A 90,089-nucleotide genomic window follows, 5' to 3' on the forward strand; every position below is an offset into this window, starting at 1 on the left:
GCCTGTGGTGTGTCTGCTTTGTTTTCTCGTGGTGGTGGTGGGCTCGCTCTCCGTCCCCCGCAGGTACGCTCCCCCCCCCCCCCCAGGCCCTAGCAGCGGTTGAGCGATTCGTCGGGCGTCGCGTTGAGGTTGTCCATGGAGGTCCAGCCCTTGACGTTGGTGCCTGCGACTCGCCCGTAGACCCACTGGTTGCCGTAGGAGTTGTAGACGTAGCACCAGATGTAGAACCCGTCGTACTCCGACATCTGCGCCACGTTGCCGCACTCGGCGGCGGCGGCCGTCTTGAGGTTCACGGACTTGGTGAAGAAGCCGCTGGCGCTGGAGTTGTTGGTCACAGACCGCTGGTCGCAGGGCCCGGCGGCCTGTGCGGAGGCGGCTCCGGCGGTGAGGCTGAGGCCGGCGAACAGGGCGGTGGCGGCGGCGAGGGTGGCGCCGCGTCGCCCGGTCTTCGTCCTGGCCGTACCGGCGGCGGGCATGCGTGAGCTCGACATGTGGTGTCCCTGGGGTGGGTGCGTGATACGGGGCTTGTCCGCGGTGCCCATGGGCGCGGGGAGCGCGGGGCCACCGGGGCTCAGGCAGTACGGGTGCCGGCCGGAGGTGGGGCGTGCGAAGCCTGCGGGGGTCGTCCGCTCGACCGCAGTCAGTCAGTCAGTCAGTCAGTCCCAGATGAGGCCGAAGAAGCTGAAGAACATGCCGGTTCACTTCCTCTCACGTCCGGTGGGCGGTGTTTTGTTTGCGGTGCTTTGCCCCGGTGTTCTCCGGGTGCAACAGAAGCATCGCCGCTGTCCGCCGCTCCCCGGAAGGTGTTCGGGGTGAGCGCAAGTGGCCCTGAACGCTTCCTGTCACGGACTCGGGTTCCGCGCAGTCGGCCCGACAGCGCTGGCGTGGCACGGCCGGGCCGCGCTCCCCTTCGAGCAGCACCCGCCTTCGGCGTGGAGGGGGACATGCCCAGCCCCGGGTGCGGTTCACCTCCCGGAAGGTCAGGGCCTGTGCCCGCTGCAAGGCCTGGCCGGTGTCGTTGTGGAGGTCGACGTACTCGGCGTCCAGATTGCTGTTGGTCCAGGGCAGATCCGCGCCCGGACCATCGAACTGCAGCGCGCCGAAATGCAGGCCGGCCTGATGCGCAGCGGCACCTGCGGTACCGGCCTGCGAAATGATGAGCATCGGGTGCATGCCGCCGTACCGGCGAACAAAGCCCCCTTCTACACGTGCATCCCCTGCTGTTGCGGCAGTGCGTCGCCACGCCATTGACCAATCCGTCAGCAGCGGGCGACACGGGCACCCCTGCCACCGGGCTCCGGAATGCGGTGCGGTATTCCGCTACAGGTTGGGGACTTCGGCGGCGCCGCCCGCCTGGACGGCTTCGAGACGCGTTGTGGAACGCGGCGAGGCCTTGACGGTGATCCCGTCGTAGACCGAGATCCATATACCCGAGACGGCCTTGCACCCGCTGAAGGTCGCCGCCGTCGTCGACAGACCCGGAAGCTCCCGGACCCGGGCGCACGCTGGGCGGGGCCGGGCGCCGGGCGCTTCGGGTACTCGGCCTGTACTGCGGGGCGGCCTTCACGGCGGCGGCGGTGGCGTCACTGCTTGGCTTCGCTCCGGCGCGGGCAGAGTTGCTCACGGAGTGTCTGGCCGGTGCCCTCCTGTTGGAGCCGTGCGGGGCGGACACGTACCGCTTCCACTCGCTGCTCCGACCCTTCGCGTGCGAACGCATGGAGGTGGAGCAGGAGATGGCCGTTCCGCAGCAGTGCGGACATCGGACCGTGGGGCGCTCCGTCGATCCCGTGGAGGACGGGGTGGTCGCGGGCCAGGGCCGGCGCCGACCCGCCTCGCGGGCGTCAGGGTGCGGGGGTGAGGGCGGCCACGATCTCGTCGTCTTCGTGGTCGCCGGTGGGCTTGAAGCCGAGGGAGTCGTAGAGGCGGGCGGCGGGGGTGTTGTCGGGGTGATAGGAGAGGCGGATCTCCCGGCAGTCCGGGAGTGCGCCGAGGCGGTGGATCAGGGCGCGCATGGTGGCGTGGCCGACGCCCTTTGCCTGCTCGGCGGCGTTGACGATCATGCCGCCGATCCAGTGGGTGCCGTCCTCGTCGTCGAAGGCCCACATGACGTGGCCGACGATCTCGTCGCCGGCACGGACCGCGAGGGAGTTCCAGAGCCCGCCGCGCATGGAGAGCAGCAGATAGCGGGCTCCGAGGGCAGCGACGAAGCGGCGCTGGTCGTCGGCGGGCGCCACGTCGGCGACGTCGCGCCAGTTGTCGTCGGTGATTTCCTCCAGCACCACGCGTCGGTCGGTGCGGTCGGTGATTTCCAGCGTCATGGGAGTCGATCTTCCGTTCGGTGTGGTCATATCCAGCCGCGGCGAACGGCTTCGGCGCCCGCCTGGAACCTGCTCTGTGCGTTGAGTCTCTTCATGAGATCGGCCATGGTGCGGCGCAGCGTGCGGATCGAGACGCCCATCTTCCGGCTGATCCCCTCGTCGGTGAGGCCGTCCTCCAGCATGGTCAGCAGGGCCAGGTCGCGGTCGCTCGGCCCGTCGAGCGAAGGCACCGAGGGGGCGGCCAGCGGGTCGGCGCGGCTCCACACGTGCTCGAACAGCTCGCCGAGGGCCGCGACGATGCTCTGGTAGCGGATGACGAACGCGCCCTGCCCACTCTCGTCGACGTTGACGGGGATGACGGCCGCGGACCGGTCGCAGAGGATCATCCGCATGGGCAGGGACGGCACGGTCCGGGTCTCGCCGCCCCGGGAACCGAGCCAGTCCGCGTACTCCACCGTCGCGCAGTCGTTGCGGACGCTGTCCAGGTAGAGGCTGCGCATCCGCACGCCCCGGGACAAATTCTGCGCGTCCAGGGGCCGGCAGGCCTCCAGCGCGGCGGCGCTGAGGGCGCCGCCCGGCATGAACGAGCGGACCTCGGTCGTGGCCTGCTGCGAGAGTTCCGTGAGTCTGATCCGGACCGCCTCGACGCCGACCAGCCGCTCGATGCCGTCGCCGTCGTGCTGGGGGCCCAGGGTCGCGTACTCGGCGGCCAAGGCCGCCACGGCGGCGCGGTCCCGGGACAGTGAGGCCCGCTGCTCGTCGAGTTCGGCTCCGCGCCGTTCCAGGAGCGGGTAGATGCCTACCTGGGGGTTGGCGGGGATGAAGTGCGAGCTGCCCTCGACACTGTGCAGGAGCGAGAGGTCGGTGAGCTGGTCGAGCGCGCTGCGCGTCTCCTCGACGAGCAGGCCGACCTCTCGTGCGATTCCGTCCAGGTCGCTGTCCGGTTTCAGCAGCAGTGCTCGGTACACGTCGTGCGCCTGCCTGCTCAGCCCAACACTTTCCAGCATCAGCCATCTCCCCCCGACCGCCCGGTCGGCCGATCGAGACGGGTAGTCCGAATTCAGCCAATGGGCGGGAGCGTTTTGCCCTCAGGTCTGGGTGGAGGGCAAGAGCTTGGTCCACATGTTGATCACGGGGAGCATACACGCACGTCAGCCACGGGTGAAGCGTCAAACCGGTGGCCTCAATTCCGCATGGATCGGCCTGAGGAGAGTGAGGGGCACCCCAAGATGCCCCTTCGATTTGAAGAGGCATCTTGAGATTTCTGCATTTATTCAAAGTTGAGCATCACATTTTGTTGAACTTCAAAATTTCTGCATTGACTTGAATGTGGAGACCCGACATCATCTCGGCGTGCCGGCCCGACCCCCGGACCATGGTCAAGGCGCCCGTGGTGAGGCTCCGCCACCGGTCCTCCTCCCCCGGGCCGAGCTCCGACGGGTCGGCCGTGACGAGCACCAGGTCCGCGGCGACGGTCCCCGTGTGGACCAGAGCGTCCCAGTACCGGGTGTAGCGGACACGGCGGGCCGCGGCCATCTCCTGGATCCCGGGGGCGGAAAGCGCCTCCGCGAGCACCGGGTCCAGTTGCCGGAGCCCTTCCTCCATGTGGCGGCGGATCCGGTCGGCCAACGGCTCCTCCTCCGGCCCGTCCCCGCCGACCTCGGCGTCCGTGGAGGGCTCCCCGGTCAGCGGCGCGCTGTCGAACAGCACGATCCGCTCGACCTCGCGGCCCCGCCGCTCCAGTTCGCGGGCCACCTCGAACGCGAGGTTGCCTCCGGCCGAGTAGCCGGCGAGCCGCAGCGGCCCGGCCGGCGCCTCCCGCTCCACCAGGTCCGCGTACAGCCCGATCCGGTGCTCCTCCTCGACGAAGTCGAACGCGTACACGGACTGTTCGGGCAGCAGTTCGGCGAGCGGCAGGTAGACCAGACCCCAGCCCGCGATCGGCGGGAAGAGGAACAGCTTGTCCTCCCGCTCCACCCGGCCCAGCCGGGTCATCACGTGCCGGCCCGGCGCCGTGCCGGCCGTCGTGTCGGCCCGGTCCACCAGCGCGGCGATCTCCCTTACGGTGGGCCCCTGGAAAACTCCTGCCAGGGGCAGCTGTACGTCGGCGCGCTGCTGGATGAGGGCGAGCAGGGTGACGACCTTCAGGGAGTGGCCGCCCAGGGCGAAGAAGTCGGCCGCGGCGTCCACCGGGCCGGCGCCCAGCACCTCCGCGAACAGCTCCGCCACCATCTCCTCGGTGGCGCCGGAGAGCGGGACCTCGCAGGCCCGGGTGTCGGAGGCAGCCGGAGCGGGGAGCGCCTTGCGGTCGATCTTCCCGTTCGGGGTGACCGGGATCCGGTCGAGCGGCACGATCACGGCGGGCACCATGTAGGAGGGGATCCGGCCGGTCAGCCGGTCGCGGACGGCGGCGGCCCACGCGGCCGGGTCGTCTTGCGGGCGGGCCGGCACCGCGTAGGCGACGAGGCGCGGCCCGCTGCCGGTGTCGTCCCGCACGATCACGGCGTTCATCGCCACCTCGGTGTCGGCCGCCAGCGCCTCTTCCACCTCGCCCAGTTCGATGCGGTGGCCGCGGATCTTGACCTGGTGGTCCTTGCGTCCGAGGAACTCCAGGGTGCCGTCGGGCAGCCAGCGGCCGATGTCCCCGGTGCGGTAGAGGCGTCCGCCGACGAACGGGTCCTCGTGGAAGGCGGCGGCGGTTCGCTCGGGGTCGCCGATGTACCCGCGGCCCACGCAGGGGCCGGCCACGCAGATCTCGCCCTGGACGCCCCGCGGCGCGAGGGCCGCGCCGCCCGGGGTGTCGAGCGGGACGGTCGGGTCGACCACGTACAAGCGGGCGTTGCGGATCGGGCGCCCGATGGGGACGGAGCCCGCGCCGGGCGGTGTGGTGAGCAGCTGGTGGGTGATGTCGTCGGAGGCCTCGGTGGGCCCGTAGGCGTTGACCATGACGATGTCGGGGAACCTGGTGAGCCAGCGACGGGCCAGCGAGTGGGGCAGGGCCTCGCCGGTCGGGACGAGAGCGCGCAGTGCGGGCAGCGCGGCGGGCGCCCGGTCCAGCTGGTCCAGCATCACCTCCAGCATCGACGGGACGACCTCCAGGACGGTGGCCCGGCGGTCGGCGACGGTCGCCAGCAGGGCCCGGGGGTCGGCGGCGGTGCCGTCGTCGCAGATGAGGGTGCGGCCTCCGAGGATCAGTGCGCCGAACATCTGCCAGACGGAGATGTCGAAGCACTGCGAGGCGTTCTGCACGAGGACGGTGTCCTCGTCGAGGCCGAGGTCCTCCGCCTTGGCGAGCATGTGGTTGAGCATGCCGCGCTGTTCGACCATGGCGCCCTTGGGGCGGCCGGTGGAGCCGGAGGTGAACAGTACGTAGGCGAGGTCGTCCTGGGTGACGGCGGGGGCGGCGGTGACGGCGGGGACCGCGGAGGCCGGCTCCTGCCCGATGCCCGGGGCGGACCCGGTCAGCGGCAGCACGGTTCCGTCGAAACCGTCGCGGAGTTCGTCGGTGAGCAGGTGGGGTTCGGCGAGGAGGACGCGGCATCCTGCATCGGCGAGGATGCCCAGACTGCGGGCGGCCGGGTGGCGGGGGTCGAGCGGGATGTAGGCGCCGCCCGCCTTCCACGTGCCGAGGACGGCCTCGACGAGGAGGGGTCCGCGGTCGGCGAGGATGCCGACCAGCTGCTCGCGGTCGAGCCCTGCCGCGCCGGTCAGGGTGGCGGCGACGGCGCCGGCGGCGGCATCGAGTTCGCCGTAGGTCCGGCCGTCGGCGCCGCTCTCCAGCGCGGTCCGGTCGGGGGTGGCGGCGGCCACGGCTTCGATCCGCGACAGAACGGTCTGTCCGGCGGGAATCTCTTCCTGGCGGGCTCCGAGGCCGGCGGTCAGCTCGGCGCGCTCGGCGGCGCCGAGTACGTCGATGCGGGCCAGCGGCAGCCGCGGATCGCGGCCGATCTGGTCCAGGACGCCGTGGAACCGGTCGCACAGCGCCCGCGCGGTCTCCTCGCGGAAGAGGCGGGTCGCGAAGTCGAGGCGGCATTCGAGGAGGCCGTCCCGGGGGTGGGCGAACAGTTCCAGGTCGAACAGGCTGCGGCCGGTGTCGGTGTCGATCTGCCGCAGGACGGTCCCGCCGCCCGGGCCGTCCGGGCCGTCCAGTGCGGCCGGGCCGGTTTCGCCGCCGGCCATGTTCTGGAAGGCGAACATCACGTCGAAGAGCGGGTTGCGGCTGGGGTCACGCTCGACCTGGAGGCGGTCGACGAGTTCTTCGAACGGGTAGTCCTGGTGCTGAAGGGCCTCGGACGCGGCCGTCCGGACCCGGTCGAGCAGCGAGGTGAAGTCCTCGCCGGGCTCGACGGCCGCGCGCATCGGCAGGGTGTTGAGGAAGGGGCCGGCCATCGCCTCGGTGCCGGGGACGGTGCGGCCGGCGAAGGGGCTGCCCACGACGAGGTCGGTCTGTCCGGTGTGCCGCCACAGGGTGACGTAGAGCGCCGCCAGCAGTGTCGCGTACAGGGTGGTGCCGGCGTCGCGGGCGACCCGCTCCAGCCGGGCCGTCGTCGCGGGAGGCACGGTGAACCGTACCGAGGCGCCCTCGGTGGACTGGACGGGCGGCCGGGGGAAGTCGGCCGGCAGGTCCAGGTGCGGGGGCAGCTGGGCGAACCGGGACAGCCAGTACGTCTCGTGCTCCGCCAGGACGGCCCGGTACTGCTCGGTGCGCTCGTGGGCGGCCCAGTCGCGGTACTGGCGCGCCGGGGGCAGCTCCCGCCCCGCGTACAGGCCGAGGAACTCCGAGACCAGCAGCGCGAGGCCGACGCCGTCCGCCGCGATGTGGTGGATGTCGAAGACCAGCAGGTGGACCGGGCGGTCCGCGGGGGCGGTGCGGCGGACGACGGACATCCGCATGAGCGGGGCGCGGCCGAGGTCGAAGGGCCGTACGAAGGCGGCCAGGACCTGGTCGGCGGGGCGGTCGTCGGTGGTGAGGGCGATGTCGGCGCTCAGCACGTCCATCGGGTGGACAGCCTGGACCGGTTCGCCGTCCTCCACGTGCAGTGAGGTCCGGAGGATCTCGTGGCGTTCCAGCAGGCCCCGGTAGGCGGCGCGGACCCGGGCGACGTCGAGGTCGCCGGTGATCTCCATGGCGTGCGGGAGGTTGTAGTGGGTGCCGAGGGGGTCGAGTTCGTGCAGGACGAAGAAGCGGCGCTGGGCGGCCGAGGCCGGCTGGACCGGGTCGGCGGAGGCGTGAACGAGGGCGTGCGGTCCGGCGGCGGTGCGCGCGCCAACCGCTGCGGCCAGCGCGGCGGGGGTCGGGTGGTCGAAGACCTCGTGGAGCTCGACGGACAGGCCGGTGGCCTCGCGCAGGCCGGCCAGCAGGGTGACGGCGCGCAGGGAGTGCCCGCCGAGGGCGAAGAAGCTGTCGCGGATGCCTACCTCGGGGATGCCGAGCACGTCGCCGAACGCGGCGCAGATCGCGGCCTCCAGAGGCGTACGGGGGGCCTCGTAGGGCGTGTGGCCGGCGGTGGCCGTGCCCGAGGAGCGGGCGACCGCGGCCAGCAGATCGCGGGCGACGGGCAGGCGCAGGGGGTCGAGGTGTGCATGCGCCGGTCCGTCCGCGGACGGGGCTGGCAGGGCCTCGGGCCAGCGCGGTTCGGGCCGCGGGGTGCCGGGCGCCTGGGCGCCGGCTGGGCCGGTGGCGGGGAGCGGGGCCAGGTAGGACGGTCGTGCGGGGTCCTCGCCGTCGGGACCGGCGATCCGCAGGTGCAGGGGGCGGGGGCCGCCGGCGTCGAGGCGGGCGGCGAGGTCGGTGCCGCGGTGCGGCTGCGCCAGGAGCAGGGGGGCTGAGCCGGGGCGGCGCAGGGTGCGGGTCGCGGCGTCCTGCCCGTCGGGGTCGTGGGCCTCGGGCAGCAGGGGCCGGCCCGGCCGGTAGCCGAGGCGGCCGAAGAAGGCGGTGGCCTTGTCGAGGTCGGCGACGAGCAGGGTGATGCGGGCGGTGTCCTGTTCGGGGCCGGCAGCGGTGGCGGCGGCGGAGGTGGTGGCGGCGGCGGTCTCCAGGAGCTCGATGAGGCCGACGCCGGCGACGGACAGGAACTGCACGCGCCTGCCGCCGAACAGGACGGCGGGGGCGGGTTCTCCGACGGGGTCGAAGGAGATGCCGGCGGCCCGCCAGGCGGCCAGCGTCTCGTCCAGCGAGGGGACGCGGTAGCAGAGGTGGTAGGGGCGCTCGCCGAAGCGTTCCAGGATCGCGTGGCTGGGCGAGGTGGCGTCGACCGGGGCGACGAGTTCGACGGAGGGCCGGGCGGGGTGCGTCAGCATGCGCAGGTGTGAGCGCTGCGCCGGATCGTGGACGGTCTCGCCCGGTGTGTAGCCGAGGGCTGCGAGGGTGTCGGCCGGTGTCTGCGGGTCCGCGACGGCGACGCCGATGTGGTCGAAGGGCGGGTAGGCGGCCGCAGTGGTGTCGGGCACGGACGCGGCGGGTGCGGCCGGCAGTTCGCGGTGCAGGGTGACGAAACGGGGTGTGCGCGGCAGCTGCTCCACGGGCAGTTCCCACCGGGTCGCGCCGGCGTCGGTGGGGCTGAAGCCGTACCGGTCGAGGAAGGCACGGGCGGGTTCGTTGCGCTCCGTGGCGAGGAAGCGGGCGGCCAGGACGGTGGCGCCGTTCTCCTCGCAGACCGTCCGGAGACCGGCGAGGACCGCCTCCTCCACCGTGCGGCCGAGGACGCGGCAGCTGAGCAGGACGTTGTCCAGTTCCAGGACGGTGCCGCGGAGGGTGGACAGGACCACGCCGGTCAGGCCGTGATCGCCGAACCGGTCGCGGACGCGCAGGACGTGTGCGGCGGTCGCGAGGTCTTCCCGGCGTGCGGCGAGCTGGTCCGTGGTGAGCCGCAGTCCGCTCAGGTTGAACTGGTTGGTGCGGCGGGTCAGCTGGGCGGCACGGTCGTGTTCGCCGTCCGCGAGGGGGGTGAGGAACGCCTCCAGTTCCATGCCCGCCAGGAACGCCTCGACGGACGGGGCGGAGCCCTCGTTCTCACGGCGGGCTCGTTCGGCCTGGTAGCGGTCGGCCCGCTGCCGGTCGTCGTCGGTGACGACGGCGGTGTCGAACGCCCAGACGTGGTCGAGGAACAGCTCGTGCTCGTCGCGGTCCTCGGGCAGGTGCAGGGTGAGGACCTGCGGGAGGGCGGCCGTGACCTCGGCGCACTCGGCGCCGCTGTCGTCGAGGAAGACGAAGCTGTCGAGGCCCAGGCTCAGCTCGTCTGCGATGTCCCGCAGGTTCTGCGACTTGGCGGTCCAGTTGGCGCGTACGGCGGCGAAGTGGTGCCAGTCGAGCAGCATGCCGGGGTTGGTGTCGAAGACGGCGCGGGCGTCGGCCTCGGCGTTCTTGCTGACCAGGGCGAGCAGCATGCCTTCGGCGCGCTTGTCCAGCAGGAGCCGCTGGACTGCCGCCGCGGCCTCGTCGACCTCGACGCCGAGGGGGCCGTCCTCGCCGGCGACGCCGCGCCACAGGGTGTTGTCGGCGTCCACGGCGATGACCTTGAAGGGGGGCAGCAGGCCGGCCAGGAGGCGGCGGGCGACCTCGGTCGCGGCGACCGCGAAGAACTCCTCGGTGTAGGGGACGCGGCCGAGTGCGTACGCGGCGGGGTCCGCCCAGCGGGTCAGTCCGAAGCGGTCGGCGGCGGCCTGCAGGTCGACGGCGGTGATGCCCGGGAGCGCCGCGAGGTCGGTGCGCCAGCGTGCGGTCAGCTCGGCGACGGCCGCGGCGACGGGGTCGTCGGCGGGGACGGGAGCGACCGGGGGGACGGCGACGAGGCGGGGCGCGGTGGCGCGGCAGCCGCGGACGGCCGCGACGAGTTCGCTGTAGGTCCGCTCCAGGTGGGCGACGGCCGCGGCGGTGTCCGGGCCGGCGGACGAGCCGGCGGACGGGTCGGCTGCCGTGTCGGTCTTCGTGTCGGCGAGCCAGTCCTCGAAGCGGACGAGCAGCAGAGCGGGGTTGGCGGCCGCGTTCCAGTCGCTGGCGGGGTCCAGCAGGTGCTGGAAGACCTGGCCGTAGCCGGCGAAGCCGACACGGGCGTCGAAGCCGAACCGACGGCACCACCAGCTCAGCGGGCCGAGGAGCGGTTCCGCCGTGTAGGAGGCGACGACGGCGAGGCCGAGGGGGCGGCCGTGGATCCTTTCGCGGCGGGCGCTCAGGTCGTCGGTCTCCTGCGGGGTGGCCGGGGCGAGTTCGGGCAGGGGCGCGGCGGGGCGGGCGCCGGCCGCGGCGCACAGCTCGGTGAACCGGCGGCCGAACAGAGCGACGGTGTCCTCGTCGAACAGGGCGCGGCTTGCCTCGGCCTTGATCTGCAGGCCGCCGTCGGGCGTGGGGAACACGTCGAGCTTGAGATCGAGCTTGGCGGTGCCGTGGCGGACCTCGAGGGGGGTGAAGAGCAGGTTGCCGTGGCGGCCGGGGCCGTCGGCGCCGCGCTCTCCGTGGAAGATGAGCATGGTGTCGAAGAGGGGGTTGCGGCCGGTCCGGGCGGCGGCTCCGGCGAGTTCGACGATCTGCTCGAACGGCAGTTCCTGGTGGTCGTAGTCGGCGAGGACGGTCGTGCGGGTGCGGGTGAGGAGCCTGCGGAAATCGTCCTCGGGGGCGGTCGCGACGCGGACCGGGAGGAAGTTGGCGAACATGCCCACCGTGCGGTCCAGGTCGGGGTGGTGGCGGCCGGCGACGAGGGAGCCGACGACGACCTCGTCCTGGTCGGCCCAGCGGCCCAGGAGGGTGCCGAAGACCGCCAGCAGCGCCATGTTGAGGGTGGCTCCCTCGGCGCGGGCGTGGGCGGCGAGCGCGGCGGTGTCCGCCGGGGAGAGGCCGAAGGCGGTGGTGAAGCCCTCGGCGCCGGCCTGCTCGGAGCGCGGCCGGTCCAGGGGCAGGGTGAGCTGCGGCAGGTTGTCGACGCGGCGGGTCCAGTGCTCGCGCAGGGCGGCGTCGCGGTCGGCACCCCGGGAGATCTGCCAGTGGGCGTAGTCCTTGTACTGGGTGCGGACCGGGGGCAGTTCGGCCTGGTCGAGCAGGGCCATGAACTCCTCGACGAGGATCTGCAGTGAGGTGCCGTCCGCGGCGATGTGGTGGATGTCGAGGAAGAGGACGCCGGTCTCGGGGCCGGTGTGCACCCATCGGGCCCGGACGAGCGGTCCCTCGGCCAGGTCGAAGGGCTGCACGAGGGCGGTGAGCGTGTCGTCGAGCGTGGTCCCGGCGGTGGGGTCGGGGGTGTGCTCGGCGAAGTCGGCGGGCAGCGCGGCGTGGATGCGCTGGCGGACCTCGCCGGATGCGGGGTCGAAGCGGAAGGTGGTCCGCAGCGACTCGTGGCGGTCGACGAGGCGCTGGAGGGCGGTGCGCAGGGCGTCCGGGTCGGCGGGCCCGTCGACGCGCAGGGCCATGGGCATGTTGTAGCCGGTGCCTGCGCCGGACGCGTTCTGGATGAGGTGGATGCGGCGCTGGGCGGGGGACGCGGGATGGTCGTCGCCGGCGGGTGCGGGGTGGATCGCCTCGCCCGCGGTGCGGGCGGCGAGCGGGATCCGGGCGGCCATGGCCGTGAGGGTGGGGTGGGTGAAGATGTCGACGAGGGGCAGCGCGCGGCCCAGGTCGCGTTCTATGCGGGAGGCGAGGACGGTGGCGGTGAGCGAGGTGCCGCCGCGGGCGAAGAAGTCGTCGGTGCGGCCGATCGGTCCGGTGCCCAGGACGTCCTGCCAGAGGCGGGCGAGGGCCTCCTCGTCGGGACCGGCCGGCGGGGCCGACACGGTGGCGGTGGCGGCGGCCGGTGCGGGCAGGGCGCGCCGGTCCACCTTGCCGTTCGCGGTGAGCGGCAGCGCGTCGTGGCGTGTGAAGCCGGCCGGGACCATGTAGGCGGGCAGGCGGGCCGCGAGGTGGGCGACGAGGGCGTCGTCGCCGGTGGTGTCGCGGAGCACCACGTGGGCGCCGAGGCGCTGGTCGCCGCGGCCGTCGGGGTAGGCGACGACGGCGCACTGGGCGACGGACGGGTGGGCGGCGAGGGAGGTTTCGACCTCGCCGAGTTCGACCCTGTTGCCGCGGATCTTGACCTGGCCGTCGATGCGTCCGATGAACTCGAGGGTGCCGTCGGGCCGCCAGCGGACGTGGTCCCCCGTGCGGTACATGCGCTCGCCCGGTTCGGTGGCGTAGGGGTCGGGGACGAACTGGAGGGCGGTCGCGGCGGGCGCACCGAGGTAGCCGAGGCTGACGCCGGTGCCGCCGATGCAGAGTTCGCCGACGGCTCCGTCGGGCAGGAGGCGCAGCCGGTCGTCGAGGACGTACGGGCGGTAGCCGGGCCAGGGGGTGCCGATGGGGATGTCGCCGGTGGCGGGGGCCCGGCCGGCGGTGCCGGCGACGGCGTGGGTGCTGGTGGTCACGGTGGCCTCGGTGGGGCCGTAGGTGTTGACCAGTTCGACCTCGGCGGTGCGGGCGTCGTCCTGCCAGCGGCGCACCGACTCGGGGTTGACGCGCTGGCCGGAGAGGGTGACCAGGCGGACGGCGGGGGCGGGGCCGCTGCCGCTGTCGCGCAGGTGCTCGTACCAGCGCTCCCAGTAGGCGGTCGGCAGGCCGAGCACGGTGATGCCGCGGTCGGTGACGAGGCGGTCGAACCGGGGGAAGGTGTCGATGGCGTCGGCGGGGCGGCACACCACGCGGGCTCCGGCGGCGAGGGCCGGGAAGATCTCCTCCACCGAGGCGTCGAAGCTGGGCGAGGAGAAGTGCAGCACCCGGTCGTGGGGGGTGAGGGCGAAGACCTCGACGCAGCCGAGGTTGTGGTTGACGACGCCGCGGTGGGTGACGCCGATGCCCTTGGGGGTTCCGGTGGAGCCGGAGGTGTAGATCATGTACGCCAGGTCGGACGGGGTCGAGCCGGTGTCCGGGGCGTGCGGCGGCAGGGCCGCGAGCTCCCCGGCGAGTTCGTCCAGGACCAGGGTGGTGGCGCCGGTGGCGGCGGCGCGGACGGCCTGTTCGGGGCCGGCGAGGACGAGGCGGGCGTCCGAGCCCTGGACCATGGCGAGGACCCGGCCGTCCGGGTAGGCGGGGTCGACGGGAACGAAGGCGGCGCCGGCGGTGGTGGTGGCGAGCATGGAGACGACGAGGTCGGCGCCGCGCTCCAGGAGCAGTGCGACGCGGTCGCCGGTGGTCACGCCGCGGGCCCGGAGCAGCCGGGTCAGACGGTTGACCCGGGCCAGGGTCTGGGCGTAGGTCAGTTCGGTGCCGTCGTGGTCGACGAGGGCGACGGCGTCGGGGGTGCGGGCGGCCGATGCCTGGAACAGGCCGTGCAGGGTGGTGGCGGGGCGTCCGCGATCCGGGCCGGTGCGAGCGGTGAGCAGCAGGTCGCGCTCGGCCGGCGGGACGGGATCGATGGTGTGGAGGGGGGCAGCCGGGTCGGCCGTCATCGCCTCGACGGTACGGATGACGTCGGCGGCGATGAGGGCGGCGCCGGCGGAGTCCCAGCGGGCGTGGCGGTGTTCGAGGTAGCCCTCGAAGCCTCCGTCGCGTTCGTAGAGGTACAGGCTGAGGTCGAGCTTCGCCTCCCGCTTGGGCAGGGCGACGGGGGTGACGGTGAGGTCGTGCAGTTCGACGGGCTCGTACGGGTAGTTCTGCAGGGCGAACAGGGCTTGGAAGAGGGGCTGTCCGGGGCCGGCGTGCGGGCGGACGGCCTCGGTGATCTCGGCCAGGGAGACCTCCTGGTGGGCGAGGGCGCCCAGGGTGGCGGAGCGGCAGCGCTGCCAGAGCTCGGCGGTGTCGGCGGCGGCGGTGTCCACGGCGAGCGGGAGGGTGTTCGCGAAGTAGCCGATGACGTCTTCGGTCTCGGGCCGGAGCCGGCCGGCGACGGGGGTGCCGATGACGGGGCGGGCGGTGCCGGTGCGGCGGGCTACGACGAGGGCGAACGCGGCGAGCAGGGCCATGTAGGGAGTGACGCGGTGTGCGCGGCAGGCGGCCTGGAGCCGCTGGGCGAGGGCCGGGGTCAGGGTGACGGGGACGCTGCCGCCCGCGGTGTCGGTGCCGGTGTCGGCGGTGCGCGCCGCGGCGGGCTCGCCGGCCGTCGCGAGGTGGGTCTTCCAGTGGTCGAGCTGGGCGGTGAACCCGCCGGCTGCGTGTCGCGCTGCCTGTTCCCGGACGATCTCGCTCCAGGTGGTGCGCAGGGGCGCCGGCTCGGGGGCGGGGCGGCCCGTGCGGCGGAGGTAAGCGGCGGTGATCTCGCGGACCAGCAGGGACATGGACCAGCCGTCGCCGATGATGTGGTGCATCGAGATCACGAGGACGTGACTGTCCGGCGCTTCAACGAGCAGGTCGAAGCGGAGCAGGGGTCCGGCCGCCAGGTCGAAGGGGCGGGTGAGGACCCGCCCGACGAGGGGGTCGAGGCCGGTGGCGGACGGGTGGACGGTCAGCTCGGGGGCGAGGTCCCGGTGGGTGCGGGTGGCGGGGACGCCGTCCGCGGTGTGGAAGGTGGTGCGCAGCGCCTCGTGGCGCCGGGCGACGTCGGCGGCGGCGGCGCGCAGGGTGTCGGCGTCGAGTGGGCCGGTCAGCCGGACGGCGTCGCAGATGGTGTAGGCGGTGCTGTCCGGGTGGACCTGCTGGTGCATCCACAGGCGCAGTTGGGACGGGGTGGGCCGGTCCGGGCCGGCGCCGGCCGCGGCAGCGGTGGGGGCCGCGGGGGCCGGCGTACGGGGGATGGTGGTGCGGCCTGCCAGCCGCCGGGCGAGGAGCCTGCGGCGGGCCTCGGCGGCGGCCGTCTCGGGAAGGTTCTGCATCTCGGTCATCAGGCGTGGTCCTCGCTGAGCAGGGCGGCGATCTCGTCATCGGTCAGGGCGTCGAGTTCGGCCTGGAGCCGGGCCTCGACGAGTGCGGCCAGGGCCGCGACGGTGGTGGCGTCGAACAAGGCGGCGAGGTCCAGGTCCAGTTCGAACGCCTGGCGGAGGCGGGCCAGGACCTGCGCGGCGGCGAGAGAGTGCCCGCCGACCGCGAAGAAGTCGTCCTCGACACCGAACTCCCGGCCGGGCAGCACCTCGCGCCAGATGGCGTGTACGGCCGCCTCCACGTCGGTGCGGGGGGCGACCGGCGGCGCCGCCGGCTCGGCCTGCGCGCGCAGCGCCGCTTCGTCGACCTTGCCGTTGGCGGTCAGTGGCAGCCGGTCGTGGAAGGTGAACCCGCCGGGGACCAGGTGGTCCGGGAGGGCTTGGCGGCACCAGTCGGCGAGTTCCGCCGCGGTGGGCGGCCCGTCGGGGCCGGGTACGACGTGGGCGTGGGTGGTGTCGGGTCCGGCGGCGACCACGTGGGCGTGGGCGACGCCGGTGTGCTCCGCGAGGCGGGCCTCGGTCTCCCGCGGGTCGACTCGGTGGCCGCGGACCTTGAGCTGCCGGTCGGCGCGGCCCGCGTACTCCACGGTGCCGTCCGGGCGGTGGCGTCCCAGGTCGCCGGTGAGGTAGGCCCGGTCGCCGCCGGGGCCGGGCACGAAGCGTGCCGCCGTGAGTTCCGGATCGTGCGGATAGCCGAGTGCCAGGTAGGGGGTGCGGACGGCGATCTCGCCGAGTTCGCCGAGACCGGCCCGGCGCCCGTCGGGGGCGAGTACGAGCAGCTGCACGCCGGGGATGCCGCGGCCGAGGGGGACGGCGGGTCCGGCGTCCGTGCCGGGGTCGACGTCCTGGACGCCCATGGCCTGCGGGGTCTCGGTGGCGCCGTAGAAGGCCGTGCAGCGCACGCCGGGGGCCCGCAGGGCGAGTTCCCGGCAGTCGGCGGTGGAGAGGGCCTCGCCGCCGAAGAACGCGCGGCGCAGGGCGGGCAGGCGGAGGTCGGGGGCGGCCGCGCCGAGGAGCCGTCCGAGGGAGGGGGTGAGGTGGATGACGGAGATCTCCTGTCCGCCGAGCCAGCGGGCCAGCCGGTCCGGGTCGCGGACGGTGGCGGGGTCGGTCAGCAGGAGCGTTCCGCCGCACCACAGGGGGGTGAACAGGTCACGCAGGAACGGGTCGTGGGAGGGGCCGGACAGGGCGGCGACCCGGTCGCGCCGGCCGAGGCCGTGGTGTCGGGTGTGCCAGTCCAGGAAGTGGGTCAGGGCCCGCTGTGTGCCGGCGACGGCGCGCGGCTGCCCGGTCGATCCGGAGGTGAACGCGAGGTACGCGACGGCGTCGGGGTCCTCGGCGGGGCCGGCTCCGGCGGCCGGCGGCGCGTCGTCCGGGGCGGACGAAGCCGACCGGGCGGACGGGGTGGACGGGAGGGTGAGGACCGTGCAGCGGTCCGGTACGGGGGCGGCGGGGGCGGCCTCCCCGGGAACGAGGACGATCCGGGCGCCGGCCGTCTCCGTCCGCCGGCGCAGTACCTCGGCGGGGTGGTCGGGGTCGAGGAGGAGGAACGCGGCGCCGGTGCGGAGCACGGCGAGCACCGCGGCGGGCAGGGCGGCGCTTCGGTGGGCGAGGACGGCGACCACGTCCCCGGCGCCGACCCCGTGTCGGGTGAGCAGATCGGCGCCGGCTGCCGCGCCGGCGGCGAGGCGGCGGTACGTCCAGCGGGTCGTGCCGTCGTCGGCGGCGACCGCGTCGGGGGTCTGCGCGGCGTGCAGGGAGAGCCGTTCCAGCAGACCGCCGGCCCACTGTGCGGGGAGCGGCTCGGCCGGGTCGGGAAGCGCGGCGTCCAGGCGGGTCGGTGCCGGAGCGAGGCCGGCGAGGGGGCTGTCGGGTGCGGCGGTGGCCGCCTCCAGGAGGGCCGTGAACCGCTCCAGGAGGTCAGAGATCCGGGCGTCGTCGAAGATCAGGCTGTTGTGGACGGCGGTGAGCTCCAGGCCGTCGTCGCCACGGTCGCGGACGTAGAGGCTGAGGTCGAACTTGGCGCCGAAGCGCAGCAGCCGGGCGCCGTACGGCTGCACGTCCAGGCCGTCGGCGGGGTGCCCGGCCAGGGGGTCCTCGGGGTCGAGCATGTTGAACAGGACCTGGAACAGCGGGGTGGTGGAGCGGTCGCGGTCGGGGCAGACCTCGGCGACGATCCGCTCGAACGGCAGGTCCTGGTGGGCGAAGGCGTCCACCGTGGCGGTGCGGACCCGTCCGAGCAGGGTGCTGAAGCCGGCCTCGGGGTCGACGTCGGTACGGATGGGCAGGGTGTTGACGAAGCAACCCACGGTGCGCTGCACGGCGGTGTGGGACCGTCCGTCGACGGGGGTGCCGATGATGACGTCGCGTTCGCCGGTGAGCCGCTGGAGGGTGGCCTGGAAGCCGGCGAGGAGGGTCATGAAGAGGGTGGTTCCGCTGCGCCGGGACAGCTCCCGCAGCCGCCGGGCCTGCGGTGCCGGGACGGTGGCGGCGACGAGGGAGCCCTCGAACGTCTGCTGTGCGGTGCGCGGCCGGTCGGCGGGCAGGGTGAGCACGGGCAGGTCCCCGGCGAGGGCGTCGCGCCAGTAGGCGGCCAGCTCGCGGCCTGCGGGGCCGTCGAGGAGCGTGGACTGGTGGCGTGCCCAGTCCGCGTACCGGGCCCCTCCGGGCTGTTCGACGGCCTCGGCGCCGGCGTAGGCGCGGAGGGTCTCCTCCAGCAGGATGACGACGGATCCGCCGTCGGCGGCGAGGTGGTGGACGGTGACGAACAGCACCCATTCGGCGTCGTCGAGGCGGGCGAGGGCCGTACGCAGCACCGGGCCCGCGGCCAGGTCGAAGACGTGGGTGGATTCGGCGGCGGCGAGGTCGGCGAGGCGCTCCTCGCGGCGGGCGGGCGGCAGGTCCCGCAGGTCGTACAGGGGCAGTTCGACGGGTACGGGGTCGAGGACCCGGGCGTGCGGGGTGCCGTCCTGGGAGGCGTACACGGTGCGCAGGGTGTCGTGGCGGGCGGCGGTGGCGGTCAGCGCCGCGGCGAACCGGGCCGGGTCGAGGGGCCCCCGGATGCGGTAGGCGCCGGACATGTTCAGCACGTGGGTGCCGGGGGTGCGCTGCTCGAAGAACCACATGCGCTGCTGGGCGGAGGACAGTTCCTCCCGCCCGCCGGGTGCAGTGACGGGGAGTTCGGCGGCGGCGGGCGCGGCCGAGAGGGTGCGGACGGCGGCGGCGAAGTCCTCGGCGACGGAGGCGTCGAAGAGGGTGCGCAGAGGGATGTCCTTGCCGAGTTCGGTGCGCAGGGCCGCGACGGCGCGGACCGCGAGGAGGGAGTGGCCGCCGAGGTCGAAGAAGTCGTCGGTGACGCCGATGCCCTGGTGCAGTCCGAGGACGTCGGCCCAGACGCGGGTGACGGCCTCCTCGGTGGCGTCGCGGGGCTCGATCCGGGTGCGGGGGGTGCCGGCCGCCCCCCAGTCGGGGGTGGGAAGGGCCTTGCGGTCCACCTTTCCGTTGGGGTTGAGCGGCAGGGCGTCGAGGGTGACGAAGTGACCGGGGGTCATGTGCTCGCCGAGCAGTGCGGTGAGGTGGCCGCGCAGGTCGCGGGCGGGCGGCAGGTCGTCGCCGACGACGTAGCCGACGAGGCGGAGTTCTCCGGAGGGGTCGGGGCAGGCCGCGGCGGCGCAGTCGCGGACAGCGGGGTGGCGGGCCAGGGCGGCCTCGACCTCGCCGAGTTCCATGCGGTGGCCGCGGATCTTGACCTGGTGGTCGATGCGTCCGAGGAACTCCAGTGCGCCGTCGGCGCGCAGTCGCACCAGGTCGCCGGTGCGGTACAGGCGCGCGCCGGGGCGGGGGCCGAACGGGTCGGGCAGGAACCGCTGGGCGGTCATGGCCGGGTCGTCGAGGTAGCCGCGGCCGACGCCGATGCCGCCGACGTACAGCTCGCCGGGCACGCCAGCGGGGAGGGGCCGGCCGTGGGGGTCACACACGTAGAGGCGCATGTTGGGGACCGGCAGGCCGATCGGTGTGCGGGTCTCGTACGGTGCGGGAGGGGTTGTGAGGGTGGCGTGGGTGACGTCGTCGGAGCACTCGGTGGGCCCGTAGGCGTTGACGACGGGGATGGCGGGGTGGCGGGCGAGCCAGGCGCGGACCAGGACGGGGTCGAGGGCCTCGCCGGTGAGCATCAGCAGCCGCAGGGCCGGGGTCTCGGGCAGGGCCGGGTCGGCGAGGGCGGCGCGGAGCATCGAGGGCACGCTCTCCAGCAGGGTGGCGCCGTGATCGCGGGCGGCCGCCCAGAGCAGCGCCGGGTCGTGGGCCTGCTCGTCGGTGACGATGACGACACGGCCGCCCAGGAGCAGGGGCGCGAGGAACTGCCAGACGGAGATGTCGAAGCAGACGGAGGCGTTCTGGACGAGGGTGTCGCCGTCGGTCATGCCGATGTCGTGGATCTTCGCCCACAGGTGGTTGACCATGCCGGCCTGCTCGACCATGGCGCCCTTGGGGACTCCGGTCGAGCCGGAGGTGAAGATCACGTAGGCGAGGTCGTCGGGGGCGTCCTGGACCGGGGCGGGTGCGGGCCACGGCAGGGGAGCCGCGAGGGCGTCCTCCAGGGCGAGGGTCCGGCCGGCCGGCGCTCCGGCGGCGGTGACGGCGTCGAGCAGGGCGCGGGTGCCCCGGGTGTGGACGGTGAGTGCGGCCCCGCTCCCGGTGAGGATGCGGGCCAGCCGGGCGGTGGGGTACATCGGGTCGAGCGGGACGTAGGCGCCGCCGGCCATGAAGACGCCGAGGACGGCGGTGAGGAAGTGGGTGGAGCGCTCGGCCAGCAGCGCGACCCGCTCGCCGGGGCGCAGTCCGGCGGCGCGCAGCGCGGCGGCGCACCGGGCGGCCCGGTCGTGCAGGGCGGCGTAGGTGACGCTGCCCGAGGCGTCGACGGCGGCGACCGCGTCGGGGATGCGTGCGACCTGGGCGTCGAACAGCTCCCGGAAGGTGCGGTCGACGGGGAACGGGACGTCGGTGGCGCCCGGTCCGGCGGCCATGCGGGCCTCCTCCTCGGCGGCCATGGCGGGCAGTTCGCCCACGGGGCTCGCGGGGCGGGCGAGGGCGCCGCGCAGGAGGGCCTCGTAGCGCTGGGCGAACAGTTCGGCGGTGGCCGCGTCGAAGAGTCCGCTGTCGTACTCCAGGCGCAGGCGCAGGGCGCCGTCGCGGGGTTCGAGGAGGACGGTCAGGTCGAAGCGGGAGGTGCCGGAGTGGACGGGCAGGTCGGTGACGGCGAGGCCGGGCAGGGCGAGTTCGGCGGCGGGGGTGTTCTGCAGGCCGAACATCACCTGGAACAGGGGGGTACGGGTCTGGTCGCGACCTGTGCCGGTTTCCTCCACGAGCCGTTCGAAGGGCACGTCCTGGTGGTCGTAGGCCTCCACGGCCCGCTCCCGCACGTGCCGCAGCAGGGCGTCGAAGGGCAGGTCGCCGGTGACCGAGGCGCGCAGCGGCAGGACGTTGACGAAACAGCCGGCCAGGTCCTCGGTGCTCTGCCGGGTGCGACCGGCGACGGGCGATCCGACGATCACGTCCGTCTGCCCGGTGTGGCGGTGCAGGAAGGCGTGGAAGGCGCTGAGGAGGGTGACGAACGGGGTGACGCCGTGCTCCTTGGAGAAGCGCTCCACGTCCCGGGTGAGGGTGGCGTCCCAGTCGCGCAGCAGCTCGGCGCCGCGGCGCGGGCCGGCCGACCGCGGCCGGTCGGAGGGCAGGTCGAGGAGGGGCAGCGGGCCGGCCAGGCGCTCGCGCCAGTGGGCGAGCTGCCCGTCCAGTGCCCCGCTGTCGAGGGCGTCGCGCAGGTGGCGGGCGTGGTCGGCGTACCGGGAGCGGAGTTCGGGAAGGCGGGCGGGGGTGCCGTCGAGCCGGGACCGGTACAGCTCGGCGAGGTCGCGCAGGAGGACGCCCACCGACCAGCCGTCGGAAATGATGTGGTGGACCGTCACCAGCAGGATGTGGTCCTCGTCGGCGAGGGTGAGCAGCTGCGCCGACCACAGCGGGGGCCGTGCGAGGTCGAAGCGGGTGCGGGCGGCGCGGGCGGCCAGGCGGGCCCACTCCTGCGCGCGGGCGTCGGCTTCGAGGCCGCTCAGGTCGGTGGTGGTCAGCGGGAGTTCGACCTCGGCCGCGGTGCTGGGGCGGCCGGTGCCGTCGGCGTCCGCGGGGAACCCGGTGCGCAGGGCTTCGTGGCGGGTGGTGAGGTCGGCCAGCGCCCCGGTGAGCGCCCCGGTGTCCAGGCGGCCGGTGAGGCGGAGGGCGGCGGGCACGTTGTAGAGCGGGCTGCCCGGGTCGAGCTGGTCCAGGAACCACAACCGCTGCTGCGCGAAGGACAGGACGTCCGGCCGGCCGGCGTCCGCGGCCGGGGCGGCGGCGGTGTCCGGGGCGGCGGTGTCCGGTGCCGCGGCGGGTGCGTCCTCGGTGCGGAGCCGGTCGACGGCCTCGGCGAGCGAGGCGAGGGTGGGGGCCTCGAACAGGGCCCGCAGCGGAAGGTCCACCCCCAGGCGCTCGCGGATGCGCGAGACGACGCCCGTCGCGGTGAGCGAGTGGCCGTCGAGGTCGAAGAAGTTGTCGGCGCGGCCGGGCAGTTCCACGCCCAGCACCTCGGACCAGATGCCGGCCAGGGTCCGCTCGGTGCCCTCGCGGGGCTCCTCGTGGGCGGGGCGGGCGAAGTCGAGGGAGCCGGGCGCAGGCAGCGCGGCCCGGTTCACCTTGCCGTTGCCGGTCAGGGGCAGGGCGGGCAGGACCACGACGGCCGCGGGCACCATGTAGGCGGGCAGCAGTGCGGAGAGCCGGGCACGGACGGCCGCCGGGTCGACGGACGGGGCCTCGTCGGTGGGGACCGCGTACGCCACGAGGCGGGGGCCGGTGCCCTCGTCGGTACGGGCGACGACGCATGCCTCGGAGATGCCGGGGCCGGCCAGCAGAGCGGCCTCTATCTCGCCGGGCTCGATGCGGAAGCCGCGGATCTTGACCTGGTGGTCGAGGCGGCCGAGGTATTCCAGGCTGCCGGCGGGGAGCCGGCGGACCAGGTCGCCCGAGCGGTACATGCGCTCCCCGGCGGCGCCGTACGGGTCGGGCAGGAAGCGCTCGGCGGTCTGCCCGGGGGCGCCGAGGTAGCCCCAGCCGACCTGGCCGCCCGCGATGAACAGTTCGCCGGGCACGCCGTCCGGAACGGGGCGGAGCGCCTCGTCCAGGACGTACAGGCGGGTTCCGGGGACGGGGGTGCCGATGGGGACGGTCACCGCGGACGCGTCTTCGGGGGTGACGGTGTGCACGCAGCAGCCGACGACGGTCTCGGTGGGCCCGTACTCGTTGACGATCCGCACGCCCGGCGCCGTCCGCGCGATCCGCTGGACGAGCGCCGGGGACAGCGCCTCGCCGCCGACCACGAAGGTCCCCGCGGCCTTGGCGAGCAGTTCCGGGGCGAGGGTGCGCTCCAGCAGTTCCAGGTGCGCGGGGGTGATCTTCAGGAGGCTGAAGCCGCTCTGCCGGGACAGCAGGGCGGTCAGCTGCTCGACACCGTCCGCGCTGTCGACGAGGACGGCGGTCCGGCCGGCGGCGAGCGGGGTGAGGAGGCTGGTGAGGGTGAGGTCGAAGCCGAGCGGCGAGTGGACGGGGGCGCCGGAGCCGTCGGCGACGGCGTATTCCGCGGTCGCCCAGCCGACGTAGCGGGCGAGGCCGTCGTGCGGGATCATCACGCCCTTGGGCGCCCCGGTGGAGCCGGACGTGTAGAGGACGTAGGCCAGCCCGTGCGGGTCCAGCGGCGGCAGCGGGGCACGGCCGCCGGCCGGCTCCTCCTCGGCGAGGAGGTCCTCCACGGCGAGGGCGCCCGGTTCGGCGGTTCCGGCGGCGAACCAGGCGCGTCCGGTGAGGACCGCGGCCGCGCCGCAGGCCGCGAGGATCCGCTCCGCCCGCTGCGCGGGCAGGGTCAGGTCCACCGGCACGTAGGCGGCGCCGGCCCGCCAGATGCCGAGCACGGCGGCGACGGTGGTGGCGGACGGCCGGCAGCGCAGGGCCACCAGCTGTCCGGGGCGGACTCCGCGCGCCCGCAGGGCGTGGGCGATCCGGTCGGCGGCCTCGTCGAGCGCGGCGTAGGTGAGCGTGTGCTCCGCGTCCGTGACGGCGGCCCGGGCGGGGTGGGTGCGGGCCCGGTCGGCGACGAGGGCGGCCACGTCGTGTGCCGGGGCGCCGCCGCCGGGCAGGGTCTCCTCGGCGGGGCCGGCCAGGACGGGGCTGCCGCCGGTGCGGGGCAGGCCGGTGACCGGGGTGGCCGGGTCGGCGGAGACGGCCTCCAGCACCTGCCGCCACTGGTCGAGGAGGCGGGCGCCGCCGGCCGCGGCGACGACGTCCGCGTTGGTTTCCAGGACGACGTGCAGGCCGCCGGCGCGCTCCTCCACGAGGAGGCTGACGTCGTACTTGGCGGTGCCGCTGTCGACGTCGAGGAGTTCGGTGTCGAGGCCGGGCAGGGCGACGGGCTCGGCGGAGGCGTTCTGCAGGGCGAACATCGCCTGGAACAGCGGGGATCGGCGCCGGTCGCGGTCCGGGCAGAGTGCCTCGACCATCATGTCGAACGGCAGGTCCTGGTGGGCGAAGGCGTCGAGCGCCGCGGACCTGACGCGGCCGATCAGGTCGGTGAACGCCGGGGCGCCGGCCAGGTCGACGGCGATCGGCAGCACATTGACGAAGTAGCCGATCAGCGCCTCGGTGTCGACGGCCCCGCGGTTGGCGACGGGGGTGCCGAGGACGATGTCCGTCTGGCCGGAGTGCCGGTGCAGCACGGTGGCGTAGGCGGCGGCGAGCACCATGAACAGCGAGACGCCGTGCCGCTGCGCGAGTTCCCGCAGTGCGCCGGTGAGCTCGGGGGTGAGGGTGGCGGCCGCGCGGTTGCCGGCGCCGGTGGGCTCGGCGGGCCGCGGGTGGTCCCAGGGCAGTTCGAGCGGTTCGGCGCGGGCGACCGGGGTGCTGCGCCAGTGGTCGAGGAGCCGGGTGCGTTCCGCGGCGTCGAGGCGGTCGCGGTGCCACACCGCGTAGTCGGCGTACTGCAGGGGCAGGTCGGGGAGGCGGGCCTCGGCGCCGGCGCCGCGGGAGCGGAAGAACTCCCCCAGCTCCCGCAGGATCACGCCCACCGACCAGCCGTCGGCGACGATGTGGTGCAGGGTCAGCAGCAGGACGTGGTGGTCGTCGCCGAGCTTGAGCAGCCGGGCCCGCAGCAGCGGTCCGGCCGTGAGGTCGAAGCCCCGGGCCGCCTCCTGCCGGGCCAGGCGCAGTGCCTGCGCGTCCCGTTTCCCGGGCGGGAGGTCGGTCAGGTCCTGCCGGTCGAGGAGGTCGGCGAGCCGCTCGTGGACGAACTGCACCGGCGCGTGGTCCACCTCCCCGAACGTGGTGCGCAGCGCCTCGTGCCGGTCCACCAGGTCCTGCAGGGCGGCGGCGAGCGCGTCCGCGGCCAGCGGGCCGCGCAGCCGCAGCGCCGCCGGCACGTTGTACGCGGCCGTGCCGGGGCTGAGCCGGTCGGCCAGCCACAGGCCCTCTTGCGCGTACGAGCAGGGGAAGGCGTAGACGGTGTCGGCGGCGGGGCCGTCGGGCGCGGCCTGCGTGGTGTGCGGGAGGGCAGTCATGTGCGTGCTTTCGCTCGGTGGGTGGGCGGGGCGGCCGGCGCCGGGGCGGAGGGCCCCGGCCGGACGGCGGGGGGCGGCGGTGCGGCCGTTCGGGCCGGGGCCGGGCCGGTCCCGTCAGACGAGGGGGCTGAAGAAGTACGTGTCGCGGCGGGTGATCAGGCCGTCGGGCGCGAGCGTGAAGAAGTCGGCGAAGCGCAGGGAGACGGTGCTGCCGTCGCGCAGTTCGCCCTGGAAGCCGCCCTGGACGGCGACGTCGCCGTCGGCCGCGGTCACGGCGGTCACGGTGTGGCGGCCGTGGCTGATCACCCGTTCCCCGCGGTAGAACCGGTCGAGTTCGGCGCGGCCCTCCAGCGGCGGGTAGCCGGGGCGGTGGTAGACGGCGTCCGGGGCGAACAGCGCGGTCAGTCCGTCGATGTCCCCGGCGTCGACGAGCCGGTAGTAGGTGTGGACCTTCTCGACGTCGGCGGAGAGGTGGGCGGCGGTCATGGCGGGTGCGGGTCCTTCCTGGAGGGTGGTGGTGCGGGGGCGGCCGGGGTGGGCGACCGTGATCACGAAGCCGTCGGCCACCCGGAAGCGGCCGTGGACGGGGAACGGGCCCCGGTCCAGTCGGAACGCGCCGCCGGGCAGGTCGAGGGCGAGCTCGACGTCGTGGAAGTCCCAGAAGCGGCCGGTGAGCGGGTAGAGCACCTTGTAGACGCTCTCCTTGGCGCTGAACACGACCTTCGCGAACAGCAGGGCCGAGGCTCCGGGCGGAAGCTGGTGGCGCTCCCCCGGGGTGCACACCAGGTCGAGCACCTCGTGGGGCAGCGGCTGCGCCGGCTCGATGTCGATGCCGATGCCGGCGACGTCGGCCGCCGGGGCGACGGCGGCCGCGCACACTCCCCCGGCGTGGGTGATGCTGCCGACGACTCCCGGCGGCCAGACCGGCGATCCGGCCGCCCCTCTGCGGATCGGCGTAGGGGCGACTCCGAGGCCGCCGAGCGCGAGGCGGGCACTGTGGCGGCCGAGGGCGAACTCCCGTCGGCGGTGGTCCACGGCTGCCCGGACGGCGTGCTCCTCCTCCGGGTAGAGCGGGGGCAGCCGGCCGGTGCCGCTGTCCAGGGCCGCCACGGCGACGCCCTGCGGGGCGAGGGACGCGACGTGGCGGCCGACGGTGGCAGCGCTCACGTCGACCCCCGGGGCACCGCCGCGGGTGCCCCCAGCGCGGCGGCGACCGCGGACAGCACGTCGTCGAGCCGGTCGTGCAGGTAGAAGTGGCCGCCGGGCAGGACGTGGCTGCGGAACGGGCCGGTGGTGAGCTCCGCCCAGGCCGCCAGGTGCTCGGGGCCCACGCCGGGGTCCTCGCTGCCGCCGAACACGGTGACCGGCGTCCGGAGCGGGGGCCGGGCGGTGAACCGGTAGGTCTCGCAGAGCGCGTAGTCCGCCCGGATCACCGGCAGGAGCAGGTCCACGAGTTCCGGATGGGCGAACACCTGCGGCGGGGTGCCTTCCATCCTCCCCAGATGGGCGATGAGTTCCTCGCGGGGCAGCCGGTGGACGTCCTCGGTGGCGCGCGGCAGCGAGGGAGCCCGGTAGGCGGAGGCGAACAGGTGGTCGGGGGTCCGTCCGCGGGCGGTCAGCGCGTGGGCGAGCTCGTGGCCGAGCAGCGCCCCCATGCTGTGGCCGAACAGGGCCAGCCGGGGGTGGTGGGCGGCCCGCTCCAGCATCCGGTCGACGAGTTCGTCCACCAGCTCGGAGGTCCGGGTGGCCGGCGGTTCGCCGAACCGGTTCTCCCGGCCGGGCAGCTGGACGGGGACGACCTCGGCGGCGGTGCCGAGCAGGGCGGGCCAGTGGCGGTACGCGGACGCGCCGGCGCCCGCGTGGGGCAGGCAGAACAGCACGGTCGCGGGCTCCGTTCCGGCCGCGGCCGGAAGCGGCGGCACGGGGAACCAGGGCGTCGGGGCGTACGGGGGGCGGCTGGTCATCGGGTCACCGTGCTTCCCGGCACGTAGGCGCGGCGGGTGAGACGCGCGGGGCCCGGGGCGGCCGGGGCGGGTGCGGCGGTGTGCCCGGCGAGGTGGGTGGCGACGGCCCGGACGGTGGGGTCGCCGAACAGGTCGGCGATGGGCAGTTCCACGCCGTACCGCTCGCGGACCCTGACCAGCAGCTGCATGGCGAGCAGGGAGTGGCCGCCCAGCAGGAAGAAGTTCTGGTCGGCCCCGACCTCCGGGACACCGAGGAGTTCGGCGAACAGCGCGCCGACCTCCCGCTCCAGCGGGGTACGGGCCGGCTCGGTCGGCGCCGTCTGCGTGAGGTCCCGGTGGGGTGCGGGCAGCGCGGCCCGGTCGACCTTGCCGTTGCCGGTGAGCGGCAGGCGGTCCATCCGTACGAACGCGGCGGGCACCAGGTATTCGGGCAGCAGTGCCCTCAGGTGGGCGGCCGCCTCGTCCGGGGCGGGTGCGTCGTCGCCCGCGTAGTAGCAGACCAGCCGCTTGGCGGCGGCCTCGCCGTGGACGACGGTGACGGACTCCGCGACCCGGGGGTGGCGCAGCAGCGCGGCGTCGGCCTCGCCGGGTTCGACGCGGAAGCCGCGGATCTTGACCTGGAAGTCGGCTCGGCCGAGGAAGTCGACGGAGCCGTCGGGCAGTCGGCGGCCGAGGTCTCCCGTGTCGTACATCCGGGCGCCGGGGGTGTCGGCGAACGGGTCCGGGAGGAAGCGCTGCGCCGTCAGCTCCGGGCTGCCGACGTAGCCCCGGCCGAGGCCGTCCCCGCCGACGTGGATCCGGCCGGGCACGCCGACGGGGCAGGGGGCCAGGCGGGCGTCGAGGATGTGGACGGTGGTGTTCTCGATGGGCGTGCCGATCGGGATGCGGGCGCCGGCTGCCGCGGGGTCGGCGGCGACGGTGTGGGCGGTCGCGAAGGTGGTGGACTCCGTGGGCCCGTACCCGTTGATCAGGCGGGGTCCGCGGGCGAGGCCGGTGACCCGGGCCGCTGCGCTTACGTCGAGGACGTCGCCGCCGACGAGCAGTTGGCGCAGGGGCGCGAAGATCTCGGGGTCGTGGGCGGCGAGCTGGTTGAACAGGGAGGTGGTGATCACGGCGGTGTCGACGCGGTGGTCGCGCAGCGCCCGTGCGAGCCGGTCCGGGGTGAGGACGCTGTCGCGGTCGAGGCCGATCAGGGTCCCGCCGTTGAGGAGGGCGCCCCAGATCTCGAACGTGGCGGCGTCGAAGGCGGCGTTGGAGAGCTGGGCGATGCGGTCGCCCTCGGCGAAGGAGGCGTAGCGGGTGCCGAGGACGAGGCGGGCGATGTTGCGGTGGGTGATGCCGATGCCCTTGGGCACTCCGGTGGACCCGGAGGTGTACATCACGTACGCGAGGTCGTCCGGGCCGGCGGCGTCGGCGGCGGACGGCGGAGCGCCGTGCTCGGCGGCCTCCAGGGCCTGCGGGTCGAGCAGCGTGGCCAGTTCCAGTACGGGGACGTTCGCGCCGGCGGCGCCACCGGTCCCTTCGGCGGCGAACGAGTCCTCGCCGTCGGCCGTCAGGACGGCGCGGACGCCAGCCTCGGCCAGCACCTGGCGGCGGCGGTCCACGGGGTGGGCCGGGTCGAGCGGCACGTAGGCCGCACCCGCCTTCACCGCGGCGAGCATGCCGAGGACGACTCCGGGGTGGCGGTCCATGTGCAGGGCTACGCGGTCGCCCACGCCGATGCCCAGCTCGCGCAGCCGTCCGGCGAGCAGGTCCGAGGCGCGGTCCAGGCCGCGGTAGGTGAGGCGGGTCCCGCCGTGTACGAGGGCCGGGGCGTCGGGGGTGCGGTCGGCCCGCCGTGCGAAGAGGGCGGCGAGCGACTCCTCGCGCGGGTAGGGGGAGCCGGTGTCGTTCCACAGCTTCAGCCGGCCGAGTTCCCCGTCCGACAGCAGGCGGGCGTCGCCCACCGGGGTGGCGGGGTCCGCGGCGAACGCGGCGGCGAGGGTGCGGAAGTGGAGGGCGAGCCGCTCCATCGTCCCGGGGTCGAACAGCGCGGCGGCGTAGTCGATCATGCCTTCGACGCCGTCGCCGGTCTCGGTGAGGACCATGTTCAGGTCGACGAGGGACGTGCGGTGGGTCAGCGGCAGGGACACCGCGTCGAGGCTCCCGAGGCGGACGGCCGCGCCGCCGCGGCCGGTCTGGAGCGCGCCGAGCCCGGAATCCCGTCCGCGGTGGGGGCTGGTGAGGCTGAACAGCACCTGGTAGCCGGGGGCGCGGGAGGCGTCGCGGGTCAGCCGCAGCCGCTCGACGAGGGTGGGGAACGGCATGTCCTGGTGGCGCAGGGCGTCCGTGACGGCGTGCGCGGTGGCTCGGACCCGGCCGAGGAAGTCCTGCCCGGCGTCGACCCGGGAGCGGATCAGGACGGGGTTGACGAAGTAGCCGACGGTGTCGTGGGTGGCCGGGTCGGTGCGGCCCGAGGTCGGCACTCCGACGAGGAAGTCCTCGCGGCCGGTGTACCGGTGCACCAAGGCCTGGAAGACGCCCAGCAGCACCGTGAAGAGGGTCGTGCCCTCGCGGGCGGCGAGTTCGCGCAGCGCCGTGACGGTGGGGCCGTCGAGGGTGAAGGGGACGGAGCCGCCCTCGTAGGACTGCCGGGCCGGGCGGGGCCGGTCGGCGGGGAGTTCCAGGACGGGTTCGCAGCCGTCGAGGACGTCGCGCCAGTGTTCCCACAGCTCCTCGGCGTGCCGTGCGCCGGCCGCCGCGTGGCGGCGCATCAGCGTGCCGTGCGCCCGGCGGGGTGCGGGCAGGGCGGTGGCGCCGTCGGCCGCGCACAGGGAGCCGAGTTCCTCGGCGAGCAGGGTCAGCGACCACATGTCGGCGACGATGTGGTGCACGACCAGGCAGAGCACGTCGCCGCCGGGGTGGGTGAGCAGCAGGGCCCGCAGCAGCCGGCCGGACGACAGGCCGAACGCGGTGCCGGCGATCTCGCGGTCGGCGAGGTCACGCAGCCCGGCCTCGTCCAGGGCGGAGGCGTCGGCCACCGTGAAGTCGGCGGCCGTGTCGGCGCTCACCTGCTGGAAGGGCACGCCGTCCGTGGCGCCGAAGGCGGTCCGCAGGGCGGGGTGGCGCTCCACCAGACGGTCCAGGGCTTCGCGCAGGACGTGCGGGGCGAGGGGGCCGCACAGGCGGAGGGCGACGGAGATGTGGGCGGCGGTGCCGGGGTTCTGCTGCTCCAGGTACCACAGGGCGCGCTGACCGCTCGTCAGCGGCAGCGGGGCGTACGGATCGGTGTCGCCTGATCCGGAGCCCGCGGCGGCGGCGGCGTCGGGGGCTGCGTCGGGTGCTGCGTCGGCGTCAGGAGCGGCGTTCGGGGCCTCGGGGCTGCCGAGGCGGGTGTCGCCGAGCTCCCGGATGATCTCGTCGAGGGTGGAGCCGCCGAGCAGGGCCTCCAGCGGGAGGTCGATGCCGAGTTCCTCCGTCACGGCGGCCTTGAACTGCAGGGTGGCGAGCGAGTCCATGCCCTGGCCCACGAGGGCCGCGGCCGGGTCCGCGGGCCGGCCGAGCCGGTCGGAGGCGATGCGCAGGACCGTGGCGCGCAGGTCCTCGCGCTGCTCCGGTGCGTCCGGGGCGGTCTGCTGTCCGCCCTCCCAGTGGTGGACGGTCCGCAGGCCGTCCGCGGCCAGCAGTTCCCGGCAGTGGGAGCGCTGGACCTTGCCGCTGGAGGTGCGGGGCACGCTGCCCGGCCGGACCAGGACGACCGCGCCCGGGGTGAGACCGTGCTCGCTGCCGAGCGCCGCGAGGACGGCGGTGACGGCGTCGGCGTAGTCCTCGCCGTCCTTGGGGCGGGTCGTCTCCAGGACGAGCACGGCTTCCTCCCCCTGTGCCCCGGCCCGGGCGAAGGCCGCTCCGCCGCGGCGGACCAGGGGGTGGGACTCGGCGGCGGTGTACTCCAGGTCGGAGGGGTAGTGGTTGCGTCCGCGGACGACGATGAGGTCCTTGCTGCGGCCGACGACGTGAAGGTCGCCGCCGTACAGGAAGCCGAGGTCGCCGGTGCGCAGCGTGGGAGCGCCGGGTGCGGCGGGGGTGCCGAAGGTGGTGGCGGTGGCGTCGGGGCGGTTCCAGTAGCCGGCGGCGACGCCGGCGCCGCCGACGGCGATCTCGCCGACCTCGCCCGGCACGCAGGGCGCCCCGGTGCCGGGGTCGACGACCGCGACGGACACCCCCTCGGAGGGCGGGCCGCAGCTGACCACCTCGGTGCCGCCGGGCAGCGGCGAAGGCACCCGGCCGGGGGCGAGGCTGTCGGCGTCGAACGCGACGGGGGCGGTGTCCCCGACCGAGCGGCCGGTCACCAGCAGGGTGGCCTCGGCGAGGCCGTAGCAGGGGAAGAACGCCTGCTTGCGGAAGCCGGTCGGCGCCATCCTGGCGGCGAACCGGTCGAGCGTCTCGGCGCGCACGGGCTCGGCACCGTTGAAGGCGACCGTCCAGCGGGACAGGTCGAGGCCCTCCAGGTCCTCGTCCGAGAGCCGGTCGGCGCACAGGTCGTACGCGAAGTTGGGGCCTCCGCTGACCTGGGCGCCTTCCTTTGAGATCAGTTCCAGCCACAGCCGGGGGCTGGTGACGAACGAGAACGGGGACATCAGGGTCGCGCTGCCGCCGGCGTACAGCGGTTGCAGGATGCCGCCGATCAGGCCCATGTCGTGGTACGGCGGCAGCCAGCTGACGGCGTGGCTGTGGGGGCCGGTGCCGAAGGTCCGCTGGATCTCCCGTGAGTTCGCCAGCAGGTTGCCGTGGGTGACCATCACCCCCTTCGGTGATCCGGTGGAGCCGGAGGTGTACTGGAGGAAGGCGACGGTGTCGGCCCCGATCTCCGGGCGGCGCCAGGCATCGGCGTCGGGCATCGGGTCGGTCGGCGAGATCATCTGGGCCGCGCGGTCCCCGGTGAGGTACTCGGCGATGGAAGCGCCGTCCTCGTCGGCGAGCACGGCCGCGGCGCCGGCGTCGGCGAGTACCGCCGCGTGCCGGGCGGAGTGCCGCACGCGCGGCGGCGGGTAGAGCGGTACGGCCGTGGCTCCGGCGTACAGGCAGCCGAGGAACGCGGCGATGTAGTCGAGGCCGGGGCTGAGGAGGACGAGCACGCGCTCGCCGGTGAGGCCGCGGCCTTGGAGGTGTGCGGCGATGGAGCGGGCCTTGGCGTCGAGTCCGGCCCGGGAGAGTTCGTCGCGGCCGCCGTGGCGGCGGACGAAGGAGAAGGCGGTGCGGTCGGGGTCGGCGGCCGCCCGCTCGCGGACGAGGTCGGTGAACGTGCCCGTCGGGGCAGGGGGAAGCAGTGACACGGAAGTCTCCTGGGGTCGGCGGTGCGCGCGGATCAGACCGTGCGCCAGCGCAGCCAGCGGGCCGCTGCGGCGAGACCGGCGGCCGCCATCACGGTGAGGACGAGAAGGTCGATGAGGAGGGCGGGGCCGATGTCGCCCGCGAGGCTGAGGCGCAGGCCCTCGGCGGCGTACGTCGGCGGCAGCAGCATTCCGGCCAGGCGCAGCGGTGCGGGGAGGGACTCCGGCGGCATCAGCACGGGAGAGGCCAGCAAGAGGACGAAGACGAGCAGGTTGGTGACGACGACGGTCAGTTCGACGTCGTCGATGAGCGAGCCGATGGTCATGCCGAGTGCGGCCAGGGCGAGCGCGGACAGCGGCAGGACCAGCAGCAGGGCCGGGGAGAGGACCACGTCCGCGCCGAAGAGGTACTTCGCCGCGAGGACGGGAGTCAGCAGCCCGGGCGCGACCAGGACGAGCCGGGCGCAGACCAGGGCGGCCACGAAGGAGGCCTTGTTGATCGGCAGGGAGGCGTAGTAGAGCATCTGCCCCTGGCTCTTGAGATGCCCGATGCGCTGCGCCAGCGTGGCGATGCCCTCGGTGGCCAGGGCGAACACCGCGGCGCCGCTGACGATGTAGAGCATGCTCTCCGGGCCGGCGGGGGTGGTGCCGATGCGTGACAGCCCGAAGACCATGGCGAGCGGCATGAGGCAGCCGAACATCAGCGTCCACGGCCAGGTGGACCGGACCTCCAGCATCTGTTCGAGCCAGAGGTACGCGAATTCCACGCCCGCGCGGCGCATCCGCTGCCGCAACGTGCCCCGGCCGGGCCGGACCCCGTCCGCTGGGGCAGGGGTCGGGGCCGGGGCCGGGGCCGGGAGGGCCGTCGGCGCGGGGTCCAGGACGGCGACGGCCGGGGAGCCTGCACGGCCCGCCGGCACGGGGGCGGCCGCCTCTGCGGCTTCGGCGATGGCGATGACGTCGGCACCGGCACCGGTGCCCGCCTTGCCGTCCAGGGCGAGGTAGACGTCCTCCAGCGACGGCTGGGCCAGCCGGAAGTCGCCGATGCGGGACATGCCGACGGACTGCACCAACTGCTGCAGCAGCGCCGGGACCTGTTCGGTCGCGGACCGGATGACGTAGCTGCCGTCGCGGCTCCCGGCGGTCACCTCGCCGACGGCGCTCAGCTCCCGCACCTCGGCGTCGCTGAGCACCCCGGAGCCACGGACTAGCAGTTCCAGCCGGGTCCGGTCGCCGATCTGCTGCTTCAGCTCGTCGGGCGTACCGGAGGCCACCACCCGGCCGGCGTTCATCACGGCGACCCGGTGCACTGCGGACTCCGCCTCGAGCACGTTGTGGGTGACGAGCAGCACCGTGGTGCCGTCCTCGGCGTTGCGCCGGGCGACGGCATCCCAGATCACCCGCCGGTTGCGCGGGTCGAGTTCGTTGGTCGGCTCGTCGAGGACAAGGACCTTCGGCCGGCCCATCAGGGCCATGCCGATGTTCACCAGGCGCATCGAGCCGCCGCTGAGCTTGTCCACGTACCGGTCGGCCCGGTCCTCGAGGCCGAACTCCTCGATCAGCTCACGGGTCTGGAGCCTGGCGTCCCGCTCGCTCTGGCCGCGCAGCCGGCCGGTGAAGTAGAGCGCGCGGTGCACCTCCATCCGGCGCATCGGCAGGCCCGCCTGCGGCAGGAAGCCGGTGATGCGCTTGACGGCTTCGGGATCGCGGACCGGGTCCAGGCCCTCGACCCGCAGGGTGCCCGAGGTGGGCCGGGTCAGGCCGAACAACTGGGAGACGAGCGTGGTCTTGCCGGCGCCGTTGGGCCCCAGCAGGCCCAGGACCTGGCCCCGCTCGACGGTCAGCGTCACCCCGTCGTTCGCGCGGACGCGCTTTCCGTCGCGCCCGGTGTACTCCCGGGTCACGTCGTGGATGTGGATGGCGGCGTCACGGGTTGCCTCGGACACGGCTCCTCCTCACAGGGTCGTGACGCTGCGGACCACCGCGGCGTCGGTCGGTGCGTAGCCGTACGGGGAGGCCGCCACTGCGGCGGGTCGGGGTCCGGTGAGTGCCAGCGCCTCCTTCGGCAGCCCGCTGGTCAGGTCGAGGGCGTCGACGCGCAGCGGCCGGCCCGGGTCTGTGTCGCAGCTGAACTCGGCCGTGGCGGTCCCCCACCACTGGAAGACGACGTACGGGCCGTCCTCCTGCGGGAGGGAGGCCGCGTCCAGCCGCTCGCCGCCCACCCGGCACTCCAGGACTGCGCCGCGCTCCAGCCGGACCTGGATCATCCAGGCGTCGCGCCGGGTGGTGACCCGTACGTCGACGGTCCGACGGCCGTCGACCGTCCGCTCGCCGGTTGCGGCGATCTCCGGGGCCGGCAGGCCCAGCGCCGGTGCCTTGGCGGTCAGTGCGGGCGATTCGAAGGGGAAGTAGTGGTCGATGGGTGCACGGCGGGCCCCCTCGCCCAGGACCTTGGAGGTCCAGGCGTCCGGTTCGGGGTCGGGCGACACCCACAGGGACGTGCCCTCGGCGGTGTCCGCGACGTGGATGAGGGCGTCCGGGCGGGGCCGCACGGCGTCGTAGTCGTGCCGCACGGCGGTGGCGACGAGCAGCGCGCAGGCGGTCGCGGCCGCGAGGGGCACCGTGATCCTGCTGCGCGGGGACCCGCCGAAGACGGCGAGCAGCGGCAGCGCTCCGAGGCACAGAAGGGCGAAGGCAATCGCGGCGAGCGGCAGGCCGAGCGCGGTGAGGAGCATGTCCGCGAGCGGGGAGTACAGCACGGCGGCAACGGCGAGCGGTGCCGTCAGCCACACCGCGGCCGTGCCGGGGCGCGGCGCCGTCCCGCTGTCCGGGGCCGCCACCCACAGGGCGGGCAGCAGGGCCAGCAGCGGCCACTGGAAGAGGTAGCCGACGCCCGGGGCGAACAGGGTGGCGGCGGTCAGCAGGACGGCCCAGACGGCGGCCGAGCCGGCGAGCCATTCGGTCGGCCGCAGCCGGCCGCGCGCCGTGCGGGCCGCGGCCAGCAGCAGCGCCAGGACCGCGCACGCCATGGCGGCCACGTACCCGCCGCGGGCGTACGGTTCGTGGAGCGGCAGGGCGCGGGTTTCCGGACTCAGAGCGAGCGCCGCCCACCACAGGCCGGTGACGGTCAGCGCCACGGCGGCCGTCAGCAGCAGTACGGATCCTGCTGCCGCGGCGGCGCGCCGGGGCCGCAGGGCGCCGCGGCGGGCACCGCGGAAGGCGAGGGCGACGAGCGCGAACACGGTGGCCGCGGCCAGTACGGACGCCCACCGCACCGGGTAGTCGACCAGTACGCGGCCGAAGAGGTCGAAGTAGACGGCGGTGTGGCCGCTGCGCAGCGTTCCGGGGGCGTCGGCGAGCAGCCGGGTCAGCGCGAGCATGGTCTCGCCGTGGTGCTGGAGGCTGCCGCGGTCGAGCCGCTCGACGCTGTCCGAGGCGTCGTGGTAGTCCTGGAAGCCCTCGATGAAGGCGAAGTTGAGCCCGGTGGCGCCGGCGTCCCGGAAGGCCGTGAAGTCACTGCCGTTGGGCATGTGGCGGTAGACCTCGTAGGAGAGGGAGTTGGCGAAGGTCACCGCTCCCGTCTCGGACAGGGCACGGACGAGGCGGGCGTTGCCGTCACCGGCCTCGAACATCAGGGAGGGGCCGGAGCTGCCGCGCGCCTCCCAGTTGAGGACCGCGGCCACGTCGCCGACGCCGTGCCGGCGTACGTACGCGCGGGCGCCGAGCGCGCCGAGTTCCTCGCCGTCGGTGAAGAGGAACACCACGTCGCGGTCCGGCCGGTCACCGGTGCCGAGGGCGCGCAGGGTCTCGAGCATGGCGGCTACGGCGGCGCCGTCGTCCGCGGCGCCGGGTGCGCCGGGCGCGGAGTCGTAGTGCGCGACGACCAGCAGCGCGCCGTCCGCGGCCGGGGCGCGGCCCGGCAGGGTTGCCACGATGTTGTGCACGGTGGCCGCCGGGTACGGGCTGCCCCAGGCGCGGGTGGTGGCCTGGTCGGTCTCCACCGCCACCCGGGCGCCCAGCCCCGTCAGCCGGGACACCAGGTGTTCGCGCACCTGGACCTGCCGGGGGCTGCCGAGCGGGTGCGGCTCGGCGGCGACGACCCTGAGGTCCGCCTCGGCCCGGCCCGCGGAGAACTCGGCCGGGTCGGCGTCGGCCGCCAGCGGGGCCGGCGGGGTCACGGCGAGCACGGCCAGGACCGCCAGCACCGCGGGGACCAGCAGCGGGAGACACCGCAGGAGCGTCGCCCGCCATCGGGCCACGGGCGCGGCGGCGCCGCTCGGCGCGGTGTCCGGTGTCGTTGTCGGGGCGCCCACGGGGCGGTCTCCTTCGGTGTCGCCGCCGCCGGGCGAGGAGCCGGGGCGGATCCGGGCGGTGGGGGGAGGGAAGTGGTGGGGGAAGGGGAAAGGAGGGCCGGGAAGGGGGGTGCCGCCTTCCCGGCCTTTCCGGCCGTCCCGGCTGCTACGGGGCGGACGCGGACCCGGCCTCGTGGCGCTCGCGGACACTGCGCGGACGCATGTCGGTCCACACCTCGCCGATGTGGGCGAGGCAGGACTCCCTGGTGCCGGTGTGGCCGGCTTCGTGCCAACCGGCGGGCAGCGGTCGGTCCGCGGCCCAAAGGGAGTACTGCTCCTCGTCGTTGACGACGACGCGGTGGAGGTCTTCGGTCTGCGTGTCGGCCATGTCGGTGGTCACCTCGCTGCGTTCTGGAAGAAGTCGGACACGGTGAGTCCGGCGCCGTCGGCGACGGCGCCGTCGTAGGCCCAGCGGCCGACGGCGAGGTCCAGCACGCCGAGGCCGAAGGGGGAGAAGACGGCGGGCCGCGTGCGGTCGCGTGCGACGCGGCCGTGGAGCAGGTCCGCGAGGGTGCCGTCGATGAAGTCGCGGTTGCCGACCTGTTGCTCGGCCAGGTGGAGGGAGGTCCGCTCGCGTACCGCGTGGTCGATGTCGTCGGTGAAGTTCTGCGACGCCAGGATCAGTTCGGGTGCGAGGTCGCGCAGGGACAGGTGGAGGACGACCGGGTTGTGGGCGAGCAGCCGGGGGTCGTGCAGGTGGGGTTCGCCGGCGACGGTGGTGAGGACGACCAGATCGCAGTCGAGGAACGCTTCCTCCACGGTGTCGACGGCCCGGACGTCCGTGCCTTCGGGGCTGTGGGAGGACAGGCCGGCCGCGAAGCGTTCGGCGTTCTCCCGCTTGAGGTCGAAGACGCGGTAGCCGTCGGCCGCCCAGCCGAGGTCGGTGAGGAAGCGGGTGACGTGGCCGGCGATGAGGCCGCTGCCGACGATGCCGATGCGCCCGGCCGTGCGGGAGCCGATGAGCGTCTCGGCGCCGAGGACCGCGGAGGCGGCGGTGCGGGTGGCGGAGATGATCGACGACTCGATGCAGGCGTACGGGTAGCCGGTCTCGATGTCGTTGAGCAGCAGCACCGCCGAGGCGCGGGCGAGGTCGTGCCGGGTGTTCTCGGGGAAGCTGGCGATCCACTTGATGCCGGCGGTCTCCGTCTCGCCGCCGAGGTAAGCGGGAAGCGAGATGATCCGGGCCGTCGGGCGGTCCGGGAAGCGCAGGAACGCGCTGTGCGGGTTGGCGGTCTCCCCCGCGTCGTGCGCGAGGTAGGCGCGGCGCACGGCGTCCACGCACTCCTCGCGCCGGCCCTCGACACGGCGCAGGATGTCCGGGGCGCCGAGGACGGTGAGGGCGGGGAGCGGGGCGGGGACCGGTACGGCCTGCGGATCGGTCGGGGAATCGGTCGCGAAAGCGGTCACGGGATCGGTCACGAGGTCGGTCATGGGGCTTCCTTTCAGCCGCTGAGGGCCGCGAGGCCGTCGACGGCCGCGGGGGCGTCGTCGGAGAGGGCGGGTCCGGTGGTGGGGACGGCCGCGGCTGCGGGGCTCGCGCCCAGGTGCTCGGCCGTCCAGACGGGGTCGTAGATGGTGTCGGCGTACGCCTGTCCGCGGTCGGCGCAGAGGAAGGCGACGGTGGGCCGCCGGGGAAGGTCGCGCCCCTCGAAGTAGCGGCCGATCGCGGCGTACACGCTGCCGGTGGAGCCCCCGCAGTACAGGCCGTGGCGGCGCAGCAGCTGGTGGCAGCCCTCGGCAGCCTCCGCCTCGGGGACGATGACGACGTCGTCGATCACGGCCTCCCGGACGAGGGGAGGGACCATGCTGGAGCCGAGCCCGGGGATGCGGCGCACGCGGGGCGGGCGGCCGAAGATGGCCGAACCCTCGGCATCGACGGCGACCACTCGGACGTCCGGGTAGGTCTCCTTGACCCGGCGGGAGAGTCCTGCGACGGTGCCGCCGGTGCTGACGCCGACGAAGAGGTAGTCCAACTGCGGGAGGGCGTCGCACAGTTCGCCGCCGGTGAGCGTGCGGTGGGCCTCGACGGCGTCGGCGTTGGCGTACTGGTTGGGCCAGTACGCGCCGGGCGTCGCGGCGACGAGTTCCTGGACGCGGTCGAGTCGGGTGGCGAGGAAGCCGCCGCTGGAGTCCCGCCGGGTGACCTTCTCCACCCGGGCGCAGACCATCCGCAGGTACGTCTCGGTGGACGCGTTCACATTGGGGTCGATGACCGGCACGAACTCGAGGCCGAGGGCCCTGCAGAACGAGGCGAGCGAGATGGCGAAGTTCCCGGAGGAGGACTCCACGACGGTGCTGCCGGCGGTGATGTCGCCGCGCTCGATCGCCCGCTTGAGGATCCAGAACGCCGAGCGGTCCTTGCTGCTGCCGTTCGGGTTGCTGAACTCGAGCTTGGCGAAGAGGTCGAGACGCTCGTCGGCGAGCTGAACCAGCGGGGTCCGTGGCATCGCGGAGCGCAGTGCCGCGATCCGCGCGGCGAGCGCGTCGGCACCGCCCTGGCCGGACGGCCGGGTGTGGTTCACGTCAGTCCATTCCTGTCGGTGAGGAGCGATTCGGTCGTGCGGGACCCCGGATCGGTGGTTCCGGCCGAACCTTCGGGCGGGTACGGCCGGCGGGTGGTTCGCAGGTGAGGGGCCGTGGCGTGCCGCGCGGGCGGCAGGCGCGGCGGCGATCGGAGTCGGGTGGCGGGGGCCGTGCGCCTGATGTCGGCCGGGCGGGCCGGAAGTTGAGTGGTGACGGCAGGCTGCGAGCGGCGGGCGGCCGCTGGGCCCGGTGTGCGCCACGGGGGGCCGTACGGGCGGGCCGCCTCGGATGCCGGGGCACCGAACCGGGCATGCCCGGAGCGGGAGTTCACCGGTCGGTTCACCGGAACGGGGGGGCGCGGCCGGGGGCTGCTGCCGTCGCGGGGAGCGGGAGCGGGAGCGGCAGGGTGGGGTGGGGTGCGCGAGCCTCAGTGCGGAGCACGACGCACGGCGGGGCACGGCGGGGCGAGGCGACGCACGGCGGGGCGGGGCACGGCGCGGCAGAGCGGATCGCGGCGCGGCGGTGCACGCGGTGGCGTGGCCGGAGTGTGCGTGGCGCCTCCCGCCCACGGGCCGGCTGCCCCGGGTCCAGGATTCACCGCGTCCCCGATTGACCGGTTCTCCGATTGACCGGTTCTCCGATTGACCGGTTCTCCGAATCACCGGTTCTCCGAATCACCGGTTCTCCGAATCACCGCGTCGGCGCGCGGCCCCGGACCGGTGTTCGACCGACGGGTTGCCGGCCGGGCTGGTCAGTCCCAGGCCCAGGTGTCCTTACCGCCGGCGGTGCCGCCCTGGCCGGCCGGCGCCTGCTGCGCCTCCGCCACGGAATTGACCGTGCTCTGCGGGGCGGCGGACGCCGTGGCCGAAAGAGATATCCCGGCGACGGCCACAGAAACCGCGACGACGGCCATGCGGACGGAAGTCTTCATACGTGCGGTCATTTCGTTCTCCTCTGAAATATTCGTCGTTCTCTCACCGCGGGCGCTTTCGGTCGCCGGGATGCTTTCCGGGCGCTTTCCGTTCGGCGATGACTCGATCCTGGCCTGTCCGCGGCGCCGTGTCAGCCCTTCCCGCGTGGCCGCTGGAGGCCATGTCACCCCCCTGCCAGGTGGCCGCCCGCTGTCACCATCCGTACGGAGGCTCCGATTCCTCACCTGCGGCGGACACGCCGAGCATGAGGTCCCCGCCGCACTCCACCAGCCGCCAGGAGTCCAGGACTTCACAGGTCAGCCAGTCCATCCAGGCGGACCTGGCGGTGTCCTCGGCGGCCCGCAGACCGGGTGCGGTCACGAAGGTCATCGCGACCACGCAGTGCGGCAGCCGCCGCAGGGTGACGTGCTGGACGTTTCGTCCCGGCCGCGCGGCGAGCAACGCGCCCAACGGGCCGAGGTCTACTCCCCGGAGCGGGTCCGAAACCCCAGGGGGGATCTGGAGAATCACTTTGATTGCGTACACGGAACGCACCTTAGGGGGCGCACCCATTCGGCTTCCCGGCACCGTTCGTGGCCGATTGGAGCCATGGCACCGAACGGCCAGTGCGCGGCCACCGAGCCTAGCTGAAATGGCTCAATAATCGAGGAACTCGACGCTCTTGGAAGCCGTCCGAGCCGTCCGAAGCAATCTCTCTAAGCGAGGTAAGGCACGTGCCGGAACTGTCACCGACCATCGGCCGGAGCGGCCCCGACGAGCCGCACGACGAGCAGCCCTACACGTACCGCCGGGAGCCGCTGTCCGAGCCCGACTGGCGCCGGTTCCCGGCCTGGCGCGACGTCACCGAGGCCGAGTGGAGGGACCCGCAGTGGCAGCGCGTCCACTGCGTGCGCAACGTCCGCCAGCTCCGCGCGGTCGTCGGCGACGCCCTCTCCGACGAGTTCTGCGCAGACCTGACGGACGATCAGGCGCAGTGGGCCACGATGTCGCTGCTGGTGCCGCCCCAGATGCTCAACACGATCGCTCCGCAGGCCGTCCCGCGTGGTCCGGGCAGCCTGACGGACGCCTTCGTCCACGACCCGGTGCGGCGCTACATGCTCCCCCTGCGCAGTGACCGCACCGACCCCGCGCTCGACGGCTGGACCAGCCATCCCTTCGCCTCCCGCGACTCCTTGCACGAGCAGGACATGTGGATCACCGAGGGACTGGTGCACCGCTACCCGACGAAGGTGCTGGCGGAGCTGCTGCCGACCTGCCCGCAGTACTGCGGTCACTGCACCCGGATGGACCTGGTGGGCAATTCGGTGCCCCAGGTCGCGAAGCTCAAGTTCTCCGCCAAGCCCGCGGACCGGCTCGACGCGATGCTCCGCTACCTGGAATCGTCGCCGGGCATCCGGGACGTCGTCGTATCGGGCGGCGACCTCGCCAACATGCCGTGGCCGCGCCTGGAGGCCTTCGTCACCCGGCTGCTGGAGCTGGAGAACATACGGGACATCCGGCTGGCGTCGAAGGCCCTCGTCGGCCTCCCCCAGCACTGGCTGGCCGCGGACGTGCTCGCCGGCCTGGAGCGGCTCGCCTCCCTGGCGCGCTCCCGCGACGTCAGCCTCGCCCTGCACACCCACGCGAACGCGGCGCAGTCCGTCACCCCGCTGGTCGCGGAGGCCTCCCGCGCCGTCCTGGCGACCGGAATCCGGGACGTGCGCAACCAGGGCGTGTTGCTGCGGGGCGTCAACGACTCCCCCGAAGCGCTGCTGGACCTCTGCTTCGCCCTGGCCGACCACGCCGGTGTCACGCCGTACTACTTCTACATGTGCGACATGATCCCCAACGCCGAGCACTGGCGGGTCGCCCTGCACGAGGCGCAGCGACTGCAAACGAGCATCCTGGGCTGGCTTCCCGGCTTCGCCACACCGCGGATCGTCTGCGACGTCCCGCTGGTGGGCAAGCGCTGGGTGCACCAGACCACGGAGTACGACCGCACGCTGGGCATCAGCCACTGGGACAAGAACTACCGGACCCGGCTGGACACCACGGGCGAGGGTCCCGGCGACGGCGCGTACGTCTATTACGACCCGATCCACACCCTCCCGGAGGAGGGACGCACGTGGTGGCGCGAACGCTGGGGCACGCCGGCCCAGGGCGCCACCCCGCTCCCGCCGGCCGGGGCACCCCTCCCGATCGGCTGACCACGGCCCCGTCAGGGCTGCCGGCCGGCAGCCGACCACCGGCACCACGCTGTCGGCGCGGCCTGCAGTTCGAGTACGGCCGGTCGGTCGAGGGGGTCGACGGTCCGGCCGGCGCGGAGGCTGCCGCTGTCGAGCTGGTCGAGTGCGCGCGTGGCCGTCTTGATCACGGCCGGGAGTGCGGCGGCGGCGTCGCGTCCTGCGAACCTAACGGTCCGATATGAGCTTGAATGCGAATGATGTGATGCTCTATCACAACATGAGGTTCCGCATTCTGGTGAAGGGGGCTTCGTTGGCGACCGATCAACGTTCCCGCACGGACAGGGTGGTCTTCGGGGTCACTGCGGTCCTGACACTCGCCTTCGTCCTGTGGGGCGCAGTGGCGACGGACTCGCTGGAGAGCGTGTCGAGCAGCCTGCTCGAAGGGCTCATCCACAACGGCGGCTGGGCTTTCATGCTCGCTGCCAGCGCTTTCGTTGTCTTTGCCCTCTGGTTGGCGATCAGCCGCTATGGACGGATCTGCCTCGGCCGCGAGGGCGAGCCGCCGGAGTTCCGCACCGTCTCCTGGGTCGCCATGATGTTCAGCGCCGGCATGGGCATCGGGCTCATGTTCTACGGTGTGAGCGAACCCCTGGCGCACTACGGGAAGCCTCCGCCCGGCACTCACCCCGTCGACTCCGCCGAGCGGATGCAGACCTCCATGGCCACCACTCTGTTCCACTGGACGCTCCACCCCTGGGCGATCTACGCGGTCGTCGGCCTCGCCATTGCCTACAGCACGTTCCGTCGCAACCGCCGCCAGACGATCAGTGCGGTGTTCGAGCCGCTGATCGGCGCCCGACACGCACACGGCGGCATCGGCCGTGTCATCGACATCGTGGCCATCTTCGCCACCCTCTTCGGCTCCGCGGCCTCGCTGGGCCTCGGGGCCCTCCAGATCGGCAGCGGCTTTCGTGAACTGGGCTGGATGGAGTCGGTCAGCACCGCGCTCCTCGTCGCCATCATCGCCGTCCTGACCGTCGCCTTCGTCGCCTCCGCCGTCTCCGGCGTGGAACGTGGCATCCAGTGGCTTTCGAACATCAACATGGTGCTCGCCCTCCTCCTCGTCGTGTTCGTGTTCATCGCCGGGCCGACCATCATCGTGCTCGACCTCCTGCCCACCTCCCTCGGCGCCTACCTCGGCGACCTCCCCCAGCTCATCGGCCGCACCGAGGCCACCGGCGCCGGCGAGGTCGCCGAATGGCTGGGCAGCTGGACGGTCTTCTACTGGGCCTGGTGGATCTCCTGGACGCCGTTCGTCGGCATGTTCATCGCCCGGATCAGCCGCGGACGCACCATCCGGCAGTTCGTCGGCGGCGTCATTCTCGTACCGAGCACAGTCAGCCTGCTCTGGTTCGCCGTCTTCGGCGGCACGGCCATGAAGCTCCGGGAGAGCGGCGGCCTCGAGGAGGAGAGCACCCCCGAGGGACAGCTCTTCGGACTGCTCCAGCAGTTCCCCATCGCCACCGCGATGAGCCTGCTGGTCATGGTCCTCGTTGCCATTTTCTTCGTCTCCGGCGCCGACGCCGCCTCCATCGTGATGGGCACGCTCTCACAGAAGGGCGTCCTGGAACCGTCCCGGCTGGTGGTCGTCTTCTGGGGCGTGGTCACCGGCGCCGTCGCGGCCGTCATGCTGCTCATCGGCAACGGCAAGGGCGACGCACTCGCCGGACTGCAGAACCTGACGATCCTCGTGGCAGCGCCGTTCACCCTGGTCATGATCGGCATGTGCGTGGCACTCGTACGGGACCTGCGCCAGGACCCGCTCATCGTCCAGGGCGAACAGGGTGAGGAAGCCGTCGCCGTCGCCGTGGCCGCCGGCCACGAGGAGTTCGGCGGCGACTTCGAGATCCGCATCGGCCCGGCCGGCGACCGAGAAGCGGACACCGGGCAGCCCCCTGAGGCACCTCAGCCCCCGAATCCGTAGGACAGCCGAGCGCCTGGCGCTCCCCTCTCGATTACGGTCGGCGCCCCCTGTTGCGACAGCCGTGGCTCCGGCGCCGCGGCCTTGAGTGGGGCACGCCCGACCTGGTGCGCGCCCGGCCTGTGGAGCTTGCGGCGTACCCGCTCTCCGCACAAAGGCTCCTGCGCGCTCTCGACGGCGGCCAAAGCCCAGGAGCCGGGGCCGGCGGCCCAGGTGCGGGCCACCTTCCCCTCCGGCTCGGCGAGCTGTCGCGGCACGACGCCGGCCCGATGGTCTTGGAACTCGCCGTCCACGAGGAGTGCCGCGTGGCACCGCCGGTCGGTTACCAGGTCGGCAAGTGTGAGGCTGTGAGGCCGTCGCCGACAGGTCGGCTCAGCTGGGTGACGCGTTCGCCTGGGTGCGGTGTTCCACAGCGGCGGCAACTGGTGGTGAACTTCGCCGGTCTCCTGGCGCAGAAGATGCCCAAGCGCCAGGTCCGGCCGTGGGGTAGCACCTTCGCCTTCGCCTGGGTGCGCCTCTACGAGCACCTGGGGCCGCCGCCAGTACGTGAAGGGATTCCTCCGCGTCTACGACCCTGCCGGTAACGAGACACCCGGGGTCATCACCTGCACGGCCTCGGGTAGAGACCGGGAGGGCCGCGCGGTCGAGGCGGCCTACATCACTGCCTGGCCTGCTGCCAGAACGGCAGCAGGCCAGGCAGATGCCCGTCCCGCCCCCTTCACCCATGTCTCCGAATTGGCCGTTATCAGCTGTCCACGGTGGTTCTGCGGCTCCCGCGGAGCAGGAAGACGGCCACGACCGAGAAGGCGATCATGATGATCGTGACCGCCGAGGCGAGGACGGACCAACCCCCGGTCTGGTCCGTGACCGTCTTGTCAACGCCGCCGCCGGCGAGGGATGTCGTCGGGTCGGTGAGGGCGTGGAGGGCGATCGCGGCCCAGACCGTGCCGGTGACGCGCATGGTGAGGTACACGCAGACGCCGAAACCGAAGGTGTAGATCACCGTGAGGAACACCGTGCTCCACTTCATCCCGGACAGCACGTTCGTGACGTGCATGAGGGCGAACAGCAGCGAGGACACCACCATCACGAACCGCTCGGAGTGACCGGCGCCGCGCAGCGTCTGGACCACGAGGCCGCGTGTCGCCAGTTCCTCGGCGAGTCCCACGCAGACACCGAGGACAGCGATGAGAACGACCTGTTCCGGCTGCCAGATGCTCCAGTCAGTGGACGCGGCATGACAGACGATCGCGGTGACCACGAGCGCGGGGCCGATCCACATCCAGCCCCGGCCGCGAACCGTCTGCCGGCCGAAGACGGAGCGGAGCCATCCGATGGAGGCCGTGAAGCCGAGAAGCGTCACCGCACCTATCGCGATCGGCAGCACCAGGCCGAAGAAGATGCTGGCACCGGTCGCCAGCACGTTGTCCTTGCTCATTTAAGACCATCGAATAATAGAGCATCAGAATACCGCTAACCGGACACATGGATGCATGGATGCGCGAGGCGGCTGAAAGCCCAGCGCAGCAGGTCGCGGTCCGGGCGCGGGCGCCCGGTGCGCTCCAGGGCAGTGCACATGGGGGCGGCCTGTTCGTCGGCGAAGGTGATGTCGGACGGGGCGGCGTCTTCCCAGACGGGGTGGAAGAGCGGGACGAAGTCGAGGACCCTTCGGGCGTGACGCGGGTGAACTGCTGCCAGATGAAGATCCGGGAGGACAGCATCGGTTGGGGGCACAGGACAGTACGGCCGCCGGCTCAGCCGACGAAGACGATCACGACCCGCAGGCCGTGGTCACCGCCGTGACCGGCAACCCCAAGCTGGACTGCACCGACAACCTCGCCGAATCCGTCCACGGAGCCGAGCCTTCGCGCATCGCCGGCTGTTCCGTCCACCAGCTCGGACGCCCCGGAGAGTTGAGCCACTCCCCCAGGAGAAACCCTCCCCCCGCATCACTGCCCCCAGCCCTGGAGGGTGCCCGCCCATGGCCAGTCACGACGTTCTGCTCCGTCGCGCCGCTGACTCCGACGCACGTCCCACGGCCGACGTCTGACTGCGTTCCCTCACCGCCGCACTGCCCACCGTGCGCTGCGCCCACGACGAAAGCCGACGCACACGACTGGTTCGCCCGCGTCCTCGTATCGGCGCACCAGTTCTACGAGCCCCACGGCTTCAGCCCGGTCCAGCGCACGGATGGGCTGCGCAACGACGTGCGCGAGCCGGACGTCCGAGGCATCTGGCAGCCCCACCGGCACGCTGACGTTGAAGGCGGTCACCCCGGACTCCGGGGTGACCGCCTTCAACGTCGTGGAGCCCGGTCTACGGAGTGGCAACGACAGCTCTGATCGTCGGTGGCAGCGGCTCCCCCGGGACCGAGTTGGTCCGGCAGGTGAGAGAGCAGCAGGGCACACCACCGTCGCGGCCTATGCGGCCAAGCCCGGCGCCGCCTTCACCGGCCGGGTGTCGATCGACGCCGCCCTCTTCCGAGCCGCACGCGGCTCAGAACTTCGGGTCCGGGAACTGTGCCGCGCACAGCTCCGCGGCCTCTTCCTGGGTCTCGACGGAGGGAGGGGAACCGTCGAGCGGTTGGCGCGCGGTCTCCTTCATGCAGGCCACGGCGATGATGCCGACCAGCGCCGCCCCCATCGAGTAGTAGGCGGGCATCAGGTTCGAGCCGCTCCAGCTGATCAGGGCGGTGACCACCAGCGGGGTCGTCCCGCCGAAGAGCGAGGTCGACAGGTTGTAGCCGACCGACAGGGAGCCGTACCGGACCTGCGTCGGGAACAGAGCGGGCAGGGCGGCGGACATCGTCGCGAGCAGGCAGACGAGCGACAGCCCCAGCGCGAGCATGCCGAGCCCGACCGTGAGGACGCTGCCCTGGCCGATCAGGAGGAACGCGGGCAGGGAGAGCAGGAAGAACCCCGCCATGCCCGTCATCAGCACCGGCTTGCGGCCGAAGCGGTCGGAGAGCCTGCCGACCCGGCTGATCACCAGCATCAGGAAGAGCATCATGCCCAGCAGGACGAGCAGGCCGTGCGTCTCGCTGTAGCCCAGCTCGTCGGACAAGTAGGTCGGCAGGTACGACAGCACCAGGTAGACGTTGATGTTGTACGCGCCGACCAGGCAGACGCACAGGACCAGCGTCGGCCAGTAAAGACGGAAGATCGTCGCGAGGTCGCCCTTGGTGGTGGAATCCACGGCGTCGCCGGCGTCCGCGGCGTCCGCGGTCTCCGTGGCGAGCGCCTTGCCGCCCTCCAGCTTCTGGAAGGCGGGCGTCTCGTCCAGGCGCAGCCGCAGATAGAGGCCGACCAGGCCCAGCGGCCCGGCGACGAGGAAGGGGACGCGCCAGCCCCAGGCCTCCATCTGGCCGTCGTCGAGCACGGCGTACAGCGTGGTGACGAGGCCGGCCGCGCCGACGTATCCGGCCAGAGTGCCGAACTCCAGGAAGCTGCCGAAGAAGCCACGGCGCTTGTCGGGCGCGTACTCGGCGATGAAGGTGGAGGCGCCGCCGTACTCACCGCCGGTCGAGAAGCCCTGCACCATGCGGAAGAGGATCAGCAGGGCGGGGGCCCACAGGCCGATCGCGGCGTGCGAAGGGATGAGTCCGATCGCGAACGTGCCCACCGCCATCATGATCATGGTGAGTGCCAGGACCCGTTTGCGGCCGAGGCGGTCGCCCATCGGGCCGAAGAACATCCCGCCCAGCGGCCGTACCAGGAAGGCCACGGCGAAGGTGGCGAACGAGGACAGCAGCTGGGTGGTGGCGTTCCCGGACGGGAAGAAGACGTGTCCGAGGGTGACGGCCAGATAGGAGTAGATGCCGAAGTCGAACCACTCCATGGCGTTGCCGAGCGAGGCCGCCTTGACGGCGCGCTTGACCGTCGCCTCGTCCGTGACGGTGATGTCTGTCCTGCGGAGTCTGGGGTTTCTGCGCTGCCTGACGGCACGGAAGAGGATGGGATGGCGCTTCACCGCTTCGGGATCGGCCACCTGCGGGGGATTGGGGGCCACCATGGGCCGGTCCTTTCCTCGGTGGGTGTTCCAGCCATCCCGTCTGCGCGGTCATCGTGCTCGCAAACGGTCCGGGCGACCGAATGCGATGTGGATCACACCGCTCCGCAGCCGAGCGGTGGGCGCGGGTGGTCCTTCTGCTTCATGTCCCACCCGCCCACTCCAGCGACGAACTGATCGGCCGCAGCGTGCGCTGAGATGCCGCGCGCCCGCTACTTCAACGAGAGCCACATGTCGACGCTCTCGATCCCCCGTTCGCGAAAGACTCCGGCCGGCCTGAATCCCGCCTTTTCGTAGGCGCGGATCGCCTGGGCATTGGAGGTTCGGGTGCCGCCGAAGAGGATGACGTGGCGGCATCCGCGCTGACGCAGGATGCCGAGCGCCCCTTTGAGCAGCTCGGTTCCGAGACCGTTGCCCTGCAAATGATCGGCAACGACGGGGGCGATGCGGCAGTCCTCGCCGTCCTCGATGGTCCACCCGAGATTCCGGTAACGCGCTTTCTCGCCCTCCGGGATTGCGAACTGGGCCAGCAGATAGGCCACCACGCGATCGTCATGGGCATCCGCCAGCACGAAACGCAGGGCGGTCAGGTCGTCGTCAAGAGCGGCACAGATCCGCTCCGCTTCAGTCCGGTCGAGCGGATGTGGGCGGTATCGCTCTCTGGTCTCCGCCGAGAGTGCTTCGAGGAACTCCCCAAAGCTGGAGGCGTCTCCACTCTTCAGAGCACGCAGGGTGGCGACAGCGCCGTTGATCCCGGTGACCGGCCTCGCGAGGAACGGGGGCGCCGTGGATTCGTCCATGCCGGGCAGCGTAACCGACCTGTACGGCGCTATCCATGACGGCTCCGACGCCGTGATCACAGCCCCCACATGCAGATCATCTCCGTCGTGGGCCCTGGGATCCGCCAGCCGGCCACAACGTCCTGTCGGGCTCGCGTGACATGCTCCAGACCGGCCCACTCGGTCAGCTGGGCGTACGTCGCCATCGAACGATCCTCTTCCGTCGCCTGTGGCCCTGCCCCTCCCTGACCCTATCGAGCCGGTCTCAGGTCAAGGCACGGCCGCACTTGCGGGACAACAACCTTTAGGGCCGGCTGGTATTCACGAAATGGTGCGGGGGGCCTCAGCCCCGCCGCCTGCTTGGACGGATCGGACGGTGCGTTCGTGGAAGGCGGCGAGGCCATCCGGTGGGAGGAGGGCCGGGCTACCGGTGAGGGTGTACCACTCCTCCGCCCCGGTGTACCGGATGCGGACGTGGACGGTGTCGTGGGGGCCGCGGGTGGTGGTCAGGGTGACGTCGCCCGTGATGACGCCGACCTCGTCCGTCATCGCGCCGCCGGGCCCCGCCTTGACGTGGGCGGTCAACGAAACCGATGACCCTTCCTGACCGGCGTGGTGGTAGGGGTGCGGTTGGGTGGTCATCGGCACGTCTCCAGCGTCTCGGTGAGCTTGGTCTTCTCTGTCTGGGCGATGGCAGGTGGTGGGTGCTCTGCACGTTCGTTCGTGGCGTCGGAGGGCTGCAGTCGTCGGGGCCCTGGCCGCCCTTTGCCCGGTTCGTCGCCGCCGATACCGCGCGGAGCTGTGGGTGGGGCAGGCCATTCGCGAACTCCTTGCGGCGCTCCGTAGTCCACCATCCGACTCCCGAGCGCCGGGCGTTCGCCAGGGGGACCATGTGCTCGGTGTCCGGCTCCCACCTGTTGAACCCCGTCATCAGCTGCCGGCCCGCGACCTTCAGGCCGGCGAGCTGACCGCAGGCCACCATCGTCGTCGACATGCCCGGCAGCGCCCGCACCCCAGGCGCACCCCCCGTTCCCCCGCCGTCCCTGGCCCGGGGACGGACGGTTTGGCGTCACCACACCGGCGCGCAGCTGAATCTGACGTGCCATAACCGCCCCAAACCCCATGAGAGAGAACCTCCGCTGACCCTGCCCACCGCGTCTACCCCGAAAGGCCACCAGGGCACCCCTGGCAGACGCCCGCACGAATCCACCCGGCCCGACTCGGAGGTACGCAGACACCGAGGGTGGATTCGGCCCGACGAGAGAAGGAGGACCGGCCGATGGCTGGGGTGGGCTCGCGGGCCATGGGCAGGCCTGGGGTCCGTTCCGTCTTCGGAGCACGCAGTGCGCCTCAGGTCCGCGTCGGTGCACGGGGGTTGATTTTCACACCCATGCGCGGCCTGTTCGGGAGCCCGTCCGTCCTCAGTTCCCCGCAGGGAGCGGGGTCGGGGGGACAGGGAAGGTCGGTAGGGCGTCCGTGGGGGGTGGGGAGGGGGCGGGGGTGAGGGTGGGGCAGACGCGGCGGAAGGGGACGCCCGGGGCCATCCGTTCCCATTCGGCGCGCGTGGGGTTGGCCGCGGCAAGGCGGCAGGCGCGGGTGGTCCCGGCCCCCGCTCACGGCGAACGGTCCGACGCAGAACGGAGCGCGTCAGCGGGCCGGCGCGGCCGCCCTCCGGGAGTCCAGTCCCGGCCAGGGCCCCGCACCGGCCCACCCGCCGATCAGCCGATCAGCCGATCAGGGGGCGTCGACGAGTACCCGCCCGTCGGTCGGCACGGTTGCCGTGAGCCCGTTCGCGTACGCGTTCTGCACGCGGGACCGCTCCGTCGCGTTGGGCACGGCGTTCGTGCAGGCCGTCCCGGCGCTGGACCCGGACATCAGCTGGGAGCACGGCCCCGGCTTGGTGTCCGGGAGGCCCAGGCTGTGGCCGAGCTCGTGCGCGGCGATGCGCGTCTTGTCGTACCCCTGGCTCACGGCCTGCGCGCCGAGTTCGACCCGCACCTGTCGCCCAGGACGGACCGGACCGAGGGTCGCCTGCGGCCAGCCGGTGGTGGCCACGATGACGATCTCGGCCCGGACCCCGGGCGCGGCCTCAACCAGCCGGACGTTGCTGACGTTCGCGTTCCAGGAAGCGACCCCGGCCGCGATGGCCGCTTCCCAGCCGCCCGCCCTGCTGTCATCGTAACGGAGCGTCACCACCGCTGCGGAGGCGTCCGATACGGGCGCGGGTGCCGCGGTAGCGGTCGCGGTGGGTGCCGCCGCGAGAACCATTGCGGCGGCGGATATGCCGACTTTCAGCCAGGTGCCCAGAGACATGGTCGTCTTCCTTCATGCATGGGGGGACCCGGCCCCTCGGTGGAGCCGGGGCACTGGAGACGCCGCCACCGCCCGCCTGTGGCCGCAACGTTCGGACAGCCGCCCCTCCGGAGCCCTAAGAAAATAGCCCCGCACCCCACCAACCCGTCATGCACCTGTCAGCCAATTCCGGCAGGCACTCCAGCCGGTGCCCGGTCAGCGGGCGCCACCGTCCAGGGGCCCTCTCGGCCGCGCTCGGCGAGCGGGTGCGCGCGGATCGGTTACGCACGCGCCTCTGGCGGCAGCAAGCCCGAGCAGGGGGCGAGAGGGAAGGGCAGGCCGAAGCAACTCACAACGCACGACCGGTGTGTCCCGAAAAGGGTAGATATTGATCTGATGTAAACAATGATCGAATCACCCCCGGCGCCTCCCCCGAAGAAGGAGTCAGACAATGAGGCCACTGCGTCGCCCCCGCCAGGCCGCCACCTTGCTCGCCGCGCCTGCATTCGCTCTCACTCTCGCCGGCCTGGCCGCCACCCCCGCTCACGCCGCCACCATCAACGTGCCCTGCTCCCCCGCCGCCCTCATCCAGGCCATCACCACCGCCAACAGCACCCCCACCACCTCCGACACCCTCAACCTTGCCCGCGACTGCACGTACGCCTACACCGAGCAGATCGCCGGCCCCGGCCAGGCCGCGCTCCCCCAGATCACCAGCCTCATCACCATCAACGGACGCAACGCCACCATCACGCGCGACGAGAGCGCCGGCAACGAATTCCGGTTCTTCAGCCTCCCCCCGACCTCGCGCGCGAACCTGACGCTCCGGGACCTCGCCCTCACCAACGCCAGAGCCGGAGGAGGCGCCCAGGGCGGGGCCATCCAGCTGGGATTCGGCACCGTTGCTTCCCTTGCCAACATCCGCCTCACCGGCAACACCTCCGGCAACGGAGGCGGCGCCATCAACAACAACAACGGAACCCTCCGCGTCGTGGGTTCCTACTTCAAGGGCAACAGCACCGAAGCCGGCCACGGCGGTGCCATCCTGAGCAGCGGCACCACACGCGTGGACCTCAGTGTCTTCACCTACAACTCCACCAGCCCGGTCAGCGGTGGCAACGGCGGAGCCATCGCGCACACCACCGCCTCTGCGCCCTTCGCCCTGACCGCGAGCATCCTCACCGGCAACGAGGCGAAGGTCCTGGGCGGCGCCGTCCACAACAACAGCTCCTCCGCGACCATCTCCGACTGCCAGATCCGCAGCAACGACGCCAGAACCGGCGGGGGCATCGCCAACTTCGGCACGCTCACCATCAACATGCTCACCGCCATCCGTGGCAACACGGCAAGCTTCTCCGGTGGCGGCATCTACAACTTCGGAACGCTCACGACCCGCAACACCACCATCGACAGGAACGCGGTCACCCAGGGAACCGGCGGCGGCATTCACAACCAGGGTGACGCAACGCTCAACGACTCCCGTGTCACGGGCAATACGGCGGCCTACGCTCCCGCCGGCATCCACAGCGAAGGCGGGAGCGTCACTCTGAACCACACCACCGTCGCGAACAACAACCCCGGCAACTGCGATCCCTCAAACCCCGCTGTCACCGGCTGCGCTCTGTAAGGTTCCCCCGGGGCGGGTGCACCGAGCCGGAAGAAGACCCGGTTCCTCGGCGGAGCCGGGATCCGCGCAAGATCCCCGTACGGATGCGCGGACCTGTTCGCACGCCGAGGGTCTGGCGTCCCGGACCCGCCCGGATTCCGGGGCTCAGCTGCCGTGCTCAGGCGACACGGGGCTGCTCATCGGCCAGGCGGTCGAGGTGGGCGTCGCGGGCAGTTTCCCACAGCACGCCGGTCTCGGGCGAGGGATAGCCGTGCGTGGCGATGTCCTCCAGCACGGAGGCGAGGACGTCGACCTTGGCGCGCTGTTCGGCCGCGTACGCGAGGACGGATGCGGCAGCGTGCTCGTCGAGGGGCTGACGGTCGGGCGCGGTGGCCGGCTGCTGGCTCATCCGGGGCTCCTGGGCTGTCATCTGGCGTGTGCCCCCACGATATCGCCGCTGTGGGGCCTGGGCGTCCGCTACGGGGAAACCATGTGCGGGAAGGGGGATCCTGCATGTGGCCCGGCCAGAACTGGACGAGGTGGCGCTCCGCTCCGACACCGGAGCCTTCAATGAGCCCTCAGCTCGGCATCAGGCCGCTCTGGTACGAGATCGCCACCGCTTGGGCTCGGTCGCGGGCGTCGAGCTTGGCCAGGATCCGCTTCACGTGCGTTTTGACGGTGGATTCCGCGAGGGAGAGCAGCTCGGCGATTTCCGTGTTGGACAGGCCTTGGGCGACCTGCCGCAGCACTTCGCGTTCGCGGGCGGTGAGCCGCTCCAGGCGGGCGTCGGCCGGTGCCCGCAGGCTCTCCGGGCGCGTGGGTGCGGGCTGGGCCGCAAGCCGGGTCAGGACGTCGCGGGTGACGGCCGGATCCAGCACGGCCTGGCCGGCCGCGACGGTCCGTACGGCGTCGATGAGGCGTTCGGGGGAGGCGCGTTTGAGGAGGAAACCGCTCGCGCCGGCCCGGATCGCACTCCATACGTATTCATCGTGGTGGAACGTCGTCAGGACCAGCACCCGGGTCGGCAGACCGGCGGCCACGATCCGCCGGGTCGCCTCGACCCCGTCGATGCCGGGCATCCGTACGTCCATCAGGATGACGTCGGGGACGAGTTCGTGGCACAGGCGGACGGCCTGGATGCCGTCCGCCGCCAGCCCGGCCACCTCCAGGCCGTCCTCGGTCCCGAGGATCAGTTCGAGGCCGGCCCGGAGCAGGGCGTCGTCGTCGGCCACCACGACCTTGATCCGGCGCTCGTCGCCGGCCGGTCCGACGGCGTGCCAGGTCATCGCACCGGGAGCGAGACGTGCAGGCGGAAACCGCCCTGCTCGCCCTGCCCGTGTTCGAGCCTGCCGCCCAGGATCGACACGCGTTCGGCGATGCCGAGCAGACCCCGTCCGGGCTCGTAGCCGTTGCCTGCGCCCTGGCCGTCGTCGCTGACCTCGATGTCGAGGCGGTCCCCCACCCGGCGGACGGTCACGTCGGCGGATCCGGCGCGGGCGTGCTTGACCGTGTTGGTGAGCGCCTCCTGCACGATCCGGTACGCCGACATGTCGATGCTGCTGGGGAGTTCGTCCCGGCCCGGATCCACCTGTGCCGCCACGCTGATACCGGCCTGCGCCATGCGATCCGTGAGTCGGCTCAGGTCGCCGAGCCTCGGCTGGGATCCGGCCGGTGCGGTGCGGCGCAACAGGCCCAGGACCCGGTCGAGTTCCTCCAGTGCCTCGCGGCCGGAGTCTTCCAGTTGTCCGAGCACCTCGCGGGCGCGTTCCGGGTCACGGTCGAGCAGTCGCCGGGTGGCGCCGGCCTGAACCAGCATCACGTTGACGGTGTGGCCGACGAGGTCGTGCAGCTCGCGCGCCATCCGGGCGCGCTCCCCCGCGATCACCTCCTCGCGAAGCCTGAGCTGGGTCGCGTCCCGTTCCTCCAGGCGCCGCGCGGCGCCGAAGCCGATGGCCCAGACGAGGAGCCACAGGAAGAGCACCCCGGCCGGCACCACGGACCAGACGTCGCGTTCCTGCTGTCCGGTGAAGTAGGCGATCATGCCGAGGAACGCGGCGAACGGACCGGCCCAGGCCCGGGTGCGGCTCGCGTGCAGGCCGAGGGAGTACAGGCCGATCAGGTTCGCGTACGGGGAGAGCGGGTTCTCCAGACCCCACAGCGCTTCGACGGACAGGGCCGCGGTACCCACCAGGTACGAGGCCAGCGGCGCGGTCCTGCGGCAGGCCAGCGGTCCCGCGACCGCCGCGCCGAACACGACGGCGCGCGCCGTGCCCGTGTCCGCCCCTGCGGCCGGCCCCAACTGTTCGACGAGCATGACGGCGAAGAAGGCCGCGGCGAGTACGACGTCCGCGGCGACGGGGCGGGCGAGCAGCAGCCGGTCCGTCGGCATCCGCCACGTGCGGGGCGGCCACCACGTGCTCAGGTGGTTCGCGGGTCGGCGCATCGCTGCCAGGTCCTTCCAGCCGGGGGGGGCGGGCTCCGGAAGCCGGCTGTCCCCTGTTGCCCTGTTGCCCGCACGTTAGCCGGGGACCGCGGGGTGCGCATCGTCCCTGTGGGGTACGCGGCCCCGGACGGCCACCCTCCCGGGGGCTGCCGGGTGCCCCCGGCAGGGGACGCGGCCGAGGCGGATCCGTTCCTAGCGTGGCGAGCACGAACCGCACCCGCTCCTGGAGGACCCGTGAACCGCTCGCCGGCAGCATCAGCGTCACCATGGCATCGCCCACTCATGCTGAACTCCGCTCTGATGTTTGCCATTTCGCTGCTCTGCGCCGTCGCCGCGCTGCTCGACGACCGTCAACTTCTGGGTGATTCGCTCTGGTTCAAACCGATGAAGTTCGGTGTGGCCTTCGGTATCTATGGAGTCACGCTCGCCTGGCTCCTGAGCCGGCTCAACAAGGGGAAGCGGCTGGGCTGGTGGACCGGCAGCATCATCGCGGTGGCCGGAGTGATCGACGTCTGCGCCGTCGTCTACGCCGCCGCCCACGGCACCTTCAGCCACTTCAACGAGAGCCCCGGCGCCGTCGCCCGGAACGTCTCCGCGGCCTTCTCGATCGGTGTCATGCCGCTCCTCCTGGCAACCCTGGTCATCGCGACGCTGGTGCTGTTCCAGTCCGGCACCGATCGGGCACTCACCGTCGCCCTGGGCGCGGGGCTCACGCTCGCTGCCGCCGGCATGGCCGTGGCCGCCTGGCTCAGCACCTTCTCCAGTGAGCCCCGTACCGTCCTGGACGCGGCCGGGAACCCGGTCGTGCTGAACGGTGCTCACGGGATCGGCGATCCCGACGGGCGGGGTATGCCGCTCACCGGCTGGAGCCTGACCGGCGGAGACCTCCGCGTACCCCACCTCGTCAGCATGCACGCCATCCACGTTCTCCTGCTGCTCATCGCCGTGATGCACCTGTACGGGACCCTCTTGCGCCGGCGGCTCGACGTCGGGGTCAGGACCCTGGTCGTCGGTGCGTTCGCGTGCTGGTACACGGGGTTGTTCGCCGTACTCACCTGGCAGGCACGACGCGGCCAGTCCGTGGCACACCCGGACCGGCAGACGCTGATCGCCCTCACCGCGGTGACGCTACTGACCCTCGCCCTCACCGCCCTTGGCCACTTCCTCACCACGCGGCGTACGCGGCATGCCTGATCCGCCGGTCGGCGGGCGCCTACGCCGATGCCGTCTGGGTGGCCTCGGTAGACAGCTGACTGTGGACCGGTACTGCCCTGCGGCCTCGGTCGACCATGCGGGCAGAGACCATGAGCAGCAGCGATGGGGCGGTGATGATGATCAGTGGCCACATCTCCACCACGATGGCGCCCATGAGCCGAATAGTCGGGGCTACCAGTCGAGCTCCCACAGCTTCAGGGTGCCGTCCGAGCTTCCCGAGAGCAGGTAGCGGTCGTCCGGGGTGAGGGCGATGCCGTAGACCTCGTCGGTGTGGTTTTCCAGGGTTCGTACGCAGCGGCCGGTCGTCGTGTCCCAGATGCGTATCCGGCCGTCGTCCTCGCCCGAGACGGCGAAGAGCCCATCGGAGGTGAACCGGGACGTCAGGACCTCGGTGGAACGGTCCCCGGGATCCGCGACCGAGCGGGGGTCCCGTACGTCCTCGAAGGCGCGTACGAGGTCACCCGTGCCGGCGTCGAGGAGCCAGAGGGTGCGGTCCCCGTGGTGGCCGGCCGCGAGCACGAGGCGGCCGTCGGGGCTCAGGCACACCGAGGAGACCCACGAGCCCGGGTGCGGGAACGCCGCGCACTCACCGCTGTCCACGTCCCATATTCGGATCTCGGCGTCGGAGCCGGCCGACACCGCTCGGCGTGCGTCCGGGGCGAGCCACACCGCGGTCGGCCAGACCGGGTGTCCCGTGAGCGTCCGCGTGCACGTGCCGTCGGCGAGGTCCCACATCCGCAGGGTCCGGTCCACGCAGATGCCCAGGGCGAAGCGGCCGGTGGAGCTGAAGGCGACCGCGCCCCGGTCGCCGCTGACGCCCGTGCTGCGATCGTGGTGCGGGCCCCTGGCCAACGGGCGCTGGCCGAGGGTGTTGAAGGTGTCGAACCGGCTCACCCGGCCGGTCACCGTGCACCGCATGAACTTCCCGTTGCCGCTCGCCAGCACCCACTGCCCCGGGACTGCGACCCCGGCCGAGCCCGAGCCGTCTGCCCCGAGGTCCCGCAGGAGTGTCCCGGTGGCGAGTTCCCACAGCCGGACCGGTTCGTTCCCGCCTCCGCACAGGCCTAGGCGACCGTCCGGGGAAATCGCCACCGTGCCCGGCCCGAACGACCCCGGCAGGGTACGGACCGTGGTCACTGCGCGGAGGCCGCCCGGCGGCGAAGCGCCCACCCGCCGGTCGTCCGCGTCGCCGCTGTCGTCCTCGCCACCCATCGTCCCCACCCCTCAGCCCCGGTCGAACGGTCGGGCCACAGTGTGCCCGAGCCAGGTGACGGGCCGGGGGCGGGACGGGTGCCGGACGGGTGCGGGGTGTCAGCGGCGCAGGTAATCCTGGCGGAGGGCCTCCAGGATGTCGGCGGCCTCGGTGAGACCGGCCTGGCTGCAGCGGGCGGCCGCCGTGCTGAGGCGGGCGACGGCCCCCTGGAAGTGGCCGAGGCCCTTGCCCTCGATCAGGGCGGCCATCCGTACCGCTTCGGCGCGCGGCACCTCGCCGTGCTCGCCGCCCTCCTCGTGGGCGGCGATGGCCGCCTCCGCCTCGGGCAGGGCCTCCTCGTAGCGCTCGACCTCCGCCAGGACACAGGCCCGGCGGTAGTGCACGGTGCCGCGCTCGAACCAGGGGGCGAAGTCCTCGGCGTCCTGCGGCACTCCGGCGCGGACCGCGTCCGCCCGCGCGAGGTGCTCCAGCGCCGCGTCCAGGCCTTCGGCCTCCCTGGCCGACACGGTGAGCCGCGCGAACTGGCACATCATGTGGATGAGCAGGGACGGGTTCGGCGCCTCGGCGTGCGAGGCGACCGCGCGCTCGTACGCCGCGGCCGCCGCGTCCCACCGGTCGGCCATCGCCAGCGTGACGGCCGCCTCCGCCGCCACCATGGTGTGGACCTCGCGGTCGTCCTCCCATGCGGCGACGGTGTCCGCCAGCCGCAGGAACTCCTCCGCCGCGGGCAGGTACTCACCGAGCTCGCGCAGTCCGCGGCCCAGGGACAGGCGCGCCTGGGCGAAGGCCCGTTCGTTGTCCGGGGCGGGAGTCTCGTCCCCCAGGAGGGATTCCAGGACCGCGACCGCGTCCTCCGGCCGGCCGCCGCGCCCCAGGACGTCCGCGAGCTGGAGGCGTACGTCGGTGGCTTCGGCCTGGTCCCCGTCCTGGTCGAACAGCGCGGCCGCCTCGGAGAGATGGCGTACGGCGCCACCCAGGTCCCCGAGGTGCGAGGCCGCGTGCCCGAGCAGGGAGTACGTGGGGGCCAGGGCGAAGTCCGTGTCGTCGTACCGGGCCGCGTCGGCGAGCGCGCGGTGCAGGAGCTCCGCCGCCTCCTCCGGCTCGCCCTTGGCGAGCAGGAACTGCGCGAGCAGGGCGCGCGGGCGCGTACCCCGCCAGGGCCGTGCGGAGGCGTCCACGGCGTCGAGGGCCGCGCGCAGCAGTTCCTCGGCCGCGTCCGTGTCACCCCCGCGGCCGGACAGGTCCGCGGTGAGCTGCAGGGCGTTGGCCACGTGGTGGGGTACGGACAGCCGCTCCGCTTCGGCGCGCAGGGTCCGGGCCCGCTCCTGGAACCGCTCCGCGGCGGCCCCCTCGGTCTCCGGCAGGTCCCGCAGCGCCTCCTGGTAGGCGGCGAAGGCATCGGAGTAGCGCACGGTGAGGTACTGCAGCGCGGTCTCCGTCGTCAGCGGAGCCTCGGCCGCGAGACGCTCGGCTTCGGCCACGACCTCGCCGAGGCCCGCGCGGGTCGCGTCGTGGTCCGCCTCGTCGGAGTTGTTCCGCCAGGCCAGGGAGCGGGCACGCGCCGACAGCGCGTGCCAGGGCATCCCCAGGCCCTCGTACAGCTCGGCCGCCCGCTTCAGCTCGACGACGCTCTCCTCGTCGCTCTCCTTCCTGGCGAGCTTATAAGCCCGTTGGTCGGCGAGTTCTGCCAGCAGGAGCTCCCGCGGGCCGAGCTCTTCGCCGGGGGCGGCGCTGCCGTCGGACAGGCGTTCCTCGACGCGGTCCCAGAGCCGGTTCTCCCCGGGGTGCCCCGCGGCGGCCAGCCGGCGTGCCTCGCGGACCAGCGTGGCGAAGTCCTGGGAAAGGTCCGCTCCGGCGGTGGGCGTCACGGCGACGGCTGCCGCCGCGCCGGCGTCCGCGGAAGGGCGGGGGGTCCGAGCGCGCAGGCCGAGCGACAGCGGCTCGTCGAGGATCGGGCGCCCCGCGAGACGGGTCCGCAGCCGGTCCCCCACGGCACTGGTGGCGTTGCGCGCGTCGAACGCGGCCGCGATCCGGCCGGCTTCGGAGCGTACGTGCGCGAGGAGCGCGTCGGCGCTCCAGTCGCGCCCGGGCGGCCCGGCAACCGCGGTGGCGGCGTGCCCGTCCTCGACGAGGCGGGTGAGCAGCACCCCCGCTCCGGTGAGGAAGCCGAGATGGGCCAGTGGCGCGCCGGTCGCCTCGAACAGCGGGCGGTTCTCCGCGAGGATCTCCAGCCCCCGCCCCTCGTTGCGGGACAGGGCGCAGAACTCCAGGTGGAGGCCCACTTCTTCCTGCGTTCCGGTGTTCCCCCGGACCCGGCGGTAGCCGCTGAGGTGGTGGGAGCGGGCCTCGTCCACGCGGCCCGAGCGCAGCAGGGGCAGCAGCGAGCGCGAGCGGCTCAGCTGCGGCTCCTCGGTGCAGCCGGTCTCCCCGTCGAGGACCGGACCCCAGATCTCCAGCGCCCCGGCCAAGTCACCGGAGTCCACCCGGTGCTGGGCGAGGTGCCGTATTTCGCAGGCCTCGCAGTCGCTCAACTCGGTGCGGGGACGCGTGGCCCACAGGTCGTAGGCGTCGGCGAGGCCGGTGCCCGTGTGGTGCGCGATGTGGTAGCGCATCGCCGCGACCGGCTGCATGCCGTGGTCGGCCGCCGCGTAGCGGCCGCGCATCGTCTCGAGCCATCCGTGGATGGCGGCCAGGGGTACTTCGGGCACCTGCAGCAGGGAGGTCGTCACCCACTTGAAGCGCCAGAAGACCTGATGGGCCTCCCACTGGCTGAAGGTGCCGGGGGCGGTGTCCCACAGCTTGAGCAGCCGTGCGAAGACCACGGGCGACTTGCGGTGCTCGCCGGTGAACTCGTACGAGGACATCAGCTCCAGCAGCGCCGTGACGAGGGTGTCGGGCTCGTCGAGGAGCTCGGCCGCGTCGACGATCTCCTCTGCGGTCACGGTGCGGTGCAGGCCGTGCGGCCGGTCGTGGTTCTCGCGGAGCGCCTCGATCACGGCCTCGGGGGTGTCCAGCATCTACAGTTCCTTCCGGGGCTCGGAGCCGGGTGCCGCCGTACCGTTGTGGTGCATGGCGTGGGTGAGCAGGCCGATGAAGGCCCGGTTCAACAGGGCGCTCTCGCCGGCCCGGAGCGGGCGGCGGCTGAGCAGCAGCGCCTGGCCGTAGAGGGCTTCGGCGGTCGTGACGGCCAGTCCGCGCTCGGCAATGGTGATCGCCTGGCGCACCAGCGGGTTGAGGTGGTTCAGGACGAGCTGGGCCCGCGGGGTCTCGTTGCGCAGGGAGCCGAGGATGTCGGCCCACACACCGTCGCTGTCGGCGGCCAGGCTCGACCTGGTCCGCTCGTGGCGGGCCTCCCGGTTGTCGAGGAGCAGGGCGGAGGCCGTGACGGGCTGGAAGTCGCGCAGGACGACGTCGCAGTCGTGGACGCCGACGGTCTCCCGGGCGATGGCGAGGAAGGCGGCGGCGCGCAGCTCGGCGGCGGGGTCGACGGCGTCGAGGTGGGCGGTGACGGTGGCCGGATCGAGGTCGGTGACGGACGTGCCGGGCCGGATCTCCGGCAGGCGCAGCACGAGGTCACGGTCGTAGGTGTAGCCGCCGTTGACGACGCCCAGGCCGGCCGCCGAGGCGATAGGCGCGACCTGGCGGAACTCCTCGACGCTGCGCGTGACCAGGAGGGTCGGGTGGGTGCGCGCGAACTCCTCGAGCGTGACGTTGCCGTCGGTGGTCTCGAAGGGCAGCCACGGCAGCACGATGCGCAGCAGCTCGTCGTCGTAGCGGGCGAGGGCCTTCACGGCGAGGTGGTGCGTTTCGATGAAACGGTGCAGGAGGGAGGGGTCGCTGGCGGCGAGCCCGGTGAGCCATTCGCGGATCCGTTCGCCCAGGGCGTCCCGGACGGCGGACAGCGTGCCGTCCTCGTACAGGGACTCCCGCGAGGCGGTCGGCCGCAGACTGGTGGTGTCGACGACGCAGCGGACGAAGAACGCCCACTCCGGGAGCAGTTCAGGCGCCTGGTCCGTGAGCAGCATGCCCTTGAGGTGGACGCGGTGGCCGGCCCGCTGCGCCGGGCTCATCGCCGTGGGCAGGACGTACGCGACGCCGCGCAGCCCGGCGGCCGGCAGGTCGAGGTCGATGGTGTCGAGCGGGGTGAAATCGAACAGGTTCCGGCAGTACGCGCTCATCGCCTCGCGGCGGGCCAGCGGGGAGCGGTGGGCCTGCTCCCAGGGGGGTGTCTCGTTGACCGTGTGGGTCTCGCCGCGCGGTCCGACGACGGTGACCTCGTGGCGCAGGAGGCCGCCGTAGTGCCTGGCCAGGGAGACGACCTGCTGGGGGCTGGTCCACTCGGCGGTGTCGGCCCGCGGGGTGAGGCGCACCGTGGTGCCCGGCTCCGGCACGGCCGAGGCGGGCAGGGTGCGGATGGTGTAGCGGCCGTCGGAGTGGCCGCGCCATTCGACGGCGGGCGCCGAGGGGTCGTCCGCCGTACGGCTGAGCACCGTGATCTCGTCGGCGACGACGAAGCAGGCGAGCAGACCGATGCCGAACTGGCCGATGAAGTCCCCGCGCGCCGCGTCGAGTCCCGCACCGTCCAGGGCCCCGTCGGGGGTCCGCTTCGAGCTTCGGCCGATGGTCGCGAGGAACCGGTGCACGTCGGCCTCGGTCAGGCCGATGCCGGTGTCCGTGACCGTGAGGGTCTCGCCGGTGCGCACCGTGATGGTGGCCGGGGAGCCGGGCGCGACGGCCTGGCGCGCGGTGATGGCGTCCACGGCGTTCTGCAGCAGCTCGCGCAGGTAGACGCGGGGGCTGGAGTAGAGGTGGTGGGAGAGCAGGTCGACGAGGCCGCGAAGATCGACCTGGAAGGTGTGGGACGTCTCGGAATCGGGCACCTGGCGGAATCTTTCGGTGGGGCCCCGTCCGCGTCGTGGGCGACGCGGACGGGAAGGGCGGGAAGGGGGGCGCGGCGCTGCCGTGCGGGACCGGTCGTCCGGCACCGGGAACAGCACCGGCAGCGGCAGCGGCAGCGCGGGTCAGGACCGGGAGCACGGTCCGTCAGAGCGCGGGGTCGGGGCCCGGAACGCGGGCCGTCAGCGCATGGGGGTCGCCGCGCGGTCGCGGCTCGGCCGCGGCGCGGAGCCGGGAGTGACCCGTACCGGCCTTCGGGCGTACGGCGGCGGCCGACGGCTCGGCGCGCTCAACCTCCGGTCGAGGAACGATGCTTCCGGTAGGCCACGGCGGGGTCGGAGCCGTTGATGTAGTACCAGGGAAACTCGGTGACCCGACCGTCGGTGGCGCGGAAACACTCCGCTGCCCCCTCGCGGTCCCCCGCGATCGAGAACGCCATCGCGAAGGTGTTGAGGATCTGCGCCCACCCGGCCCGGCGGACGAAGTCCGGGTGCCGGAAGGAATGGTCGGCGGCCTCCCGCAGGGACGCCGCGACCCCGGGCCCGCGCATGTACGCGTCGTCCGGGCCGGAGTCGAGGGAGAGCCACTGCTCGATGTGCGCGATGGCGACGAGCTGGCCCAGCTGTGTTCCGGCGGGTGCGCCGAACGCGGTGTCCCGGGCGAAGGCGTGCATCTCCTCGTGCGAGCCGCCCCACTTCTCGCAGACCTGCTGCAACTGCTGCTGGTGCGCTCCCAGGTGCTGCGGGTCACGGCGTACGGTCGCCTCGAAACGGCGGCGTGCGACGGTCGCCCCGACCTGGAGGCCGCGACCGGTGACCTGGAGGCCGTACCAGGGCGAGGTCCACAGCGGTTCGCGCTCGGCCACCTCGTACAGCCACTGCTCGGCGGTGCGCAGCCGCTCGTGGAACACCTCGAACTGCTTGCTCGAGACCTGCGAGGCCCGGGCTCCGGTCCGGGCTTCCCATCCCCAGCTGATGTGACGGATCCCCGCCACGAGCCGGGCCAGCGATGCGTTCTGGTCCGCTTCGAGGACCGGGACGATCCACCGCTCCACCCCGGCGGTATCGCCGACGGCCCACAGCAGTTCGGTCCGGTCGTCGCTCTCGGAACGTGCTTCGAGCACCTCGCTCACGGCGGTCCAGTCCGCGGCCGCGGCGGCCTCGCGCACTCGCCGCACGTCTGGATCGCCGGAGTCCTCCTGGACCCGCGCGACGGGCTTTCCGGCCCATTTCCCCAGCGTAAGCCCCCATTGACGGAGCAACGCCATGTCCCCACCCCTTGCCGTGTCCAAACGGGGAGAGCCTGGATCACCCTCCATGAGAGAAGTGACTATCACGCTCGCCCGACAATCGCACATTTGTTTACGCGAACACCCGGCCGCCGGCCGGACGCCGATCCTTCACACCGCCCGTCAGCGCGCCATGCCGAAATCCTTCGCCGCCGAGGCCGGACGACTTCGGGACAGCCTCACGGCCCGGCCCCGGGCCGCGTCGAAGGCCACGGCCGGGTTTCCCGCCTTGCGCCAGGGTTCGGCTCCGCACCATGGTCCGATCTCGCGGAACTGCCGGAGGGCGGGCGCGTACATCATCGACTGGAGCATGTAGTGCGCCAGCAGGTGGCGCAGTAGCGGCAGTCGCTCGTCGTCGGGCGCTACCTGGTCGAACGACGCGGCGGTCCGCTTCAGCAGGCTCCTCGTCATGGGTGTGACGGGCAGCGCGACGGCTGCGGACCGGTCGGCGCGTTCGCTCAGTGCGTGCAGGTAGATCCCGGCGAGCGGGCTGCCGGCCGGGGCCTTGCGAACCGCCTGCCGGGCGAACCGCATCATCCGCCGGTTGCTGCCGTACCACTTGGCGCACCAGTACTGGAGGGCCTGCCAGTGCCCCTCGTAGTGGTGGGGCGCGCGGGCGACGAGCTCCTTCCAGAGCGGCTTGAACTGTGAGTGGCCGTACTGGGCCCCCCGCGCCGCCGTGATCATCACGACCCAGGGGCCGGGGTTCGCGGGGTCGAGCAGCGCCGCCTTGCGGGCCTCCTCGATCGCCGCCGGAAGCATGGCGCGGAAGCGCTTCATGTCCTCGGCCGGGACCGCGTGGGCGAAGGCACCGCCCCGGATCTCCCAGGCGCGATTGATCGTGAGCCTCGCGTGGAGGGTTGCCGCGTCACAGTCCCCCGGCTCGGCGTCCAGCCAGGTGTCGAGCCAGGCGCCGTCCTTCTGCGCGACGTGCAGCAGGAGTTCCAGCCGGTCCCAGCGCTCGTCCCAGTCGTCTCCCGCGGCACGGATGTACCGCTCGGCCGCCTTCCAGTCCCCTTCCCACGCGGCGTCGGCGACGGTCTGCCTCTCCTGCGTTCGGTGCGCCGGCGTGGGCGGACCGGGCCGACGGTTGTCGAGCGCTTCACGAGGCGGAAGGCCGTAGGCGGACGCCACAAAGTGCTTTTCGGCCCAGCGGTCGGCGGCGCCGGGGGCGATGGAGAGGAGGAGCCCGATGAGAAACACGCCGAGCGCGACGGCGAGGAAGATGGTCACGGCGGGGAATAATTCCCGAAGCGATCACTCTCCGCAATACCTCAGGCCATCGATAAGGCGAGGTCAGGGGGGCAGAGCGGGCGTAGCGGCACAACACCCGACACGGGTCCCGGCGCAACGACGTCGGGCTCCGATGGGCCGCCGGTCGGCCGTGGACGCGGCCCCGAACTCACCCGGCATTCCTCACCCGTCTACCGGGTCCGTGGGAGCGCTGCGGCATCGCGCCACCGCCCGGCCGCCGAGGCGTCGGCGGGTACGGCAGGCCCCAGGTACAGCTGGGCGTGGCCGTTCTCGGGCTTCGCCCAGGAGTTGGTGGCGAACACGTACGTCTCGCCGACGCTGTAGGCGCGGCGGCTGTCGTAGACGTCGACGGCTTCGGTCACCGTGACTTCGCCGTTGAGGGAACCCCGGATCAGCTCCTTCACTCTTACCCGGTAGGTGCGGGAGTCGACGTCGGAGACGGTCTCGATGCCGGCATCCTCGACCACTTCGCCGAGGAAGATGTTCTCCGCCTCCGGGGCTACTTCTGATGGGTCGGTGACGTCGATCGAGTACAGGGACTCCTGGCCGACCGGTTGCATCTCCTGATGGGCGTACCAGCCTCCGGCGGCCATGACGACGGCGGCCGCCGCGCTCACGGCCACGATGGTGATCTTGTTCATGGTCAGCCCCAGAGCTTGTGGTAGGCGGTGCCGTCGTAGGGCATGGGCCCGTTGATGTTGTCGGCATCCAGGTCCTTGTGGCGTGGCCACATCAGCGAGTACTCGCGGGGCGTTGTGTGACACAGGCCCAGGGCGTGCCCGAGTTCGTGCGCTGCGATGTGGGCGCGATGGTACTCGGTGCCGCTGACTTTGCCGTCGCCGAGGCGGGCGAGGTTGAAGTAGACGTTGTCGGCGCCGGTGTGCGGAGCCCACTGGGCGTCGCGCGTGGCCCAGTCCCCGTCGGTGCGGTTGACGTCGCGCCACTGGAGGTCGGCGATGTTGGAGGCGGCGTCCCGCTTGAGCTTGACCTGTGTGAGGCCGTTGGTGCTCCACTGCCTGTTCGCGTAGGCGAGCGCGGTGTTCAGGACTGTCTCGTCCTCCCAGGCGATCACGCCCGCGTCCACGGAGGAGTTCCCCCGGGAGTCACATGCTTCCGCCACCGCCGGGGCACGGCCATCGCCGGGTGCGGCCATCGCCGGGTGCGGTATGGCCAGCAGGAAGACGGCGCGCGTGGAGGCGGCGAGGGGTAGGGGTCGGGTCATGGGCGGGGAGCGTAGCGGCCCGGATGATCAAGGCGTGGACGGATTCCCGTGTGAGTGAACGAGTTCTCGGCGGGGCGCTCGGGCGACGGCCGTGTGTCCGGACGTGATCGCCCCGACGCCTGGAACTGCGTAGTGTGCGGCCCCCGTTCACGGAGCCCGCACCCGGCACGCTCGGAGTGCCGAGTGCGGGTGTGCATCCCCGCATCCGGCTCAACGACCCGATGTCGGGCAGGTGCGCGGGCGGCGGTTGGGGACGTATGTGCAGAACCGTTCTTGCTCCGGGTCGTTGAAGGGGCCGCGCTCTCCGTACACAACCACCGGCATCTCCTTGGCCGGGCCGGTCGTACCGGCGGAGGGTTCCCGGCATCGGGCCGCAGTGGTGACAGGGCCGTCCTCGAATGCTGCTCGAATGCCACTCGAATGCCGCGAGCGTCCGGTAGGCCGCCACCTTCCTCTGAGTACCGGGTCCCAAACGACGCGGCCGTGCCTCTAGCGCCGGTAGCGCATGCACCGAACGCAGCGCATGCAGCATTCGCCGGCGGCGCATCCGCGGAGCCGGGATGAACCGAAGAATGCGCGGGATGCCCTGGGCGATGGCGAGGGGAGATGGGGGTCGGGATGACCGGTGCGGGGTTCGTGCACGATCCGGACGGTAGGTGGGGGCATGCGTTGCCGGTGGACCGGGAGGTCCACTTGACGCTGACAACCGTGGACCTCGCTTGGACCACGACGACCGCCCCGCCCATCGGGGACATCGACTTGGCCGCACTGGAACTGACCGGTCACGCCCGAGTGATCCGTGAGGAGTTGACCCTCCGGGCCGCAGCCCTCCCGGCCGAGTCCGAGCGGGTGCAGCTGCTGGGGTACTCGCTGGCCGAAGCGGACCGCCGACTGTCGCTGGCCTCTTCGGGGCTCGGTGTTCTGGCGTACGCGCAGGGCAGGGCCCGGCTGGTCCGGGGCCTGCACCGGCTGCTCCACCGTCTGGAACAGCCCTCAGGAGAACTGTCCGCATACCCATGACGCGTCTGCCCCGTGCGGTCGCTGCGATGGCTGTGGCTGTGGCTGTGGCTGTGGCTGTGGCATCAGGCCTGGCCTCCGCAGAGGCTTCACCGGGTCGAAGGGCATGCCGTGCGTGCCAGGCCTGTGGCGCGGTGCGGTTGGCGTCGCCAGCAGCGGGTTCCGGTCGACGGCCGCTGATCGCCGGCCGCGGGGAGCCCGCCGCTGCACGGTGGGGGGGCGGGACAAGAGTGCGCGGCTGTGCCGCCGTACACGTGCGGTGCCCGGCGGCACGATCGTGCTCGGGGAGGGGCCGCAGTGCACCAGGTGGCCGGTGGCCGCCGCCCCAACACCAAGCCGGTGCAAGGCCTCGGGCCGGTCCGCGCCGGCCATCAGGTCCTGCATGCGGCTGCCCGCGCCTCCAATGCGTCCCTGCCGCACGGGCACCCTGCTCCTGAAACCGCGGGATGGACCTCGCAACTGTTCTTCCTGACAGGGCCCTGCGACGCCTTCCCCGTTCTGCGCGCGTCACAGGACCTCGGTGTACTCCTCCATGAAGCCGAAGCGCTCCAGGGCCTTGCGGCTCCGGAAGGGCGCCGTGGCGCTTCCGGTACCGCTGTACAGCCAGCTCTGGCCCACCTTGTCGCGTGCGTAAGGTCGGGGGTCCCGTCGCGGTTGGCGTCGCCCCAGGCCACCAGGTCCTTGTACCTGTCCCAGCCTGACCCGATGCGGGTCCGTGTGCCGAACGTTCCGTCGCCGCATCCGCGGTACAGCCAGAGCACGCCGTCCCCGTCACGCGCCAGGAGATCGGCGTGCTGGCTGCCGCCGGCGTTCCCCGCGGCAACGAGCGTTTTGCTTGCCCCAGAAGCTACCGAGGTCCGGCTGCGGATACGGCCAACTCGCCTTCACGTCACCGGCGTAGAAAGTGTCCTCGCGGACGAGGTGCCCGTCCTGGGTACGGCCGAGGAGGTCGGGCGCGCCATCGTCGGTCAGGTCGTGCGGGGCAGCAGCCCGGCGCACGGTGAGCCGTCCCTTCACAACGAGGTCGGGGCCGATCCCATCGCGCGGCTTTGGCGGTGAGCTGCCATTCGTACTCCCCGTTGGGAGCCGCCGCCAACGGCACGCCTCCGTTGTACAGCAGTCCGGACCAGCGCAGTACGAAGAAGCCGCTTCCGGTTTCCTGACCGGACGCGGGGATTCACCCTGCTCACGTCCGTGCGCACTTGATCGCAGGAGCGGACCGTACCGCCCGGTCCCCCAGTGCTTGCGTGGTAGTCCCGCCCGCGGCCGGCGCACGCCTGCCGTGCCCCTCGTAGCGCCCACCGGCCTGCCAAGTGACACCAGCCGGCACCGGAAGAACACCGTGTTCCAACGAAAGGGCCCAGCTCAACGCCACGCGACGGGGTGAACGTCCCCGTCGCCAAGCGGTGAAAGATCCATGGCGCCTATCACTAGTCCACGTTGTCGTCCTTCGCTGATTCCTCACTCAGTGATTTCAGCTTCCTTTTGGCCTCTTCAGCCCGTTCTTCGCGAACGTTCTTGGCACTCCGATACCGCTTCGCTCCTTCCAGAAAAAGACCGCCCACGGCTACCGTGCCGAGTGCAGTCAGCGCGACCGTCTTCGGCAGAGCTCTTTTCGCGGCGGCTTCTTCGATCTGCTTGATCAGTGCTTCGACACCGCCTGCTGCTTTCGCCGCGGTCGTGAAGACCTCATAGGGCCCTAGGTTCCCCATGGATCGCATGCCCTCCTCGAAACGTCTTCTGCCGGAGCAGCGTTGGATCGTGAACATCGGCAGTACTGCCCCGGGAGAACCGGGCACCACGCCTGACCCGCGCACGCCGATTCGGCGCGGGCTGCGCACGACACTAGCGGCCAGGAGCAGCCGCCTACGCCCCTTTGCCTCAGCCGGTAGCACGAGGGGCACCTGACGGTTGCGGGCAAGCACGTCGAGACGATCGCCGCGGGTGGGACGGCGACGGCGACGGTGTCGGCCAGGCGTCACGGGACGTCCCGCTCGAGCTCAGGAGCTGGGTCGGCAACCAGCGGCGCCTGGCCGCGATGTTGGCGTCGGAATTCGGAATGCAGAGGGGGGTTGGGGCCGGCCCCGTTGGAGCGGATGGGTGAGGCGGTGCCCGTCTTCGAGCGGGCAGCGGAATGCTTCGGTGTCGCCGGTCTGCCCCAGGAAGGGGCGGAATCCCGGGAGCGGCAGCGGTCTTGCGGCAGGTGGTCGCCGCCGTGGCGGCGACCACCGAGGGGGTGGCTGCGCTCCTGCGGCTGCCTCCGCAGGAGCAGGCGGGCCCGGCTGCCGCCACGGTGCAGCCGCCCGTGGCCGCGGGACGCCGCCGGCGCGAACGCCTCAGGCCCCGCCCGCGCCGCTGACCCGGCCCGTCAACCGGGTCATCGCCTCGCGGAGTTCCCGCTCCGCGCCCACCGGGACGATCGCCGCGCGGCCCGGGATGCGTACGCCGCCCGTCAGGGCTGCGCGGGTGCCGCCGTCGGGGGTCGGCGCGGCAGCCATGCCGATGATCAGGAAGCGGCTCTGGAGCCAGCACCAGCCCGGGCGCAGGACGCCGTGGAAGTGGGCCCTCAGGCCGTACTTGCTCCGGGCCAGGGCCTCCACGCGGTCGCCCGAGACCCGGAGCACGCGCACGCTGCGCATGTCCGGCTGGAAGCGGCCGAACTCGCCCTCCAGGTCCGACATCACCGCCCAGACCGCCTCCAGGGGGGCGGGGAGGGTCGCTTCGACGACCCGGGCTCCCGGGACGCCGGCCGCCATGATGCGGAGGCGGGCTACCGGGTCCATCGCGTTCGGGTGGGTCGTCATGCGGACCACGCCTTCCGGAAGCTCGTACGGGCCCGGTGGAGCCGGGACTTGGCGGTGCCCGGCGGGACGCCGAGCAGGGCGGCGGCGGCCTCCTCGTCGAGGCCTTCGACGTCACGGAGTACGAGAACGGCCCGGTGGGCGGGTGAGAGGCGGGCCAGGACGTCCTCGATGTCGGTGGCAAGCTGCGGATCGTCCCGGCCGGGTACGTCGGCCAGTTCGGCCGGGCGGTCACGGCCCGCGCGCCGGGCGGTGCGGACGGCCTCGCGGACGGCGATGGACCGGGCCCAGCCGTACAGGGCCTCCGGGTCACGGAGTGAGCGCAGGGACCGGAAGACCGCGAGCAGGGCCTCCTGCGTGGCGTCCGGGCCGTCCGCGAGGGCGATCGGTTCGCAGATCCGGGCGAGGTACGGGGTCAGGTGGTCGAGCAGATCGTGCAGCGCGAGCGTGTCTCCGCCCCGGGCCGCGCGCGCGAGGGCGACTCCGCGGTCACGGGCGGCCGGGGTGAGGGGGCCGCCCCGCAGCCCGCCGTGGGGCCTGCCGGGCACGGGAACGGGGTCCACCGGGGCCACCGGCCTCACCGGGCCCGTGCCAGCCGGGCCGCGGCCCAGCCGAAGCCGAGGCAGGCGGGGGTGTACAGGGCGAGGTTGAGGGTGCGGAAGGGGCCGTCCGCCGGGCTGTCGAGGAGACCGGCGGCCCAGCCCAGGCCCGCGAGGCCCCGTAAGGCCAGCCCGGCCGCGACGGCGGCCGTCACCAGGCGAGCGGGCCGTCCGGCCCGGCCGTGCGCGTGCGCGAGTACGGCGGCGGCCCCGGTCAGGGTGAGCGCGGCGAGCGGCAGGACGACGGACGGGCCGAAGGACACCTCGGAGCCGAGCACGGCCAGGGACAGGGTCCGCTCGTCGGGGGCGGGCCAGGTCAGGCCGGTGGCCCAGTACAGGTGGACCAGCCCGTCGGCGGCGAGCAGCGCGGCGAGCGCCCACCCGGTGCGCTTGCGTGTCGTGTCCTTCATGGTCTGCTCCCTCGGTGGTGGATCGCTCCGGCAACGCTCCGACACACAGAGGAGGGGGGTCGCAGGGGAATCGTTCCTTATGAGCCCCGTCACACTCCTTCCCTGACCAACCCGCACCCCACCTCACGAGGGATTCGCGCTCGCAGACCTGCTTGAAGCTGCGGCGGGCCGCCGGCGATGGTCCTCACGGGCGCCTCCTGAAGTCGATGTACCGAAGGGCGCGGGGTGTGATGTGCGCGTGGGCGCCCCTCGGTCATGATCACACCGCGCACGCTCTCCCCCTTCCCGCAGAGGCAGATCCCGCCCTGCGCCCGTTCCCCCTCCCGTCCCCGTTTCCCTTCCCGTTCAGCGGCCCTGAGAGCGGTATGCGCGCATCGCGAGGGGCATGAACACCGCGGCGATGCCCGCCGCCCAGATCAGGGACCACAGGATCGGCCGGCCAGCGGGGGTTCCGAGCAGGAGCCCGCGGAAGGCGTCCGACAGGTGGGTGACGGGGTTGACCTCGACCCATGCCTGGAGCCAGCCCGGCATCGTGTCGACCTGGGCGAACGCACTGCTGGTGAATGTGATCGGGAAGATGAAGGTAAAGGCATAGACCTGCACCTTCTCGGCGTCCCCCGCCACCATCCCGATGAGCACCGCCGTCCAGGAGACGGCGGCGGCGAAGATCAGCACCAGCGCGGTGCCGCCGAGGAAGCCGCCGATGCCCCCCGTGACCTCGAAGCCCAGCAGCATGCCCAGCGCGACCATCAGGACGATCGCCCAGAGCTGCTTCGCCAGGTCGGCGGTGATGCGTCCGAAGAGCGGTGCGGAGCGGGCTATGGGCAGGCTCCGCAGCCGGTCGAAGACCCCCTTCGTGAGGTCGGAGTTCAACGACATGGCGGTGTACATGCTCATGAAGAGGGTGTTCTGGACGATGATCCCCGCGAGCGCGTACTGGAGGTACTCGCGGGGAGTACCGGCCATCTGCCCGCCGAAGACATAGGTGAACAGGAATACGAACATGATCGGCGTGATGCTGTAGTCGACGAGTTCCAGAGGGTTGTGTTTGACGGAGACCAGGCTGCGCCACGCCATCGTGGCCGTCTGCCGCACGGCCGCCAGCGGGCGCACCCGGCCGCCGCGGCCCAGCGTGTCGGTGGTGGTCATGGACGTCATGACGGGCTCCCCGCATTCATCTGCCGGAGCTCCCCCGCACCGGCACCGGCATCTGTACCGGCACCGGCATCTATATCTGCATCTGCATCCACATCTGCTTGGCGTCGGGGGCCGTCGGCCTCGGCGCGGTGTCCGGTCAGGACCATGAACACCTCGTCGAGGGACGAGCGCCGCAGAGTGAGCTCACCTACCTCGATGCCGGCCTGGTCCAGCCGGCGCACGACGCTCGGCATGAGCGCCGGGTCGTTGACGGGCGCGGTGATCCCGTCGCCCTCGATCTTGGTCTGTGGCCCCGCCACCTCCTTGATCAGCGCGTGCGCCGCGCCGATGTCTGTCCGGCGGGTGGGACGCAATTGCAGCACCTGTCCCCCGACCTGCGCCTTCAGCTCGTCGGGCGTGCCGTCCGCGATCACCGTGCCCTTGTCGACCACGACGATGTTGTCGGCGAGCCGGTCCGCCTCGTCGAGGTACTGAGTGGTCAGCAGGGTGGTCATGCCCTCCGCGACCAAGACGCGCAGCATGTCCCACACCTCGCCGCGGCTGTGTGGATCGAGTCCGGTGGTCGGCTCGTCGAGGAAGAGGATCCGCGGTCGGCCGACCAGGCTCGCAGCGAGGTCGAGGCGTCTGCGCATGCCCCCCGAGTACGCCTTGGCGGCGCGCCCTGCCGCGTCGGTCAGGTGGAAGCGATCGAGCAGCTCGGCCGCCCGGGCGCGGGCGTCCGCGCGCGGCATGTCGAGCAACCGCCCGATCATCAGCAGATTCTCGGTCCCGGTCAGGTTCTCGTCGACAGCGGCGTACTGACCCGTGAGGCCGATCAGGGAACGGACCCGACCCGCCTGCCGTACGACGTCGTACCCGCCGACCTCCGCCCGCCCGGCGTCCGGGTGCAGGAGGGTGGCGAAGATGCGGACAGCCGTCGTCTTGCCCGCGCCGTTGGGACCCAGCAGGCCGCACACGGTCCCGGTGGGAACCTGGAGATCCACCCCGGCGAGCGCGCGTGTCTCCTTGAACCGCTTGGTCAGGCCTTCTGCCTGGATCGCGTGTTTCATCCGATTCACCTCACCCTCCCCACTGTGACCCACGCCACTGACAGTCCGCCTGCCGTGGGGCCGACGCCGTGACCGGGGCCAGGCCGGGTGCATCGTTCAAGCCATGGCGGATGTCGCTTTTGAACGACCTCTGGGAGAATTCGGCACCGATTTCCACATTCTCCGTAGTGAGCGGATCGATCAGCTTTCCCTTGACGCCCACATGAGAGGTGCATTGAGGGTGGCTGCCGCTTTTCGTAGGGCCCGGCGACATGCTGGTGGGCCCGGACGATCGTAGAGTCGACAAGCACCGACCAAACGATGCCGCCCTCCGCGTCCGCCTGGCCTGCGATGCCCGGGGCACCCGGGGTACCCGCTCGAACGTGTCGTCCGTTCCCCATCTGCGGAATCGGAGAGGAACGGAACGTGGCGTAGATTCACCCGGTGACCTACGACATCACGCTCGTGCGGGTGCAGCCGGGCCTGACGCTCCAAGGAACGCTTGACCGCCTCAACGCCGGCTTTGATCCCGATTCCGACCTGCCGCTGCTCCGGCTTACCGACGCGCAACGCAACGAGTGGGACCGGATCCCGGGCCGAGTCTCGCGGTGACCCGGCCAAAGCCGCCGCCCGGCTGAGCGGAGTCTCCGATTGGGCACGACATCACGTGAACCAAGGGCTGCCCCTTATATGTCTCCGAGTCTCCTCGGAGGTGGTTGGCCGTGACACGGGCCGCTTGCCCATCCGGCGAGGACGAGGTTCTGCATGCGGGCGAAGACGTGCTCGGCTCCGGCTCGGGCTTGCTTTTGAGTCTTGTTGTGATCCGGTCTCGCTGCCGGAGGAGGCGACCGGGTTCGCCTTTCACAGCCACCGGAAACCCGGCGGAACTCGCCGAACAGACGGCTGCTTGGTTCGAGGCCATCCTTGTGCGCCCGCTGGTCCGCTGCGAGTGGCAGCACGCGGGAAAGACATACGCGGTCCGCTACGAGTTCGCCGATACGGGCCGAGGCCTCGTCGAGAGCTTCAACGACGCCCTCGCGCCCCGCCGGCTTCGGAAGCGACTCGCCGCAGAAGGCATCGTCCGAGGCCGCGGGCAGATCAATCGCGCCCACTTGGGCGAACCAGACCTGAGCGCCATCAACGGAAGAGCTCGCGCATGCCGGTCAGTGCACCGTAGTAGCCCGCCAGGGTCTGCGGGTCGGCCCAGCCCTGGGTCACCCCTCGCAGTTCAGCGCCTGGCGTCATTCGCCCCTTCGTGTCCGCGGGTCTGACTCCGTGGGCCGCCGCAGTATGCGATCACCGGGCCACAGCCACACGGTACGCGCCCGCATCCACCACTGAAGTAGCGGTTTCCCTCTGCCTCAGAGCAACGTGTGGCCGTGAATGGCGCTTTCGCCACACGCCCAGGGGGGCCTGACACAGACGATCACCTCACGGGGAACAAATGCTCGACTTACGGGCAACTGGCCTGCGACGATGCCCTCATGACGCAGATCATCAAGGGGGGCAATCTGCCCATGTCCGGCGAGCCCATGCGGGTCGCCGTAGTCCGTCGCGCGGCCGGGCTCGGTGTGCCCGAGATCGACACGGCGGCGCTACTGCTGGACGGCAGCGGAAAGGTGAGGGGTCGGAGCGACCTGATTTTCTACAACCAGCGCGCGCACGCCGCCAGCGCCGTACAGCTTCTGGGCAACGCCCAAGGCGAGGACGGGCGGACGGCAGACTGGCTGGAGATCGACCCGGGTGGGGTCGAGTCGGAGGTGGAACGGATCGTCATCGCGGCCTCAGCCGAGGGGGGAACCTTCGGGGACGTACCGGGGCTGTACGTGGAGGCGGTCAGCGCGGTGACGGGTGAGCGGATGGCGGTGTACTCGGTCGACGACGACGACGCGACGACCGAAACCGCATACGTACTGGGTGAGCTCTATCGCCGGGACGGGGGCTGGAAGTTCCGCGCGGTCGGGCAGGGGTACGATTCCGGACTTCCGGGGTTGGCCACCGACTACGGATTCACGGTGGAGGAGGAAGAGGCCGAGGCCGAGGGCCGGTCGGCCGCAGCGCCGCCGCCCGCACCCGCACTGCCCGAGGCTCCCCCTCCCGCCCCGCCGCTTCCGGCGACGGTGTTCCCGGCGGCGGCAGATTCTGATCCACCGGCGCCGGTCTCGCCCGAGGCTACGGCTGCCGTCGTGGGACCTCCGGCCGCCCCGGCCACGCCCGCCCCCGCCGACACTGCCGTTTCCACGACCAGCGCTCCCCTGCTCGGCACCATCACGAGGCGGTTCAACCAGCTCCCCACCGACTTCGGGCCGGACTTCCCCGTCTTCTCGCAGGAGGGCAGCGGGGAGGACATCGTCGTGGTGGACGTTCCCATCCCCGCCGGGTTCGCGGTGGTCGATGTGGTCCGGGCAGGAGAGAGCCTCATCGATGTCACGGCGCTGAACCACCGCAACCGCGAGAGATCGCCATCCGTCATCCACAGCTGGCTGGAAGACTTCAGCGGGCGCGGAATCGTGGACCACGACGGAAACGGGCCGTTGCGGCTGCGCGTGAAGGCACACGGCGAGTGGAAGATCACCGTGAGCTCCCTCTCGGTGCTACGGGACCTCTCCGAGCGCGTCGAGGGCGTCGGTCCGGATGTCCTGGCGTACGCAGGGCCCCCCGTCGACCTCGCCATCAAGCACCGCAACCGCAGGGACGACGCCTGGTTCCGACTCGAGTCCATCAGGCGAAGCGCTTCGCGTCGCAACCTGTACACCGGGTACAGGTGGGGATGGAGCACGGTGGCGCTGACACGAGGAGCCCGTCTGCTGGTCATCGAGTGCGACAGCCCCTGGTCCATCACTCCCCGCGAGGTCACCGCCCACCCCAACCGGAAGGAAGGCGAGGTTCCGCCCTTCTGGAAGCGCCTCCGCTGACCAGCACGACAACGGGGCCCCGTCGCGGTGGCGGGGTGCGGAGCGCGGAGCGCGTGCCCACGTACTGCGCTGCGCGATCCCGGACATCCGACAGCGCCGGCCGCCACCGTGTGGTGGCGGCCAGCGCCGAGGTCGGTCCGAGTGCGATTTCAGCCGGAGGTCAGGGCGCCACTCTGGACGCCACCGAAGGCCTGAGGACCCGGTCGGGCAGCACCTGAACACCCGCCGGGCCAAGGAACGTTCCGTGACGTCGTGGAGGTTCGGGCCGCCTCGCTCCCGCGCCGGACGATTACACAGCGATGGCGGCTCCCGAGACGTGCCCGGCGGTCTCCAACGGGGCTGCCCGGCGCGAGGCGGCCCGTACGGATGTGGGCCTCTGACTCCTCAGGGTGAAGGCCGCCGCAGAGTGGCTGCGCAGATCAGCCGGGTCGAACAGCCTGAAGGGCTCCTGCGATTCGCCGATTCCGGCTGATTCCGGCTGAACCGGCCCGCTTCGGGAAGCCGGGAGCGCGTGAGAGCCGGTCCGGGATCGTTCGGATCAGCCATGGCGAGAAGCTAGCATGAGAGCCTCTGACCTGCTCATACGCATACGCGAGCGTGGTTGTGGTCGTGGATCCCAACGGTGTTCGATCTCGGCGTTCAGCGCCCCTGGCCCACGATCACCAGCACGGTCTCGCTGCTCGGCGCCGGCTGCTTCCCGGGATGTCGCACGGTCAGAGCCGGTGCACCTGAGTACCCGTACCCAGGGCGAATGAGCTGCGCAGCTCTGACTCGGCAGACACGTGCGGCGCAGGATTCAACCCAATTCGAACGATGAGGAACTGATGGAACGTGACCTGCAGCTGCGCGCCGCTACTCCCGAGGACCTTGAGTGGATCCACGAATTGCGTCACCGGGTATACGCGCAAGAGCTCGGCCAGCACGCACCGAACTCGGTCGGGCGGCTCCGCGACGGTCTGGACGGCGACAACGTCTACCTGGTCGCGGCACGAGGAGAGGTCCGCGTAGGCTTCATCAGCCTGACTCCGCCCTGGTTGAAGCGGTACGCGCTGGACAAGTACGTGTCCCGCGCCGAGCTGCCGCTGCTGGACGAGGAGGACCTGTTCGAAGTACGCATCCTCACCGTCGAGCCCCGCTGGCGCGCCTCCGCGGCGGCGCCGCTGCTGATGTATGCGGCGCTGCGCTGGATCGCTTCCCGGGGTGGCCGTCGGGTGGTGGCGATGGGGCGCACCGAGCTGCTCGCCATGTACCTGGCCGCCGGGCTGCAGCCGGTCGGGCGCACGGTCCACAGCGGGGCGTTGACGTTCGAGGTGCTGACCGGAAGCGTGACCGAGCTGACGAGGGTCGCCATGGACCGCCACCGCACGACGTTGGACCGTCTGCGCGCCCAAGTGGACTGGCGACTGGACGCACCGTTCGCGCCCCGCGCTGACGGTTGCGAGCACGGAGGTGCCTCGTTCACCGCCATCGGTACGGACTTCCACCACCTGGACCGCCGTCATCGGGTGGTCGCGGCGGACGTGCTGGACGCGTGGTTCTCGCCGGCGCCCGGCGTGCGCGCGGCGCTCGCGGAGGATCCCGAATGGGCCGCCCGCACCTCGCCGCCGACCGGTGCCGACGGCCTGCTGGCGGAGATCGCCCGGGTGCGGGCGCTGCCGGTGGAGACACTCGTACCGGGAGCAGGCTCGTCGGACCTGATCTTCAGGGCTTTCGGTCACTGGCTCACCCCGCAGAGCAGGGTGCTTCTGCTGGACCCGGGCTACGGCGAGTACGCCCACGTCACGGAGAAGGTGATCGGATGCCACGTGACCCGGTTCCGGTTGCGTCGTGAAGACGGCTGGCGGATCGATGGGGAGCGGTTGTCCGCTGCTGTCGAGCACGGCCGCTACGACCTCGTCGTGGTGGTCAATCCGAACAACCCGACCGGGCGCCATGCCCCTTCCGCTGAACTGCGCTCCGTGATCGCCGGCGCGCCCGAGGGAACCCGCTGGTGGATCGACGAGGCCTACCTGGGCTACGTCGAGCTGGGCGAGTCGCTCGCCGGCCTTGCCGCGACGGATCCGAGGGTGGTGGTCTGCAGCTCCCTGTCCAAGATGTACGCGCTGTCCGGCATGCGGGCCGCATACCTGGTTGCCGAGCCGGGCACCGCGACGGAGTTGCTCCGGCGGACGCCGCCGTGGTCGGTGAGTCTCCCTGCACAACTGGCCGCGGTGGCCGCCCTGCGCGATCCGGCGTACTACAGGAGCCAGTGGGAGCGCACGCATGCCCTGCGGCGGCAACTGGCCGCCGATCTCGTCGGCACGGACGAAACCGTGACGGTGGAGGAGGCCGTGGCCAACTGGCTCACCGTGACGCTGCCGTCCGATGGCCCGAGCGCCGCGCAGCTGGTGCAGGAGTGTCGCCGTCACGACGTCTATCTGCGAGACCTGTCGCCCATGTCCTGCGAGTACGAAGGACGTACGGTGCGCATCGCGGTCAGGGACACGGTGGAGAACGCGCGCATCGTGTCGGCGTTCCAGCAGGCGATGGGCGTGCTGCGGCCGGTGGCGTCGTCGGCTGTCTCGATGCCCGAGAGCGTCTCCGCCTCCGTCTCGGCCTCCCTCTCGGCCTCCCTCTCGGCCTCCTCCCCCGGCTCTTCCCGGTGATCACCGTAGCCTCGCTGGCGCCCTTCCTCGGTGGGGCGCTGGCACTGGCCGGTGTCGCGGTGGCAGCGTCCCGGCGCCGCGAGCTGATGATCCGGTGGTGTGCCTGGATGGTCGGAGTGCCCCTGGTCACGGGGGCGTTCTGGCTGGGCCGTCCGGGCACCGCGGCGATCGCCGTCGTGGTCGGCGTGGTCGCGGCGATGGAGTTCGGCGGGCTGATGCGGATGAACCGGGTCGACCGGGCGGTGCTCGCCTCGGCGGTGACCGGCGTGGTACTCACCGCGTTGTGGGCCCCCGGGCAGGAAGCTCGAGCGATTGCCATCGGTGCGCTCGCGGTGGCTTCGGTGCCGCTCCTGGCGGGCGACGCCGACAACGGCCTGCGTCGGCTGACCTCCAGCCTCCTCGGGCTCGCCTGGCTCAGTGTCCTGGCCGCGCTGGTTCCGCTCGGGGCGAGCGCGCTGGCGCTGTTCGTGGCAGTCTCGGTCGCCGACATCGTGGCGTACTTCGCCGGACAGGGGTTGGGCGGGCCGCGACTGTCGCCCCTGTCACCGGCCAAACGGTGGAGTGGGACCCTGGTCGGGGCCGTGGCTGCCATTGGGGTCCTTGGCGTCCTTTCCGCGCTGAGTTGGCCGATGGCGATCGCGGCGGCGGTCGGCGGTCCGGCCGGCGACCTCCTCGAGTCCATGGTCAAGAGGGGTGCACAGGTCAAGGACGCCGGACGGTGGCTACCCGGTTCGGGCGGCTTGCTGGACAGGATCGACTCACTGCTCTTCGCGCTGGCTGTCCTGCTCGTCCTGAGCTGACCTTCCGTGGCCTCGGACGTTCGGGACGGCGACGGGCCGTACGGAGTCTTCCGTGCGGCCCGTCACCCCGACACCCTCGCCACCTCGCCACCCCGCCACGACCTGGTCGGCACCTGCGTCAATGCAGGAAACCCGGCCGCTCTGCGTCGGGGTTGGCGATGTCGAAGAGGATCATGGTCAGCTCGTGGGTCACCTTCTCCACAGAAAGGATCTGAGTGCGGACCGGCGCGGGGATGTGCGCTCGCTCCCACCGTGCCACCGGCTGATCGGCCGGGCGGGCCGCCCACAGCGTCTCGATGTCGGTTGCCGTCTTCACCAGCGAGTGCGCCGCATTGCCCGCGACCGAGCTGACGGCGTTGCCCAGCGGGTCGCCGGCGTCCCCTCCGGGGCCGAAAGGCAAGAACTCGGGCAGCTCGGTGAGGGTGAGGAAGGTGGAGTTGATGTGGGGCATGCGCAGCATGCGCTGTACCCAGGCCGGGTCGGTCACTCCGTCGGGCAGACTCGGGTAGTCCGGCTCGGCGACCAGCGTGTCATGCATGATCCCCGCGAACTTGCGGTGCTCGCGGGTGGGAGTCCAGAGCCCTGCGCGCAGGGCTGCTTCCAGCCGGTCGATCTGGGCACGGGCATGGGCCACGTCTGCTGCCCATTCGGGCTCAAGATCCGTGATTCCGGAGGCCCGCACCGCGCGAGCCCGGTCTCCGATCGTCAACGGGGGCGGCTCCGTCCCGTCGTAGGTGTCCTTCAGCTCCCGGTCTTCGGCGATCTGTGCCGTGACGTGGTCGGAAAGGACTTGGCGGGCAAAGTGTCGGCGCTTCTCGTCTCCGACGAGCTCAAGCCAACCCGCCTCGGTTCGCTCCCGGGCCTCGCCGGTCTCCAGCGGTCCCCGGTGCAGACGCCCGGTGTGGGCGCCGTCGACCCAGTCGAACAGGGTCGGCAGCTCGACGTCGTCGACCAGGATGTCCGCCGCGCGGGCGGCGCGGCACGCCGCGAGCGCCAGCAGAGCGACGACGCGCATCCACCGGGAGTTGAACTCGGCGCCGTCGGGTGCGTCCGGGCGGCCAGGCCGCGGTCCCGGCGGGCCGGGCACGGCCCGGCTGTCGTAGCCGGTGTGCCACACGACCAGGGATCCGCACGTCATCACGGCGCGCCGCCACGCCACCATCCCGTACGCGGCCTCGTTACGCCGTTCCCAGCGCTGCCCATCGGCCACGATCCACCCCTCCCAGGTGCCGGCCTACTACCGATCCCCTGGGAGGCTAACCGCCACCCACATAAGGCGCAGCCGGTCGGGGTCCAGGGCCGGAAAGCCGGAAGAGCCACGTCATCCGAGGGGCCGGCGGGCTGACGGGTCTTCGGGCCCATCCGGGCCCTGGGAAGGCGGGTACAGGGCCGGCTTTCTCCCCTCCTGCGGTTCACTTCTCGGATCGGGTGAGTTTCTCCACGTTGCGTGCTGCCGTCTCCGCCCGGCGGCTTGCCTTCGCAGCCGCGCGCTCGGCCTGCCTCAGTCGGGCCGCCGCGTCCGCGTGCGCCGTGCGTGCCGTCTCCAGCTGCTCGGCTGCGGCCCGCGTCTGTTCTTCGGCCGCCGCCACGGAGGCCGCCGTGCTGTCCACCAGGTCCCGCGCGGCCGCCTGGCCGGCCTCCAGGCGCTCCGCCTCAGCCTGCGTCTCGGCCGACTCGGCCCGAGCCGCCTCCAGCCGAGCGCGGTGCGCCTGCTCCGCCGTCCCGTCCGTATCCGGGGCCGGGGTCCGTGCCTTCGCGGGCCCGGGGGGATGGAGCTCCTCCGCCTTCCGGGGCGCCGTCGCGCCGGGCTGTGGTTCGAGGCCGGTGAAGCCCGCCGCGGCATCCGGGGTCTTCACCAGGCGGCCCGCCGACCACGACGCGGCCACTTCGGCGTCTGCGAGGACCGCGTGGAGGATCTGCTCGACCTCGTGCAACACCGGCTCGCTGACCGTCTGGCCGGCCTCGGCGGCGAGGTCGCGCGCGGTGCGCGCGAGGTGGCCGATCACCATGTGCTGGTCGTGCGACAGCTTTCGCAGCTGCGCGCCGTCCAGGGTCCGGTGCGCGGCGCGCAGTGCCTCGCCGAGCCGGAGGAGCTGCTGTGCCTCTTTCGGCCTGTGACGGGCCAGTAGCCCGGCCGTCCATGCCGCGACGGTGGGCTTGCGCAGCTTGGCGATCGCGGTGGCGAGCTCTCTGTTCCCGGCCTTGCGGGCCTGGGTCACGCGCTCGTCCCGGGCAGCTGTGAACTCCGCAGGCGGGAGCCCGAGCAGTTCCAGATTCACGGACTCCACGTCCATATCCATGCGCGGAAGTCTCCCGCGCCCGCCGCACCACGGCCGATACCCGGCGAGGCTCCGCGCGTCGGCGAGTGCGCGGGACACCGTCGGACAGCGCAGCGGGTCATGGATTCACAGGCATGGAATCTTGTCTCCGGCCCGGGCATCCTTCCCTGACACATCAGCACGGATCAGGGGGCGCGCGTGGAGTCGGTGGTCGTGGACGGAGTGCGGATCGCGTACGAGCGGACAGGGCGGGGCCGGCCAGTGGTGCTGGCGGGCGGTACGGGCATGCCGCCGGTGGCATGGGAGCTGTGCGGGGTCCGCGAGGGACTGGTGCGGGCGGGCTTCGAGGTGATCACCTATGCCGCGCGCGGCGTCGCCCCTTCCGACGCCCCCTCGGCGGTGTGCTCGATGGCGGACCTGGCCGGGGACCTGGCGGGGCTGATGGATGCGCTCGGCCTGACCGGCGCCGCGGTGGTGGGGTACTCGCTGGGGAGCTTCACCGTCGAGCTGCTGGCCCGTACCCGGCCCGACCTGGTGGCGTCCGCGGTGCTCATGGCGGGCGCCGGACCTGTCACCGGGGTCCTCGACGCGATGCTGGACGCGGAGGCCGAGCTGATCGCCGCGACCGGTCGGCTGCCCGCCGCGTTCACCCGCCTGCAGACCCTGCTCTCCAGCCTGCCGCCGGCGGTCCTGCGCGATGACGAGGAGCAGACCCGCGCCTGGCTGGAACTCCTCGGAGCTCAGGAAGACCTCTGGACATCGCCCGACGGGGAGGTCGGTCAGGCCACGGCAGCCGAAGCGTGGCTACGCGATCCGCACCGGATGGCCGCGCTCGCCGACATCACCGTCCCCGTGCTGGTCCTGGGCTTCGAACACGACCTCTATTTCCCGCCGCACGCATCCGAAGCCGCCGCCGCTGCCCTGCCGCGAGGCGAGTTCACGGTCATCGCCGGCGCCGCGCACGGAGGGCTCCTCACCCACCCGAAGGAGACCGGAAGCGCGCTCCATGAGTTCCTGACCCGCCGGTGACCTGTCCCCGCCCGGGGTGGGTCGGTCCGTTCAGCGAGTGCTCACCATGCGCAGTGGTGACCGCCCGCCCCCTCGGGTGCGTACGGACTGAATCCGTACGCACCCGAGGGCCACGGCGGAGCGGTTGTTCACCCGGGGCGGGCCGGGCGGGTGTCAGCAGGCGTCGATCTTGAAGATGGTGTTCCAGGAGCCGCTCCGGTCCTCGGAGTACGCCCCGGGCGTGGTGTAGCGGAGGTCGCCCGCACTGCCGTACATCTTCGCCCGGGTACCGGACGACTGGTTGTTGCTCCAGGAGCCGTTGCCGGTCCAGGTGGAGACGTTGAGGGTCTCGCTGCACACCTTCTGCCGCTTGACCTCGCCCGAGAAGTTCTCGCCGCGGTAGGCGCAGAAGGTGTACGAGCCGCAGCTGGTCGGGGCCGCGAGGGTGCCCACGGCCTGCGGGGCGGCGTCGAGGTCGCGGGCATGGGTCTCGCCCGGCAGCACCAGCAGGATCTCGGTGCCGTTGGCCAGCGTCACCTCGTTGGCCGCGGTCTGCTTACCGCCCTCCTGGGCCAGCCGTGCGTCGACAACCGCCTGGAGGGTGCGGGCCTGGGCAGCGGTCAGGCCCGCGGAGCGGGACTGGGCGCTGAACTCCGAGCCGGCGGTGGCCGTCGTACCGGCCGTGGCCTGACCGGCCGTCACCAGACAGCCGGCCAGCGCGAGGGCGATCGCGGCGGCGGTGGTGAATCGTGTGGTCCTCATAGGAGCTCCTTCGGTCGGCAGGATCTCGAGACCCTGCGGGGGGGGGTGAGCCGGGCATGACAATGCCGGGGCCGCAGGGCGCCGTCTTGGAAAAACGCGAAGGCCGCCGATCAGCCGCCGAGGCCGTTGCGGGCAGCGGGACCGCGCTGCCGCTCGACGCTGTGATGGTCATCACGGGGTGCAGGTCGACTCCCGTGGGGCAGGCTTGCTGCCGACCGCCGCGGCCCTCGCGCCGCGCCTTGCACCTCCACACCGCTGATCATTCAGGGGGATCCGTGCAGCTGGTGGCACCCGCATGTCCAGGCATCGACTTACACACCGGACCCGGCTGGGAGGTGGCCCGGCGTGCCGGACCTCCCGGTCTGCCCGGGATACTCGGCTACCGCGGATTCCGCATCGACGCACCGAGTGCGCGGGCACGCTTGGAGGCCCCGGACGGATGCGTGTACCTCGTCCTCGGATTCGCCGAACCCCTGACCCTGCTGCGCGGCCCGGAGCAGGCGGAAACCAGCCACACCTCGCTGCTGTGCGGGCCGCAGCAACAGGCGGGACTGGGTACGCACCACGGCCGGATACACGGCATCGAGATCGCCTTCACCCCCTGGGCCGCGTCCGCCCTGTTCCGCGTGCCCATGCATCAGCTCACGGACACGGTCGTCGTTCCCGAGCAACTCTCCCTGCCCTGGCTGTCCCGGCTCCACGGGCGATTAGCCGCCTCGGGCACCTGGTGCCGGAGCTTCGCCCTGCTCGACCGCGCCCTGGCCGCCCGGGCGGCGGGCGATCCGCCCGCCGGGGCCGCCGAGATCCGGCAGGCCTGGAACCACTTGAGCGGATGCGGAGGACGCACGACCGTACAGGGGCTCGCGGAGGCCACCGGCTGGAGCGCGCGCCGCCTCCAGCAGCGCTTCCGTGAACAGATCGGTCTCACGCCCAAGGCCGCCGTCCGGATCATCCGACTCCAGCACGCCCTGCGGCTGCTGCAGACCTCGGCATCACTGAGCCAAGTCGCCGACTCCTGTGGCTACTTCGACCAGTCGCACCTGAACCGGGACTTCAGCCTTCTCACCGGCGGCAGCCCGCGCGACTTCTCGGCCGGCCGCAGTGCGCACGCGAGCGGTCCGCCGCTGGCCCGCGCCAGCGGTACGCAGACCAGCAGCACCCGGGCGGTAGCCGCCTGACTCCCTGCCGGGAGGGAGGGGCCAGGGTGGCCGGGGTGGCCGGGGCCGCACCCTGTGCCCTTGAACGTCCGGGGTGAATCCGCATCGATCAGGAATCGAGAAGCGCGGTTCACGGAACGCCTCTAGCCTTCTCACCATGGACTCCAGCGTTCACACGGCCTCTCTGCCACACGAAGCCCCGGACGCGGGGCTCGCCCCCACGCCGTCCTGACTCCTCGCCGTTTCCTACCGGTTGACCGGCGAACACGCACCGATGTGGCAACCGGGCCCCGGCCCGGATCTCAGGCACGCATACACCCACAGTTCAAGGAGCAAGGCATGAAGGCGCACGTCAGCTCGATCCTTCTTGGCGTCCGGGACATGGACCGGGCCAAGCGGTTCTACGCCGAGGGACTCGGCTGGAAGATCCAGAACGACTTCGGCATCTCGGTGTTCTTCGCATCGGACGGCGCCTCGCCCGTCGGCTTCTACAGCCGCGAGGGCCTGGCCGACCAGGTGGGCACGGACCAGGAGGGCAGCGGCTTCAGCGGACTGGTTCTGACCTATGTCGTCCGCAGTGAGGCGCGGGTCGACGAGATCATGGCGGAGGCCCAGAAGGCCGGCGCCACGGTCCTCAAGGCGGCCGGCGCCCTGCCGTGGGGCGGGTACGGCGGCACGTTCGCCGACCCGGAGGGCTACATCTGGAGTCTCGGCTACAGCGACCAGGGAACCGACCAGCCCTACGCCAAGTAGCCGCGGCCCTCGTCCCACAGCGGTCCGGGACGGCGTGGCGCGTGCCGCTGCCGTCCCGGGACACTGTGAACCCGCCCAGAACAAAAAAGAGCCGGGGTGCCCTCCCCTACGGGCGAAAGTTGATCGGCCTCAGCCACGCCAACCGGCGGGCCGCGGATGTGGAGATCGGCGAGGAGGTCGAGGTCGAGCTGGAGCTCGACACCGAGCCGCGCGTCGTCGTCGAGCCTGCGGACTTCACCCAGGCGCTGGATGCCGACCCGGCCGCCCGCGCCGCCTACGACAGCCTTACGTACAGCCGCAAGCGCGAGCACGTGCGCGCCATCGAGAACGCAAAGATGCCCGAGACGCGCCGACGCCGTATCGAGAAGGCCATCGCCACGCTGCGGGGCTGACGCCCACACCCACTACGACGACTCCCAGGTCGCCTGGCGCATCGACCGGGCCCCACCCACGGCTAGGCAGAATGGTCCAGACCTTCTAGGGTGGGCGTTCGTCAAGTCCTTCTGAACGTAGTCATCTTGGGGTGGTTGATGGTCTCGCGCCGGTCCCTCCTGGTTCTCGCCGGATTGAGCGCGGGGGCGGTCACCCTGCCCTCCGTGCCCGCGCTGGCCGCCGGGCGGGTCATCGATCTTCCCGCTCCCACCTCCCGGCGGCCGGTCGGCACCATCGACCTGCACCTGGTCGACCACGACCGTGACGACCCCCTCGCGCCGGACCGCAGGCCGCGCGAACTCATGGTGCAGCTCTGGTACCCCGCACTCACCACCGCCGGCTTCAGTCGGGCCCCTTACACCACGAGCCGGGTCGCAGCCGCCCTCGAGGCCGGCCTGCCCCTCAAGGCCGGCACCCTGGGGTCCGTACGTCCGCACGCCCGGGCCGGCGCGCCCGCCGTGCCGGGGGCGCTGCCACTGGTGCTGCTCGGGCACGGGCGCAAGGGCGGACGCAGCAATTGCACCGCCCTGGCCGAGGAACTCGCCTCGTACGGGTACCTCGTCGCGGGCATCGACCACACCTACGACGCGGCCGTGGTGGAGTTCCCCGACGGCCGGGCCGTGCACAGCGTGCTGCCCGAGGAGTCGGACGACTGGGACCGCCAGGAACGTCTCGAAATCGGCGCACGCGTCGGTGACCTGCGGTTCGTGGCCACGACCCTGACCCGTCGGCGGCGGTCGCCCTGCGCGGCCCCCCGCGGGATCGGCGTCGTCGGACATTCCATGGGCGGAGCCGCTGCCGCCGAACTCCTCCGGGTGGACGACCGCTTCGCCGTCGGGGTCAACCTCGACGGCGCCCTGTTCGGCTCCCCCGTGGCCGACCTCGGACTGGACTGTCCGTACCTGCTGCTCACCGCGCTGGAGGACCACGACACCTGGCAGCGCTGGCGCGAGCACCAGCGCGGCTGGGGCCGCCAGCTGCGAGCGCGTGACACCGGGCACCTCACCTACACCGACCTGCCGCACTTCGCCGTTCCCGGCGGCCTGGCGGAGTCCTGGCCACCCGAGCTCTACGCCGAACTGCTCGGGACCCTGCCTCCTGCCCGCTCGACCGAGGTGATCCGGACCTACACCCGCCTGACCCTCGACCGGTTCCTGAAGGGCCGGCCGTCCCCCCTGCTCAACAGCCCCTCCCCGCGTTACCCGGAAGTCGACTTCCGGTGGGCCCGCGGCTGACGACACCCGCTCACGCCCGGAAGTCCTCCTCGAAGTGGCTGTCGTGGCGCACACGGAACTCGCCCTGGAGCTCGACTGCCGCGTCGCACCGACTCCGGAAGGCCTCAAGGAGGCGCGCGAGCGGGGGGAGGGCGTGCGCGGCCGGTATTCCCATGCCTCCCTGGCGTAAGAGCACAGAACAGGCCACTGAGAATGTCCTTCTTCCTTCCCGACTTCGATGATTCCGTCGTCGTACGCGCAGCCGACGCCGAGCTCATCGGGGGCGGCACCCCGGTCCAGAACCACCTACTCGTGGACAGCACCCAGGTGGGTGGCGCGCTCTCCACCATGCGCGTCACTCCGGGCGAGATCGCCGACATGCTCGTCATCATCACGCCGGGCATCGAGCGCTTCGAGTACTTCCGGCACCTGGAGCGGATCAGGTACGGGAAGGTCCCGCCCGAGAGCCTTCTCGAAGTGCAGGAGCTGTACGACTCCTACTTCGGCACCAGCGCGCTCTGGGAGGCCTCGCGCACCGGGTGACAGCGGCGGGGATCAGGGCGGTGCGGTGTCACAGCTGGGGGACGTACGGGGCGATTCCGACGATGAGGATGGACCGTTCGCCCGGCCCCGGATCGGAGCCCGCGCGGACCGGGCCGACGTAGTGGCTGACCCTGTGGTCGTGCACGGCGTAGCCGTCCAGTGGGTCGGTGAGGGTGAAACTGGCGTGGATGTCCGCCCACGGATCCTCGGGCTGCAGGCCCGCGCTGCCCGGCGTGGCGATGACGTTCTGCCCACCCGTGACGTTGGTTAGGCTGATCAGGTGGGCGAAAGTGAACGTGCTGGCCGAACCGCCGTCCTGGTGCAGGCAGTTCGGGGAGGAAACAGCATCCTGGCCCGGACGGTCGACGCCGAGCCTGATCAGGTGGACCCCGGCCCACAGGGGCCGCCTCCTCAGGTCCCTCAGGGCAAGGACCTGCTCGATGTCCCAGTGCAGGAGCCGCAGCAGCAGTGCGTTGTCGCGCAGCGCCTCGGGGATCTCGGGCAGGACCCGGAGCTTTCGCGGGTGCTCGGGGTCGTCCTCGCCCTGGGAGAAGTTGGTGACCGTGCCGTGTACGGGGTCGGGGGTTCCGGGAATCCAGGACAGTTCGTCCTTCCACGGCAGGTACACGGCATGGGAGTAGCGGCGGAACCGGTTCGTTCCCGGAGCGTACGGGTCGGGCGGCAGGGCCGCGCAGCCCTCCTGGATCCGGGCCAAGTCCCTCTCCGCGGAGCCGCCCTGGGCGATGCCGAGCTGCTCGGCACCGTAGCGGGCAAATCCATGCTCACGCAGACCTTCGACTCCTGGTGTGCCAGAACCCCCCGCATCAGAGTGCGGCCGCCGCCGGGGCTCAGCATTTCCCACGTGTTCCTCCAACAGGTCAACACCGCGGCCATGGCGCCGGCGGCCGTGCCGACCTTACGCACACTTCCCCTCCTCCCGGCCATCCACCTGCCCGCCAACGGAACCCACGTGACCGGAGCTACCCCTGTCCGGCGCTCCTCGGCTTGCGCCACACGGAGATGTGCTTCGCGGAGTCCTGGGTGAACGGCGCCCCGCCCCAGTCCGCGACGCGACGTTCCAGCTCGATTCCGGCGATCCGTGCCATCAGATCGAGCTCGGCCGGCCAGGCGTAGCGGTGCCGGGAGTTGTCGCGGCGGTAGTGGCCGTCGTCGCCGTCGCGGGTGAAGTGGTTCGAGACGAGAATCTGCTCGACCAGGTCGAAGGTGTCGAAGCCGAGATGCTGTTCGGAGACGTCGAACGGCACTGCGACCTGGCCGGGCGGCAGGAGCCGCAGCGGCGGCACGCCCAGCTCGATGACGAATCGGCCGCCGGGCTCCAGATGGCGTGCGGCGTTGCGGAAGCACTCGACCTGCTCGTCCTGGGTGAGCAGGTTCGTGATGGTGTTGTAGACGAGATAGACCACGGTGAACTCGCCGGGAACGGCGGTCGTGGCCATGTCCCCGATGACTACGGGGAGTGTGTCCTCGTCGACCTTGCGCCGCAGGACCGCTGCCATGTGCTCGGACAGTTCGATGCCCACTACCGGCACGCCGCGTGCCCGGAGCGGGACGCCCACTCGGCCGGTCCCGATGGCGAACTCCAGCGCCCGGCCGTCTCCGGCCAGCTCTGCGAGGAAGGCGAGAGTCGGTTCGAGAACGGCGTCCGAGGACGTCTCGGCCTCCTCGACGTCGTAGCGGTCGGCGGTCTCACGGGTCCACAGCTCACTGCTCGTCACGGGCGGACACTCTGCCGGGTGCCGAGGGGCGCTGTCGACGCATTTCCCTTCCACCGGCCGGGGCCGGGCTCCGGCCACCCGCCTCACCCCCTCTACCAAAATTGGAGATTTCGTGAAGAATGGGGGCAATGATGACCGTTCTGGTGACGGGTGTGGCGGACGGCGCAGAGCTGGAAGCCCTCCGTACGTGCATTCACACGGGGCCGCATTTCCGCATCGTTGCCCACACACACGACGCCGACGTCGCCTTGGCGCAGGCCCGCGTGCTGCTTCCGGACATCGCCGTGGTCACTCTCCACCGGCCCGACGCCCAGGGAGAACGCGACCGTCGGGCCCTCGTTCGCGCCCTCCGGTCCTTCGACCCTCCCACGGGGATCATCCTGCGCCGCGACGCTCACGAGGCAGCCGAGGCGATCGGCCCGGGGCTCGAGCCGCTCCAAGGAGCCATTCACGAGGTCCGGCGTGCCGATCTCGACGCCCTCCACCACGCCTTGGTCGCCATCGGGCGCCGACGGGCCAGCTGCAACATCGATCCCGCGGCACACTGAAAACGCCCGGCCGGGGGGTCCGGTCGGGCGTTGTCGTGGTGCTGCGGTCCGCTGGTGGTTTAGTACCAGTGGTGGTTCTGCCAGA

General features: G+C 72.4%; 62 protein-coding genes and 2 pseudogenes. 17 read left to right on the forward strand and 47 right to left on the reverse strand.

Annotated elements, in window-relative coordinates; all coding sequences use genetic code 11:
* Nucleotides 1-89 precede the first annotated feature (89 nt).
* The 16 genes from ACFWBW_RS23285 to ACFWBW_RS23360 all read right to left on the reverse strand — a co-directional run bounded on the left by ACFWBW_RS23285 (nucleotide 90) and on the right by ACFWBW_RS23360 (nucleotide 40,287).
* Entirely contained in the window at nucleotides 90-491 is a 402-nt protein-coding gene (locus tag ACFWBW_RS23285; RefSeq protein ID WP_385375356.1) for a hypothetical protein, read from the reverse strand.
* A 217-nt stretch (nucleotides 492-708) separates the two neighbouring features.
* A complete protein-coding gene (locus ACFWBW_RS23290; protein ID WP_385375359.1) occupies nucleotides 709-1,164 on the reverse strand; it encodes a hypothetical protein in 456 nt (151 codons plus the stop codon).
* 677 nt (nucleotides 1,165-1,841) lie between these two features.
* A complete protein-coding gene (locus ACFWBW_RS23295) occupies nucleotides 1,842-2,318 on the reverse strand; it encodes a GNAT family N-acetyltransferase (protein WP_385375362.1) in 477 nt (158 codons plus the stop codon).
* 26 nt (nucleotides 2,319-2,344) lie between these two features.
* Nucleotides 2,345-3,325 carry a LuxR C-terminal-related transcriptional regulator gene (locus ACFWBW_RS23300; RefSeq protein ID WP_385375365.1) on the reverse strand — a complete coding sequence of 327 codons (981 nt, stop codon included), beginning with the start codon at nucleotides 3,323-3,325 and terminating at the stop codon, nucleotides 2,345-2,347.
* 280 nt (nucleotides 3,326-3,605) lie between these two features.
* Entirely contained in the window at nucleotides 3,606-15,092 is an 11,487-nt protein-coding gene (locus ACFWBW_RS23305; protein WP_385375369.1) for an amino acid adenylation domain-containing protein, read from the reverse strand.
* The gene (locus tag ACFWBW_RS23310) at nucleotides 15,092-24,757 is read right to left on the reverse strand and encodes an amino acid adenylation domain-containing protein (protein WP_385375372.1); all 9,666 of its coding nucleotides are present in this window, start codon (nucleotides 24,755-24,757) and stop codon (nucleotides 15,092-15,094) included. Before ACFWBW_RS23310 ends, ACFWBW_RS23305 begins: the two co-directional genes overlap by 1 nt.
* Before the next feature lie 114 nt (nucleotides 24,758-24,871).
* Nucleotides 24,872-25,924: a nuclear transport factor 2 family protein gene (locus tag ACFWBW_RS23315; protein WP_385375375.1), complete on the reverse strand. Its 1,053-nt coding sequence runs from the start codon at nucleotides 25,922-25,924 to the stop codon at nucleotides 24,872-24,874.
* The gene (locus ACFWBW_RS23320) at nucleotides 25,921-26,721 is read right to left on the reverse strand and encodes a thioesterase II family protein (RefSeq protein ID WP_385375378.1); all 801 of its coding nucleotides are present in this window, start codon (nucleotides 26,719-26,721) and stop codon (nucleotides 25,921-25,923) included. Before ACFWBW_RS23320 ends, ACFWBW_RS23315 begins: the two co-directional genes overlap by 4 nt.
* Nucleotides 26,718-32,033 (reverse strand): amino acid adenylation domain-containing protein, encoded by a 5,316-nt coding sequence (locus tag ACFWBW_RS23325; protein ID WP_385375381.1) that lies wholly within the window; start codon nucleotides 32,031-32,033, stop codon nucleotides 26,718-26,720. The genes ACFWBW_RS23320 and ACFWBW_RS23325 overlap by 4 nt, the downstream gene beginning before the upstream one ends.
* 32 nt (nucleotides 32,034-32,065) lie before the next feature.
* Complete coding sequence (locus ACFWBW_RS23330) at nucleotides 32,066-33,976, reverse strand: ATP-binding cassette domain-containing protein (protein WP_385375384.1); 1,911 nt, start codon at nucleotides 33,974-33,976, stop codon at nucleotides 32,066-32,068.
* Between the two features lie 9 nt (nucleotides 33,977-33,985).
* A complete protein-coding gene (locus ACFWBW_RS23335; RefSeq protein WP_385375387.1) occupies nucleotides 33,986-36,343 on the reverse strand; it encodes a M20/M25/M40 family metallo-hydrolase in 2,358 nt (785 codons plus the stop codon).
* A gap of 145 nt (nucleotides 36,344-36,488) precedes the next feature.
* Nucleotides 36,489-36,710: an MbtH family protein gene (locus tag ACFWBW_RS23340; protein ID WP_385375390.1), complete on the reverse strand. Its 222-nt coding sequence runs from the start codon at nucleotides 36,708-36,710 to the stop codon at nucleotides 36,489-36,491.
* A gap of 8 nt (nucleotides 36,711-36,718) precedes the next feature.
* Nucleotides 36,719-37,813, reverse strand: a complete 1,095-nt coding sequence (gene sbnB / locus ACFWBW_RS23345; RefSeq protein ID WP_385375393.1) for a 2,3-diaminopropionate biosynthesis protein SbnB — start codon at nucleotides 37,811-37,813, stop codon at nucleotides 36,719-36,721.
* An 11-nt stretch (nucleotides 37,814-37,824) separates the two neighbouring features.
* Nucleotides 37,825-38,904, reverse strand: a complete 1,080-nt coding sequence (gene sbnA, locus ACFWBW_RS23350) for a 2,3-diaminopropionate biosynthesis protein SbnA (RefSeq protein WP_385375396.1) — start codon at nucleotides 38,902-38,904, stop codon at nucleotides 37,825-37,827.
* 752 nt (nucleotides 38,905-39,656) lie between these two features.
* The gene (locus tag ACFWBW_RS23355) at nucleotides 39,657-39,848 is read right to left on the reverse strand and encodes a hypothetical protein (RefSeq protein WP_385375399.1); all 192 of its coding nucleotides are present in this window, start codon (nucleotides 39,846-39,848) and stop codon (nucleotides 39,657-39,659) included.
* Nucleotides 39,849-40,029: 181 nt separating this feature from the next.
* A complete protein-coding gene (locus ACFWBW_RS23360; RefSeq protein ID WP_385375402.1) occupies nucleotides 40,030-40,287 on the reverse strand; it encodes a hypothetical protein in 258 nt (85 codons plus the stop codon).
* A 263-nt stretch (nucleotides 40,288-40,550) separates the two neighbouring features.
* Here ACFWBW_RS23360 and ACFWBW_RS23365 point away from each other — a divergent pair, with 263 nt between their 5' ends.
* Nucleotides 40,551-42,023 carry a KamA family radical SAM protein gene (locus ACFWBW_RS23365; RefSeq protein WP_385375404.1) on the forward strand — a complete coding sequence of 491 codons (1,473 nt, stop codon included), beginning with the start codon at nucleotides 40,551-40,553 and terminating at the stop codon, nucleotides 42,021-42,023.
* A gap of 11 nt (nucleotides 42,024-42,034) precedes the next feature.
* Here the strand turns inward: ACFWBW_RS23365 and ACFWBW_RS23370 are convergent, their stop codons facing one another.
* Nucleotides 42,035-42,190 (reverse strand): hypothetical protein, encoded by a 156-nt coding sequence (locus ACFWBW_RS23370; protein WP_385375407.1) that lies wholly within the window; start codon nucleotides 42,188-42,190, stop codon nucleotides 42,035-42,037.
* Between the two features lie 122 nt (nucleotides 42,191-42,312).
* Between ACFWBW_RS23370 and ACFWBW_RS23375 the strand changes: the two genes are divergently transcribed.
* Nucleotides 42,313-43,986, forward strand: a complete 1,674-nt coding sequence (locus tag ACFWBW_RS23375; protein ID WP_385375410.1) for a BCCT family transporter — start codon at nucleotides 42,313-42,315, stop codon at nucleotides 43,984-43,986.
* Between the two features lie 742 nt (nucleotides 43,987-44,728).
* Here the strand turns inward: ACFWBW_RS23375 and ACFWBW_RS23380 are convergent.
* The 6 genes from ACFWBW_RS23380 to ACFWBW_RS23405 all read right to left on the reverse strand — a co-directional run bounded on the left by ACFWBW_RS23380 (nucleotide 44,729) and on the right by ACFWBW_RS23405 (nucleotide 51,083).
* The gene (locus ACFWBW_RS23380) at nucleotides 44,729-45,421 is read right to left on the reverse strand and encodes a CPBP family intramembrane glutamic endopeptidase (protein WP_385375413.1); all 693 of its coding nucleotides are present in this window, start codon (nucleotides 45,419-45,421) and stop codon (nucleotides 44,729-44,731) included.
* Between the two features lie 1,058 nt (nucleotides 45,422-46,479).
* Nucleotides 46,480-47,994, reverse strand: coding sequence for an MFS transporter (locus ACFWBW_RS23385; RefSeq protein ID WP_385375415.1), 1,515 nt, complete (start codon nucleotides 47,992-47,994; stop codon nucleotides 46,480-46,482).
* Between the two features lie 209 nt (nucleotides 47,995-48,203).
* Nucleotides 48,204-48,791 (reverse strand): GNAT family N-acetyltransferase, encoded by a 588-nt coding sequence (locus tag ACFWBW_RS23390; RefSeq protein WP_385375418.1) that lies wholly within the window; start codon nucleotides 48,789-48,791, stop codon nucleotides 48,204-48,206.
* A gap of 56 nt (nucleotides 48,792-48,847) precedes the next feature.
* The gene (locus ACFWBW_RS23395; protein WP_385375421.1) at nucleotides 48,848-48,976 is read right to left on the reverse strand and encodes a hypothetical protein; all 129 of its coding nucleotides are present in this window, start codon (nucleotides 48,974-48,976) and stop codon (nucleotides 48,848-48,850) included.
* Between the two features lie 115 nt (nucleotides 48,977-49,091).
* A complete protein-coding gene (locus ACFWBW_RS23400; protein ID WP_385375424.1) occupies nucleotides 49,092-49,412 on the reverse strand; it encodes a hypothetical protein in 321 nt (106 codons plus the stop codon).
* Nucleotides 49,413-50,504: 1,092 nt separating this feature from the next.
* Nucleotides 50,505-51,083 carry a snapalysin family zinc-dependent metalloprotease gene (locus tag ACFWBW_RS23405; RefSeq protein WP_385375428.1) on the reverse strand — a complete coding sequence of 193 codons (579 nt, stop codon included), beginning with the start codon at nucleotides 51,081-51,083 and terminating at the stop codon, nucleotides 50,505-50,507.
* Nucleotides 51,084-51,513: 430 nt separating this feature from the next.
* Between ACFWBW_RS23405 and ACFWBW_RS23410 the strand changes: the two genes are divergently transcribed.
* The gene (locus ACFWBW_RS23410; protein WP_385375431.1) at nucleotides 51,514-52,689 is read left to right on the forward strand and encodes a hypothetical protein; all 1,176 of its coding nucleotides are present in this window, start codon (nucleotides 51,514-51,516) and stop codon (nucleotides 52,687-52,689) included.
* Between the two features lie 157 nt (nucleotides 52,690-52,846).
* Here the strand turns inward: ACFWBW_RS23410 and ACFWBW_RS23415 are convergent, their stop codons facing one another.
* The 3 genes from ACFWBW_RS23415 to ACFWBW_RS23425 all read right to left on the reverse strand — a co-directional run bounded on the left by ACFWBW_RS23415 (nucleotide 52,847) and on the right by ACFWBW_RS23425 (nucleotide 55,111).
* The gene (locus ACFWBW_RS23415; RefSeq protein WP_385375434.1) at nucleotides 52,847-53,077 is read right to left on the reverse strand and encodes a hypothetical protein; all 231 of its coding nucleotides are present in this window, start codon (nucleotides 53,075-53,077) and stop codon (nucleotides 52,847-52,849) included.
* Nucleotides 53,078-53,246: 169 nt separating this feature from the next.
* Complete coding sequence (locus ACFWBW_RS23420) at nucleotides 53,247-53,954, reverse strand: response regulator (RefSeq protein WP_385375437.1); 708 nt, start codon at nucleotides 53,952-53,954, stop codon at nucleotides 53,247-53,249.
* Entirely contained in the window at nucleotides 53,951-55,111 is a 1,161-nt protein-coding gene (locus ACFWBW_RS23425) for a sensor histidine kinase (protein ID WP_385375440.1), read from the reverse strand. Before ACFWBW_RS23425 ends, ACFWBW_RS23420 begins: the two co-directional genes overlap by 4 nt.
* A gap of 282 nt (nucleotides 55,112-55,393) precedes the next feature.
* Between ACFWBW_RS23425 and ACFWBW_RS23430 the strand changes: the two genes are divergently transcribed.
* Nucleotides 55,394-56,305 carry a hypothetical protein gene (locus tag ACFWBW_RS23430; protein WP_385375442.1) on the forward strand — a complete coding sequence of 304 codons (912 nt, stop codon included), beginning with the start codon at nucleotides 55,394-55,396 and terminating at the stop codon, nucleotides 56,303-56,305.
* Between the two features lie 19 nt (nucleotides 56,306-56,324).
* Here ACFWBW_RS23430 and ACFWBW_RS23435 read toward each other — a convergent pair whose 3' ends face one another.
* The 8 genes from ACFWBW_RS23435 to ACFWBW_RS23470 all read right to left on the reverse strand — a co-directional run bounded on the left by ACFWBW_RS23435 (nucleotide 56,325) and on the right by ACFWBW_RS23470 (nucleotide 66,199).
* Complete coding sequence (locus ACFWBW_RS23435; protein WP_385375445.1) at nucleotides 56,325-56,480, reverse strand: hypothetical protein; 156 nt, start codon at nucleotides 56,478-56,480, stop codon at nucleotides 56,325-56,327.
* A gap of 17 nt (nucleotides 56,481-56,497) precedes the next feature.
* The gene (locus tag ACFWBW_RS23440) at nucleotides 56,498-57,538 is read right to left on the reverse strand and encodes a WD40 repeat domain-containing protein (protein WP_385375448.1); all 1,041 of its coding nucleotides are present in this window, start codon (nucleotides 57,536-57,538) and stop codon (nucleotides 56,498-56,500) included.
* Between the two features lie 99 nt (nucleotides 57,539-57,637).
* Entirely contained in the window at nucleotides 57,638-60,556 is a 2,919-nt protein-coding gene (locus ACFWBW_RS23445) for a hypothetical protein (protein ID WP_385375452.1), read from the reverse strand.
* Nucleotides 60,557-62,419, reverse strand: a complete 1,863-nt coding sequence (locus ACFWBW_RS23450) for an HSP90 family protein (RefSeq protein WP_385375455.1) — start codon at nucleotides 62,417-62,419, stop codon at nucleotides 60,557-60,559.
* 305 nt (nucleotides 62,420-62,724) lie between these two features.
* Nucleotides 62,725-63,702: a hypothetical protein gene (locus ACFWBW_RS23455; RefSeq protein ID WP_385375458.1), complete on the reverse strand. Its 978-nt coding sequence runs from the start codon at nucleotides 63,700-63,702 to the stop codon at nucleotides 62,725-62,727.
* Between the two features lie 144 nt (nucleotides 63,703-63,846).
* Complete coding sequence (locus tag ACFWBW_RS23460; protein ID WP_385375461.1) at nucleotides 63,847-64,956, reverse strand: hypothetical protein; 1,110 nt, start codon at nucleotides 64,954-64,956, stop codon at nucleotides 63,847-63,849.
* Between the two features lie 191 nt (nucleotides 64,957-65,147).
* Nucleotides 65,148-65,618 (reverse strand): hypothetical protein, encoded by a 471-nt coding sequence (locus ACFWBW_RS23465; RefSeq protein WP_385375464.1) that lies wholly within the window; start codon nucleotides 65,616-65,618, stop codon nucleotides 65,148-65,150.
* A 2-nt stretch (nucleotides 65,619-65,620) separates the two neighbouring features.
* Entirely contained in the window at nucleotides 65,621-66,199 is a 579-nt protein-coding gene (locus tag ACFWBW_RS23470) for a matrixin family metalloprotease (RefSeq protein ID WP_385375467.1), read from the reverse strand.
* Between the two features lie 693 nt (nucleotides 66,200-66,892).
* Between ACFWBW_RS23470 and ACFWBW_RS23475 the strand changes: the two genes are divergently transcribed.
* Nucleotides 66,893-67,219, forward strand: a complete 327-nt coding sequence (locus tag ACFWBW_RS23475) for a restriction endonuclease (protein WP_385375470.1) — start codon at nucleotides 66,893-66,895, stop codon at nucleotides 67,217-67,219.
* Nucleotides 67,220-67,860: 641 nt separating this feature from the next.
* Here ACFWBW_RS23475 and ACFWBW_RS23480 read toward each other — a convergent pair.
* The 8 genes and pseudogenes from ACFWBW_RS23480 to ACFWBW_RS23515 all read right to left on the reverse strand — a co-directional run.
* Nucleotides 67,861-68,085, reverse strand: a pseudogene (locus tag ACFWBW_RS23480) (hypothetical protein); the annotation flags it as partial.
* Nucleotides 68,086-68,646: 561 nt separating this feature from the next.
* On the reverse strand, nucleotides 68,647-68,985 hold the full coding sequence (locus ACFWBW_RS23485) for a hypothetical protein (RefSeq protein ID WP_385375473.1): 339 nt from the start codon (nucleotides 68,983-68,985) through the stop codon (nucleotides 68,647-68,649).
* 567 nt (nucleotides 68,986-69,552) lie between these two features.
* Complete coding sequence (locus ACFWBW_RS23490) at nucleotides 69,553-70,020, reverse strand: SRPBCC family protein (RefSeq protein ID WP_385375476.1); 468 nt, start codon at nucleotides 70,018-70,020, stop codon at nucleotides 69,553-69,555.
* Nucleotides 70,017-70,565 (reverse strand): RNA polymerase sigma factor, encoded by a 549-nt coding sequence (locus tag ACFWBW_RS23495; protein WP_385375479.1) that lies wholly within the window; start codon nucleotides 70,563-70,565, stop codon nucleotides 70,017-70,019. The genes ACFWBW_RS23490 and ACFWBW_RS23495 overlap by 4 nt, the downstream gene beginning before the upstream one ends.
* Nucleotides 70,566-70,594: 29 nt before the next feature.
* A complete protein-coding gene (locus ACFWBW_RS23500; protein WP_385375482.1) occupies nucleotides 70,595-71,026 on the reverse strand; it encodes a DUF3995 domain-containing protein in 432 nt (143 codons plus the stop codon).
* Between the two features lie 345 nt (nucleotides 71,027-71,371).
* A complete protein-coding gene (locus ACFWBW_RS23505) occupies nucleotides 71,372-72,184 on the reverse strand; it encodes an ABC transporter permease (protein WP_385375485.1) in 813 nt (270 codons plus the stop codon).
* Nucleotides 72,181-73,233, reverse strand: coding sequence for an ATP-binding cassette domain-containing protein (locus tag ACFWBW_RS23510; RefSeq protein ID WP_385375488.1), 1,053 nt, complete (start codon nucleotides 73,231-73,233; stop codon nucleotides 72,181-72,183). Before ACFWBW_RS23510 ends, ACFWBW_RS23505 begins: the two co-directional genes overlap by 4 nt.
* Before the next feature lie 230 nt (nucleotides 73,234-73,463).
* Nucleotides 73,464-73,624: pseudogene (locus ACFWBW_RS23515) on the reverse strand (IS5/IS1182 family transposase); the annotation flags it as partial.
* Between the two features lie 32 nt (nucleotides 73,625-73,656).
* On the opposite strand from ACFWBW_RS23515, the gene ACFWBW_RS23520 reads away from it, so the two are divergent.
* From ACFWBW_RS23520 to ACFWBW_RS23535, 4 genes are all read left to right on the forward strand, one after another.
* Nucleotides 73,657-73,824 (forward strand): hypothetical protein, encoded by a 168-nt coding sequence (locus ACFWBW_RS23520; protein WP_385375491.1) that lies wholly within the window; start codon nucleotides 73,657-73,659, stop codon nucleotides 73,822-73,824.
* A gap of 872 nt (nucleotides 73,825-74,696) precedes the next feature.
* Nucleotides 74,697-76,127 carry a TerD family protein gene (locus ACFWBW_RS23525; protein ID WP_385375494.1) on the forward strand — a complete coding sequence of 477 codons (1,431 nt, stop codon included), beginning with the start codon at nucleotides 74,697-74,699 and terminating at the stop codon, nucleotides 76,125-76,127.
* A gap of 824 nt (nucleotides 76,128-76,951) precedes the next feature.
* Entirely contained in the window at nucleotides 76,952-78,772 is a 1,821-nt protein-coding gene (locus tag ACFWBW_RS23530) for an aminotransferase class I/II-fold pyridoxal phosphate-dependent enzyme (protein WP_385375534.1), read from the forward strand.
* Nucleotides 78,769-79,572 (forward strand): phosphatidate cytidylyltransferase, encoded by an 804-nt coding sequence (locus tag ACFWBW_RS23535; protein WP_385375496.1) that lies wholly within the window; start codon nucleotides 78,769-78,771, stop codon nucleotides 79,570-79,572. The genes ACFWBW_RS23530 and ACFWBW_RS23535 overlap by 4 nt, the downstream gene beginning before the upstream one ends.
* 118 nt (nucleotides 79,573-79,690) lie before the next feature.
* Here the strand turns inward: ACFWBW_RS23535 and ACFWBW_RS23540 are convergent, their stop codons facing one another.
* Both ACFWBW_RS23540 and ACFWBW_RS23545 read right to left on the reverse strand, forming a co-directional pair.
* A complete protein-coding gene (locus ACFWBW_RS23540; RefSeq protein WP_385375499.1) occupies nucleotides 79,691-80,782 on the reverse strand; it encodes a hypothetical protein in 1,092 nt (363 codons plus the stop codon).
* A gap of 202 nt (nucleotides 80,783-80,984) precedes the next feature.
* Nucleotides 80,985-81,872, reverse strand: a complete 888-nt coding sequence (locus tag ACFWBW_RS23545; protein ID WP_385375502.1) for a hypothetical protein — start codon at nucleotides 81,870-81,872, stop codon at nucleotides 80,985-80,987.
* 177 nt (nucleotides 81,873-82,049) lie between these two features.
* Here ACFWBW_RS23545 and ACFWBW_RS23550 point away from each other — a divergent pair, with 177 nt between their 5' ends.
* Complete coding sequence (locus tag ACFWBW_RS23550; RefSeq protein ID WP_385375505.1) at nucleotides 82,050-82,880, forward strand: alpha/beta fold hydrolase; 831 nt, start codon at nucleotides 82,050-82,052, stop codon at nucleotides 82,878-82,880.
* Between the two features lie 153 nt (nucleotides 82,881-83,033).
* Here the strand turns inward: ACFWBW_RS23550 and ACFWBW_RS23555 are convergent, their stop codons facing one another.
* Nucleotides 83,034-83,621, reverse strand: a complete 588-nt coding sequence (locus tag ACFWBW_RS23555) for a hypothetical protein (RefSeq protein ID WP_385375508.1) — start codon at nucleotides 83,619-83,621, stop codon at nucleotides 83,034-83,036.
* Nucleotides 83,622-83,785: 164 nt separating this feature from the next.
* Between ACFWBW_RS23555 and ACFWBW_RS23560 the strand changes: the two genes are divergently transcribed.
* From ACFWBW_RS23560 to ACFWBW_RS23585, 6 genes are all read left to right on the forward strand, one after another.
* Nucleotides 83,786-84,799 (forward strand): helix-turn-helix domain-containing protein, encoded by a 1,014-nt coding sequence (locus tag ACFWBW_RS23560; RefSeq protein ID WP_385375537.1) that lies wholly within the window; start codon nucleotides 83,786-83,788, stop codon nucleotides 84,797-84,799.
* 318 nt (nucleotides 84,800-85,117) lie between these two features.
* A complete protein-coding gene (locus ACFWBW_RS23565) occupies nucleotides 85,118-85,531 on the forward strand; it encodes a VOC family protein (RefSeq protein ID WP_385375511.1) in 414 nt (137 codons plus the stop codon).
* A 119-nt stretch (nucleotides 85,532-85,650) separates the two neighbouring features.
* On the forward strand, nucleotides 85,651-85,923 hold the full coding sequence (locus ACFWBW_RS23570; RefSeq protein ID WP_385375514.1) for a YdeI/OmpD-associated family protein: 273 nt from the start codon (nucleotides 85,651-85,653) through the stop codon (nucleotides 85,921-85,923).
* Nucleotides 85,924-86,049: 126 nt separating this feature from the next.
* Nucleotides 86,050-87,198 carry an alpha/beta hydrolase gene (locus tag ACFWBW_RS23575; RefSeq protein WP_385375517.1) on the forward strand — a complete coding sequence of 383 codons (1,149 nt, stop codon included), beginning with the start codon at nucleotides 86,050-86,052 and terminating at the stop codon, nucleotides 87,196-87,198.
* 43 nt (nucleotides 87,199-87,241) lie between these two features.
* Nucleotides 87,242-87,367: a hypothetical protein gene (locus ACFWBW_RS23580; protein WP_385375520.1), complete on the forward strand. Its 126-nt coding sequence runs from the start codon at nucleotides 87,242-87,244 to the stop codon at nucleotides 87,365-87,367.
* A 23-nt stretch (nucleotides 87,368-87,390) separates the two neighbouring features.
* On the forward strand, nucleotides 87,391-87,720 hold the full coding sequence (locus tag ACFWBW_RS23585; protein ID WP_385375523.1) for a hypothetical protein: 330 nt from the start codon (nucleotides 87,391-87,393) through the stop codon (nucleotides 87,718-87,720).
* 28 nt (nucleotides 87,721-87,748) lie between these two features.
* Here the strand turns inward: ACFWBW_RS23585 and ACFWBW_RS23590 are convergent, their stop codons facing one another.
* Both ACFWBW_RS23590 and ACFWBW_RS23595 read right to left on the reverse strand, forming a co-directional pair.
* Nucleotides 87,749-88,435 (reverse strand): 2OG-Fe dioxygenase family protein, encoded by a 687-nt coding sequence (locus ACFWBW_RS23590; RefSeq protein WP_385375525.1) that lies wholly within the window; start codon nucleotides 88,433-88,435, stop codon nucleotides 87,749-87,751.
* 265 nt (nucleotides 88,436-88,700) lie between these two features.
* On the reverse strand, nucleotides 88,701-89,456 hold the full coding sequence (locus ACFWBW_RS23595; protein ID WP_385375528.1) for a class I SAM-dependent DNA methyltransferase: 756 nt from the start codon (nucleotides 89,454-89,456) through the stop codon (nucleotides 88,701-88,703).
* Nucleotides 89,457-89,584: 128 nt separating this feature from the next.
* Between ACFWBW_RS23595 and ACFWBW_RS23600 the strand changes: the two genes are divergently transcribed.
* The gene (locus ACFWBW_RS23600) at nucleotides 89,585-90,004 is read left to right on the forward strand and encodes a hypothetical protein (protein ID WP_385375531.1); all 420 of its coding nucleotides are present in this window, start codon (nucleotides 89,585-89,587) and stop codon (nucleotides 90,002-90,004) included.
* Nucleotides 90,005-90,089: the final 85 nt, after the last annotated feature.

Source organism: Streptomyces sp. NPDC059957 (genome assembly GCF_042730015.1).
Classification (GTDB): Bacteria; Actinomycetota; Actinomycetes; order Streptomycetales; family Streptomycetaceae; genus Streptomyces.

Coding starts and splice junctions, on each gene's coding strand:
- ACFWBW_RS23285 (WP_385375356.1), bottom strand. CDS start 491: ATGTCGAGCTCACGCATGCCCGCCGCCGGTACGGCCAGGACGAAGACC.
- ACFWBW_RS23290 (WP_385375359.1), bottom strand. CDS start 1,164: ATGCTCATCATTTCGCAGGCCGGTACCGCAGGTGCCGCTGCGCATCAG.
- ACFWBW_RS23295 (WP_385375362.1), bottom strand. CDS start 2,318: ATGACGCTGGAAATCACCGACCGCACCGACCGACGCGTGGTGCTGGAG.
- ACFWBW_RS23300 (WP_385375365.1), bottom strand. CDS start 3,325: ATGCTGGAAAGTGTTGGGCTGAGCAGGCAGGCGCACGACGTGTACCGA.
- ACFWBW_RS23305 (WP_385375369.1), bottom strand. CDS start 15,092: ATGACCGAGATGCAGAACCTTCCCGAGACGGCCGCCGCCGAGGCCCGC.
- ACFWBW_RS23310 (WP_385375372.1), bottom strand. CDS start 24,757: ATGACTGCCCTCCCGCACACCACGCAGGCCGCGCCCGACGGCCCCGCC.
- ACFWBW_RS23320 (WP_385375378.1), bottom strand. CDS start 26,721: ATGACCAGCCGCCCCCCGTACGCCCCGACGCCCTGGTTCCCCGTGCCG.
- ACFWBW_RS23340 (WP_385375390.1), bottom strand. CDS start 36,710: ATGGCCGACACGCAGACCGAAGACCTCCACCGCGTCGTCGTCAACGAC.
- sbnB (WP_385375393.1), bottom strand. CDS start 37,813: ATGACCGACCTCGTGACCGATCCCGTGACCGCTTTCGCGACCGATTCC.
- ACFWBW_RS23355 (WP_385375399.1), bottom strand. CDS start 39,848: ATGACCGCACGTATGAAGACTTCCGTCCGCATGGCCGTCGTCGCGGTT.
- ACFWBW_RS23380 (WP_385375413.1), bottom strand. CDS start 45,421: ATGAGCAAGGACAACGTGCTGGCGACCGGTGCCAGCATCTTCTTCGGC.
- ACFWBW_RS23385 (WP_385375415.1), bottom strand. CDS start 47,994: ATGGTGGCCCCCAATCCCCCGCAGGTGGCCGATCCCGAAGCGGTGAAG.
- ACFWBW_RS23390 (WP_385375418.1), bottom strand. CDS start 48,791: ATGGACGAATCCACGGCGCCCCCGTTCCTCGCGAGGCCGGTCACCGGG.
- ACFWBW_RS23395 (WP_385375421.1), bottom strand. CDS start 48,976: ATGGCGACGTACGCCCAGCTGACCGAGTGGGCCGGTCTGGAGCATGTC.
- ACFWBW_RS23400 (WP_385375424.1), bottom strand. CDS start 49,412: ATGACCACCCAACCGCACCCCTACCACCACGCCGGTCAGGAAGGGTCA.
- ACFWBW_RS23405 (WP_385375428.1), bottom strand. CDS start 51,083: ATGTCTCTGGGCACCTGGCTGAAAGTCGGCATATCCGCCGCCGCAATG.
- ACFWBW_RS23410 (WP_385375431.1), top strand. CDS start 51,514: ATGAGGCCACTGCGTCGCCCCCGCCAGGCCGCCACCTTGCTCGCCGCG.
- ACFWBW_RS23415 (WP_385375434.1), bottom strand. CDS start 53,077: ATGAGCCAGCAGCCGGCCACCGCGCCCGACCGTCAGCCCCTCGACGAG.
- ACFWBW_RS23420 (WP_385375437.1), bottom strand. CDS start 53,954: ATGACCTGGCACGCCGTCGGACCGGCCGGCGACGAGCGCCGGATCAAG.
- ACFWBW_RS23425 (WP_385375440.1), bottom strand. CDS start 55,111: ATGCGCCGACCCGCGAACCACCTGAGCACGTGGTGGCCGCCCCGCACG.
- ACFWBW_RS23430 (WP_385375442.1), top strand. CDS start 55,394: ATGCTGAACTCCGCTCTGATGTTTGCCATTTCGCTGCTCTGCGCCGTC.
- ACFWBW_RS23435 (WP_385375445.1), bottom strand. CDS start 56,480: ATGGGCGCCATCGTGGTGGAGATGTGGCCACTGATCATCATCACCGCC.
- ACFWBW_RS23440 (WP_385375448.1), bottom strand. CDS start 57,538: ATGGGTGGCGAGGACGACAGCGGCGACGCGGACGACCGGCGGGTGGGC.
- ACFWBW_RS23445 (WP_385375452.1), bottom strand. CDS start 60,556: ATGCTGGACACCCCCGAGGCCGTGATCGAGGCGCTCCGCGAGAACCAC.
- ACFWBW_RS23455 (WP_385375458.1), bottom strand. CDS start 63,702: ATGGCGTTGCTCCGTCAATGGGGGCTTACGCTGGGGAAATGGGCCGGA.
- ACFWBW_RS23465 (WP_385375464.1), bottom strand. CDS start 65,618: ATGAACAAGATCACCATCGTGGCCGTGAGCGCGGCGGCCGCCGTCGTC.
- ACFWBW_RS23470 (WP_385375467.1), bottom strand. CDS start 66,199: ATGACCCGACCCCTACCCCTCGCCGCCTCCACGCGCGCCGTCTTCCTG.
- ACFWBW_RS23485 (WP_385375473.1), bottom strand. CDS start 68,985: ATGTTCACGATCCAACGCTGCTCCGGCAGAAGACGTTTCGAGGAGGGC.
- ACFWBW_RS23490 (WP_385375476.1), bottom strand. CDS start 70,020: ATGACGACCCACCCGAACGCGATGGACCCGGTAGCCCGCCTCCGCATC.
- ACFWBW_RS23500 (WP_385375482.1), bottom strand. CDS start 71,026: ATGAAGGACACGACACGCAAGCGCACCGGGTGGGCGCTCGCCGCGCTG.
- ACFWBW_RS23505 (WP_385375485.1), bottom strand. CDS start 72,184: ATGACGTCCATGACCACCACCGACACGCTGGGCCGCGGCGGCCGGGTG.
- ACFWBW_RS23510 (WP_385375488.1), bottom strand. CDS start 73,233: ATGAAACACGCGATCCAGGCAGAAGGCCTGACCAAGCGGTTCAAGGAG.
- ACFWBW_RS23525 (WP_385375494.1), top strand. CDS start 74,697: ATGACGCAGATCATCAAGGGGGGCAATCTGCCCATGTCCGGCGAGCCC.
- ACFWBW_RS23530 (WP_385375534.1), top strand. CDS start 76,952: ATGGAACGTGACCTGCAGCTGCGCGCCGCTACTCCCGAGGACCTTGAG.
- ACFWBW_RS23545 (WP_385375502.1), bottom strand. CDS start 81,872: ATGGATATGGACGTGGAGTCCGTGAATCTGGAACTGCTCGGGCTCCCG.
- ACFWBW_RS23555 (WP_385375508.1), bottom strand. CDS start 83,621: ATGAGGACCACACGATTCACCACCGCCGCCGCGATCGCCCTCGCGCTG.
- ACFWBW_RS23560 (WP_385375537.1), top strand. CDS start 83,786: ATGGTCATCACGGGGTGCAGGTCGACTCCCGTGGGGCAGGCTTGCTGC.
- ACFWBW_RS23565 (WP_385375511.1), top strand. CDS start 85,118: ATGAAGGCGCACGTCAGCTCGATCCTTCTTGGCGTCCGGGACATGGAC.
- ACFWBW_RS23585 (WP_385375523.1), top strand. CDS start 87,391: ATGTCCTTCTTCCTTCCCGACTTCGATGATTCCGTCGTCGTACGCGCA.
- ACFWBW_RS23600 (WP_385375531.1), top strand. CDS start 89,585: ATGATGACCGTTCTGGTGACGGGTGTGGCGGACGGCGCAGAGCTGGAA.